Annotated in this window: 72 protein-coding genes, 2 tRNA genes and 1 pseudogene (1 of these 75 running past the window's edge); 28 read left to right on the top strand and 47 right to left on the bottom strand. The window is 65.4% G+C overall.

The features are described from left to right. Window positions 1-272: pseudogene (locus V6M37_RS17225) on the top strand (bifunctional methylenetetrahydrofolate dehydrogenase/methenyltetrahydrofolate cyclohydrolase); the annotation flags it as partial. Window positions 273-1,244: 972 nt separating this feature from the next. On the opposite strand, the gene V6M37_RS17220 reads toward V6M37_RS17225, so the two are convergent. Continuing rightward, entirely contained in the window at window positions 1,245-1,910 is a 666-nt protein-coding gene (locus tag V6M37_RS17220; RefSeq protein WP_332675391.1) for a cell wall hydrolase, read from the bottom strand. 581 nt (window positions 1,911-2,491) lie between these two features. On the opposite strand from V6M37_RS17220, the gene V6M37_RS17215 reads away from it, so the two are divergent. Next, complete coding sequence (locus V6M37_RS17215; RefSeq protein WP_332675389.1) at window positions 2,492-3,442, top strand: IS5 family transposase; 951 nt, start codon at window positions 2,492-2,494, stop codon at window positions 3,440-3,442. A gap of 1,331 nt (window positions 3,443-4,773) precedes the next feature. Here V6M37_RS17215 and V6M37_RS17210 read toward each other — a convergent pair. The 4 genes from V6M37_RS17210 to V6M37_RS17195 form a co-directional block, all read right to left on the bottom strand. Beyond that, complete coding sequence (locus V6M37_RS17210) at window positions 4,774-5,778, bottom strand: DUF4268 domain-containing protein (protein ID WP_332675387.1); 1,005 nt, start codon at window positions 5,776-5,778, stop codon at window positions 4,774-4,776. Window positions 5,779-6,003: 225 nt separating this feature from the next. Next, window positions 6,004-6,258 (bottom strand): response regulator, encoded by a 255-nt coding sequence (locus V6M37_RS17205; protein WP_332675407.1) that lies wholly within the window; start codon window positions 6,256-6,258, stop codon window positions 6,004-6,006. Window positions 6,259-6,312: 54 nt separating this feature from the next. Then, a complete protein-coding gene (gene fghA / locus V6M37_RS17200) occupies window positions 6,313-7,152 on the bottom strand; it encodes an S-formylglutathione hydrolase (RefSeq protein ID WP_332675386.1) in 840 nt (279 codons plus the stop codon). An 18-nt stretch (window positions 7,153-7,170) separates the two neighbouring features. Then, window positions 7,171-8,286, bottom strand: coding sequence for an S-(hydroxymethyl)glutathione dehydrogenase/class III alcohol dehydrogenase (locus V6M37_RS17195; protein ID WP_442881023.1), 1,116 nt, complete (start codon window positions 8,284-8,286; stop codon window positions 7,171-7,173). Between the two features lie 110 nt (window positions 8,287-8,396). Here V6M37_RS17195 and V6M37_RS17190 point away from each other — a divergent pair, with 110 nt between their 5' ends. The 7 genes from V6M37_RS17190 (at window position 8,397) to V6M37_RS17160 (ending at window position 17,196) form a co-directional block, all read left to right on the top strand. Then, complete coding sequence (locus tag V6M37_RS17190; protein WP_332675384.1) at window positions 8,397-9,311, top strand: LysR substrate-binding domain-containing protein; 915 nt, start codon at window positions 8,397-8,399, stop codon at window positions 9,309-9,311. Between the two features lie 226 nt (window positions 9,312-9,537). Then, entirely contained in the window at window positions 9,538-10,593 is a 1,056-nt protein-coding gene (locus V6M37_RS17185; protein WP_332675382.1) for a GlxA family transcriptional regulator, read from the top strand. A gap of 380 nt (window positions 10,594-10,973) precedes the next feature. Beyond that, the gene (locus V6M37_RS17180; protein ID WP_332675381.1) at window positions 10,974-11,456 is read left to right on the top strand and encodes a formate dehydrogenase subunit gamma; all 483 of its coding nucleotides are present in this window, start codon (window positions 10,974-10,976) and stop codon (window positions 11,454-11,456) included. Next, window positions 11,453-13,012 (top strand): formate dehydrogenase beta subunit, encoded by a 1,560-nt coding sequence (locus V6M37_RS17175; RefSeq protein ID WP_332675379.1) that lies wholly within the window; start codon window positions 11,453-11,455, stop codon window positions 13,010-13,012. The genes V6M37_RS17180 and V6M37_RS17175 overlap by 4 nt, the downstream gene beginning before the upstream one ends. 22 nt (window positions 13,013-13,034) lie before the next feature. Then, a complete protein-coding gene (gene fdhF, locus V6M37_RS17170) occupies window positions 13,035-15,935 on the top strand; it encodes a formate dehydrogenase subunit alpha (protein ID WP_332675377.1) in 2,901 nt (966 codons plus the stop codon). Between the two features lie 166 nt (window positions 15,936-16,101). Then, window positions 16,102-16,956: a formate dehydrogenase accessory sulfurtransferase FdhD gene (gene fdhD, locus V6M37_RS17165; protein ID WP_332675376.1), complete on the top strand. Its 855-nt coding sequence runs from the start codon at window positions 16,102-16,104 to the stop codon at window positions 16,954-16,956. Between the two features lie 3 nt (window positions 16,957-16,959). Beyond that, window positions 16,960-17,196 (top strand): formate dehydrogenase subunit delta, encoded by a 237-nt coding sequence (locus tag V6M37_RS17160; protein WP_332675374.1) that lies wholly within the window; start codon window positions 16,960-16,962, stop codon window positions 17,194-17,196. Window positions 17,197-17,558: 362 nt separating this feature from the next. Here V6M37_RS17160 and V6M37_RS17155 read toward each other — a convergent pair whose 3' ends face one another. Together V6M37_RS17155 and V6M37_RS17150 are read right to left on the bottom strand one after the other, a co-directional pair. Beyond that, a complete protein-coding gene (locus V6M37_RS17155) occupies window positions 17,559-18,671 on the bottom strand; it encodes a 2Fe-2S iron-sulfur cluster-binding protein (RefSeq protein WP_332675372.1) in 1,113 nt (370 codons plus the stop codon). 147 nt (window positions 18,672-18,818) lie between these two features. Then, window positions 18,819-19,724: an aromatic ring-hydroxylating oxygenase subunit alpha gene (locus V6M37_RS17150; protein ID WP_332675370.1), complete on the bottom strand. Its 906-nt coding sequence runs from the start codon at window positions 19,722-19,724 to the stop codon at window positions 18,819-18,821. A 244-nt stretch (window positions 19,725-19,968) separates the two neighbouring features. Here V6M37_RS17150 and V6M37_RS17145 point away from each other — a divergent pair, with 244 nt between their 5' ends. Continuing rightward, window positions 19,969-21,531 (top strand): trimethylamine methyltransferase family protein, encoded by a 1,563-nt coding sequence (locus tag V6M37_RS17145; protein ID WP_332675369.1) that lies wholly within the window; start codon window positions 19,969-19,971, stop codon window positions 21,529-21,531. A 358-nt stretch (window positions 21,532-21,889) separates the two neighbouring features. Here V6M37_RS17145 and V6M37_RS17140 read toward each other — a convergent pair. Beyond that, window positions 21,890-21,965, bottom strand: a tRNA-Gly gene (locus tag V6M37_RS17140). A gap of 489 nt (window positions 21,966-22,454) precedes the next feature. Between V6M37_RS17140 and V6M37_RS17135 the strand changes: the two genes are divergently transcribed. Together V6M37_RS17135 and serB are read left to right on the top strand one after the other, a co-directional pair. Then, a complete protein-coding gene (locus tag V6M37_RS17135; RefSeq protein ID WP_332675367.1) occupies window positions 22,455-23,534 on the top strand; it encodes a 3-deoxy-7-phosphoheptulonate synthase in 1,080 nt (359 codons plus the stop codon). After that, window positions 23,531-24,361, top strand: a complete 831-nt coding sequence (serB, locus tag V6M37_RS17130; protein WP_332675365.1) for a phosphoserine phosphatase SerB — start codon at window positions 23,531-23,533, stop codon at window positions 24,359-24,361. The genes V6M37_RS17135 and serB overlap by 4 nt, the downstream gene beginning before the upstream one ends. Window positions 24,362-24,364: 3 nt before the next feature. Here serB and V6M37_RS17125 read toward each other — a convergent pair whose 3' ends face one another. Continuing rightward, window positions 24,365-25,492, bottom strand: coding sequence for a M14 family metallopeptidase (locus V6M37_RS17125; RefSeq protein WP_332675362.1), 1,128 nt, complete (start codon window positions 25,490-25,492; stop codon window positions 24,365-24,367). A 17-nt stretch (window positions 25,493-25,509) separates the two neighbouring features. Continuing rightward, entirely contained in the window at window positions 25,510-26,301 is a 792-nt protein-coding gene (gene yaaA / locus V6M37_RS17120) for a peroxide stress protein YaaA (RefSeq protein ID WP_332675360.1), read from the bottom strand. A 231-nt stretch (window positions 26,302-26,532) separates the two neighbouring features. Here yaaA and V6M37_RS17115 point away from each other — a divergent pair, with 231 nt between their 5' ends. The 5 genes from V6M37_RS17115 (at window position 26,533) to bioD (ending at window position 31,306) form a co-directional block, all read left to right on the top strand. Further along, entirely contained in the window at window positions 26,533-27,852 is a 1,320-nt protein-coding gene (locus V6M37_RS17115; protein ID WP_332675358.1) for an adenosylmethionine--8-amino-7-oxononanoate transaminase, read from the top strand. A gap of 5 nt (window positions 27,853-27,857) precedes the next feature. Further along, window positions 27,858-29,018: an 8-amino-7-oxononanoate synthase gene (bioF, locus tag V6M37_RS17110; RefSeq protein ID WP_332675403.1), complete on the top strand. Its 1,161-nt coding sequence runs from the start codon at window positions 27,858-27,860 to the stop codon at window positions 29,016-29,018. Then, the gene (locus V6M37_RS17105) at window positions 29,015-29,761 is read left to right on the top strand and encodes an alpha/beta fold hydrolase (RefSeq protein ID WP_332675356.1); all 747 of its coding nucleotides are present in this window, start codon (window positions 29,015-29,017) and stop codon (window positions 29,759-29,761) included. Before bioF ends, V6M37_RS17105 begins: the two co-directional genes overlap by 4 nt. After that, complete coding sequence (locus V6M37_RS17100; protein ID WP_332675354.1) at window positions 29,758-30,561, top strand: methyltransferase domain-containing protein; 804 nt, start codon at window positions 29,758-29,760, stop codon at window positions 30,559-30,561. The genes V6M37_RS17105 and V6M37_RS17100 overlap by 4 nt, the downstream gene beginning before the upstream one ends. A gap of 64 nt (window positions 30,562-30,625) precedes the next feature. Beyond that, window positions 30,626-31,306: a dethiobiotin synthase gene (gene bioD / locus V6M37_RS17095; RefSeq protein ID WP_332675353.1), complete on the top strand. Its 681-nt coding sequence runs from the start codon at window positions 30,626-30,628 to the stop codon at window positions 31,304-31,306. Between the two features lie 104 nt (window positions 31,307-31,410). On the opposite strand, the gene V6M37_RS17090 is transcribed toward bioD, so the two are convergent. From V6M37_RS17090 to rpsB, 17 genes are all read right to left on the bottom strand, one after another. Beyond that, window positions 31,411-32,208, bottom strand: a complete 798-nt coding sequence (locus tag V6M37_RS17090; RefSeq protein ID WP_332675351.1) for a TrmH family RNA methyltransferase — start codon at window positions 32,206-32,208, stop codon at window positions 31,411-31,413. 19 nt (window positions 32,209-32,227) lie between these two features. Further along, entirely contained in the window at window positions 32,228-32,683 is a 456-nt protein-coding gene (locus tag V6M37_RS17085; protein ID WP_332675349.1) for a CopD family protein, read from the bottom strand. Continuing rightward, on the bottom strand, window positions 32,680-33,294 hold the full coding sequence (rnhB, locus tag V6M37_RS17080; protein ID WP_332675347.1) for a ribonuclease HII: 615 nt from the start codon (window positions 33,292-33,294) through the stop codon (window positions 32,680-32,682). The genes V6M37_RS17085 and rnhB overlap by 4 nt, the downstream gene beginning before the upstream one ends. Beyond that, window positions 33,267-34,442: a lipid-A-disaccharide synthase gene (gene lpxB / locus V6M37_RS17075; RefSeq protein ID WP_332675345.1), complete on the bottom strand. Its 1,176-nt coding sequence runs from the start codon at window positions 34,440-34,442 to the stop codon at window positions 33,267-33,269. Before lpxB ends, rnhB begins: the two co-directional genes overlap by 28 nt. A 4-nt stretch (window positions 34,443-34,446) precedes the next feature. Continuing rightward, window positions 34,447-35,217 (bottom strand): acyl-ACP--UDP-N-acetylglucosamine O-acyltransferase, encoded by a 771-nt coding sequence (lpxA, locus tag V6M37_RS17070; RefSeq protein ID WP_332675343.1) that lies wholly within the window; start codon window positions 35,215-35,217, stop codon window positions 34,447-34,449. Further along, window positions 35,214-35,651: a 3-hydroxyacyl-ACP dehydratase FabZ gene (fabZ, locus tag V6M37_RS17065; RefSeq protein WP_332675341.1), complete on the bottom strand. Its 438-nt coding sequence runs from the start codon at window positions 35,649-35,651 to the stop codon at window positions 35,214-35,216. The genes lpxA and fabZ overlap by 4 nt, the downstream gene beginning before the upstream one ends. A gap of 5 nt (window positions 35,652-35,656) precedes the next feature. Beyond that, complete coding sequence (lpxD, locus tag V6M37_RS17060) at window positions 35,657-36,667, bottom strand: UDP-3-O-(3-hydroxymyristoyl)glucosamine N-acyltransferase (protein WP_332675338.1); 1,011 nt, start codon at window positions 36,665-36,667, stop codon at window positions 35,657-35,659. A 13-nt stretch (window positions 36,668-36,680) separates the two neighbouring features. Further along, complete coding sequence (locus V6M37_RS17055; protein WP_332675336.1) at window positions 36,681-37,184, bottom strand: OmpH family outer membrane protein; 504 nt, start codon at window positions 37,182-37,184, stop codon at window positions 36,681-36,683. Between the two features lie 36 nt (window positions 37,185-37,220). Beyond that, a complete protein-coding gene (gene bamA, locus V6M37_RS17050) occupies window positions 37,221-39,521 on the bottom strand; it encodes an outer membrane protein assembly factor BamA (protein ID WP_332675334.1) in 2,301 nt (766 codons plus the stop codon). Between the two features lie 7 nt (window positions 39,522-39,528). Next, the gene (rseP, locus tag V6M37_RS17045) at window positions 39,529-40,893 is read right to left on the bottom strand and encodes an RIP metalloprotease RseP (protein ID WP_332675332.1); all 1,365 of its coding nucleotides are present in this window, start codon (window positions 40,891-40,893) and stop codon (window positions 39,529-39,531) included. Continuing rightward, complete coding sequence (gene ispC / locus V6M37_RS17040; protein ID WP_332675330.1) at window positions 40,890-42,092, bottom strand: 1-deoxy-D-xylulose-5-phosphate reductoisomerase; 1,203 nt, start codon at window positions 42,090-42,092, stop codon at window positions 40,890-40,892. Before ispC ends, rseP begins: the two co-directional genes overlap by 4 nt. Before the next feature lie 3 nt (window positions 42,093-42,095). Further along, window positions 42,096-42,923: a phosphatidate cytidylyltransferase gene (locus V6M37_RS17035; protein ID WP_332675329.1), complete on the bottom strand. Its 828-nt coding sequence runs from the start codon at window positions 42,921-42,923 to the stop codon at window positions 42,096-42,098. After that, on the bottom strand, window positions 42,916-43,740 hold the full coding sequence (uppS, locus tag V6M37_RS17030; protein ID WP_332675327.1) for a polyprenyl diphosphate synthase: 825 nt from the start codon (window positions 43,738-43,740) through the stop codon (window positions 42,916-42,918). The genes V6M37_RS17035 and uppS overlap by 8 nt, the downstream gene beginning before the upstream one ends. A 48-nt stretch (window positions 43,741-43,788) precedes the next feature. Then, complete coding sequence (gene frr, locus V6M37_RS17025) at window positions 43,789-44,346, bottom strand: ribosome recycling factor (protein WP_332675401.1); 558 nt, start codon at window positions 44,344-44,346, stop codon at window positions 43,789-43,791. 10 nt (window positions 44,347-44,356) lie between these two features. After that, on the bottom strand, window positions 44,357-45,073 hold the full coding sequence (gene pyrH / locus V6M37_RS17020) for a UMP kinase (protein ID WP_312659867.1): 717 nt from the start codon (window positions 45,071-45,073) through the stop codon (window positions 44,357-44,359). Window positions 45,074-45,083: 10 nt separating this feature from the next. Then, window positions 45,084-45,974: a translation elongation factor Ts gene (gene tsf / locus V6M37_RS17015; protein ID WP_332675324.1), complete on the bottom strand. Its 891-nt coding sequence runs from the start codon at window positions 45,972-45,974 to the stop codon at window positions 45,084-45,086. A gap of 93 nt (window positions 45,975-46,067) precedes the next feature. Then, entirely contained in the window at window positions 46,068-46,823 is a 756-nt protein-coding gene (gene rpsB / locus V6M37_RS17010) for a 30S ribosomal protein S2 (protein ID WP_332675323.1), read from the bottom strand. Window positions 46,824-47,104: 281 nt separating this feature from the next. Here rpsB and map point away from each other — a divergent pair, with 281 nt between their 5' ends. Further along, entirely contained in the window at window positions 47,105-47,917 is an 813-nt protein-coding gene (map, locus tag V6M37_RS17005) for a type I methionyl aminopeptidase (RefSeq protein ID WP_332675321.1), read from the top strand. Window positions 47,918-47,922: 5 nt separating this feature from the next. Next, window positions 47,923-50,511: a [protein-PII] uridylyltransferase gene (locus V6M37_RS17000; protein WP_332675319.1), complete on the top strand. Its 2,589-nt coding sequence runs from the start codon at window positions 47,923-47,925 to the stop codon at window positions 50,509-50,511. An 81-nt stretch (window positions 50,512-50,592) separates the two neighbouring features. On the opposite strand, the gene V6M37_RS16995 is transcribed toward V6M37_RS17000, so the two are convergent. The 17 genes from V6M37_RS16995 to V6M37_RS16915 form a co-directional block, all read right to left on the bottom strand. Continuing rightward, entirely contained in the window at window positions 50,593-50,937 is a 345-nt protein-coding gene (locus V6M37_RS16995; RefSeq protein ID WP_332675317.1) for a hypothetical protein, read from the bottom strand. Window positions 50,938-51,185: 248 nt separating this feature from the next. After that, the gene (locus tag V6M37_RS16990) at window positions 51,186-52,499 is read right to left on the bottom strand and encodes a capsule biosynthesis protein (RefSeq protein ID WP_332675315.1); all 1,314 of its coding nucleotides are present in this window, start codon (window positions 52,497-52,499) and stop codon (window positions 51,186-51,188) included. Between the two features lie 300 nt (window positions 52,500-52,799). Then, on the bottom strand, window positions 52,800-53,729 hold the full coding sequence (locus V6M37_RS16985) for a hypothetical protein (protein WP_332675314.1): 930 nt from the start codon (window positions 53,727-53,729) through the stop codon (window positions 52,800-52,802). A 28-nt stretch (window positions 53,730-53,757) separates the two neighbouring features. Further along, the gene (locus V6M37_RS16980) at window positions 53,758-54,813 is read right to left on the bottom strand and encodes a phosphotransferase family protein (protein WP_332675312.1); all 1,056 of its coding nucleotides are present in this window, start codon (window positions 54,811-54,813) and stop codon (window positions 53,758-53,760) included. Continuing rightward, complete coding sequence (locus V6M37_RS16975; RefSeq protein WP_332675310.1) at window positions 54,756-56,762, bottom strand: capsular polysaccharide biosynthesis protein; 2,007 nt, start codon at window positions 56,760-56,762, stop codon at window positions 54,756-54,758. The genes V6M37_RS16980 and V6M37_RS16975 overlap by 58 nt, the downstream gene beginning before the upstream one ends. 17 nt (window positions 56,763-56,779) lie before the next feature. Further along, on the bottom strand, window positions 56,780-58,291 hold the full coding sequence (locus V6M37_RS16970) for a glycosyltransferase family 2 protein (RefSeq protein WP_332675308.1): 1,512 nt from the start codon (window positions 58,289-58,291) through the stop codon (window positions 56,780-56,782). A 44-nt stretch (window positions 58,292-58,335) separates the two neighbouring features. Beyond that, window positions 58,336-59,616 carry a nucleotide sugar dehydrogenase gene (locus V6M37_RS16965; protein WP_332675399.1) on the bottom strand — a complete coding sequence of 427 codons (1,281 nt, stop codon included), beginning with the start codon at window positions 59,614-59,616 and terminating at the stop codon, window positions 58,336-58,338. A gap of 213 nt (window positions 59,617-59,829) precedes the next feature. Next, window positions 59,830-60,270 carry a CatB-related O-acetyltransferase gene (locus tag V6M37_RS16960; RefSeq protein WP_332675306.1) on the bottom strand — a complete coding sequence of 147 codons (441 nt, stop codon included), beginning with the start codon at window positions 60,268-60,270 and terminating at the stop codon, window positions 59,830-59,832. Between the two features lie 281 nt (window positions 60,271-60,551). Then, the gene (locus V6M37_RS16955; RefSeq protein WP_332675304.1) at window positions 60,552-64,199 is read right to left on the bottom strand and encodes an FkbM family methyltransferase; all 3,648 of its coding nucleotides are present in this window, start codon (window positions 64,197-64,199) and stop codon (window positions 60,552-60,554) included. A 145-nt stretch (window positions 64,200-64,344) separates the two neighbouring features. Continuing rightward, window positions 64,345-65,940, bottom strand: a complete 1,596-nt coding sequence (locus tag V6M37_RS16950; protein WP_332675302.1) for a polysaccharide biosynthesis/export family protein — start codon at window positions 65,938-65,940, stop codon at window positions 64,345-64,347. 123 nt (window positions 65,941-66,063) lie between these two features. After that, window positions 66,064-67,230, bottom strand: a complete 1,167-nt coding sequence (locus tag V6M37_RS16945) for a hypothetical protein (RefSeq protein ID WP_332675300.1) — start codon at window positions 67,228-67,230, stop codon at window positions 66,064-66,066. After that, window positions 67,227-67,892 carry an ABC transporter ATP-binding protein gene (locus tag V6M37_RS16940; RefSeq protein ID WP_332675298.1) on the bottom strand — a complete coding sequence of 222 codons (666 nt, stop codon included), beginning with the start codon at window positions 67,890-67,892 and terminating at the stop codon, window positions 67,227-67,229. The genes V6M37_RS16945 and V6M37_RS16940 overlap by 4 nt, the downstream gene beginning before the upstream one ends. Further along, complete coding sequence (locus V6M37_RS16935) at window positions 67,889-68,677, bottom strand: ABC transporter permease (protein ID WP_332675297.1); 789 nt, start codon at window positions 68,675-68,677, stop codon at window positions 67,889-67,891. Before V6M37_RS16935 ends, V6M37_RS16940 begins: the two co-directional genes overlap by 4 nt. A 261-nt stretch (window positions 68,678-68,938) precedes the next feature. Then, window positions 68,939-69,023, bottom strand: a tRNA-Leu gene (locus V6M37_RS16930). Between the two features lie 127 nt (window positions 69,024-69,150). After that, window positions 69,151-70,290 carry a lipocalin-like domain-containing protein gene (locus V6M37_RS16925; RefSeq protein WP_332675296.1) on the bottom strand — a complete coding sequence of 380 codons (1,140 nt, stop codon included), beginning with the start codon at window positions 70,288-70,290 and terminating at the stop codon, window positions 69,151-69,153. A gap of 58 nt (window positions 70,291-70,348) precedes the next feature. Then, window positions 70,349-73,000, bottom strand: coding sequence for an FtsX-like permease family protein (locus V6M37_RS16920; protein WP_332675294.1), 2,652 nt, complete (start codon window positions 72,998-73,000; stop codon window positions 70,349-70,351). After that, the gene (locus V6M37_RS16915; RefSeq protein ID WP_332675292.1) at window positions 72,997-73,674 is read right to left on the bottom strand and encodes an ABC transporter ATP-binding protein; all 678 of its coding nucleotides are present in this window, start codon (window positions 73,672-73,674) and stop codon (window positions 72,997-72,999) included. The genes V6M37_RS16920 and V6M37_RS16915 overlap by 4 nt, the downstream gene beginning before the upstream one ends. Window positions 73,675-73,959: 285 nt before the next feature. On the opposite strand from V6M37_RS16915, the gene V6M37_RS16910 reads away from it, so the two are divergent. From V6M37_RS16910 to hpnE, 4 genes are all read left to right on the top strand, one after another. Further along, window positions 73,960-76,080, top strand: a complete 2,121-nt coding sequence (locus V6M37_RS16910; protein WP_332675290.1) for a diguanylate cyclase — start codon at window positions 73,960-73,962, stop codon at window positions 76,078-76,080. An 84-nt stretch (window positions 76,081-76,164) separates the two neighbouring features. After that, window positions 76,165-76,998, top strand: a complete 834-nt coding sequence (gene hpnC / locus V6M37_RS16905; RefSeq protein WP_332675288.1) for a squalene synthase HpnC — start codon at window positions 76,165-76,167, stop codon at window positions 76,996-76,998. Between the two features lie 80 nt (window positions 76,999-77,078). Then, window positions 77,079-77,912 (top strand): presqualene diphosphate synthase HpnD, encoded by an 834-nt coding sequence (gene hpnD, locus V6M37_RS16900; RefSeq protein WP_332675286.1) that lies wholly within the window; start codon window positions 77,079-77,081, stop codon window positions 77,910-77,912. Window positions 77,913-77,940: 28 nt separating this feature from the next. Beyond that, a complete protein-coding gene (gene hpnE, locus V6M37_RS16895) occupies window positions 77,941-79,248 on the top strand; it encodes a hydroxysqualene dehydroxylase HpnE (RefSeq protein WP_332675284.1) in 1,308 nt (435 codons plus the stop codon). 31 nt (window positions 79,249-79,279) lie between these two features. Here the strand turns inward: hpnE and V6M37_RS16890 are convergent, their stop codons facing one another. After that, window positions 79,280-79,993 carry an ABC transporter ATP-binding protein gene (locus V6M37_RS16890; RefSeq protein WP_332675282.1) on the bottom strand — a complete coding sequence of 238 codons (714 nt, stop codon included), beginning with the start codon at window positions 79,991-79,993 and terminating at the stop codon, window positions 79,280-79,282. Here V6M37_RS16890 and V6M37_RS16885 point away from each other — a divergent pair. Next, a complete protein-coding gene (locus V6M37_RS16885; protein ID WP_332675280.1) occupies window positions 79,974-80,585 on the top strand; it encodes an arylesterase in 612 nt (203 codons plus the stop codon). The genes V6M37_RS16890 and V6M37_RS16885 overlap by 20 nt on opposite strands. A gap of 148 nt (window positions 80,586-80,733) precedes the next feature. On the opposite strand, the gene selD is transcribed toward V6M37_RS16885, so the two are convergent. After that, entirely contained in the window at window positions 80,734-81,774 is a 1,041-nt protein-coding gene (selD, locus tag V6M37_RS16880; protein ID WP_332675278.1) for a selenide, water dikinase SelD, read from the bottom strand. Between the two features lie 52 nt (window positions 81,775-81,826). Here selD and mnmH point away from each other — a divergent pair, with 52 nt between their 5' ends. Beyond that, window positions 81,827-82,933: a tRNA 2-selenouridine(34) synthase MnmH gene (gene mnmH, locus V6M37_RS16875; protein ID WP_332675276.1), complete on the top strand. Its 1,107-nt coding sequence runs from the start codon at window positions 81,827-81,829 to the stop codon at window positions 82,931-82,933. Here the strand turns inward: mnmH and V6M37_RS16870 are convergent. After that, window positions 82,908-83,483 carry a class I SAM-dependent methyltransferase gene (locus V6M37_RS16870; protein WP_332675274.1) on the bottom strand — a complete coding sequence of 192 codons (576 nt, stop codon included), beginning with the start codon at window positions 83,481-83,483 and terminating at the stop codon, window positions 82,908-82,910. The genes mnmH and V6M37_RS16870 overlap by 26 nt on opposite strands. Before the next feature lie 525 nt (window positions 83,484-84,008). Here V6M37_RS16870 and V6M37_RS16865 point away from each other — a divergent pair. The 3 genes from V6M37_RS16865 to V6M37_RS16855 form a co-directional block, all read left to right on the top strand. Next, window positions 84,009-85,550: a sensor histidine kinase gene (locus V6M37_RS16865; RefSeq protein ID WP_332675272.1), complete on the top strand. Its 1,542-nt coding sequence runs from the start codon at window positions 84,009-84,011 to the stop codon at window positions 85,548-85,550. Between the two features lie 222 nt (window positions 85,551-85,772). Next, window positions 85,773-88,457, top strand: a complete 2,685-nt coding sequence (locus tag V6M37_RS16860) for a bifunctional acetate--CoA ligase family protein/GNAT family N-acetyltransferase (RefSeq protein WP_332675270.1) — start codon at window positions 85,773-85,775, stop codon at window positions 88,455-88,457. 6 nt (window positions 88,458-88,463) lie between these two features. Further along, window positions 88,464-88,639 carry the 5' end (the start) of a D-hexose-6-phosphate mutarotase gene (locus V6M37_RS16855; protein WP_332675268.1) on the top strand. The gene runs 673 nt beyond the window's last position, so the window shows 176 of its 849 coding nt (coding positions 1-176); the start codon lies at window positions 88,464-88,466; the stop codon falls past the right edge of the window.

Genomic DNA, 88,639 nt, shown 5'->3' with positions numbered 1-88,639 from the left:
GCCCGCGCATGGTTCCCGGGAGCTGGATCAAGCCGGGCGCGACGGTGATCGACGTGGGCATCAACCGCGTCGAGACCGCGGACGGCAAGGGGCGGCTGGTTGGCGACGTGGACTTCGACGGCGCGGTCGAAGTCGCCGGTGCCATCACGCCTGTCCCGGGCGGCGTCGGCCCCATGACTATCGCGTGCCTGCTGCTCAACACGCTCGAAGCCGCGTGCCGTCAGCACGGCCTCCCGGTGCCGAAGGGGGTCATGGAGGCCGCCTGGGGGTGAATCCTCCGCCCAGCGTCGCGGGAGCCTCTGCCGAGGCGCTCCGCCACGCCAGCGACCTGGCTTGGTTGATCGAAGCGCTCGTCGTGGTCGAACCATCCCGCCCCTCCCCACCGGCCGCGCTCGCGCTGCAGCCGGTGAGCGAGTTGCTTGCCCGCATCGACAACCGGCAGCAGGCGCTGCGTTGCATCCACGTCGGCGGGTCCAAAGGCACTGGCAGCACAGTCCTGCTATGCGAGGAGATCCTCGGCGCCGCCGGCCTTCGCACCGGCAGCTACACGTCACCGCACCTTCAGCGGTATAGCGAGCGCTATCGCGTCGGCGGGCGGGAAGTCGGGCTCGGCGGACGGCGGGGTCCCACCAACGTCATCTCCCCGCTCGTATCCTGCATCACCAGTATCGAGCTGGAGCTCACAGACTGCCCGGGAACGACCCGCGCGGCGATTGCCGGCGAAAAGGCCGGGATCATCAAAACCCGGGGGGCCAGTCGTGATCGGCGACCAGTTGACGAATTTCACGCGCATAACGCAGTCCCATCGCGACAAGTGGAGCTCCCTCCATGCTTGCACAGCGGAGCCCGAGCTCCGATTGCCCCAAATCCGCCGCTCAGCCTAACTGCTCAAGGACAGCAAGTCGGGCAATGCGGTCATCGATAACCTGGGGCCGACTGGCTGAAAAGGCCGAGCAGCTCTCAGTCAACCTCAGCTGTGGGCGACCGCTTCGCTTAGAAATCTGCCACCGGACCCCGAAACGGCGAATGTCTTTTGTGGGTCGGTAAGGCCCGTTCGATAGGGGCGAACACCGTGCGCCAGCCGTCGGTAGCACCGCAGCCGCGCAATCGGCACAGGGTGGCCGTCCTCCACAGCCGACGATCGCCCGTCGGCCGCTGCATACGGCCCCGCAAATCACGCAAAATCAGGGTCGAAACACGCTTTTTCAGGGAGCCGGAGTCTCGCCTCACGACGCGCCCGACGACTACTTGGAAGTTGCGGCCTCCGACCGTGGCTTTTCGGGCTCGTTGGGCTTGTAAAACCGATGTCCTCCCACCGTCGTCGTCCTTGTAAAGATTTTCGACCACGCCGGCCTGACCCGCTTGTGATGGAAGTACGTCGCCCCCTGTGTGCGGTCCGCCAGTTGCCGGTTCAGCGCCTTGCGCGCGACCTCCTTCGCCAACTCGTAGCCCTCCGTCTCCTGCGCCGTGTCGGGTCGGCCGTCGCACCACCAAGAGAATTGGCAGGTGCCGGTTTCGCGTCCCCCCTTGACGACGCCGCAGACAGTGTCGGGAAAACCGCTATGGCCAAGCCGGTTCATGACAACGCTGGCCACCGCCTCCATGGCGGCCTGGCTCTCGCCCCTGGCTTCCCAGTAGACGCTGCGCGCCAGGCACGTGATTGCATCGTCGAGCGATTCTTTACCCTTCGGGTCGACCGCCTGCGCTTCGGCGCGTGTGATGAGCTCGCCAGGCGACGGGCGCGCGCCGTCGCTTTCGCTCGACGCCTTCTCCTCGAGCGCCTCAGCCTTGCTCTTCGCCGTTTCGGCCCGTTCCTCGACGGTTGGCGCAGGACTCGCGGGCTCACTCTCGTCTCGTGCGACTCCGCAACCGACCAACGCAGATAGTGCCAACCCGATCAGCGTATGCACGAGTCGCCGCGCACCTTGTGCAGCGGACGGGCGAAAGACCGGACGGTGAAACGAGCTCAATGGCACGGCTTCTCTCCTGTCGGGAAAAGTCGCGGTCCCTTCGGCTCCACCCGCTCGGTGCCATCACCGGACGGCAACTCGCCAAGGCGCCGAGATCGGGCGCGTCTCTCCCAATTTAAGGAAAAGGCGAAGGAAAAGACAAAAGGGGACAGCAGCGCCTTCCGGCCCGCCACTTTGCCTTGTTGCAGGATTCCGGCTGCTCGCGGGATTCCATCACGGACGTCTTGCTTGGGATCGCCGAACTGTTGCGAGGGGCTTCGAGGTGGCGGTCTCAGTTCGGCGAGAAGCGGCCCGTCGCCATCCGATCCAGATAGCGGCCATCTGGGTGAGGCGGTATGCTCTACGCCTACGTGCCACATGGGTCGCATCACCCCGCTGTGACCGGCTGCTGCTATTCCTGTCTTATTATTCTGCCTTGCGCGTAGTTCCTGCAGTTAACCAGTAACTTGCAGAACATGTTAGGGAGGCTCTGATCTAGTCAGAGCCGGTAAAATACTGGGCTAATTAAAAGCGCCGCAACCATGAAGCAAACGACCTTCGCCTCGCTGGCCTTCGACAGGAAGAAGAAACAGACTCGCCGGGAACGATTCCTGTCCGAGATGGAGACGGTCGTGCCGTGGGCGGCGTTGCTGGCGGTGATCGAGCCGCACTACCCGAAGGCAGGCCGGCGCGGTCGCCCGCCGATGCCGATGGAGACGATGTTGCGGATCTACTTCATGCAGCAGTGGTACGCGCTGTCGGACCCGGCGATGGAAGACGCGCTCTACGAAATCGAGTCGATGCGCCGCTTTGCCCGGCTTGATTTGGCCGACGATGCACTGCCTGACGAGACGACGATCCTCAAATTCCGCCATCTGCTTGAGCGGCATGGGCTGACCGCGCAGATGATGAACCTCATCAACGATACCCTGGCGCAACGCGGCCTGCTGCTGAAGGGCGGCACCATGGCCGACGCCACGATCATCCACGCGCCTCCCTCGACGAAGAATCAGAGCAAGCAGCGCGACCCCGAGATGCATCAAACCAAGAAGGGCAATCAGTGGTACTTCGGCATGAAGATTCACGTCGGCGCCGATGTCCATTCTGGTCTCGCGCACACCGTCTCGGTGACCGCGGCCAACGCCTCGGACATCAGCCAGTTGCCGCATCTGGTGCGTGAGGACGATCGCGCGGGATTCGGCGACAAGGGCTACGTCAATAACCGACTCAAGCGCCTGGCCCGCAAGGCCGGCGTGTTCTGGGGCGTGGCGCTCAAGGGGAGCAAGCAGCACCCGCTGACCGAGGCGAACAAGCGCTTCAATCACAAGATGTCCTCGATCCGTGCGAGGGTCGAACATCTGTTCCGCGTGATCAAGCGCCAGTTCGGTTACACGAAGGTGCGCTACAAGGGGATCGCAAAGAACGCCGCGCAGGTGTTCTCGCTGATCGGACTGACCAATCTTTATTTGGCAAGGCGAGCCTTGATGAACTGACGGGCGAGATCCGCCTGCTGCGCCCGAAAACGGGCAATCGATGCCGAAACGGCGTCGAATATCAGCGGTGGCCGCGGGAAATGTATTCATTGAAGTCGATGCAACTTGCTGGCTTGGGTGGGTGCGACTGAAACGTCAATTGATCAGGGGTTTCCTAGGGATGCAATGCCTGAGAATCTGAGAATCGTTATAGGCGTTTACTATGACGATGACGATTCTGAGACTGGTTTCGAACCATACGACTCATTTTCGTATGCCGAAGCTAACCAGTCGATGCAGCGGACGGCCTTCGGCCGCCGCTGATCTCCAACGTTAGCTAGCTACGTCCATGTCTTCCCGAGGGCACAATCACCCAGGGTGTTGCGCGTGCGGCTTCTGTCAGCCACGCGGCCTCGCCAAAGAAAGTCAGGTCACCACGGATCTTATTTCTGTGGTCGGCACACGTCACAGCTACAGGTTCCTATTGCCTGCCCCATATGCGGAGACGCTGTATTCCTCTACCAGTCTGAGCATGGAGGAAGAGTTTTCTTTGACGAATTGGGTCCGCCCTGGCCCAAGCACTCTTGCACTGACGGAGTCAGAGCCGTGCAGTCGACAGCATCGGTCGCTACGGATCAATCTTTAACGACTAGGCGCTACTCATGGCAAGAGGCTGGCTGGCTGCCTGTCACTGATGCGATAGTCGAGTCTGCCGGCCCCGATCATGTTCGGTTGCGCGGTAAGCACAACTCTCTGTTGCTCACCATCTACATTCCAGTCACCACGGTCGCGGTCGGTACCGATCCAGTAGCTGAGATAGCCAACTCCCCGATACACGCGAGAAGGACGATCGACGGAGCTTTCGAACTGGCGTTTCTCACCCAAGACTTAAGACCTGGGTTTGCTAGAGCCTTTGCGGAACCCCCAGACACGCCATGACACATGTAAGTGGCTGCCTAGCGCTCCGTTCAAGCCGCTCCCCTACGGCAGGCGATTCAGCTCCAACGTTGAGGGTCCGCTTTTGCAGGACTCGATTGGCTGCTCAGGGTCGGAAGTTCGCGTTCGCCTCGCTGGGAAGCGGCTGTTCGCGGTCGCGCAAGGCCGAACGGCGGGTGCTCGGCGCATTGCCGCATGATTCGGCGCGGTTGACCAACGGCTGGATTGGCCGATGAACGGAAGGCGGGGCCGCGTGACTTGACAGGCTTGTCGTCGGCCTCGGCTGACGTCCATGCAGTGTCAAAAGGCGCGGCGGCAGCGCGGCCTAAAGCTGCTGCACGGCCCCAGCACGGTCAAACGCTAGGCCCACGATCGTTAGCAGCAAAACCGGTGCGGTTCCACCTCGCTGTACAAAGTCAGGCCGCCTCAACCATGTCCTCACCTTCCCGTGCTGCGGTCGCCGGAAGATCAGTTTCGCGGAGATTCGCGATCATCGGCCGGAGGACTTTGTCCATCTTCGCAATCGTTGTCGCGAGCCACGTTTGATACTCGGTCCATCGCGACTCGTCATCCAGGAGCACATCCGCCCTGACGATCACGGCAACGCATCCCTTCCTCTCGGGGAGTTCGTTCCATTCAAGGTCGAATCCCAAAGCGCTATGAATTTCGGCCTTCCGTTCTTCCAGATAGCGAAAGGCGCGCTTTGGGTCGATATCCGCGCAGTTGATGTAGAGGCGGGCCATGAGTTGCTGCTCCGTCCGCTTAACCACTGCCTCAAGTAAAAAGCCGGTACGGCCGAGCGCAAACTGTTGGAAGGACTGCGGCGCAGGCTTCGGAGCCCGCTGGCCTCTTGCCGCCATAAAATCACGGAATGCGGACCAGAAACGGAGTTGGAAGGACTGCGTTGTGCTGATGCGGTCAGGCTTCTCGACCTCGTCTCGGACGGCCCGGCTCCAGTCGTTGGGGCGGCAAATGATGTTGAATTTGGGCGCGGGGGCAGAGGATCCGATGCGCCAGAGCTCGATTTCAAGTCCGAAGAATTGCCAATCGTCGTGAGTGATTTCGTTCAGCCAGTCGATCGCGGCGCGGTGTTCATCCGTAAACCGCGCGGCTACCCATACGACAGTCCTCGCCTCGAGGCCGGCTGCATACGTCAAGATTTGGCCCAGGTGGCTGTGGTCGGTCTTTTCGAGTTGGTTCTCTATCAGTACATGCCGACCTGTCAGCGAATCTTTGCAGACGATGTCCGCCGCGTAAGGGCCCACTGAGACCTCCTGACCGACGAGTTCAAGGTCGAGGGCCAGTTCTCGGCCTAGAGCTAGGAGGTTATCGGCTTCGGCGAGCCAAGGCGTGAAATGATGGGCTTCGTGTTGCCAAACGTCACGTAGCTCAACGCGTTCGAGTCGTCCGAGTTCTGGCATTGTGGGTTACCGAAGTCATAGTTGGTGGGGACACGGCGCCGTAGGTCCGGTATCGCTAGGATTATGCCTCAGTGATCTGAGCCCATCACGGTCCCGGGAAGAGTAGTGCTGGGCGGAGCTCCATCACGCTTGTCGGGCACTCGCGCCTTGAGAGTCCCCGAGGCACCTCGGCATCAAACTTGAGCACATCGGCGAGCGTCTGCAGGAGATGCGCGATCCGCACCGTTATGCGACGACGGCATCCATGCCATCGGCAAGATAGTGCCAAACGGGGCTGACGCTTGTGGTCAGAGCGATGATCGGTGTGCCCGCGTTCAGATTGCCGGTATCGCCCCGGGTGTGGCGGCTGACCTCGCTGCCGCTCATCCCCGGTAGATGCATGTCCATCAGGATCGCTTCGAATCCCTGCTGTCGGCAGATTTCGAGGGCGTGCGCGCCGTCCGGAGCGGCACAGACGAGATGTCCCGCATGTTCGAGCAGCCCGCCGACTACCTGACGAATGTCGGCGCGTGCTTCGCTCGGCTGAATCCTTCGCTAACCCAATGCGTTTGCGTGGTGACGGAGGTGGTCCTCGATGAAGCTCGCGATGAAGTAGTAGCTATGGTCGTAGCCCGATTGCATGCGGAGCGTCAGCGGGTAGCCGCCACCGTCCGCAGCTGATTCCAAGACGTCCGGCCGTAGCTGCGTCGCGAGGAAGCTGTCCTGGTCCCCCTGGTCGATCAGGATCGGCAGTTTTTCGCGCGCCTGCGCAATCAGCATCGTCGCGTCCCATTCGCGCCAGCGGTCGGGGTCACTGCCCAAGTAGCGCGAGAACGCCTTTTCGCCCCAGGGGCAATTCATCGGGTTGGAGATCGGCGCGAAAGCGGAGACCGAGCGGTAGCGCCCCGGGTTGCGCAGCGCGCAGACGAGTGCGCCGTGGCCGCCCATCGAGTGGCCGAAGATGCCGCGCGCATCCGATACCGGAAAATTCTCCTCGATGAGGGCGGGCAGCTCCTCGACGACGTAGTCGTGCATGCGGTAGTGCCGCGCCCACGGCTCTTCGGTCGCGTTGAGGTAGAAGCCCGCGCCGTGCCCGAAGTCCCAGGCGCCGTCGGGGTCGCCCGGCACATCGGGCCCGCGCGGGCTGGTGTCGGGGACGACGAGGACCAGCCCGAGCTCGGCCGCGACGCGCTGCGCGCCCGCCTTCTGCATGAAGTTCTCATCGGTGCAGGTCAGCCCCGACAGCCAGTACAGCACCGGCAGCTTGCGCTCGCCGGCCTGCGGGGGCAGGTAGACGGAGAACGTCATGTCGCAGTCGAGCGTCGTCGCGCGGTGGCGGTAGCGCTTGAGCCAGCCGCCGAAGCATTTCTGGCTCGACAGATTTTCAAGAGTCATCGGAAGTTCCGCTGCGCGTCAGAAATGGATCACGGTGCGGATGCTCTTGCCTTCATGCATCAGGTCGAAGGCTTCGTTGATCCTGTCGAGCGGCAGGTTGTGCGTGATGAAGGTGTCGAGCGGGATCTCGCCCTTCTGTGCCTTCTGCACGTAGCTCGGCAACTCCGTGCGGCCCTTCACGCCGCCGAACGCGCTGCCGCGCCAGACGCGGCCGGTGACGAGCTGGAAGGGGCGCGTGCTGATCTCCTGCCCTGCGCCGGCGACGCCGATGATCGTCGATTCGCCCCAGCCCTTGTGGCAGCACTCGAGCGCCGCGCGCATCAGCTTCACATTGCCGACGCACTCGAAGGAGTAGTCGACGCCGCCATCGGTCATCGCGACGATCACGTCCTGGATCGGCTTGTCGTGGTCTTTCGGATTCACGAAATCGGTCGCGCCGAGCTGCTTCGCGATCTCGAACTTGTCCGGATTGATGTCGACGCCGATGATGCGCGAGGCCTTCGCCATCTTCGCGCCGATGATCGCGGCGAGCCCGATGCCGCCCAGCCCGAAGATCGCGACCGTGGCGCCCTCCTCCACCTTCGCCGTGTTGAGCACGGCGCCAATGCCGGTCGTGACGCCGCAGCCGAGCAGGCAGACTTTTTCGAGCGGCGCTTCCTTCGGGATCTTCGCGAGCGAGATCTCCGGCACCACCGTGTATTCGGAGAAGGTCGAGGTGCCCATGTAGTGGTAGATCGGCTTGCCCTGGTAGGAGAAGCGGGTCATCCCGTCAGGCATCAGCCCTTTGCCCTGCGTCGCGCGCACGGCCTGGCACAGGTTGGTCTTGCCCGACTTGCAGAACTTGCACTCGCGGCATTCGGCCGTGTACAGCGGGATGACGTGGTCGCCGACTGCGAGCGAGGTCACGCCCTCGCCGACCGCTTCGACGATGCCGCCGCCCTCGTGGCCGAGGATCGCCGGAAAGATGCCTTCGGGGTCGTCGCCCGACAGCGTGAAGGCGTCGGTATGGCAAACGCCGCTCGCAACGATGCGCACCAGGACCTCGCCCTTTTTCGGCGGTTCGACATCGACTTCGACAATGCGGAGCGGTTCTTTCGGCCCGAAGGCCACGGCAGCGCGCGATTTGATCATCAGAGGCTCTCTTCGAGTGGGGTTGTCGCGATATTGTAGGAGACTGGCAAACGCGGATAATTACCAAACGTGCAATTCATTGCTGCCAGGCAGCAATAATGGAAAACGTCCGCATGGATCGCTGGGAAGGCATAGATGCATTCGTGGCCGTGGCCGAGAGTGGTCGATTCGCGAACGCAGCGGCCCTGCTGGGGGTGTCGAATTCGCACGTCAGCCGCCTCATCGCGCGCCTCGAAGAGCGGCTTCAGACACGACTGTTCTACCGCAGCACGCGACAGGTGCGGCTCACCGAAACGGGTCACACCTTCCTCGCCCACTGCCGGCGCCTGCAGGATGGCTTCGACGACGCCCTGCATGCCGTGCAGGACCTGGAGGGGACGCCCAAAGGCATGTTGCGCATGACCTGCGCGCTCACGTACGGCGAGCGCTTCGTGGTGCCTCTGGTCAACGACTTCATTGCCCGCCACCCTCAACTGCGGGTCGAAATCGAGCTCACGAACCGTACCCTCGACATCGTGCAGGAAGGGTTCGACCTGGCGGTGCGCCTCGGCCGCCTCTCCGACTCGCGTCTGGTGGCCACACGCCTGGCGCCGCGCGTCATGTACCTGTGCGCGGCGCCCGACTACCTCGCCCGGCGCGGCCTCCCGACGCTGGAGGATCTGGCGCAGCATGACTGTCTGGTGGGGACCTCGGATACCTGGGTATTCCAGGCGAACGGGAGCGTGCGCACGCTGCGCGTCAGCGGACGCTGGCGCTGCAATAGCGGTCAGGCGGTGCTGGATGCGGCACTGCGCGGGTTCGGCTTGTGCCAGCTACCCGATTACTATGTGCGCGAACCGCTTGGCGATGGCCGCCTCCAGGCTCTTCTGCCGGATCTGCAGCCGCCGGACACGGCCGTGTGGGCGGTGTTTCCGGCGCAGCGCCATCGCTCACCCAAAGTGCGCCTGCTCGTGGAGCATCTGCGCCACGGGCTGTCGATGCGGCTGGAATACCAGGAGCGCGACGCCGCGCTGCGCTCACCGGCCTAGTATTCGACGCTGATGTCGGAGCTCGCCTTCATGCAGCAGCGCAGTACGTAGCCTTCGGCGCGGCACGTCTCCAGGAGCGCCCCCGAAAAGTCCTCCCGCGCCGCCGCCCTCCCCCGGGAGGTGGCACGCTCTGGACCTCCTGTATATTCGTCCCGATTCGCGGCTCGGATCACCCCTCGCGGCAGAAGTCCTTTCGCCGTCGAACACCGAGAAGTGGAGACGATAGATGGGGGACAAACTGCCTCACGCGCCGCGCAGCTTCGACAGCCGCATGCGGCACAGCAACCAGGCTTACCTGCTGGGGTCCCACGACACGCATCCGCCGATCTGCCGCCGCATCGGCTTCGTGCTGCTCGAGCACTTCTCGATGATGGCCTTCACGGGGGCTGTGGACGCGATCGTCACGGCGAACCTGATCAGCCGCAAGCCGCTGTACCGCTTCGAAACGTACAGCCTCGAAGGGGCGACGGTGCGCAGCGACCTGGGCATCAACATTTGGGTCGATGGCGAGTTGCCGGCGTTGGACACCAGGGATCTCGACATCCTGATCATCTGCGGCGGCTTCCGCTCGAACCTCGAACCGCGGCGCGCAGTCGTCGAGAAACTGCGCGAGGCGGCGCGGCGGCGCGCAATCCTCGGGAGCCTGTGGAACGGCAGCTACCTCCTCGCGCACGCCGGCTTGCTGGACGGCTACACCTGCACCGTGCATCCGGACAGCCGAGACGGCCTCGAAGAGCTGTGCCCGCAGGTCAGGCTCCTGCCCCACCCGTTCGTCATCGACCGCGACCGCATCTCGTCGGCTGGCGCGAACAGCGCGCTGGGGATGATGCTCGCGGTGATCCGCCACCATCACGGCGACGAGACGGTGCGGGGCATCGAGGAGATCCTCGCATGCGACCGGACGCTCGATGACCTCCCGGACAGCCCGATGCCGGCGCTGGTGGACGATCCCACCTTTCCGGAAGCGTTGCAGCTCATCCTGCAACTGATGAAGAACAACATCGAGGAGCCGCTGAGCATCGAGGAGCTCACCGAGCGCGCGCGGATCTCGCGACGCCGGATCGACCGGCTTTTCCAGCGCCACCTGAACACGACGCCGTCGCGCTATTACCTCGAAGCCCGCCTCACCCGCGCTCGCCGGCTCCTGCAGCAGACCAACGAGCCCATCACCGGCATCGCGATCGCCTGCGGCTTCACCCGCGCGCCGCATTTCAGCCGCTGCTACCGCGAGTTCTTCGGCGTGTCGCCTTCCCAGGCCGGCGCGCGACTTCGTCGCGGCTGATCGATTCCGGCGCACGGGTTCTGATCGTGTCGGTTGGACAGCCACGGAGCTATCGCGCCGACCGCTCATCATGATCGGTCTGAACGTTGAGCTGCGTCATGACAACGCGCGTGCCTGTGCACCCGCGTCGGCTTCGGAATCTCTGAGTTGTCGGTGGAATGCGCCGGCACGGCTCGGGAGTATCGACGGCCGCGCAACGGCTCGTTCGGAAAATCCGAATATGCCTTCGAAATTTCTCGGTTTCCCTCTCCACGGCGTGCGCCTAAGCTCCGGTCATCCGGTCGGATGACGTCAGCCGTCTCGCAGTCCTTCCCTCTCCGAGTAGCCTCGCACTCTGATCGGTTTCTCATCGCCCCTCCACACACCGACGGAGCCCCTGCATGGCGAACGAAACCACGGCGGAGACGATCCGGCGCATCGTTGAGCACCGGCGCACGCTGCCCGGCGCGCTGCTGCCGATCCTGCACGCGATCCAGGACGAAATCGGCTGGGTGCCGGAAGACGCGGTGCCGACCATCGCCACGGCGCTGCGCCTGAGCCGTGCCGAAGTGCACGGCGTCATCAGCTTCTACCACCACTTCCGCACCCGCCCGGCCGGCCGCCACGTCGTCCAGGTCTGCCGCGCAGAGTCCTGTCGTTCGATGGGCGCGGTCGCGCTCGAAGAGCACGCCAAGGCGAGCCTCGGCGTCGATTTCCATGAGACCACCGGCGACGGCGCGGTCACGCTGGAGCCCGTCTACTGCCTCGGCAACTGCGCCTGTTCGCCCGCGATCCGTATCGACGACGAGATCGTCGGCCGCGTCGACGCGAAGCGTTTCGACGCCGAGATCGCCGCGCTGCGTGCGGCGAAGGAGCCCGCATGAGCGCCCGGATCTATGTCCCGATCGACTCGACCGCGCTCTCGCTCGGTGCAGAACGCGTCGCCCGCGCGATCGCCGCGGAAGCCGCCAAGCGCGGCCTCGACGTCACCCTCGTGCGCAACGGCTCGCGCGGGATGTTCTGGCTCGAACCGCTCGTCGAGGTCGAAACCCCGGCCGGCCGCATCGCCTACGGCCCGGTGCAGGCGGACGACGTGTCCGGCCTGTTTGAAGCCGACTTCCTCGCCGGCGCCGCCCACCCGCTCGCCCTCGGCCGCGTAGAGGACCAGCCCTGGTTTACCGGCCAGCAGCGCCTGACCTTCGCGCGCGTCGGCCTGACCGACCCGCTGTCGCTCGACGACTACCGCTCGTACGGTGGCTTCGAAGGCCTCACCCGCGCGCTCGCGCAATCCGGCGCTGAAACGGTCGCCCAAGTCACCGACTCTGGCCTGCGCGGCCGCGGGGGCGCAGCCTTCCCGACCGGCATCAAGTGGCGGACCGTGCTCGACGCCGCAGCCGACCGCAAGTACGTCGTCTGCAACGCCGACGAAGGCGATTCGGGCACCTTCTCCGACCGCATGTTGATGGAAGGGGACCCCTACTGCCTGATCGAAGGCATGACGATCGCCGCCGTCGCGGTCGGTGCCACGCAGGGCTACATCTACCTGCGTTCGGAATATCCGCATGCCTTCCGCACGCTGCAGGCTGCAATCGGCTGTGCGCGTGACGCGGGCTACCTCGGCTCCGACGTGATGGGCTCGGGCAAGGCCTTCGAACTCGAAGTCCGCATGGGCGCCGGCGCCTACATCTGCGGCGAAGAGACCTCGATGCTCGAGAGCCTCGAAGGCAAGCGCGGAACGGTGCGCGCGAAGCCGCCGCTGCCTGCCATCGCGGGCCTCTTCGGCAAGCCGACGGTCATCAACAACGTCATGAGCTTCGCGTCCGTGCCGGTGATCCTCTCGCGCGGCGCCGCCTTCTACCGCGACTACGGCATGGGCCGTTCGCGCGGCACCCTGCCCTTCCAGCTCGCCGGCAACCTCAAGCGCACCGGGCTCGTCGAGTGCGCGTTCGGGCTCACGCTGCGCGAACTCCTGTACGACTATGGCGGCGGCTCCGCGAGCGGTCGCCCGATCCGCGCCGTGCAGGTCGGCGGCCCGCTCGGCGCCTACGTCCCCGAGTCGCAGTTCGACGTGCCGCTCGACTATGAAGCCTACGTCAGCATCGGCGCGATGATCGGCCACGGCGGCATCGTCGCCTTCGACGACACGGTCGACATGGCCGGGATGGCGCGCTACGCGATGGAATTCTGCGCCATCGAATCCTGCGGCAAATGCACGCCCTGCCGTATCGGCTCGACCCGCGGCGTCGAAGTCATCGACCGCATCATCGCCGGCGAGGAGCGCGCGAAGAACATCGCGCTGCTCGGCTCACTGTGCGACACGATGCTCGGCGGCTCGCTGTGCGCACTCGGCGGCATGGCGCCCTACCCCGTGCAGTCCGCGCTGACGCACTTCCCCGAAGATTTCGGCGTTCCGCGCGCCGACAAGCAGGCGGCGGCCTGAAGCCGCGCCGAGGAGCAATAACATGAGTCTCGCCCGCGACACGGACTACGGCACCCCCAAACGCGAGTCCGACGAGATGGTCACCCTGACGATCGACGGCGTCGAGATCACCGTGCCGGTCGGCACCTCGGTGATGCGCGCCGCCCAGGAAATCGACATCGCGATCCCCAAGCTCTGTGCGACCGACAGCATCGAGCCCTTCGGCTCCTGCCGCCTGTGCGCGGTTGAGATCGAAGGCCGCCGCGGCTACCCGTCGTCCTGCACGACGCCGGTCGAACCCGGCATGGTCGTGCGCACGCAGACGTCCAAGCTCGCCGATCTGCGTCGCGGCGTGATGGAGCTTTATATCTCCGATCACCCGCTCGACTGCCTCACCTGTCCCTCGAACGGCAACTGCGAATTGCAGGACATGGCCGGCGTCGTCGGCCTGCGCGAAGTGCGCTACACGACTCCAAGCAGCATCCAGAACAAGAACCACTTCGACGCAGCCAGCCGCGCGCCTGTCGACAGCTCCAACCCCTACTTCGCCTACGACCCGTCAAAATGCATCGTCTGCAACCGCTGCGTGCGCGCCTGTGAGGAAACACAGGGCACCTTCGCGCTGACGATCGCCGGCCGCGGCTTCGATTCGCGCGTGAGCCCCGGCCAGGGCCAGAGCTTCATGGACTCCGAATGCGTCTCCTGCGGTGCCTGCGTCCAGGCTTGTCCGACTGCGACGCTGATGGAGAAATCGGTCATCGAAATGGGCCAGGCCGAGCGCAGCCTCGTCACGACCTGCGCCTACTGCGGCGTCGGCTGTTCCTTCAAGGCAGAGATGAAGGGCAACGAAGTCGTGCGGATGGTGCCGCACAAGGACGGCCATGCGAACCATGGCCACTCCTGCGTCAAGGGCCGCTTCGCGTGGGGCTACGCGACCCACCCCGACCGCATCACGACGCCGATGATCCGTGCGAGCATCGACGAGCCCTGGCGCAAGGTCAGCTGGGAAGAAGCGATCGCCTACGCCGCATCCGAACTCCGCCGCATCCAGGCGAAGCACGGCCGCAGTTCGGTCGGCGCGATCACCTCGTCGCGCTGCACGAACGAAGAGACCTACCTCGTGCAGAAGCTCGTGCGTGCGGCCTTCGGCAACAACAACGTCGACACCTGCGCCCGCGTCTGCCATTCGCCGACCGGCTACGGCCTGAAGCAGACCCTCGGCGAGTCCGCCGGCACGCAGACCTTCGATTCGGTGATGCAGTCCGACGTCGTGCTCGTGATCGGCGCGAACCCGACCGACGGCCACCCGGTATTCGGCTCGCAGCTCAAGCGCCGCCTGCGCCAGGGCGCGAAGCTCGTCGTCATCGACCCGCGCGAGATCGACCTCCTGAAGGGCGCGCACTATGAGCCCGCCTACCACCTGAAGCTCAGGCCCGGCACCAACGTCGCGATCGCCAACGCGCTCGCGCACGTGATCGTCACCGAAGGTCTCGTCGCGGAAGACTTCGTCGCCGAACGCTGCGACCCGGCCTCCTTTGCAATGTGGCGCGAGTTCGTCGCGCGCCCGGAAAATTCGCCCGAAGCGACCGCCGAGATCACCGGCGTCCCCGCCGAGGCCGTGCGCGGCGCAGCCCGCCTCTATGCCGGCGGCGGCAACGGCGCGATCTACTACGGTCTGGGCGTCACCGAACACAGCCAGGGCTCGACGATGGTCATGGCGATCGCGAACCTCGCGATGGCGACCGGCAACGTCGGCCGTCTGGGTGTCGGCGTGAATCCGCTGCGCGGCCAGAACAACGTGCAGGGCTCCTGCGACATGGGTTCCTTCCCGCACGAGCTGCCGGGCTACCGTCACGTCTCGGACGGCTCGGTGCGCGGCCTCTTCGAAAACGCCTGGGGCGTGACGCTCGACGCCGAGCCGGGGCTCCGCATCCCGAACATGTTCGAAGCGGCCCTCGACGGCAGCTTCCTCGGTCTGTACTGCGAGGGCGAGGACATCGCGCAGTCCGACCCGAACACGCACCACGTCGAGGCGGCGCTGCGTGCGATGGAATGCGTCGTCGTGCAGGACATCTTCCTCAACGAGACCGCGAAGTACGCGCACGTCTTTCTGCCCGGCGCGAGCTTCCTCGAGAAGAACGGCACCTTCACCAACGCGGAGCGCCGCATCTCCCGCGTGCGCAAGGCGATGCCGCCGCTCGCCGGCAAGGAGGACTGGGAGGTCACCGTCGATCTCGCCAACGCTCTGGGCTACCCGATGAACTACGCACACCCGTCCGAGATCATGGACGAGATCGCGCGCCTGACCCCGACCTTCCACGGCGTCAGTTATGAGCTGCTCGACCGGCTCGGCAGCGTGCAGTGGCCCTGCACCGACGCCACGCCCGAAGGCACGCCGATCATGCACATCGACAGTTTCGTGCGCGGCAAGGGCCGCTTCATGCCCACCGAGTACGTGCCGACCGAGGAGAAGGTCACGAAGCGCTACCCGCTGCTGCTGACGACCGGACGCATCCTGTCGCAGTACAACGTCGGCGCGCAGACGCGACGCACCGCCAACGTCGCCTGGCACGGCGAGGACCGGCTGGAGATCCACCCGCAGGACGCCGTGGACCGCGGCATCCGCGAGGGCGACTGGGTCGGCATCGCGAGCCGCGCCGGCGAGACGGTGCTGCGCGCGACGATCACGGAGCGCGTTCAGCCGGGCGTCGTCTACACGACCTTCCACTTCCCCGAATCCGGCGCAAACGTCATCACCACCGACAACTCGGACTGGGCGACGAACTGCCCCGAGTACAAGGTCACCGCCGTCGAAGTGATGCCCGTCGCGCAACCGTCGGAATGGCAGCAACGCTATCGACAGCATCACCGCAAACAGACCGCGCTGCTGCGGGGCGACGCCGCCGCGGTGCAGGCGCTCGCCGGCAGCGGGGAACGTGCGTGAGCGCCTTCATCCAACCGCAGTGGTGTCGTAGGGCGGATGAGCCGCGTAGCGGCGTTATCCGCCGTATGCGCAATCCGGGGAGCCGGCATACGGCGGAAAGCGCTGCGCTCTTCCGCCCTACGTTCTGCGGCGCCCCGACAGGCGTTGACGAATGGAGGGTAGTCGAATGACTGCTAGTGCCCAACCGAAACCCGACGCCTGCCCCGCGTTCGATGCCGTGCAGTGGGACGCACGCGCCACCGTCCTCGCGTGCAGGCTCGTCGACGGCGAAACGCTCGCGAGCGTCGAGAACGTCATCGAGGAAGTGCCGGTCGCGCTGGTCTACAACGGCATCTCGCACGCCGTGATGCTCGCGAGCCCGAACGACCTGGAGGACTTCGCGCTCGGCTTCAGCCTGTCGGAAGGCATCCTGCAAAGCCCCGGCGAGCTCTACGACTGCGAAGTCGTCCATAGCGCCAAGGGCATCGAAGTGAGCCTCGAGATCGCCGCCGCGCGAATGTTCGGCCTGAAGGAGCGGCGGCGCAACCTCGCCGGCCGCACCGGCTGCGGACTGTGCGGCGTGGATAGTCTCGAGGCAGCGGTGCGCCCACCCGCCCCGGTCGCGCCACGCACCGCGGTACGCGCCTCGGCGATCCAGCGCGCCCTCGCGGAACTCAACGCCTGGCAGCCACTGCATCGCGCGACCGGCGCCGCACACGCCGCCGCCTGGGCCGACGACGACGGCAAGCTGCGACTCGTGCGTGAAGACGTCGGCCGCCACAACGCCCTCGACAAGCTCGCGGGCGCCCTCGCCACCCGCCGCACAAACACCGCAGACGGCTTCGCGCTCGTCACAAGCCGCGCAAGCTACGAAATGGTGCACAAAGCCGCCGCCGCCGGCATCGGCGTCCTCGCCGCGATCTCGGCCCCGACCGCCTTCGCGGTGCGCGTCGCCGATGCCGCGCATGTCACGCTGATCGGGCTCGCCCGCACCGGGCGCCTGACGGCCTACACCCACCCTGATCAACTCCTCGGAACCTGAGCGATGGACATCGACAATCTCGTGAAAATGGCCAACCAGATCGGCCGCTTTTTCGAAGCCTGGCCGGACCGCGCCGCAGCGCGGCAGGAGGTCGCGGATCACCTAACGCGCTTCTGGGAGCCGCGTTTGCGCGAGGCACTTGCCGAACGGATTAACACTGACGACTCTGCATGCGTCGGCGTTACTCCCCTTGTCGCGGAGGCCGTCGCAATGCTTTTTCCCGCCGGACACACCGGGTAGCGCCCCACGCTGCATTGCCTGCGGCTTCTAGTCAGAGTCCGATTCAGGCCAAGACAGGGACGATGATCGACTCAAAACCGTGATCACCCGACGGCTACGAAGGCGCTCTTTCTTCGCCCCCTGTTCGGCTGAATGGCCGGTTTGCAAAACCTCCGACGTCAGATCACGGTCGACAGTTGCTTTAGATGGTCAAAAAAAAGAGGGAATGACGACAACGGGTCGCCGCCCGCCTGCCGTTTGATCGCATCACCGGTCCAAGTGCTCATCGCAAAGCGACAACGGTAATCACATCCGATCGGAACGGGTGATCAGGAACGATCGAAATGCGTAGCCCGCTGCCCCTTCAGGGCTGCGAGCTGCCTTTATCGTTCGATGACCAGATCGCTCCGCGGCGTGCTGCAGCAGGGGAGGATCATGCCCTGGTCAATTTCGCGCTGGCGGATGCCGCCGCCGTGGACCATGTCCACCTCGCCGGACACGAGGCGCGACTTGCAGGTGCCGCATACGCCTTTCGCGCAGGACGAGGGCAGTCGCAGGCCGGCGGCGCGTGCGGCATCGAGCAGTTTCTGGCCGGGGGCGCAGACGACAGTGCGGCCGCTTTTCGCGAATTCGACGCTGAAACCGGTCACCTCGACGGCCCCTGTCTCCTCGGTGAGGGGAACACCCTCGCCTTCCTGTTCGCCCGGCGCGTCCGCGAAACTGAAGCTTTCCTCGTGATAGTGCTTCATGTCGAAGCCGCCTTCGCTCAACAGGGCTCGAACGGCCGCCATGTAGGGCGCCGGACCGCAGCAGAATACTTCCCGCTCGGCGAAGTCGGGCGCGATGCGCTTGAGTAGCGCCAGATCGAGGTAGCCGGTCGGCGACGCCCAGTCGGGCTCGCTGCCCCGCCCTTCGCAGACGAATGCGGTCCGGAAGCCGGGCTGGTTCGCGGCGAGCAGGCCCAGTTCGCGACGGAAGACGATGTCCGCGGGCGTGCGGGCGTTATGCACGAAGACAACGTCTCGGTCCTCGCCGAGGTCATGGAAGCTGCGCGACATGGACATCAGCGGTGTGATTCCTGAGCCACCGGACAGGAACAGGTACTTGCCGGCGGGATGCAGCGCGCACGCGAACTCGCCGCTCGGCCCCAGCGCGCGGACGCTCATGCCTGCAGCAAGATTGTCATGGAGCCAGTTGGAGACAGTGCCACCGGTCACGCGCTTGACCGTGATCGACAAGGTGTCGGGGCGCGTCGGCGAAGACGAGATCGTGTAGCAACGATTGACCGTCGCGCCGTCGATTTCCAGTTCGAGCGTGAGGAACTGACCCGGCAGGAAGCGGACCAGACCGGGCGTGCGGGGGCGAAAGATGAAGCTCTTGACGTCGTGCGTCTCCTGGCGCACTTGGCAGCAGACCAGGACGTCGTCGTCCTCCGTGTTCCACAGAGGGGGCACGAGTTGCCATAGCCATACATCACGAGTAATCGGTCCGTTCATGCTGAATACTTCCTCGGGAATCCAGGCCCCGCGGGCGTAGCGGACGCCAGTGCGGGGAGTTGCTGTGACGGGCGGAACGCCGGCGGATGCAGGCTTTCCGCCTCACGGCGGGCCGGGATGGCCCATCGCACATCCCGGCTCGGTCAATTACTCCACAGTCGCCTCCAGGCGCCCCACGTACCAGTTCGCGAACTTCTCGACCAGCTCCTCGGTGTAGGGCGAATACGGCCCCGGCTCGTAGGCCGGATCGGCGATGCCGCGCTGGGACATCTCTACCAGCTCGCGGTCCTGCTGGTTGGTTGCGCGCCACACGGCGGTGAGGTTGGCGGGCTCCGTGAGGTCGCGGAAGGCCTGGACCTGCTCGATGTTCGAAGGCGAGGGTTGGTAGCCGAAGCCGTACTCGTACAGGGAGATCGTCAGTTCCGGGTGATTACTCACGCAGTGATAGCACTCCCGGTTGTTCTCCATGACCAGCTTCCAGTTGCCGGCTTCAACGATCTCGTCCTGAACGGCGATCTTGCAGTCGGTGAGCTGGTGCGGCGCGATGTAGCGCGACATCGTCTCGCGCATCCGGGCGAAGTCTTCGGGCGGGTTTTCCGCGAGACAGACGAAGATGAGGCCCGCGACGCTTTCGACATGGACGCGCTTGAGGCCGCGCCCGGAGGGGTCGAAGTCCTCGCCCATGTGCTCGGCATAGATGAGCTTGCCGGACAGGTCGTAGGTCCATTGATGGTAGGGGCAGACCAGGTTGCCGACACTGCCCTTGTGCGCGTTGCACAGCTGCGCCCCGCGATGGCGGCAGACGTTGTGGAAGGCGCGCAGCTCCATGTCGTCGTTGCGCAGCACGACGACAGAGGCGCGTCCGAGCTTGACCGTGAAATAGTCGCCCGCCTCGGGGATGTCGGGCTCGACGCCGACGTAGATCCAGTGCCGTCCGAAGATCGCTTCCATGTCCAGGTCGAAGATCTCCTGGCTGGTGTAGAACTGCGCATCCAGGCTGTGCCCGCGACGCCGGGCGGCGAGGAGTTCCCTCACCTCGTTACTCACTTTCATTTTTTTCCAAAGCGGCAGTCACGACGGCCACGTTGCCGCGCGTGCTCAATGCAACAAGCGACCGGATACCCCCGGCAGCGATCCGCTCCACCTCCGCCGGCTCTTCTCTTTCTGGCCCATCCCCTGACCCGACAGCGAGCATGGCGCAATTCGCTATTCCCGGGTCGCTCCTTGTTATGTCAGCGCTCCCCTCCATCCGCATACTCACTGTAACGACGGTCGTTACACTATGGAGAGCGAGACAATGACTACCACCGAAATCCGCCGGCGCGGCGGTCGCAGCGGAAGCGAAGCACGCCGTGCGGCGCGGTCACGCGGGCAAGGCATGAGCGCGCCGTACATCAGCCGCAAAGTTCCCTTCTACGAAGTCCTCGACGAAGAAGGGCTCGCGGTCATCGAGCACAACGCCGACACGATCCTCGAGGAAGTCGGCATCGATTTCCGCGACGACCCCGAGGCGCTGCAGATCTGGCGCGACGCGGGCGCCGACGTGCGGGGCGAGCGGGTGCGCATGCCGCGCGGCATGTGCCGCAAGCTGATCCAGGACGACGCGCCGCGCGAGTTCACGCAGGTCGCGCGCAATCCCGAGCGCAGCGTGCGCATCGGCCGGGCCAACACCGTCTTCGTGCCCGCGTACGGCTGCCCGTTCATCCACAACCTCGACGACGGCCGCCGCTACGGCACCGTCGAGGACTTCCGCAACTTCGTCAAGCTCGCCTACCTGTCGCCCGGCCTCCACCACTCCGGCGGCACGATCTGCGAGCCCGTGGACCTGCCGGTCAACAAGCGCCACTTCGACATGGTCTACAGCCACATGAAGTACTCGGACAAGTGCTTCATGGGTTCGGTCACGCACCCCGAGCGCGCACAGGACACCGTCGAGATGGCGAAGATCCTGTTCGGCGACCAATGGATCGACCCGGAAACCGGCAAGCCGCGCACCGCCGTGATCAACCTGATCAACGCCAACTCGCCGATGACCTTCGACGACACCATGCTTGGTGCGGCGAAGGTCTACGCGCGCAACAATCAAGCCTGCATCGTCACCCCCTTCATCCTCGCCGGCGCCATGTCGCCTGTTACGGTAGCCGGCACCGCCGCCCAGACGCTCGCCGAGGCGATGGCCGGCATGGCCTTCGTGCAGCTCGTCAACCCGGGCGCCCCGGTCGTGTTCGGCAGCTTCGCCAGCTCGATGTCGATGCAATCCGGCGCGCCGACCTTCGGCACGCCCGAGCCCGCCTTGGTACTGTACGTGATGGCCCACCTCGCGCGCCGCCTAGGCGTGCCCTTCCGCTCCGGCGGATCGCTCACAGCCGCGAAGATCCCCGATGCGCAAGCCGCGAGCGAGAGCGCCAACACGCTCCTGCCGACCGCACTGGCGGGAGTGAACTTTGCGCTCCACACCGCGGGCTGGCTCGAAGGCGGACTGGCGATGGGCTACGAGAAGTTCATTATGGACGCCGACCAGGCCGGCATGATGCAGACTCTCATGGGCGGCGTGGACATGTCCGCAAACGGCCAGGCGATGGACGCGATCCGCGAGGTCGGCCCGGGCAAGCACTTCCTCGGCTGCGCCCACACCCAGGCCAACTTCGAGAATGCTTTTTACCGCTCGCCGATTGCCGATAACAACAGCTTCGAGCAGTGGGAGGCCGAAGGCCGACTGGACATGGCACAACGCGCCAACGCGCGCTGGAAGAAAATGCTGGCCGAGTACGAAGCACCCGAGCTCGATCCGGCCATCGACGAGGCCCTTCAGGCCTACATCCGGCGGCGCAAGGAATCCTTCCCGGATTCGAACACCTGAGACACGCGGCGCAGCGGCCGCCGCACGGGTCTCGTCCCGCGCGGCGCCGCGCCCGGTCTTCCTCTCATGCGCCGGCCGGCCCCAACTCCAGCCTCAACTTGCGCTCATTGGGAAGCATCACACCGAGGAGCCCGGAGCACACCGCCACCCCGAACATGATCACGTAGATCGGCTCGAATGAAGGATCGAAACACTGCCTCGAAGGTGTTGGACGCGGCGAGGAGCGCCGCCTTGCGCTCCTGGAGGCGGTGGATGTGGCTGGGGGTGGCGCCCAGCGGAACCCCCTGGAATGAAAAAAGGGACCGAAGTCCCTTTTTTCAACCCCTACGGAACTCAGCGGAATCCGTAGCAGTGCATCTGGAGCGGGAAACGAGTCTCGAACTCGCGACCTCAACCTTGGCAAGGTTGCGCTCTACCAACTGAGCTATTCCCGCATGTACTTGCAGAACCTGTCACCACCAGGATTGGCGCGGGCTTCCGACCCACAGCCACTCCCTTTTGCCACCGCTCGACATCCGTCTGCGTTGTCGAGGCGCGCATCATGCCGCATGTCTGCGCTTTCTGCAAGCGCCCTATAACGGCGTGCTCGGGTTCTCAACGGTGACGACCAGCGCCGAAGTGGATCGGAGCTGATTTCGCGAAGGGACTTCGCGTCGTTCACAGCCGAAGCGGACGGGCCGACGCCGCCTTCGAGGCGGTCAGCGACATGGCCTTGCGACAACAATATCGTCCTGGCGCTCGCGGCGCGGGTTGTCCCCGCACTGGTCGCAGCCCGGATGGTTCAAGAGCTGCTGCAGCAACTCGGCGGTCAGCCGCCCTACGCGAAGCCCGTCGTCGTGTAATTCCGATCGCGCCCCCCGTCCTCGCGATCGGCGCGCGCGAGTTACAATGCCGCCTCCTTTGCTGCACTGCGGAGCGCCCCGATGCCCCTTGCCCAAACCGAAAACCTGAACATCCTCGCGGCCGATCACATGCCCTCTCCGGAGGAGATCAAGTCGCGCGTGCCGCTGACCGAACGCGCGGCCGCGACGGTGGTCGCGGGCCGCCGCGCGCTCGACGACATCCTCGATCGCAAGGACAGCCGCCTGTTCGTCGTCGTCGGGCCGTGCTCGATTCACGACCCGATGGCCGGTCTGGACTATGCGCGCCGGCTGAAATCGCTCGCCGACGACGTCGCCGAAACGATGGTCCTGGTGATGCGGGTGTACTTCGAGAAGCCGCGGACGTCGACCGGCTGGAAGGGCTTCATCAACGATCCACACATGGACGACTCCTTCCGCATCGATGAAGGCATGGAGAAGGCGCGCCGCTTCCTGCTCGACGTCAACGAGATCGGCCTGCCCGCGGCGACCGAAGCGCTCGACCCGATTGCCCCCCAGTATTACGGCGACCTGATTTCCTGGACCGCGATCGGCGCCCGCACCTCCGAATCCCAGACCCACCGCGAAATGGCATCCGGTCTGTCGACACCCGTCGGCTTCAAGAACGCGACCGACGGCGATCTCGAAGTCGCGATCAACGCGATCGTATCCGCGTCGCACCCGCACAGCTTCCTCGGCATCAACAAGCAGGGCCAGTCGGCGATCCTGCGCACGCGCGGCAATCGTTACGGCCACGTCGTGCTGCGAGGCGGCGGCGGCCGGCCGAACTACGACACGGTGTCGATCTCGCTCGCCGAACAGGCGCTGGCGAAGGCGAAGCTCCCCGCGAACATCGTCGTCGATTGCTCGCACGCGAACTCGTGGAAGAAGCCCGAACTGCAGCCGCTGGTGATGAAGGACGTCGTGCACCAGATCCGCGAAGGCAACCGCTCGGTCGTCGGGCTGATGATCGAAAGCTTCATCGAGCCCGGCAATCAGCCGATCCCGGCGGACCTGTCGCAGCTTAAGTACGGCTGCTCGGTCACCGACGCTTGCGTCGGCTGGGAGACGACCGAGGACACGCTCCGCAAGGCTGATCGCGTGCTGCGCGAGGCCCTGCAACACCGGAGCGCGTCCGCATGAATCTCGTCGTGCAGGGCGAGGACGTCGACTCGGTCGCCCTGAAGAATCTCGCGAAGCTCTGCGGCGCGAGCGCCATCGAACAGATCACGCCCGAAGCCTTCCGCCTGCTCGCGACGACCCGCAGCGAGCAGATCGCGTCCTTGTGCGCCGAGGCCCAGCTCGACTGGGCCTGGGTGCCGAATGGACGCAAGCTCGCGGACTTCGGGCTCTTCGTCACCGACATGGACTCGACGCTGATCAACATCGAGTGCATCGACGAAATCGCCGACATGCAGGGGCTGAAGGCGGAAGTCGCCGCGATCACCGAAGCGGCGATGCGCGGCGAGATCGATTTCAGGGAATCGCTGAAGCGGCGGGTCGCCCTGCTCGCGGGACTGCCCGAATCCGCGCTTGGCGAAGTCTACGAACGGCGGCTGCAGTTGAATCCGGGCGCGGAGCGACTGATGCGCGGACTGAAGGCCGCCGGCATCCACACCGTTCTGGTCTCGGGCGGCTTCACGTATTTCACCGAGCGCCTGAAGGTCCGGCTCGGCTTCGACGAGGCGCACGCAAACGTGTTGGAAGTCCGCGACGGGCGATTGACCGGCCATGTCGTCGGCCCGATCGTCGATGGAGACGCAAAGGCTGCACACCTGCGGCGGACACGCGAGCGGCTGGGTCTGCGGCCCGACCAGGTGATCGCCGCCGGCGACGGCGCGAACGACATCCCGATGCTCACCGAAGCCGGCTTCGGCGTCGCCTACCGAGCGAAACCGATCCTGCGCGACGCGACCGACTGCCGGCTCGATCACGTCGGGCTCGACGGCGTACTGAATCTCTTCCGGTAGCCGTCAAGTTCGCTCGACGTGGGCGAGGATCGCGTTCAGCATCGCGGCGCCGAGCCGTTTGCTGCGTGCGCCGTTCCAGCCGGTCTGCCCGTCGGGCAGATTGGCGTTGTCCTTGAAAGGCATCTCGAGCGTCAGCGAAACGCAGCCGAAGCGGTGCGCGACCCATTTGCTCGCGAGCGTTAGTAGCTCCTCGCCGAAACGTCCTGGCTGGTAGCCGTGTTCCGTCTGGAAGTCCGGGCTCGCGGCCGCGAGGGCGGCAACGAGACGGGCCTGCTGCGCGGCCATCTCGGGCGTGAATCCGGGCACTTCCTCGGCGGTCGAGAAGAACACATACGGCAGCGATTCGTCGCCGTGGATGTCGAGAAAGAGCGCGCAACCGCTCGCCTCCATCGACCCCCGGACGTGGAACACCTCGGGACTCGCAGCGGCGTCCGGCGCGCGCCATTCGCGATTGAGATTCCGCCCGGCGGCGTTCGTGCGCAGGTTGCCGCGGATCGCACCGTCCGGATTCATGTTCGGCACGATGTACAGGACTGCCTGCTCGCGGATGCGGCGTGCGACCGGGTCGGCGCTGTCGAGCAGACGTTCCAGCAGCCCCTCGACGAACCATTCCGTCATCGTTTCGCCAGGATGCTGGCGCGCGATGATCCAGACGGGCTTGCGCCCAGGCGCCGGGCGTCCGACGACGACGCGATCGACGTCGCGTCCTTCGACCGTCGTGCCGACGTTCTCGACCTCGGCAAACGGCGACATCTCCGCCCAGCCGAGCAGGTCGAGGTGGCGCTCGTGCGAGTACGGCTCGAAATACGCGTAATAGACGCTGTTGCGCTCCGGTGTGTGTTCGACGACGAGCCGCCCGTCCTCGACGCTCGTGCCGGGCACGCGGAACCAGTTTCGCCGATCGTACGACGCGACGCAGCGGTAGCCCGGCCAGCCGTCCGGGTACGCGGCGTCGGCGGCGTTCTCGAACGTCATCCGCAGCGCGCGACCCGCGGCGCCCTGCAGCCTGAAATGGAACCACTGGCGGAAATCCGCCGCGTTGTCGGCGCGCAGACGCAGCCGGATGTCCTGCGGATCGTCGAGGCTGACGACCTCGATCGCACCGGCGTCGAAGTTGTGGCTGATCTTCATCGTTTTCTCCCCCGCCTTCAGTCGATGCGCCGGCGGAACACCGGCCGGTCGTCGTCGGAAGCGTCGGCGGCGAACGCATACCCTTCGTAGTCGAATCCCCGCAGCCCGGCGACATCGTCGATACGGTTGCGGATCGCGTAACGGCACATCAGGCCGCGCGCCCGTTTCGCGTAGAAGCTGATGATCTTGTAGCGCCCGCCCTTCCAATCCTGGAACACCGGCACGACGACGCGGGCGCCGAGCTTCGCCGGTTTCACGGACTTGAAATATTCCTCGGAGGCGAGGTTCACGAGCACCGGCGCGCCTCCCGTTCCGGTTTCGCGCTCGGCCGCGAGCAGATTCTTCAGCGCGTCGGTGAGCGTGTCGCCCCAGAACGCATAAAGGTTCCGCCCGCGCGGATTATCGAGCCGCGTGCCCATCTCGAGGCGATACGGCTGAATCAGGTCGAGCGGACGCAACAGCCCGTACAGGCCGGACAGAATGCGCAGGTGATCCTGCGCCCAGCCGAACTCCTCGCGCGACAGACTCTTCGCATCGAGCCCCTCATACACGTCACCGTTGAACGCGAGCACGGCCTGCTTCGCGTTGCCCGCGGTAAATGGCGGGGACCAGGCTTCGTAGCGGGCGACGTTCAACGCGGCAAGCTGATCCGAAAGACTCATCAGGTCCGCGACCTCCGCCGGGCTTTTCCGCCGGAGAATCCCGATCAATTGTCCGGCCTCGCGCAGGTAGTCGGGCCGCGTGTGGGTATCGAGGACGGGGGGCGTATCGAAATCGAGCGCCTTCGCCGGAGAAATCACGAAAATCATCGGGCCGCTTGTTGTCGTGTTGGGGAGCCGGGCCATGGTAGCAAAAGGCGCCGCAAGAGGCTCAACCCGCCGGGCTGCAACGGCTCCCTCGCTCGCCGCGCGCCCAGACGCTTCGCCCCGCAACGCTTCGCCGCATACCGCTTCAACTCATCCGACTCCCGGTTCCCCTCCGGGTTTGACATGAGCCCGTGGATTGCGCGACATTCCCCGTCCCAACCGGCCGGAATCCCGATGTCCCCTTCGTCCCTGCTCGAGCGCTCCCTCCGGAGCGTCTGGCATCCGTGTACCCAGATGAAACAGCACGAGACCTTGCCCCTCGTGCCGATCGTCCGCGGCGAAGGCCCGTGGCTCGTCGATGACAGCGGCCGGCGCCTGCTCGACGGCATCAGCTCCTGGTGGGTCAACCTGTTCGGACATTGCAATCCGCGGATCAACGCGGCGCTGCGCGAGCAGCTCGAAACGCTCGAACACGTGATGCTCGCCGGCTTCACGCACGAGCCGGTGGTCCAGCTCTCGGAGCGGCTCGCCGCGCTGACGGGCCACCGCCTCGGCCATGCGTTCTACGCGTCCGATGGCGCTTCGGCGACCGAGATCGCGCTAAAGATGAGCGCGCACTACTGGCGCAACGCCGGGCGCCCCGAAAAATCCCGCTTCGTCAGCCTCGCCGGGAGCTATCACGGCGAGACGGTCGGCGCGCTCGCGGTCACCGACGTCGCGATCTTTCGCGACGCCTACGCGCCGCTCGTCCGCGCCGGGACGACGGTCCCGACCCCCGATGCCCGGCTCGCCCTGCCCGGCGAAACCGCGGCCGACGTCGCCCGCCGCGCCGCCGCCGGGCTCGAAGCACATCTCGCACAGCATCACGCGCAGACCGCGGCGCTGATCGTCGAGCCGCTCGTGCAGGGCGCGTCCGGCATGGTGATGTACGACCCCGAATACCTGCGCCGCGCGCGCGAACTGTGCGACCGCTACGAAGTGCATCTCGTCGCCGACGAGATCGCCGTCGGCTGCGGCCGCACCGGCACGTTCTTCGCGTGCGAGCAGGCCGGGATCTGGCCCGATTTCCTATGCCTGTCGAAAGGCATTTCCGGCGGCTACCTGCCGCTGTCGCTCGTGCTGTCGACGGGCGCGATCTTCACCGCGTTCTATGACGACTCCGCCGCGCGCGGCTTCCTGCACTCGCATTCCTACACCGGCAATCCGCTCGCATGTCGGGCCGCGCTCGCGACCCTCGACATTTTCGAACAGGACGACGTGCTCGCCGCGAACCGGCTCCTCGCGCGGCAACTCGGCGACGGGATTCGCGAGCGCTTCGACGGTCACGCGCGCGTTCGGCACCTGCGCCAGCGCGGCATGATCATCGCATTCGACGTCGACACCGAGCGGGCCGATTTCTCGCGGCGCTTCTTCGCGGCGGGCCTCGACCACGGCGTGCTGCTCCGACCGATCGGCAACACGGTCTATTTCATGCCGCCCTACGTGATCGGCGCCGAGGAGATCCGCCACCTCGTCGACGGCGCCGCGGCAGCGCTCGCCGCCGCGCTCGCGTGAAGCCGATGCTGCTCGAGCAGTTGAAGGCCGATCTCGCCGAACTCGATGCCCGCTCGCTGAAGCGCGTGCGCCGCAGCCTCGACACGCCGTGCGGCCCGCGTGCGCGCGTCGACGGCCGCGAGATGCTCGCCTTCTGCAGCAACGACTATCTCGGGTTTGCCGCCGAGCCGTCCCTCGTCGCGGCGCTGCAGGCCGGCGCCGAACGCTGGGGGGCCGGTTCGGGCGCATCGCACCTCGTCAGCGGCCACTACGCCGTGCACGACGAACTCGAAGCACGCCTCGCAGCGTTCGTCGGTTGCGAGCGCGCGCTGTATTTCTCGACCGGTTTCATGGCGAACACCGGCGTGATCCCGGCGCTCGTCGGCCGCGGCGACGCGATCTTCGCCGACCGGCTGAACCACGCGTCGCTCGTCGACGGGGCGCTGCTGTCCCGTGCGGACCTGCAACGCTATGCGCACGCCGATCCAGCCGCCCTCGAACGCGGGCTCGCGACGAGCGGCGCCCGGCGCAAGCTGATTGTCACCGATTCGGTGTTCAGCATGGACGGCGACGTCGCGCCGCTCGCCGCGCTGCTCGATCTCGCCGAGCGCTTCGACGCGTGGCTGATCGTCGACGACGCGCACGGTTTCGGCGTCCTCGGACCACAGGGGCGCGGCGCGCTCGCCGAAGCCGGGCTCGCATCCTGGCGCCTGATTTACATCGGCACGCTCGGCAAGGCCGCAGGCGTCTCGGGCGCTTTCGTCGCGGGCGAGGCCGACGTCATCGAATGGCTGATGCAGAAGGCGCGCCCCTATATCTTCACGACCGGCGCACCGCCGGCGCTCGCCGAAGCCCTGCTCGCGAGTCTCGGTCTGATCCAGACGGGCGACGCACGCCGTCGCCATCTTGCGTCGCTGATCGACCTGCTCCGCGCCGAACTGCGGCTCGCACGCTGGACCCTGCTGCCGTCGCGCACGCCGATCCAGCCGATCCTGATCGGCGACAACGCCGAGGCGGCCGCGGTCGCGCGCGGACTGTGGGACGAAGGCTTGTGGGTGCCCGCGATCCGTCCGCCGACGGTGCCGCAAGGCACGGCCCGGCTTCGGGTGTCGCTGACTGCCGCGCACTCCGCCGACGACGTGCGGCGTCTCGCGTCGGCGCTCAACAGGCTCGAGGGCACCCCGTGAGTGGCCGCCCGCTCGTCCTGCTGCATGGTTGGGGGCTGACGCCGCGCGTTTGGGACACGTTGCGCGAAGCGCTGCCGCGCGGAATCGTGGTCCACGCACCGGCAATGCCGGGGCACGCAGGAGCCCCCCCAGTCGCGGACCCGACCCTCGAGGCGTGGGCCGACGCCCTCCTCCCGACGCTCCCGGACGCTGCGCTGCTGTGCGGCTGGTCGATCGGCGGCATGATCGCGCTCGATCTCGCGCGACGGCATCCGCAAAAGGTCGCGCAGCTGATCCTGGTCGGCACGTCTCCCCGCTTCGTCTCGTGCTCCGATCCGGACACCTGGCCGCACGGACTCGAGACCGCCACTGTCGAGGGGTTCATCGGCAGTTTCGCGCGCGACCCGGCGGCGACGCTGAACCGCTTCGTCGCGCTGCAGGCGCTCGGCGACAGCGACCGACGTGGCGTCGCAGCCCGGCTGAACGCTGCGCTCGCCGACGCGTGCAGGTCCGGGGTCGATGGACTTGCCGCGGGTCTGCAACTGCTCGCAACCACCGACCTGCGCCCGTCGCTGTCGCAAGTTCACCAACCGGTGCAACTGCTCCACGGCGCGCGCGACGCGCTGATGCCGCTCGCCGCGGCGGAATGGCTCGCCGCACAATTGCCCGACGCCCGGCTGATGCGCTTCGACGCCTGCGGCCACGCGCCCTTCCTGTCACGGCCGGCCGAATGCGCCGAGCTGATCGCGAGCTTCGCCGCATGACGGGTCGCGCACGCGAGAAACGGACAGTGCGCGAAGCGTTCGACGGCGCCGCCGCGAGTTACGACAGCGCGGCCCGCGTGCAGCGGGAAATCTGCCACCGGCTCGCGACCTTCGCCAGCGCGCTGCCTCGGCCGGCGGCTGTGCATCGGGTGATGGATGCAGGCTGCGGGACCGGTTACGGCCTCGGCCTGCTCGGACAGCTTTACCCCGGCGCGACCTCGATCGCGCTCGATTTCGCACCGGCGATGCTCGCGCATCTCTGCACCGACGGTTTTTCCACCGTCCCGCCGCTTCCCCTGTGCGCCGATCTCGAAGCGATCCCGCTCGCGGCGGGTTCGGTCGACGCGATCTGGTCGAGCCTCGCGCTGCAGTGGTGCGAGCCGGACGCGGCGCTGCGGGAATTCGCTCGTATCCTTCGCCCTGGCGGGGTCGTATGGATCGCGACGCTCGGCCCACGGACGCTGCACGAACTGCGCGACGCCTTCGCGACGATCGACGACGCCGATCACGTGATCCGCTTCCACTCGCGCGACCTCTGGCTCGCGGAAGCCGCCGCGGCCGGTTTCGAACTCCGCGCAGCTGACGAGGCGCCCGCGTTCGCGCTCGCGCCGGATCTGCGCTCGCTGCTGCGGGACATCAAGGCGATCGGCGCGCACAGCGTCGGCGCGCAGCGGCGCCGTCGGCCGCTCGGCCGCAGCGCGTGGCGACAGCTCGAAACACGCTACGAATCGCACCGGCGCGACGACGGGCTGCTGCCGGCGACCTACGACGTGATCCTGCTCGCTCTGGGGAAGGCATGAGCACGCCCGCTGAAGCGCGTCTTCATCCGCCCGCCCGCCTCCCCCTTGCCGAAGGGATTTTCCGATGACCAGCTCCCGCGCATGGTTCCTGACCGGGACCGACACCGAAATCGGCAAGACCTTCGTGAGCTGTTCGCTGCTCCATGCGGCGCGCTTGTCGGGACACCGCGCGCTCGGCATGAAGCCGGTCGCCGCGGGCGCCGACTGCGTCGATGGCGAGTGGATCAACGAGGATGCAGCGTCGCTGCGCGCCGCGGGCAGCTTCGACCCGGGCCTCGCCCGACTGAACCCGTACTGCTTCGCGAACCCGGTCGCGCCCCACATCGCTGCGGCAGAGGAAGGCGTCGCGATCAATCCGGACCGCATCCGTGAAGCCTTCGAGCGGCTGCGCGCCGAGGCCGACGTCGTCATCGTCGAAGGGGTCGGCGGCTTTCGCGTGCCGCTCGGCGACAACTACGACACCGCGGACCTCGCGCGGGAGCTCGCGCTGCCGGTGATCCTCGTCGTCGGAATGCGCCTCGGCTGCATCAACCACGCGCTGCTGACGGTGGAGGCCATCGCCGCGCGCGGCCTCGCGCTCGCCGGCTGGGTCGCGAACCGGATCGACCCGGCGATGCTGCGCTTCGACGAGAACCTCGCCGCGCTGAAAACGCGAATCGACGCGCCGCTGCTCGGCGTCGTGCCCTACGTCGCAGACGGCGGCCCCGCCACGGCGGCCAAATTGCTGCGCCTGCCGGACGATTGACGCGGCAAACAAATACCGTTCGGACCGAGCCTGTCCAAGCCCTGCCGCTGCCCGTCGGCAGGCTCAGGGCGAACGGATGGCGTGGATTGCGGGTTTAACAGTACCTACATGGACTCCCCCGCCGAGCGCCGTTGCCGCACCTGCTCGAACAGGCACACGGCCGCCGCCGCTGCGACGTTCAGCGACTCGACCGCGCCCGGCATCGGGATCATGACCGTCCCGGTCGCCAAGGCCGCGACTTCGGGCGAAACGCCCCGCCCTTCCGCGCCGAACAGCCACGCGACCGGCCCGCGGAGATCGGCCTGGTACAGCTCACGCGTGTCCGCGCCGAGCCCGGTCGCGAGGATCGGATGCGGGTAGCCACGGAGCGCACGGCCGACCTCTACGTGTTCGTGGATGCGCAGGCGGAAGTGCCCGCCCATGCCGGCGCGCAGCACGCGCGGCGACCAAGCCTGAGCGCAGCCGGCGGTCAGCAGCACGTCGGCCAATCCCGCCGCGGCGGCGGTGCGCAGGATCGTGCCGAGATTGCCGGCGTCCTGCACGCCGTCGAGCACGAGCAGCGATTCCTCGAAGCACTGCGCCGCGAGCGGCGCCGGCAAGTCGATCACCGCCAGGAGCCCGGACGGCGCATCGACCGGGCTGACGTGGGCGAACAGCGGATCCGTCAGGTGCGTGACCGGCAGCACGGCGCAACGCTCGAGCAGCGACGCGATTTCGGCGCTGGCGAGCCCGTGGTCGCTGACGACGAGTTCCCACAACGGCCAGCCGGCATCGAGCGCGGCCGCGACGAGGTGCGGACCGTCGAGCAAAGTTTGTCCGTGTTGCCGCCTGTCGCGCGCCGACGTCGCGAGGCCGTGCAGGCGCTTGACGCCCGGATTGTCGCGCGAAGTAATCGTTTTCAACGCGCGCCGTCCCTCGGCATCACAGGGCGAGGCCGAGCGTCGCGATCGCGGTCGTCACGACGCCGAGCGCGAGGTTGAAACCGACGCGCTGGCGAATGCGGTTCAGCGCGACCGCGGCGGCGGCCCAGTTCTCGTTCGCGACCCCTGCGCGCAGCGCGCGCCACGGCCCGAACCAGATCGAGACGAACACCGCAGTCATCACGGCCCCGGTCACGAGCATCAGGTGCCACGCCTTCGGCGCGCGTGCGAAACCGACCTCGTGCAGCATGCCGACGCCCGAGCCGACGATCAGCGCGATCGCGACCCACACGAGCGGGAAAAATCGCGCCAGGACGTCGTCCCACAGCGGCAGGCGCTGCGCGGGCGGCAAAACGATCGCCGCCGGACGCAGGCACAGGTACGCGAATGCCATTCCGCCGACCCAGACGATGACGCCGAGCAGGTGCAGGAAGAGCATCAGGTGATGGAAAGTCACAGCAGCGTCCCCGCCGCCCAGAGTTCCGGGTTGTCGAGCAGCTCGCGCACCGGCGCGAAGCTGCGCCGATGGCAGTCGACGACGCCATGGCGGCGCAGCGCGGTGAAATGCTCGCGCGTTGCGTAGCCCTTGTGACTCGCGAAGCCGTACGCCGGAAAGACCGCGTCGAGCGCGATCATCTGCGCGTCGCGCGTAGTCTTAGCGAGGATCGACGCGGCGGCGATCGCGGGGACGATGCCATCGCCGCCGACGACGGCCTCGGACGGGACCGACAGCGGCGGGCACCGGTTGCCGTCCACCCGCACGAGGTCGGGCACGCACGACAACGCGGCGACCGCACGCTGCATCGCGAGCATCGTCGCGTGGAGGATGTTCAGACGGTCGATCTCCTCGACGCTCGCCTCGGCGACCGCCCACGCGACTGCGCGCTCTCGGATCAGCACCGCGAGGCGTTCGCGGGCGCGCTCGGTGAGCTTTTTCGAGTCGTTCAGGCCGTCGACCGGACGCGCCGGATCGAGGACGACCGCCGCGGCGACGACTGCGCCGGCCAGCGGACCACGCCCCGCCTCATCGACGCCGCAGATCAGACCGCTTGTTGGGACGGCTTCCATTCGCTGCTCCGATCGAGATACGGGAGGACCGCTGCCGCCGCGCGTTCCGCGGTGTTCTGCCGCAGTGTCAGATGCAGCTCGGTGAACCGCTCGGCGAGGCGGGAACAGGCCTCGGCGTCGGTGAGCCACGCGTCGAGTGCGTCGGCGAGCGCCGCGGGCGTCGCGGCGTCCTGCAGCAATTCGGGCACGACGGTCTCGTTGCTGAGGATGTTCGGCAAACCGACCCACGGCTGGTACGCCATGCGCTTCATCAGGCGGTACTGCCACTTCCCGATCCGGTAGCTGATGACCATCGGCCGCTTCAGCAGAGCGGCTTCAAGGCTCGCGGTGCCACTGGCGACGAGCACGGCGTCGGCCGCCGTCATCGCGTCGACCGCGTGCCCGAAGAGCATCCGGATCGGCAGGTCCTCGGCTTGCGCGGCGTGCAGCGCTTCGGCGAAAAGCAGCCGCGTCTCGCGCGTCGCGAGCGGCACGACGAAGCAGATGTCCGGGTGCCGCTCGGCGAGGATGCGGGCGGTTGCGATGTAGGTTGCGGCGAGATTCCTCACCTCGGACTGCCGGCTTCCCGGCAGCAACGCGACAACCCGCCGGTCTTCGGGCAGGTTCAGACGTTCCCGCGCGGCGTTGCGGTCCGGCAGCAGCGGAAACACATCGGCGAGCGGGTGTCCGACGTAGCTCACCGGGACGCCGGCCTTCTCGTACAGTGCGGGCTCGAACGGAAACAGGCACAACATGTGCGACACCGAACGCGCGATCCCCTTGATGCGGCCGCCGCGCCACGCCCAGATCGAAGGGCTGACGAAGTGGATCGCGGGGATGCCCGCAGCGCGGACCTTGCCTTCGAGCCACAGGTTGAAGTCGGGCGCGTCGACACCGATGAAGGCGTCGGGTCGATCGCGCTTGATGCGCCGCAGCAGCATTTTGCGGATGCCGGACAGCTCACGGTAGCGCTTCAGCGCGTCCACGTAGCCATGCACCGCGAGCCGCTCGCACGGCCACAGCACATTGAACCCTTCGGCCTGCATTTTCGGCCCGCCGATGCCGTAGAACTCCGCGTCCGGCACTTTATGCTTGATTGCGCGGATCAGATGGCTGGCGAGCAGGTCGCCGGAGGCCTCGCCCGCGACCATCGCGATGCGCGTCGCCATGGGCTCAGCGGACGATGCCGCGCGGCGAAGACGAGATGAAGCTTGCGAAGGCGGCGACTTCGGGATGGTCGGCGGCGATTTCGTCGATACGCGTGCGCGCTTCGTCGAGGCTCAGCCCGGAGCGGTACAGCGCGCGATAGGCCCGCTTGATCGCCGCGATGCCGTCGGGGGAAAAACCGCGTCGCCGCAGGCCCTCGCTGTTGATGCCATGCGGCTTCGCCGGGTTGCCCGCGACGGTGACGAACGGCGGCAGGTCCTGCAGCAGCACGGTGCCTACACCGCAGAAGCTGTGCGCGCCGACGCGCACGAACTGGTGCACGCCGGTGAAGCCTCCGAGAATCGCCCAGTCGCCGACGTGCACGTGGCCCGCGAGCGTCGCGTTGTTCGCGAAGATGGTGTGGTCGCCGACATCGCAGTCATGTGCAACGTGGACATAGGCCATCACCCAGTTGTCGCTGCCGATCCGTGTGACGCCGGCGTCCTGGCTCGTGCCAACGTTGAACGAGCAGAACTCACGGATCGTGTTGCGGTCGCCGATTTCGAGCCGGGTCGGCTCGTCATCGTACTTCTTGTCCTGCGGCACCGCGCCGATCGAGCAGAACTGGAAAATCTCGTTGTCGCGCCCGATCCGCGTGCGGCCTTCGACGACGACGTGTGGACCGATGCGCGTGTTGTCGCCGATCTCGACGTGCTCGCCGATGATCGAGTAGGCCCCGACGGCGACATTGGCACCGAGCTTCGCGCCCGGATGGACAATCGCGGTCGGGTGGATCATGACAATGTCTTGAGCGCGCACATCAGCTCGGCCTCCGCCGCGACTTCGCCGCCGACCCGCGCGACGCCCTTGTACTTGTAAATGTTGCGCTTGCCCTGCGTGATCGACACGTCGAACAGCAGCTGATCGCCCGGAACGACGGGGCGCTTAAAGCGCGCGTTGTCGATGCCCGCGAAGTAGACCACCGAGTTCTCGTCGGGCTTGATCCCCAGCGTCTTGAATGAAAGCAGCGCGGCCGCCTGCGCCATCGCTTCGACGATCAGCACGCCGGGCATCACCGGATGATGCGGGAAGTGCCCCGGGAAGAAGGGCTCGTTCATCGTCACGTTCTTCAGCGCGAGAACGCGCTTGCCTTCTTCCATCTCCAGCACCCGGTCCACGAGCAGAAAGGGGTAACGGTGCGGCAGATACTGGAGGATTTCGTTGATGTCCATGACACTCACTGGGATGTTCGTTCTTCGAGGGCCCGTATTCTATCGGCGAGTGCGTCGAGATGACGTAGATGCGCGAAGTTCTTGACCCAGTCGGCGTGCGGCTGCACCGGCAGGTTCGCAGTATAGACGCCGGACTTGCGGATCGATTTCGTCACGAGCGTGCCGGCGGAAACGACGACGTCGTCGACGATCTCGAGGTGTCCGATGACCCCCGCCTGGCCGCCGATCATGCAGCGCGCGCCGATCGTCGTGCTGCCGGCGATGCCGACGCAACCCGCGATCGCGGTGCGCGCGCCGATCCGCACGTTGTGGCCGATCTGGATCTGGTTGTCGAGCTTGACGCCGTCGCCGATGACCGTGTCGTCGAGGGCCCCGCGGTCGATCGTCGTGTTCGCGCCGATTTCGACCTCGTCGCCGATGACGACCCGGCCGGTCTGCGGGATCTTGACCCAGTTGCCGTCGCGCTCGCGGGCGAACCCGAAGCCGTCGGCCCCGATCACCGCGCCGGAATGGACGATGCAATCGCGCCCGATCTCGCAGTCGTGATAGATGGTGACATTGGCATGAAGCCGGGTACCGGCACCGATGCGGACGCCACGCCCGATGCGGCACCCCGGGCCGATGACGACGTGCTCGCCGAGCTGCGCGCCGGCTTCGACGGAAGCGCCGGCAGCGATCGTCACCGAAGGGGGCGCGGGGTCGACGACGCTCGCTGACGCATCCACGCCTGGCGCGAACACTTGGGGCGGATTGAACAACTGGGCCACCCGCGCGAAGTAGACGTAGGGATCGCCAGTGACGATGCGCGGTCGATCGGTCAGGTTGCGCGCGCCCAGGCCAACGATGATCGCCGACGCGCGGCAATCCCGCAGCCGCGCCTGGTATTTCGGGTTCGCGAGAAACGCGAGGTCGCCGTCGCCCGCCTGTTCCAGCGTTGCGACACGCCGCACGGTGATCGCGCCGTCGCCGATCACTTCACCGCCGAGACGCTCGACAAGTTCATCCAGCCGAAACATGGGGCGAGACGTCTTACTTGCTATCCGCGAGCGCCTTGATCACCTTGTCGGTGATGTCGATGCGCGGGCTCGCAAAAACGGCTTCCTGCAGGATCACGTCGTACTTCTCGGCTTCGGCGATCTGCTTCACCACACGATTCGCGCGATCGAGGACGGACGCGAGTTCCTCGTTGCGGCGCTGGTTCAGGTCCTCACGGAACTCGCGCTGCTTGCGCTGGAAGTCGCGATTGAGGTCGTTGAAGGAACGCTCCTTCGCGCGCCGGTCGGCTTCCGCCATCGTCACGCCGTTGCGTTCGAGATCTTCCTGCAGCGTCTGCAGCTCCTTGCCGAGCTTTTGCAGTTCCTGGTCGCGCTTTTCGAATTCCTTTTCGAGCCGCTGCTGCGCGCGGACCGCCGGGGCGGCCTCGCGCATGACCCGGTCGGAATTCACGAAGCCGATCCTGGATTCGGCCATAGCCGCCGGTGCGGCCACCGCGAGCATCGTTGCCGCAAGAACGGACAGGGATGTAACTTTCACTTAACACTCTCCAACTAGATCGGGCACAGCGGAAACTCAGAATACCGATCCCAACTGAAACTGGAACTTCTGCAGTTCGTCCCCTTCCTCCTTCCGGATCGGGAAGCCGAGGCTGAACTTGAGGGGACCGATCGGCGAGCCCCACGCGAACGACAATCCGGTACTGTAGCGCAGGTCGCTCAACTTGGCCTTGTCGCCTTCGGCCCAGACCGTACCCGCATCGAAGAAGGCCGACATCCGGAACGAGCGGTCCATGCCGGTGCCCGGAAGCGGGAAAAAGAACTCGGCGTTGCCGATGACCCGCCGGTTGCCGCCGAGCGCGTCGTCGGTGATCGGGTCTTTCGGACCGATCGAGCTCTGGTCGAAGCCGCGCACCGAGCCGATGCCTCCCGCGTAGAAGTTCTTGTAGAACGGCACCGGCTTGCCGCCGAAACCCTTCGCATAGCCGAGGTCGGTATTGAGCATCAGCGCGAAGTCGCGCCCGATCGGGAACCAGTGCTGGTACTGGTAATTCAGCTTGCCGTAGCGGAGGGCTCCGGGCGGGATGCTCAATTCGCCGAAGACCCGCTGGTAATTGCCCTTGCGCGGGTAGATCACGCTGTCACGCGTATCGCGCGCCCAGCCCGCCGACGCGACGAGACTCGTGACCGAGTCGCAGTCGAAGTCGTCCTTGTTCGGATCGCAAAAATCGAGGTACTGCTGCGGGCTTTCCGGGAAGGTGGTGATCTTCGTCTGGTCGGCGGAGAGGCCGAAATTGATCGAGTCTTCCTCGCCGATCGGATAGCCAATGCGCAGGCCGGCGCCGGTCGACACCGTCTTGTACGGCGCGACGGAAAGGGACTCCGACGGATCGTAGGTGCGGTGATAGGCGTCCCAGCCGAGGCTCAGGCCGTCCGGCGTGTAATAAGGATTCGTAAACGACAGCGCATAGGTACGACTCGATTCGCTGGTATTGAGCGCGAGCGTCAGCGCGTTGCCGCTGCCGAAAAGGTTCTGCTGCGCGATCGACGCGGAGAGCACGAGATTCTCGGAACTCGAGAAGCCGGCCCCGATCGAGAGATTCCCGGTCGGGCGTTCCTTCACGTTGAAATTGACGTCGACCTGGTCGGTCGTGGCGGGTACTGCGGGCGTCTCGACAGCGACATCCTCGAAATACCCGAGCCGGTCGACGCGGGTGCGCGAACGGTTGATTTTCTCGGCGTCGTACCACGCACCTTCCATCTGCCGCATTTCTCGGCGAATGACTTCGTCGCGCGTCTTCGTATTGCCGCCGACATTGATGCGGCGCACGTACACCCGGCGGCCGGGATCGACGAAGATCGTGAACGCGACCTCGCGCTTTTCCTTGTCGAGTTCGGGCGCGGCATTCACGTTCGCAAATGCGTAGCCTTCATTGCCGAGCCGGTCGGACACCGCCTTCGTCGTTTCGGTGAGCTTCTCGCGCGAAAAGATCTCCCCCGGCTTGATCGCCGCGAGCTTGCGGTATTCCTCTTCCGGCAATACGAGATCGCCCGCGAATCGCACGGCGGACACCGTGTAACGCTCGCCTTCGGTAATGCTCAGCGAGATGTAGATATCCTTCTTGTCCGGCGTTATCGAAACCTGCGTGGAATCGATATTGAAATCCAAATAGCCGCGATTGAGATAAAACGAGCGGAGATTTTCTAGGTCGGCAGAGAGTTTCTGGCGCGAATACTGGTCGTTCTTCGTGTACCACGTGAGCCAGCCGGGCGTCGTCAGCTGGAACAGATCGAGCAACTCCGATTCCTTGAAAGTCTTGTTGCCGATGATATTGATCTGGCGAATCTTCGCAACGTCGCCTTCATCGACCTTGAAATTGATTCCGACCCGATTGCGCTCGAGCGGGGTTACCGTCGTCTCGATCACCGCCGCGTATTTGCCGCGGCTGAGGTATTGGCGCTTGAGTTCCTGCTCCGCGCGTTCGAGCAATGCGCGGTCGAAAATCCGCGACTCGGCGAGGCCGACCTCGCGCAAACCCTTTTTCAGCGCTTCCTGATCGAATTCCTTTACGCCCACGAAATCAATTTGCGCAATCGCCGGCCGCTCCTGGACGACCACGACGAGCACGTCGCCTTCGGTCTCGATCCGCACGTCCCGAAAGAATCCCGTCGCGAACAGGCCGCGAATCGCGTCGGCGGCCTGCGCTTCGGTAAAAGTTTCGCCGACGCGAACCGGCAGATAATTGAACACGGTTCCCGCCTCGGTGCGCTGAATACCTTCGACGCGAATGTCCTTGACCACGAACGGCTCAAAGGCAAAGACCGGCGCAGCGGCGAACAATGCCAGCAGCAGCCCGGGAAGGAGCTTGTGTTTCATCAGGGAGTCAGCCAGAAATGAGACGGGTTATATCGTTGTAGAAGGCGAATGCCATCAGCATTGCGAGCGCAACCAGCCCGATCTGCTGGCCGATTTCCATGACGCGCTCGGGGATAGGTCCGCCTTTGATAATCTCGATCACATAATACAGCAAATGCCCACCATCCAGCACCGGGATGGGCAGCAGGTTCAGCACCCCGAGACTGATGCTGATCAGCGCAATGAACTTGAGGTAATGGCTCAATCCGAGCTTTGCCGATTGGCCCGCGTAATCCGCGATCGTCACCGGCCCGGACAGGTTCTTCCACGACACTTCGCCGACGATCATGCGGCCGATCATCTTCAGGCTCAGCACGCTCGTCTCCCAGGTCTGCCCGATCGCCTTCCCCAGCCCCTCGACCACACCGTAGCGAACGACCGCGAACATCTCTTCGCGCCCCTCGAGCGGCTCGGCGACCGCAATGCCGACCTTGCCCACCTGCTCGCCGTCTTCTTCCGCGACTTCGGGCGTCAAAGTCGTTTCGATTCGCGCGCCGTTGCGCGACACGACGGCGGCAAGCGGCTGTCCCGGTGCTGCCCGGACGCGCTCGACGAGATCGATCCACGACTCGACCGGCTGCCCATCGAGCGACACGACGGTGTCCCCGACCTCGAGACCCGCTTTCGCCGCGGCGCCGTCGTCGACGAGCTTCCCGACGACAGGCGGAATCCGGGGCCGCCAGGGGCGCAGCCCCATCCGCTCGACGAGGTCCGACTCGCCGTCGTCGATCGACATCCCCGACAAGTCGAGCGTGCGACTGGCTTCCACCCCCTCGGCGGTGGTCACTCGCAGCGTCACTGCGCGTTCGTCGAGCGCATGGCGAACCAGGACCCAGCGCAACTCGGGCCAGCTTCGCACCAGTTCGTCTCCGACCGCCGTCACCAGATCGCCGTCTCGGATGCCCGCCTGCGCGGCGATACTCGGCCCGTCGACCAGCGCGAGCCGCGGCTTCAACTCCTCCGCGCCACCGACGAAAAGACCCCAATACAGCACGATCGCGAGCAGGAAATTCGCGAGCGGCCCGGCTAGGACTATCGCGAAGCGACGCGATACCGCCTGACGGTTGAACGCACGGTGAAGTTCGGACCGATCGACGGGGCCCTCGCGTTCGTCGAGCATCTTGACGTAGCCGCCGAGCGGAAACGCCGCGAGCGCCCACTCGGTGCGGTCCGCGCCCGACGTCCATTTCAACAGCGGACGGCCAAAACCGATCGAAAACCGCAAGACCTTGACGCCGCAGCCGCGCGCGACGAGGTAATGGCCCAGTTCATGCACCAGGATCAGCAGCCCGAGCGCGAGAACGAACGGGATCAGATATTCGAGAAAATTCATCGGGCCATCTGGCGTTCGAGGATCGCGCGACGGGCGATAGCGCGCGCGCGCGCGTCGGCGTCGATGACCGCTTCGACCGAATCGACCGCAAGACCTTCGGCGCGATCCATCGACATGGCTATGACGTCGGCGATGCGGCGGAAACCGAGCCGGCCGTCGAGAAACGCCCCGACCGCCTCCTCGTTCGCGGCGTTCAACACTGCAGCCGCCGCCCCGCCCGTGCGCAGCGCCTCGTAGGCGAGTGGGAGACACGGGAAACGCACGAAGTCCGGGCGCTCGAAATCGAGCCGCGCGATCTCGAACAGATCGAGCGGCCGAACGCCCGAGTCGATCCGGTCCGGGTACGCGAGCGCATGAGCGATCGGCGTGCGCATGTCGGGATTGCCGAGCTGCGCGAGCACTGAGCCGTCAAAGTAATCGACGAGCGAATGGATGACGCTTTGCCGGTGGACGACGACTTCGATCGCCTCCGGCGGAACGCCGAAAAGCCAGTGCGCCTCGATGACTTCGAGCCCCTTGTTCATCATCGTCGCGGAATCGACCGAAATCTTGCGGCCCATGACCCAGTTCGGGTGCGCGCAAGCCTGCTCGGGCGTCACCCCTTCGAGCGCCTCGACCGCCCATTCGCGGAACGGTCCGCCCGACGCGGTCAGCAGAACGCGACGAACGCCGCGACCGTTCGCGTCTCGCGCGTAATCGTGTGGCAGCGCCTGGAAAACAGCATTGTGTTCGCTGTCGATCGGCAGGAGTTGCGCACCGCTAGCCGCGACCGCCTCCATGAAGAGACGCCCGGACAGCACCAGCGCCTCCTTGTTCGCGAGCAGGATGCGCTTTCCGGCGCGCGCGGCGGCGAGCGTCGGGACAAGACCCGCGGCACCGACGATCGCCGCCATCACGGCGTCGACCTCCGGATGCGCCGCCACCTCGACGAGCGCCGAGGCGCCCGACAGGATCGCCGTCCGCGAGCCCTCCATTTTGAGCCGGTGCGAAAGCTCGTCGGCTGCTGTCGGATCGGTGAGCACCGCGAAGCGCGGCGAGAAGCGCATGCAAAGATCGAACAAGCGCTCGACCTGAACGTTCGCCGATAACGCGAACGCTTCGAATCGATCCGGGTGACGCGCGATCACGTCGAGCGTGCTCATGCCGATCGAGCCGGTGGCGCCGAGCACCGTGACGCGTTGCAAAAGGGGTTCAGACATTGATCACCGGGTCAGCCAAAGCGCTGCGAGGCCAACAAGAGGAAGCGTCGACGTGAGGCTGTCGATGCGATCGAGGATGCCGCCGTGGCCGGGCAGTATCGTGCCGCTGTCCTTGAGGCCGGCCTGGCGCTTGAGGAGCGATTCGAAGAGGTCGCCGAAAATCCCGACCGCCGTGAACGCCGCAAGCAGTGGAACGAGCATTGCGATCGGGCCCGCCGCGCGCGCTGACGGGCTCGCAGAGACGATGACGACAAGACCGAAGATGATGACACCGGCGACCGCGCCGCCGGCGCCTTCCCAAGTCTTGCCGGGACTGATTCCCGGCGCAAGCTTGCGGCGGCCGAACGCGCGACCGGTGAAATAGGCGGCGATGTCGGAAACGAAGATCGCGCCCATCGCGGCGAGCAGAACCCACGGATCGACGAGGCGCAAATGCGCCAGCGCGAGCGCCGGCGGAAGCAACACGATCAGACCGACGACAACGGCCGCCGCGACGCTGCTGAAGCGCCATTTCCGTGCGAGCCAGAACGGGACGACAACGAGCCAGAACAACGCGCTCGTCGCATAAAGGGGCCAGAGTCCCGCGGGGCTGACCGCGAGTTCGCTCGCCAAGCCGGCCATTGCACCGACGAGCACGCATGCCGCCGCCATGAGCACCGCAAAGACCGCGCGTTGGACGGAGGAGAATTTCCCGAAGCCTCCCCATTCCCACGCGGCCCCGCCGCAGATCAGCGCGGCGAACACGAGCCAGCCGAGCGGCGGAAGCAGGAACATCGCGGCGAGCAGGCCGACGGCGAGCGCCAGCGCGGTCAGAACCCGCGTCTTAAGCATGAGCGCCCGGATCGGCCGGCAGCGGATCGGTGCCTGCCTTCACGGCCGCCGCCCGGTCCACGGTCTGGCACAGTTGCTCGCTGGTGCGGCCGAAACGGCGTTCGCGCGTCCGGTACGAGCGGATCGCGTCGTCGAGCGCCGCTTCGTCGAAGTCCGGCCACAGCGTGTCGGTGAAGTACAGCTCGGAATAGGCGAGCTGCCACAGGAGAAAGTTGCTGATGCGCTGCTCCCCGCCGGTGCGGATGAACAGGTCCGGCTCGGGGCCGTAGTTCAACGACAGTTCCGCGCTCAATTGCTCCTCGCTGAAGCTGCCGCGCTGCTCTGGATATTTGGCGAGCATGCGCTCGACCGCCTGCACGATGTCCCAGCGGCCGCCGTAGTTCGCCGCGATCGTCAGCGTGAGCTTGTCGTTGTCCGCCGTGCGGGCTTCCGCCGTGCGGATGAGTTCGACTAGCGGCGCGTCGAAACGGGTCAGATCGCCGACGACGCGGAAGCGGATGCCGTTCTCGTGCAGCCGGTCGATCTCCTTCTGCAGCGAGCGGATAAACAACTGCATCAGGAACGAAACTTCGTCCGCGGGCCGGCGCCAGTTCTCCGAACTGAACGCGAACAGCGTGAGGTACGACACGCCGCGCTGGATACAGCCGCGAATGGCGCTGCGCACGGCCTCCACTCCCCTTCCGTGGCCGGCAACCCGCGGCATGAAACGCTTGCGCGCCCACCGCCCATTGCCGTCCATGATGATCGCGATATGCCGTGGAACGCCGGATACGTCCGGGATATCGCGGGTCGAACTGGTGAAGGTCGAGTTCGCCATGATGCGTCTCCCGCGGTTCGTCCGAGTTTTAGGGGCGATCCGGACGGATCAGATCTGCATCAGTTCCTGCTCTTTTTGTGCGAGCAGCTTGTCGATTTCGGCGATGTGCTTGTCGGTGAGCTTCTGGATGTCGTCCTGGGCGCGACGTTCGTCGTCCTCGGAGATCGTCTTGTCCTTGACCGCATCCTTGAGATGCTGGTTGGCGTCCCGGCGCAGGTTGCGCACCGCGACTTTCGCGTTCTCGCCTTCGTGGCGGACGACCTTCGTCAGGTCGCGGCGACGCTCTTCGGTCAGCGCGGGCATCGGCACGCGGACGATTTCGCCCTGGTTCGACGGATTGAGCCCGAGGTCGGAGTCGCGGATGGCCTTCTCGACCTTCGCCAACATCGGCTTTTCCCACGCCTGCACGCCGATCGTTCGGGCGTCGATCAGGGTCACGTTCGCGACCTGGCTGATCGGAACCATGCTGCCGTAATACTCGACCATGACGTGGTCGAGCAGGCCGGTATGGGCGCGACCGGTGCGCACCTTCGCAAGGTCCGCCTTCAGCACGTCGATCGACTTCTGCATCTTCTGCTCGGTCGTTTTCTTGAGTTCCGGGATCATCATCGAGTCCTCAGGAATGGACCAGCGTGCCTTCGTCCTCGCCGAGGACGACGCGCTTTAGCGCGCCCGGCTTGAAGATCGAGAACACGTTGATCGGCAGTTTCTGGTCACGGCACAGCGCGAACGCGGTCGCATCGAGAACCGCGAGATTGCGGCCGATCGCCTCGTCGAAGCTGATGCGGTGATAGCGCTTTGCGCTCGGGTCCTTCTTCGGGTCCGCGGTATACACGCCGTCGACCTTGGTCGCCTTCAGGACGATCTGCGCGGCCATTTCCGACCCGCGCAGCGCCGCCGCGGTGTCGGTCGTGAAGAACGGGTTTCCGGTGCCGGCAGCGAAGATCACCACGCGCCCTTCTTCCATATGCCGGATCGCTCGGCCCCGGATATAGGGCTCGACGACCTGGTCGATGCGCAGCGCCGACTGCACGCGCGCCTCCACGTCCGCCCGGCGGAACGCATCGGCGAGTGCCATCGCATTCATCACGGTCGCGAGCATCCCCATGTAATCCGCGGTCGCGCGGTCCATGCCGGATGCTGCGCCCTTCATCCCGCGAAAGATGTTGCCGCCGCCTATGACGACGCCGACCTGCACGCCGAGGCGATTGACCTCGGCGATCTCGGCGACTATGCGGCTGACCACCTCTTCATTGATGCCGTACGCGTCGTCGCCCATCAGGGCTTCACCGGACAGCTTCAACATGATGCGCTTGTAGGCGGCGACACTCATCGCGGAATCCTTACTTCTGCGCTGCGGCGGCGGCCTGGGCGGCCACTTCGGCGGCGAAGTCGGTCACTTTCTTCTCGATGCCTTCGCCGACGACGTAAAGCACGAAGCTCGCAACCGACGCGCTGCGCGACTTCAGCAACGCTTCGATCGTCTGCTTGTCGTCCTTGACGAAGGGCTGGCCGAGCAGCGTGACTTCCTTCAGGAACTTCTGCACCGTGCCTTCGGCGATCTTGTCGAGCATCGCGTCCGGCTTGCCGGCTTCGCGCGCCTTCTCGATCGCGATGCGGCGCTCGGCGTCGATCAGGTCCTGCGACACGCCGGAGGCGTCGAGCGACTTCGGCTTCGACGCGGCGATGTGCATCGCGAGATCCTTCGCCAGCGGCTCGTCGCCACCGACCAGATCGACGAGCACGCCGATCTTCGCGCCCGCGTGAATGTAGCTCGCGACTGTGCCCTTCGCGTCGATGCGGGTGAAGCGGCGGATCGTGATGTTTTCGCCGATCTTGCCGACGAGCGCCGAGCGCACTTCCTCGACCGTCTTGCCGTCGAGCGTCAGCGCGGACAGCGCGGCGACGTCGGCCGGATTCTGCTTCGCGACGAGCTCGGCGACCTGGCCGGCAAGCGCGATGAAGTCGTCGTTCTTCGCGACGAAGTCGGTCTCGCAGTTCAGCTCGACCATCGCGGCGAGCTTGCCGTCGGCCGCGAGGAACGTGCCGACGATGCCTTCCGCGGTGACGCGCGACGCCGCCTTCGACGCCTTGTTACCCAGCTTCACGCGCAGGATCTCTTCGGCCTTGGCCATGTCGCCGGTCGCTTCGGTCAGCGCCTTCTTGCATTCCATCATCGGCGCGTCGGTCTTCTCGCGCAGTTCCTTGACCATGCTTGCGGTGATTTCCGCCATGCTAACTCCTGGATTTCGTATTCGATTCGGTGCCGACAGAACCCGGAACCGACCCGCCGCCACGCGACGGCATCGCCCCGGGTTCCCAGGTGCTTACTCCTGCTCGCCGGCGCCTTCTTCTTCTACTTCGACGAATTCATCACCGCCGGCCGTGACGATTTCCTGCAGCGCCTGGCTGCGGCCCTCGAGCACCGCGTCGGCGACGCCGCGGGCGTACAGACGGATCGCGCGGGACGAGTCGTCGTTGCCCGGGATCACGTAATCGATGCCTTCCGGCGAGTGGTTGGTATCGACGACGGCGACGATGGGAATGCCAAGCTTCTTCGCTTCGGTGATCGCGATCTTGTGGTAGCCGACGTCGATGACGAACAGCGCGTCCGGCAGTCCGCCCATGTCCTTGATGCCGCCGATCGACTTCTGCAGCTTGTCCATCTCGCGCGACGCCATCAGCGCTTCCTTCTTGGACAAACGCTCGATCGAGCCATCCTCGACCATCGCTTCCATTTCCTTCAGGCGCTTGATCGACTGCTTGACGGTCTTGAAGTTCGTCAGCATGCCGCCGAGCCAGCGCTCATCGACGAACGGCATCCCGGCGCGGCGGGCTTCCTCGGCGACGATCTCGCGCGCTTGGCGCTTCGTGCCGACCAGCATGATCGCGCCGCGGTTGGCCGACAGCTTGCGCACGAAGCCCATCGCCTCGTTGTACTTGACCATCGTCTTTTCGAGGTTGACGATATGGATCTTGTTGCGCTGGCCGAAGATGTACGGGGCCATGCGCGGGTTCCAGAAACGGGTCTGGTGGCCAAAGTGGATGCCCGCTTCGAGCATCTGGCGCATCGTGACAGTCATGAAAAACTCCGAATCAAGGGTTGAACCGCCGCCCGACACGGCTGCATCGAAGCAGCCCAAACCGCCGCGGGGCTTCCTGCCCCGATCCGACGGACCCTTTCGGTGCTCTGCCGGGCGTGTGGATTTTGCCCGCCACCATTGGCAGACAAGCCCGAGATGATAGCAGCTAAGCGAAGCGCCACTCAAGCCGGATACTCGCGCGACGGACGGCTCCGCCCCGATTTGCCGGCGAATGACGCATGCGCTAGCCTCTGCGCTTTGAAGCCGACCCCCAAGACAACATGAGCATCATCATAAAAACCCCCGAAGAGATCGAGAAAATGCGCGTGGCCTGCCGGCTGGGCGCGGAAGTTCTCGACTACATCACGCCCTTCGTGAAGCCGGGCGTGACGACCGGCGAGCTCGACCGCCTGTGCCACGAGTACATGGTGAACGTCCAGCAGACGGTCCCTGCGCCGCTGAACTACGCGCCGCCAGGCTATCCGCCGTATCCGAAGTCGATCTGCACCTCGGTCAATCACCAGATCTGCCATGGCGTTCCGGGCGACAAGGCGCTGAAGAAGGGCGACATCGTCAATCTGGACATCACGGTCATCAAGGACGGCTTCCACGGGGACACGAGCCGGATGTTCATCGTCGGCGATGCGTCGATCCTCGCGAAGCGCCTGTGCCAGGTGACTTACGAGTGCATGTGGCTGGGAATTGCCGAAGTCCGCCCGGGGGCGCGTCTCGGCGACATCGGACACGTGATCCAGAAGCACGCCGAAGGCAATGGCTTCTCGGTCGTGCGCGAATTCTGCGGCCACGGCATCGGCCTCAAGTTCCACGAGGAGCCGCAGGTGCTCCACTACGGCAAGGCGGGCACCGGTCCGGAGTTGAAGCCGGGGATGATTTTCACGATAGAGCCGATGATCAACGCCGGGAAGGCAGCGATCTCCGAGTTGCCGGACGGCTGGACGATTGTGACGAAGGATCGCAGCCTCTCGGCACAGTGGGAGCACACCGTCCTCGTCACCGGTACCGGCGTCGAAGTGCTGACCCTTTCGGCCGGAAGCCCGCCTCCGCCGGAGCTGGTCGCCGCGCGTTTCGCCTGACCGCGATGCATCCCGCGCCCCTGCCGGTCGACGCGATCCAGGCCGCGATCGCCGAGGCGCGGGAAGATCTCGCTCGCGGCCGCGCCCGCATCCGAGCCGCGTATGAGGCCCATCCCGCGACCTCGCGGATGCTGCGGGGCCGGGCACATCTCGTAGACGAAGCGATCAGCGGGGTGTGGCGTGCCTGCGCGATGCCCGACGACATTGCGCTCGTCGCGGTCGGCGGCTACGGGCGGGGAGAACTCTTCCCCTGCTCCGACGTGGATCTCATGATCCTGTTGCCGTCCGCCGCCGACGGCGCCCTGCAGGGACGGCTCGCGACGCTGGTCGGCGCGCTGTGGGACATCGGTCTCGAAATCGGTCACAGCGTGCGCACGCCCGACGAGTGCATCGAAGCCGCCGAGCAGGACATCACCGTGCAGACGAACCTCCTCGAAGCCCGGTTTCTCGACGGCAACCGCGCGCTGTTCGGCGAATTCGTCACCCGCTACCGCGCATCGCTCGACGTCCGTGAATTCTTCAAAGCGAAACAGCTCGAGCAGGAACGGCGCTATGCGCGCTTCGAGGACACGCCCTACTCGCTCGAACCGAACTGCAAGGAAAGCCCGGGCGGCTTGCGGGACATTCAGATGCTCGGCTGGATTGCCCGCGCGGCGGGCCTCGGCCGGAACTGGCAGGACCTCGCGCGCCGGCGCCTGATCACGGGCGCAGAGGCGCGCAATCTCCGCAGCATCGAACGCTTTCTCCAGCATGTGCGCATCCGGCTGCATTACCTCGCCGGCCGCATGGAAGACCGCCTGCTGTTCGACTATCAGGAGAAGCTCGCCCACGCGATGGGCTTCGAGGCGACCGCTGCGAAGCGCGCCTCCGAAGTCTTCATGCAGCACTACTACATCAATGCGAAGAAGATCACGCTGACGAACGCGATCCTGCTGCAGAACTACGCCGGCGAGATCTTCCCGGCACGCGGCGGGCCCGCGATCGTCATCAATGACCGCTTCCAGGCGGTGCGCGAACTGCTCGACATGCGCGATGAAGACCTTTTCGAGCGCCACCCCTCCGCGCTGCTCGAATGCTTTTTGATCCTGCAGCAGCGCTCCGAGCTCACCGGCATGACGGCGCGCACGCTGCGCGCGTTGTGGCTCAACCGCACGCGCGTCAACGCGGCGTTCCGCGCCGACCCGAAAAACCGCGCGCTGTTCCTCGAAATCCTTCAGCAGAAGCGCGGCATCGTGCATGAATTCCGGCGGATGAATCAGTACGGCATCCTCAGCGCCTACCTGCCGCCGTGGCGGCGCATCCTCTGCCAGATGCAGCACGACCTCTTCCATGTCTACACCGTCGACCAGCACATCCTGATGGTGCTGCGGAACGTGCGCCGCTTCATGATGGGCGAGCACGCGCACGAATACCCGCTGATGACGCGGCTGATGCTCGGCTTCCACCGCCAGTGGCTGCTCTATATCGCCGCGCTGTTCCACGACATCGCGAAAGGCCGGGGCGGCGATCACTCGCGCCTCGGCATGGGCGAAGCACGCGACTTCTGCGAACACCACGGGCTTGCGCCCGAGGATCGCGATCTCGTCGTGTGGCTCGTCGAACACCACCTGACGATGTCGCACTTCGCGCAGAAGGAAGACACGTCCGATCCCGCCGTCATCCGGCGCTTCGCCGAAACGGTGCACAGCGAGCGCCGGCTCGTCGCGCTGTATCTGTTGACCCACGCCGACATCCGCGGCACCAGCCCGAAAGTCTGGAACGGCTGGAAGGGGAAACTGCTCGAAGACCTCTTCTTCGCGACGCAACGGCTGCTGCGCGGGGCGACGCCGCAGCAGGCGCTGGGCCTCGACGACCGGCAGGAAGACGCGCGCGCGCTGCTGCGGTATTACGGCCTGCGGCCCGGCGTCGAAGTCCCGTTGTGGGCGCAACTCGACGCGGTCTATTTCATGCGGCACTCGCCGGAGGAAATCGCCTGGCACAGCCGCACGCTGTACTTTCGCCCCGACGCCGACGAGCCGGTCGTCAAGGCGCGCGTCGCCGAAGAGGACCACGGCGTCCAGGTGATGGTCTTCACGCGCGACCAGAAGGATCTCTTCGTAAGGCTCACCGGCTTCTTCGGACGCCTCGGCTTTTCGATTCTCGACGCCAAGGTGCACACCACGCGCCACGGCTACGCCCTCGACAGCTTCATGCTGCAGGACCCGGGCAACGACCCGCATTACCGCGACGTCATCAACCTGATCGAGCACGAACTCGCCGAACGCCTGAAGAAACCGGGCGCGCCGGACCGTCCCGCCGAAGGGAGGCTGTCGCGCCACGTCAAGCATTTCCCGATCACGCCGCAGGTCAGCCTCGAGCCCGACGAATCCGGAAAGCAGTTCATCCTGTCGCTGACCGCCGCCGACCGCCCGGGCCTGCTGTTCGCGGTCGCCGAAGTCCTCGCCCGCAACGAGATCCGGCTGCACACGGCGAAGATCGCGACACTCGGCGAACGCGTCGAAGACACCTTCCTTGTCAGTGGCACGGGCCTCACCCGCAACGACGCGCACGTCGTCCGGATCGAGCGCGAACTGCTCGAACGTCTCCAGATCTAGCGGGCGGCGGGGAAACCCTTCCCTCAGCCCCGCCTCCACCTGGGCCGGCCTGCAGCAAGCCATCCAATCCTGCAGATGTGACTAGAATCGGGCTTGGTAGACCAGGAATCCGGGGCCGACCGCGATTACGCTATCGTCGTCAGGCTTCAACGCGAGGTACAGTCCGACGCCAATCAAACCACCGGCTACCGTTGCCCAGGCATCTTTCGGATCGTACTTCTTGTCCAGCTTTTCCTTGCCGACGCCGACCGCTGCGCTCAGCAGGATGCCGGCAACCGGATTCAACTCGCGACTGCCAAAGTATCCGATCGCTGTCCCCACGCCGGCGTGCAATATGTAGTCATAGGGGTGGGGGAGCCAGGGGAGGCCAGCATCTGCATGCCCGCCGTGAAGCAGTCCGCTCAAACCAATTACATATATGCTCATTGGCCGCATGCGTGCCTCCATATCGCGAATCGTCGATCAGCCGCGGCGGAGGCGCAAGGAGACGCCGCCTTGCCACGGCTTGCACCCATCCAATGGATGTCGTCGAGTCCGGCGAAGCGCACGGAAACAGCTCGTGTCGCTTCGTACCGGGACGATTCACAATATACGGATGTGCATAACCCGTTGAAATACGCCGAGCCGAGTAAGGGTTACCGATAGTCGAGAGGGTCGAACGGCCCCGCCCTGCGTCAGGTGCCCGTTCGCAGGACCGCGGATTCGAGCGGCGGGGCGCTTGGGGCCACCGACGGGGCGGACGACGCGAGCGTCCCCAGCGCCGGGTCCGTCGCCACCAGTCGCAACGTCGGCCGCTCGTTTCCCAGGACGACGCGGCCGCCCGAGTAAAAGGACCCCCTAACCTGCGTCATGCGGATCAGATAGTTTCTGAACCGTTCGTAAAGATCCCGGTCGGGCCCGGCGGGGTTCTGCCAGAAGCTCGCCAGTTCGCCTTGATGCGTAAGTCCAGGTAGATCGTACAGGCATCGGCCGAGGGTCTTGACCGGCTTATCGTGAAACATCGCCGATACGCCCGTGGTGCTATTGACGAGCACCGCACCCCGGGCATTCTTGAGCAGGGTCGGCAGGTGCAGGTCATGTACGTAATGGACGCGTCCGCCTACGCCCGAGGCCGCCGCCGTCTGCACGATCTGCCGACCATAATGACGATGCCCACGGTCCATCGGGTGGTGCTTGAAGACGAGATGCGCATCCGGCGGCGCCTCGCGTGCAAAGGATTCGAGCACCGTCCCGATCATCGCGCGGACCGAACGAAAATCGCTGTGAGACCGTATCTGGCTGTCGTTGAACACCTGCAGCGGGACCAGGAAATACTTCCCCGCAAGGTCGTTCGTCAGGCGGGCACCGAGAGAGCGCTCGGTGAATCGGTAGATGAGCTTCCGCATGCCGGAGCGCAGCCAGTACAGGCCTTCCGGGTACAGATCAAACGGCTTGTGATGACGATAGTTGGGGTATTGCCTCCGTCCGAGGCGACCGGCGAGGTAATACATGAACGCGTACCGCGCCATACGCGAGAACCGGGTCCGCTTTTTCTTCACTTTTTCCGGAAGCGGTACGAGCCGCAGGTCCGCATCCGAACAAGGCAGCATCGAGTTCGCATTCACTCCGTTCGGTTCGAACGTCACGAAATTGGGCCGAATGTAACCTTCCTCGAACACGAACACCGGGACGGCCTTCATCCGCGCGCGAAGGATTGCGGAACGATGGTACGGGCGGCAATCACCGAACAACACGATCGCGTCGATCTTCCGCTCGACCAATACGCGGTCGACAAAATGGGGCCAATGGTCAGGTTGTTCGCTGTAGTCAATCGAGCCAGGTTGTCGGTAGAACCAGGCGTCTCCGGCGTTCAGATTGATCTTGCTGACGAAACGGCCCTGCTCGACCAGAAAGCGCGCGAGGTGATCGAAGAACGGGCCTACCGGCCCCTGCAGCAGCAAAATGTTCCGGCTGCCGCCGAGCCGTTCGAGAATTGCCGTGCCATCCATCCGCGTCTACACCCCGTTCGCCTGTAATTCTTCCCGAACGTAAAGGCGGTCAACTTCGCGTTCGTTCCGCGCCCCCGCTCCTTCAGGTAGAACGACCCACCCGACACCGTCATCGAGGAACCACATCGACATTCGCAGGTACGCGAATCCGATAACCTTTCGGTATTTTTTTAAGTCAGGGAAGCAAGGGCAACGGAATATACACGGGGAATGGTAAATGTGTTGCCAAATATTGCCGCAAACAGGCTCAAAAAGCCCCACACGGCTCAGGGAGGTGACGCAGGCGCCCGGGCGGGGCCGTCACCGGTCTGTCGTTTCGGTTGCTACCGCGACGCCATGTACGTGCGATGCGAGTTCGCGGAGACCGCGCCGCACCGCCTCGGCCGGCGCCACGCCGTATCGCACCTGCACCCCGCGCACCCACTCGGCATGCACCATGCGCACCTCGACCGGGACGCTCGGAATTCCGAGCACCGTCGCGATCGCGGCGCGATGCTTGCCTCCCGGCAGGCAATAGATCCGGCCCAGTGGACCGATCGCGATGCCGATGTCGCGCTCGCCCGCCTCGGTTCGGTAGCGTCGCACCTCGGATTCGGCGGCGGGCCCGGTCGTGAGCTCGCGCGCATCGCGTAGCGGAAGCACGCCGCGCTGCCGGATGGAACGAAACAGGCCCAGGTAACGTTCGAAATACGCGTCGAGAAGCGCCTCCGACGAAAGGGCAACCTTGTTCCGGCGAATCGGCCGTCCCGCGTCGATCGCCTTTTTGTAATTGCGGTACGACGGGGTGGACTTGTAATCGAGATCGAGACGCGACAACTCCGCTGCCTCCCGCATCACCCCGGTCTTGGAGAACGGGTATGAGATCGCGTCCCAGCCGCCGAGCCCAAGGAAATAGTCACCGACATGGATTACCTGGCGGCCGCACTGCACCCAGTCCGCGAGCCGTTGTCCCAGCAGCGTCGTCGGCAGTTCGAGACAAAGACGCTCGCGAAAGCCTTCCAGTGCATACGGCAGCGGAACCGCAAACGCGCTTCCGGCACCGGAAGCCGCGGCGGATTTCAGCGCCCGGTCCAGCATCCATTCCGTCGCCGCCCTGCCGCCGACGACCCGACTCAGCGCGACGTGCCCCCACCTTCGCGCGACCCGCGACCAACCGTCGACGGCCGCGCGCTCCGAGCGCTGCAAGGCCCGGCACTCCGCGGCGAGCGGAATCTTTTCCGGCGCGCTCACGCGAACGCCTTCCGGCAGCCACAAGCCCTCATCGCATACCCGCGGCAAGCAGCTCTTCCGGAGACCTCGCTCCCCCGTCGTAGGCTTTCATTAGCGCAAAGGCGGTCGCAACGTAGCGGTTGAATCGCCCGACCTGCACCTCGGCCGCTTCATGTTCTCCCCGACCCAACAGCGCCTTTCGCCTTCGGACTCTTGTCCTCGCCATCCTCAACGCCGACGAAACGAGGAAGTAGTGGGAATGCGCGGCCCAGTCCTCGCTGATGTCAACGGCGCATTCCGACAGATAGCGCTCGAGAAATTCGGACCGGTACTTCGCGTTCCTGCCACCGAAAAACCGGAACAGCGCCGCGGCCAGCTCGAACCCGGCGTGGTCGAAGGCCGCGAGCTCGTAGTCGATCAGGCAGATTTCCGGCGAATCGTCGCGGACCAGGATGTTCTTCGCGAGAAGATCGCCGTGGATCAGGTGAAAGCTGTTCAACCGCCGCAGGAAGAGGCCGTGCTCGTGCAACCAGCCCAGCATTTCTTGTCTCGCTGCCACGTCATGCACGTCCGTGCACTCCAGCGCCGCACGAACATCGCGGTCGACCTTGCCCACGAGACTCTCGAAAGGCCGTCCGTACGCGAATAGCGCCCCCGGCTTGCCCGCCTTGATCGAATGCAGCCGCGCAAGCGAAACGGCGAAGGAAGAAACCAACTCGGCATTCAGCCGAGACGGCTGCAGGATTGCGCCCACCTCATAGCTCGCGACGAGCCAGCACCCGCGTTGCCGTATAAGGTCGCGCCACCGCGCCCTCGCGAAACGATGCCGCTGCATCGGAATGCCCCTGCTCTCCGCCTCGCGCAACAACGACGCCAACCTGCGCGCGAACCACGGCACGGGGAAGCGATACAGGACGTGTGTCTCGTCGGAAACCGAGACGATGCGCTTCTCGAAAAAGAGCCGCTTCGTCCGATGAATGACTTCCGCCTCTTCATCAAGCAGCCTAGCAATGATGCTAGAGTCCGTCAGCGAACCGCTTGGACTGTTCACGCCCGCCTCACCCTCGCCCACCCCTGCAACACCCACCGCAACGCCTTGCGCCACGCCGGCATGCCGCTCGGCCCCTGCTCCCGCCACGCCAGCAACTCATCCAGCGCGCGCTCCGGCGTCGTGAAGCGTCCGGTCGTGCGGCTCACATAAGTCGGATAAAGGATCAGCGCCGCCGCCAGCAGCTCGTCGAGCGCCAGCCGGCGGGCTCGACGCGGAGCCGGAGTCAGGTCCGTCGTCAGGCCCCAGCCGGCGTAGAACGGCAGGCCGTAACAGGTCACCGATTTGCCGCGCATCAGCGCCTCGAAACCGGCGAGCGACGTCAGCACATGCACTTCATCCACCTTCGGCAGCAGCTCACCCATGCCAACGTCGATCACGACCTCGTCGCACCACGACAGCGCCTGATCTTCCCGCTCCCCCTTGCCCCGTAGCCCGGCGAGCACGTCCGGATGCGGCTTGTAGACGATCCACGCGTCCGGATTCACCCGCCGGACCGCCTGCAGCAAGCCCATGTTCGTGCGGATCTCGCCCGCGCCATACCGAATGGACGCGTCCGTCTCGACCTGGCCCGGCACCAGAACCACGCGGGCGGCGGCCGACGGTCTCGACCAGCCCGCCGCGCCGACGTTGTACTTCGTCAATCCGGCGCCGACGATGCGATCCCGCAGCCGGCGGGCGCGCGCGAGCATTTTGTCGTCGAACGCGGCGGTCTGCAGCAAGTGCTCGAGGTCGGACGGCGCGGTGCCGTCGTAATAGATGCCGCGTCCGTCCGTCACCCACGAAAGCGGCCGAATGAGATCGGCGCCGAGGCCCACCGAACGGAGAAAACCGTCCTCGAGACGCAGCACCCGCAGGTCCGCACCGCAAGGGCCGACATCCTTCCTGCCCCACACAGCAAGCGTTCCACCCGCCGGCACCTCGTCCGCGCGACGGACGAAGCGCACTTCGCTGCCCTGCAGAAAATCCCGGACGATCGGCTTTTTCCAGCGCGAAAAGCCCAACGCATGCACCACCGCCGGAAAGCGCTCGCGCATCCGGCGCTGCAGCGCCATCCATTCGATCAGCCGCTCGACCTCGCAGCGCTTGCCGGTTTCCGGATCGATGTAGCGCGGGTAGTCGACGAGCGCCGCATGCACCAGCTGTTCGAGCGTCGCCCGCCCCCGCCGCTCCGGCGCCGGCAGCTCGTCGCGCGTCAATCCCCAGCCGGCATAGAACGGCATGCCGAACGTGCGCACCGGCTTGCCCCACAGCAAACCCTCGAACCCCATCTGCGACGTGACGACATACACCGCCTGCGCCTGTTCGATCAGCCGCACGGGATGGGCGTCCTCCGCCAACACCTGCACCCGCGCCATCCGCGACAACGCCGCAACGTCGAAATGCCCGCGCTTGCGTCCGGCGAACACGTCCGGATGAATCTTCACCAGCACAGTGCTGGCCGGATTTTCCTCGAGCGCGGCCTGCAGCATGCGCTGGAAATGCTCCGGACCCGCCAAGCCATACTGCAGCGACGCGTCCCCGAACGTCTGGTCCACGACCAACACGTATCGCTCCGGCAGCTCACCGGCGTACTCGCGCAGATGGTTGTACTTGGAAACACGCCCTGCCCGCCATAACGTTGTCAACTCCGCGGCGCGAACGGCTTCACGCTCCTCAAGCGGGCGGCGAACCAGCGATTCAAGACATGACGTTGACGTCGAGTCGTAGTACACACCTTGGTCGTCCAGCACCAGCGAAAGTGGTGGGTCCTGGTCACCAAGGCCCACCGAGCGCAAAAAACCGTCTTCAACCCGCCACACCGAAATGCCGTGGCGGGCAGCATAGGCCTCCGCCACGAGAGCACTCGGCTTGCGTCCCCATGCAAGCACGCCACTGATAGCAAACGGGTCCGGCCGCCGGGACATCAGTAGCTCAACGTCCGCGAGCAAGGCGGGTAGCGAAGCCACCCGCTGCACGCCGCGCGTCAGAACAGCCAGCCGGCACGGGGGGGAGATCGAGACCATCGTCGCGCCAGCCTGCCTCATTCTCTTCCCAGTCCCCGTTGCGCCGCGCACCCGTCCTTGCTCGCCGCTACACTCGCAACAGACTCCTCGACATACTCGATCGGGACCCGCAACGCTTGCGGCACCGGAAAGGGCCGAGCCCTGGCGGCTGCCAGGGGCTCGGCAGGAAGGTAAGGCCGCCGCCCGTGCGCCAGCGCCTCGATATGCCAGTGCGACCACGCTTCCCAGTAGGCTAATCGCTCGGGCGAGATTCCAGTCTCGGAGTAACCGGTGGACGTCGCAGTCATCAGGGAGTCCGGCCGGTGGCTGGCCAGCGCCAGCGGTTGTCTGATCTTCCTGATCGCCCGTGGACCGAACACCACCCGTAGTCGGGCAAGAAGCTCGCTGTCGGCGCCCGTTCGCACGCAGTCCCAAGCACCCGCTTCGCGCAGCACGCGTTCCCGCCGAAAGAGGAGTGAGGACGGGTTCAAGCGCATCAGCGGGTGCACCGCCCGCGCATAAAACGCTCCATCGTCCTGAATGCGCACCAAGTTCGACACAGTGCCTACCAGACGCTCGTCCGACAACAGCGGCGCGACCTGCCGAGCGATCTTCACGGGATGCGACCAGTCATCCGAGTCGTGACAGGTGACAAACTCGCCTCGCGCCTGCGACAACCCAATGAGCTTAGCGGCATAGGTGCCGACGTTGCGATCCAGTGCCACAAAACGCAGCCGCGAATCACGCTGGGCCAAGTCCCGAACCAGCTTGGGTGTGTCGTCGCCACTGGCATCGTCCACCACGACTAGTTCCAGCTGACGATAGCTTTGTAGGAGCACGGACTCGATGGCCGGAAGGACCCGCGGACCAGTCCGGAAGGTGGTCATCAATACCGTCACCAAAGGCCCTTCCTGCGGTGCAGGCGGCTCCTTCACTGCGATGTTTACCGGCGACGGCGCATGGGCCACATGGATTAAGCGCAGAGCCGATACGCCGTGCGATCCGAGAAAGGCATTAAGACGCTGCAGCTGCTCGCCGGGGGTTCCGCCAAAGGCGTTTGTACGCAGCAACTGCAGCTCGGGCTTGGCCACGACCGTATCCGGTGACAGCGAGTCAAGTAGTTGTCGCGCTTCCTCGACCTGCCCGCTTCTCAGCAGCAGGCCACACAGCAAGGCGGGCGAGATCCGTGGGCTGTCTTGCGCCAGCTGCAAGGCTTGATCAGGACGAAAGGGCGCGAGATCGCTGGCGAGCTGCTCAAGGTGAGCGTCTGCGCCCGGGCAACGCAGGTATACCGCCACGGCCTCGCGCGCCTCGTCAACTTTGCCGCAGGCGGCATACGACACCGCCTTCGCCAATAGCCCCCACCATCCCAGTCGAATAGGCCGGGCCGCCACCACCGAAGCGTACATTCCCAGCCGATACATCGCCGAAAGCGCCCGCGGCGACAACGGCCCGGCGCAGTCATGATGCGCGAGCGCGTGCGCCAAGCGGTCCTTCCGGTAATGCCACCAAAACCGCAACTGGTTCGGGGCGCGCTTAGTTGCAGACATCCAAAAACACCCGAGCGGCACGCGCGCGAGAATCGAGACTCTCTTCAAAGGCGCCACACGTTATAGCCGGCAGCCCGCAACGCCTCGGCGTCAAAGAACGCCTTGACGTCGATAAACGTACCGCCGGGCAGCAGCTTGGCTCCCAACTCCTCCACCGTCAGTTGGCCATACTCGCGATGCGCGACGGCTGCCACCAAAGCATCGCCGGGAAGCAATTCCTCCCACGGGATGAGCGTTACGCCATATTCGTGCATGGCCTCCTCGGAATCCGCGTGCGGATCGGTCACGCTTACATTAATGCCATAGCTCTGGAGCTCACGGATGATTTCAATCACCTTGCTGTTGCGCAAATCGGCACAATTCTCCTTGAAGGTCAGCCCCAACACGTTGACACGCGCGCCCCTAATGGCGCAACCGGCGGCAATCATTTGCTTCACGGTCCGCTCAGCAATGTACTTGCCCATCCCATCGTTGATGCGGCGCCCGGCCAGGATCACCTGAGGGTGGTAACCCAACATCTCCGCCTTGTGGGTCAGGTAGTAGGGGTCCACGCCGATACAGTGCCCCCCGACCAGACCGGGCTTGAACTTCAGGAAGTTCCACTTTGTGCCAGCAGCTTCCAGCACCTCGGTAGTGTCGATGTCCAACTTGTCGAAGATGACGGCCAATTCATTCATCAGCGCGATATTCAGATCGCGCTGGGTGTTCTCGATGACCTTGGCGGCCTCGGCGACCCTGATCGAGCTAGCGCGATAAACACCCGGCTCAATAATCCGCTCATACAATGCAGCCACATTCTCCAACGTCTCGGGCGAGTCGCCCGCGACGATCTTTAAGATCTTTGTGAGCGTGCGGTCGCGATCACCCGGGTTGATGCGCTCGGGGCTGTACCCGACAAAAAAATCCTGCTTCCACTTGAGCCCTGACTCGCGCTCCAGCACCGGAATGCAAATCTCCTCAGTGGCGCCGGGGTACACCGTGGACTCGAAAACAACAATCGCGCCCTTCTTCATATTGCGGCCCACAGTCAACGAGGCTCCAACCAGCGGACTGAAATCCGGCATATTCGATTCATCCACCGGAGTGGGCACCGCCACGATAATGAGGTCAGCTTCAGCGAGCTCGGCAGGATCATCCGTGTAGACCGCATGCACGCCAGCACGCACTTGGTCGTCCGTCAGCTCACGAGAGGGATCCACACGGCGGCGACAACACTCTACCTTTTGCCTAGAAACGTCAAAGCCGATAGTTTTCAGTTGCTTGCCAAGCTCAACAACCAGGGGAAGCCCCACATAACCCAACCCGATTACCGCCGCGCACTTAATGTTCACAAGGCCACCTTAAAGCGGCGCCCTACGCCGCACAAAAAGATTAGATGAGAAAAGAAATCGACTCGAAAGCAGCGTCATTCACGCGTTAACTACTCAATCCTGCCCAGCGCCACTTGCTCGCCAGGGCCACCAATACAGTGCATTAGACGCAGATATGACAGTCATGGGCGACGGTCCGCCACTCTGGAGCCCACGACTCGAGTTCAACTAGAGTCTCCAGAACGTTCCCCATCTCAGCTCGCGTAATCGCGCTGGATCGAACTCCCACCAACGCAGATCTAAAAGCCGTTGAGCAATATCGCCGGAAAAGCGGTAACGTATAACACGCGCTGGAACCCCGCCCACGATCGCAAAATCTGGTACATCCCGGTTCACGACTGCGCCGGCTGCGATTACCGCGCCATGCCCGACGGTGACGCCCGAAAGTACAATCGCCCGATCACCGATCCACACGTCGTTTCCAACCTTCACTCGAATTCTCTTGACTGGGTCGGCGAGTTTCATCGTCGAACGTTCAGTAAAATGCCCAAAAAAGGGGCTGGTCGACAACGCCTCCAATTCATGATGCCCTGTTCCAATCGTAACGTCGCGCCCAATCGAGCAGTATCGACCGATCTCCACTCCGGAACGCACGAACCCTCCGTTCATATATGAGTGCATTCCAAAGCGAACGCCCGGATGAATATCACAGGCCCCGAGTGAAACTTTCGGTTCGAAGCGAAAGGGGGACCGCGGTATGCGACCCAACGTTACCTCCAACCCGAGGCTCTTCAATTCAGACTCTCGACTCATATACAGAGGACCAGAAGTTGACACCAGTACGCTCGAGTTATCCGCTCTTCGCATCCAGTGGAAAGAACACCGACACCGCAGAGACGATCGGCGATTCGGCAAATAATCGATAATCGCGGAGCGCTCACCCTGGTCGGTCAGCTCACCAATCCTGCCACGAGCTGACGGTGAATCGCGGCCGAAGCGTATTGAATATGCAAGCTTTTCGCCCTATGCCGCCCAGCTGCGCCAAATCGCGCCCACAAAGTTGGATCTGTATAGAGTGCCTTGCAGGTTTTCCCAAACTCGTCCGGCGTTCTCACCTGAATACCACAGCTCGATAGAACCTCCGTATGCGCGTGAATCATTGGACGATAAACGACAGGAACTCCGAGTCCGGCCGATTCCACAGGTATCATCTCAAATGTGGCATGAGGTGTGAGACACGAAACAATTCGCCTCCGAGCAAGCCATGCTTCCCATTCAGGCCCGCTCGCATACGGCACCACCTCGAGGCCAAGATCCCTGTCGATTTTCCCGCCGTATTGCCGAACCGCGTAAAGACACACGCCCGGAAGCTCCCGACGTACCGCAGATATCCATTCCTCGATGTCACCACCGACCAAGTTACGATTAAGAAGCTTCTGAAGATCCCCGAGAAAAATTCCAGAGGTTTCCTCAAAATCAGCTTCTAGTGACAAGTCAAAATCGATTGTCTTCGGTATGCAGATCAAGCTCTCCTTTACAGAACTGAAGTCCGGATAATCAGCAGCTCCGTACGTAAACACGCATGCCTTTACACGACCCTTGAACTGTTCTTGCCATACTTCGAGCTTTTTTGCGATCCAATCGGTTCGAGAGTCGATGAGATTAAACGATAAGTTCACGTAGACTTGCTTTCCACGGTGAGCTGCATGTTCCATCAGAGCCTCGACCGGCTCAAAATCTGGACGTTCCGGGTCTCCCGGGTAGATCCAAACGATCTTGGCTTCCTTGATAGATGCGAAAATATTCGTCCTATCCTGGTCAATCTCGACAGGAATTACCCTATGGCCCAAACTCCGAAGTGCATCAAGGATTAAGTGACCTGACTTAAGAATGCCGCCCTTTTTCCATCTATCCTTGTTCAACCGACCTACGTACGCCACGGTAGGAGTAGGACGCTCGAAAGCCAAGGGCGGAAGCACAGCTGACCAGTTGTTGTGCGCGATTACTAGTTCATTTTGAAGAGCACGAGTATCCGCCTTCGATCCGGTCTTTTGCATCGATTCCCGGTGAATTGGTTTGTCATCCGGAATTTCCAGAGGAAGCGCCTCACCCGCGTCATGCTTAATTGCGACAAACGGCACACCTTGCCGCTGGCCCAAGAGCGCAAAATAGACGTCAGCCATATTTGAGGTCTCGAAGTCGGAACGACGGACCTCAATGGAACTTGAATGGAACGCGGTGCAACCCGTTCCGAGCACGTGAACGGCAATATCCTCAGGGCGCCCCGACCTGAATGAGAACACTCGTCGAGACTCATTTGAGTAGTAGTCCTTGAATGGCGCCTTAATGAGCGAGCCATGCCAACCGACAATCGCCTTACGCCCGTACCGTTCGATAGCGTCAATACAATGCGCGACGTAATACGGGGGGTATGCAATATCATCGTCACACGAGAAAAAATAGCCGTCAAAGCCCTCTACGCCGTAGAACTTCCCTCTATCGCCAATATCACCCTTCCCGTGTATCACGGTAATCTTGTCGCGATGGAGAAAATCGGGCACTTCGCTGTAATCGTTTAGATAAACGAATATCTCATCCGCCTGGTCGTAGAGACAGGCGATGACATACGATAGGGCAGTTCGACGCACTTCGATCGACGCTATGCCTATGCGAACCCGCTCCCTTCGTACCTCAGCAACTGACGAGGAAGGAGGCTTGACCCCTATCATTAAGGCAGAAGGAGCGCTATCAACTTCCATTTGTCTCGATCTGCTTTCACCGCCCGCCAGAGCAGCCACTCGAGAGTGCAGCTTCTTGAAGTCGTCAATATCCCGCTTTACGCGACACTCCGTTCGTTGCTCAAAGTCGTTCCACGTCTCGTACCGACTGACCCATCCTCTAGTTGCCCTATTGAGTAGGGTCAACAGCTTTCCAACGACTGCGCGGGGCCCCTTCGTATAGAGCGAATGAAGTCTGCGGGAGAGGATTCGCGCGCGGGTACGCTCGGTTTGAACAGCAACGAGTAAACGTGCGATCTCTGTTTCTAGCTCCTGAACCTTGTCTGCTCCGTGTTCCAACCTCCCCGTCCGCTGCCGGATTTCCTCGAGTGATGCGTTGAAGACGCGATTTGCTTTACTCAGGTCCTGCCGGACTGCGCTGATCAAGCTTTCAGTGACAGAATCAAGAACGTTCTCTTGATTCTCAAGCACCAAGGCGAGCTCATCTGCGCCGCTTGAGGCGGCACTCTTGATGAGTTCGGCCTGACGGACGAATAGGTCTTTGATGGCTTGCTCGTGAGTCGTCAATTCCTGACGACGGGTTTTATCAAGCTCCGACAAGCGCTCGTTCTGTTGATCTTGTTTCTCAAGCAAGATGCCCATTCGATCGCTGACGCCTTCCAGCGCGAGGACACCACAGTCGAGTCGATGCTGGTGTCCCTCGAGCGCGCGCAGCACTTGATTCCCGCTTTCTTTCAGGGTTTCGCTCAGCGCGACTGCCTGTTCGGAAAGCAGGTCTCTGAATGTCTCTTCCTGTTTCGCGCCGTGCTTGGTGAGGTACTCGCCCAGATCGACCACGCGAGCGTGCAGTTCCTCGTGACGCTGCAGCAAAGTGGTCTGGTCGGTCCCGAGGTCTCCCAATCGGCGCGCGTCACCTTCCAGCAGTTCCCGCTGTCCGTCAAGCGCACGTACTACGTCGTCACGAGCCCCCTTAAAGACATCATCTATTACACGGGCCTGGTCTGCGAACAGCCCCTTGAGCAGATCATCCTGACCAACCAAGTGACTCGAAAGGGCCTTCCCTGCTTCAACGATCTCCTCCGTCTTGCGCCAAAGCCGGTCCAACTGCCCTTGAACCCGTCGCCGAACATCCTCGACGTCATTCCTGACCAAATAGGTGAGAAACCTAGAGAACCGACTCCACTCCTCAACCGGCACGAAAAATACTGTTGGCGTCTTCCCTTTTTGTCCTATTGGACAATAGTCGTAGCCACCGAGAACTGAACTGACTTCCAAGTACGCAGAGTGCGTTTGCACCTCAACAACAAGCAACGGCCGATTCATTCGAATCAGACGTTCCGCACCGCGCAACACGGCGACTTCGTATCCCTCGACATCTATCTTGATCGCCGCGACCTGTACGCCTTCTGGAACAACGCTGTCAAGCGTCGCCATGGTCACCGCACCAGAAGGCGAAGGAGTGAAACGGGACGCCCCCATGTTCCCTGGACGCTCTACCATTACTCCGCGCTGATCCTGATCCCCAAGCGCGACATTAAAGGTCTTAACGCGCTGTTCGAGACGATTAAGCTGGATATTTCTGCATAGTATTTCGTACGCAGCTGCCAGCGGCTCAAATGAGTAGACTTCTCTGTCCAGAAACGCGGCGCAATACACACTGTGGTTGCCAATATTTGCGCCTACGTCGCATATGATTCCCTCTGACAGTGGAAGACGGCCGAGCTCCTGCAATAGATCGAGCTCATAGAACGCCCCGTTTTCCGCGATCTGCCGCTGGATGTAGTCATTTCTATCTGGCAGATCCATCACGACGGACCTATTATCAACATTTATCGGAAAGAGAGCATTCTCAATTTTCATATCATGACCTTCGCCCGAAAGCCCCATGTGAAAAACTATCTCGGACCAGCAGCCCAGTTAAATGCTGGCAAGAACGGAACTTGCACCCGGCGTTCCGCCATCCAGCCCTGATTGAGCACCCGATAAGAGCTGCGGACCATTGTTGCTAGAGACCGAAAACAACCTTCGCGCTAACCGCGATCTGATAAATGATCTGCGTCATGTCCTTCCAGATCTGGCGGGACTTGACCTCGACCTTCGGCAGCACCAGCACTTCGTCGCCGGCGCGGAGCGACGCGGCCTCGCCGCCGCGGTCGAAGCTGCCGTCGCGGTGGGCGACGACGACGCGGGAGTTGTCAGCACTCTGGGTGTAGCCGCCGGCCTTGCCGATGTAGTCGTCGAGCGCGAGTTGCTGGTCGAAGGCGATCGCGTTCGGGAACATGACTTCGCCATTCACGAGGACGAGGCCGTCGCGGGTGGGGATCTTGAGGATGTCGCCGTTTTCGAGGAGCAGAGTGTCGCGGTCGGTCGCCTGGGCGATGAGGACCTGCCCGGTCGGCTCGATGGTCTTCGCACGCTCGACCCATTGGAGGATCAGTTCGGCTTCTTCCTTGCGCAGGCGCGCTTCGTCGCTGGTGCCGCTGCGGGCCGTGAGGACGGTGGATTCGAGGCTCTTGAGGGCGGTGGCGAGCATCGCCTTCTGGCGCTCGCGCACGCTGCGGCGGAAGAGCTGGATGCTTTGGGTCTCCGATCGCTCGGAAAACTCGATCCGTCCGACGAGGTCGCCGATGCGGGCGCCGTAGGGCAGGACGTATTCCTGCGCGCTCTGGTGTTCGCCTTCGACGCGGACGGTGATCGTGCCGGGCTTCTTGTCGGCGGTGAATTCGACTTCGTCGCCGTTGCCGATCGTCACGCCGTTCGATTCGGCCAGGGCGTAGTACTCGACGTTGCGGACCGTGCCGGTGTTGCGCACGACGCGGACGTGGGTGGCCTGGGCCTTCGGTTTCGCGAGGCGGGCGAGATCGCTGACGGCGAGCTGCGGCGCGGCGAATTCGAAGCGCTTGGAATTGTCGGCGAGACCGCTGACGAGCGCGGTGTTCTGGCGCGGCGGCACGAAGATCACGTCGCCGTCTGCGAGTTGCAGCAGCGGGATGCGGCCCGCGAGCAGGAAGTCGTACAGATTGACCGTCGCGCGGACGCGTTCGCCGCGCTTCACCTGGACGTGCAGGAAGCTGCCGCGCTCGGGGTCGATGCCGCCGGCCTGGTCCAGGTAATGGAGCAGGCTGTCCATGCTGGTGCCGTTATAGAGCCCGGCGCGATTGACGAAGCCGCCGACGAAGACGCGGACCGGCTGCGCGGCAGCGAGGCTCGCATAGCTCGACACGTTGGCGCGGAAGACGCGGCGGGCCGCAGCTTCGACGACGCGCTGAAGGTCCTTGTTGGCCACCCCCAGCACCTTGACTGGGCCGACGTGCGGCAGGAAGACGTTGCCCTGTGGGTCGACGACGAGGACGTCGTCGAAGGTGTACGCGCCCCACAGGCGCACCTGGATGCGGTCACCGGTCGTGATGAGGTAATCCGGATTGAACTGGATCGCCCCTTCGCGCGCGAAAGTGCCGGCGAAGAGATTGGCGCCGAAGACGTCGCTGGCGAGGTTCGCGGAATAATCGACTTGCCGTTGCGGCTCGGCCTCCAGTTGCGGCACTGCGGCTTGGGCTGGGACAGGCGCGGGGACAGTGGCTGCGGCGGGTCTGTTGGGCATTGCGGAAGCGCCGCCGTTCAGACCCAGGCTCTGGCTGACACCCAGCGGATCGGCTGCGAACGCCCCTGCGGCGGCGAGGGATGCAACGGACAGGACGGTAGAGAGAACGAAACGGCGCATGGATCAGTCCTTGTGGTCGCGGATGATGGCGGCGATGAGATGCACGACGCCTGCGAGCAGCAGCGCGACCAGCACGAAAACGACGATGTTGTAGAAGCGGCGGGGCTCGAGCGGATATTCCGGGACGGTCGGGCTTTGCAGCACCGATACCTTCTTGAGCGTGCGAGTGGCCTCGATCCGGCCCTTTTCCAGCGCGACGAGCGCGGTGCGGTAGACGTCCTGTGCAAATTCGGCATTCAGCTGCAGGCGCTGGAACGCTTCCACGGTGCGGTTGAGCGCCTTGCCTTTCGGTGCCGCGAGACGGCCCTGCTCCTGCGTGATCTGCTTTTCGAGCGCGTCGATCTGCATGTCGACTTCGATCACGCCCGGCGCCTGCGGCGCGAGGTAGCCGACCAGCGCGGTGCGTCGGGTGCGCAGTTCGGTAAGCTGCGCTTCCAGTTGGTTGATGACCGCAGCGAGGCTTTCGGCCGTGCCCTGCGGCGAAACCAGGCCATTCTCGTTTTGAAACGCGAGGACTGCCTGGCGCGCCTCGATGGCGCGCTCGCTCATCTGGCCGACTTGCCGCTCCAGGAAGCTCACCTGCTCGTGCGCGAGTCCATGGGCCATCTCGTTCATCGTGCGCTCGCCCTCTTCGACGAGCATCGCGGAAATCGCATGCGCCGTTTCGGGGTCGTAGCCCTGCGCGCGGATGACGAGCACGCCGACGTAGTCATCGAACTCGACGCTGACGCGGGACAGATAGTGGCGGTGGAAGCGTTCCAGCGAGGTTTCCGCGGACCACATGCGCGACAGGATGTCACGGCTGCGGTCGCTGTAATGGGCGCGCAGCTTGAGCCTGGCGTCGAGCTTGTTGAGCATGTCGACGGACAGCAGGTGATCGCGCAGCAGCAGCTGCTCGGCGCGTGCGCCATTGCCGACGCCGGCGAGCAGCGAGCCGAAATCCATGCTCTGGCCACCGGCAAGGTCGGTGCGCTGGATGATGACGCGCGCCTCGGACACGTAGCGGTCGGAGGCGACAAAGCTCCAATACACAACAGCGAGCAGACAGGCGACGAACGCGACGCCGAAAGTGCGTTGGCGCAGCAGGCGCGGGGTGAGCAGGCCGTCGGCCCACTCGGCGAAACGGCTCATAAGCCGAGCCGCGCGGGATTGCTTGATGCGGTCGATCATGCGGAGATACTTTCCTTGTAGTTTTTGAGCGCGTCGCCGATGTCGTCGAACCAGTACGCGCGCCCTTCGTGCAACCAGATACCGGCGCTGCAGAACTGCCTGAGCGTGCTCTCGCCGTGCGAAACCATGATCAGACCAGCGCGGTCAGTGAGTTTCTTGAACGCATCGGCGGCCTTCTTCTTGAATGCGGCGTCGCCGGCGGCGGTGACTTCGTCCGAGATATAGACGTCGAAATCGAACGCGAGCGAGAGCGCGAACTGCAGGCGCGACTTCATGCCCGACGAGTAGGTGCGGACGGGTTCGTCGAACGCGTCGCCGAGTTGCGCGAAGTCCTGGACGTAGGCGATGCGGTCCGCGAGGTCGTCCTCGTGGCCGTGGATGCGGCAGACGAATTTGGCGTTCTGGCGTCCCGTGAGGGTGCCGTGCGTGCCGCCGCCATACCCCATCGGCCAGGAAACGCGGCAGTTGCGCTCGATGCGCCCGCGCGTCGGCGTATCGACCCCGCCGATCAGGCGCAGCAGCGTCGACTTGCCCGCGCCGTTGCGCCCGACGAGGCCGACGTTCACTTTCGGCGGGATCGTGAAGCTCACGCCCTGCAAGACCCACTTCCCCGGACCGTGATCGGTCTGATAGCGCTTATGCACGTCTTCGACGAGGATCATTGCGCCCTGAGCCTCACCGCATAGCGAACCTGCAAACTGAGGCCCAGAAAGATGGTGGTCAGCGCAAAACCGTAGAGGTAGCCGAAACTTGCCTCCGGCGCCGCGTGGTAGAGGGGGAAGAACGCGCCGCGCGCCAGCTCGAGGCCGTGGGCGAACGGGTTATAGAAGAGGATTTCGCGGTACTGCGGCGGGACGAGAGACACCGGGAACATCACGCCGGAGAGAAAGTAGAGCGGCGTGAACAGCAGCCGGGCGACCTTGCCGAGTTCGGGGACAAGCTCGGACGCGACCGACAGGATCAGCCCCAGGCCAAGCCCGCACAGGCAAAGTCCGGCAAAACCGGCGAGTGCGCCGAGCGGATCGTGCGGAACGACCTGAAAGCCGAAGAGCCCCGCGCCGACCAGCAGCAGCATCGCGACGATGACGCCGAGAAACGCTTCGAGGGCGGCCCGTACCAGCACCGCATCGACGGGTATGACTTGGCGGTACGCAAACAGGGCCTCGTTGGCGTTGATCGCTTCCATGCCACGCGAGTAGATGTTGCGCGCGGTGAAGAAACTCGAAAGTCCGACGAGCAGCCAGACGGCGGCCTCGGCGCCGGGCACGACGCGCATCCGCACGAGGGTGAACAACACCAGAATGAATGCGACGTGGACGACCGGTTCAAACAGCAGCCACGCCCACGCGGCGCGGCCCGACGAGATGCGGGAGACGGCTTCGCGAAGAAAAAGCGCCTTCCAGACGGAGAGCGTAACGGCCGAAGCGGAACGGACGGTGCCGGACATGAATCTGTTGCTCGTGTTGCTACCTTCCTGCGCATCCTCCTGGTTTCATGACGCAGGAAAACTCGAGAAGCAGCCAATCGCAAAAACCATCATGACGAAGAATTGCCCTCCGCCCTGACGAAACGTAACGAATTGTAATGAGCGGAGGAAACTAATTCGAGGAAAGATGTCACGCGCGAGCGCCATTTTCCAAATGGCATTGGGTGCGATAGCACGATCGGCAGCGGTTGCCGATGCGGCGCGACGTGAATGCGCCAGGAATGGTGCGAGGGAAGAGACTCGAACTCTCACGCCTTTCGGCGCTGGAACCTAAATCCAGTGCGTCTACCAATTCCGCCACCCTCGCGAGGTGGCCGCCGTTGCGGCGGCGGGCGGATTATACATGGGCGTCGGGGGGCTGTTTTGCGAATTCAGGGCTCGCCGTTCCGGCCCGACCGCATGTCCCGCCGGGCGTCCTTTGGCTCCGCTCGGACCTACATCCGCAGGCGCTCCGCGTACCCCGTCATTTCAAGATAGCCCCGTCCGATCTCGCGGCCGTTTTCGAGGAGCCTCACCGCGCCTTCCCAATACACCGCGCCGGTCGAGCGGCGGCTATCGAGTTCCTGGTCGTCCATCAGCGGCGCAAGTTGCAGGCGGCGGCCGTCGATACGGAGGTCCCATTCGACGGGATATTCGCTGCCGGTGCGCGGCGAGCGCCAGCGCCGGCCAGGGAGAAATTCGACTTCGTGCGGTGCGAGGGCTCGCGGCTCGCCGCTGGAGGAAGCGATCGTTCCGGCAGTCCACAGCGCGCGTCCCTCGGCGTCGCGCATCCGGAACGCCATCAGTGAGCCGCCATCGTGCAGGTTGATGCCGATCCAGTCCCAGCCGCGCGCGCCTTCCGGCAGCGTTTCGGTCGACCATTCGTGATCGAGCCACGCGCGGCCGCGGACCTTCTGCGCCTTTCCGCGCAACGTCAGCGTGCCGTCGACTTCGAGCTGCGGGCGACTGTAGTAATAGCTCGCGTGCTTCGGGTCTGGCGCCTTGCGGCTGAAGCCATGGTCGCCATTGAGCACCGGCGGGCCGGGTGGGACGAAGCGCAGGCCGAAATCGAATTCCTCCGCGTCGACGCGGGCCTCGTACCGCCCGTCGCGCCATTCGAGCGCCCAGTCCCCCACCCACGCGCGCGTGCGCCCGGTCTCGGTACCTGCCAGCGGATCGAGCGCACGCTCGGCGCGCTCGGCATGCAGCAGGCGGCCCTCGGCCGGGTCGGCGAGCGCCGCATGCGCGAGGATCAGTTGGCGCGGCGCGAAACGGCTCGGATTCCGATCGCCGATCCGCGTGCGCACGCGGAAGAACGTGACCTGGAAACCGCGCTCGACTCCATCCTCGTCCTCGAGCCAGCCGGTGACGTACCACCATTCGTTGCGGAAACCGGGGTGCGCGCCGGTGTCGGCCGGGAATTCGAGCACGCGCCCTTCGACGACGGGCGGATAGGGCGTAGGGTCGTCGGCAAGCGCGACGGTGGCCGCGATCGTCAGAGCGGCAACCCCCGCGAGGAAGCGTGCGCCGACCGGTCGCGGCCGGCCGACGCGGACCTTCCTTGCCTCGTGCCAGTCCCGCCGACGCCATTGCATCAGCAGCCCCGCCCTTTTGTCGTCACGTCGAAAATCGCTCCTGCCCGAAAGTCTCCCATCACCAATCCTCCCGCACGGCAAGCACCGCAGACTGGCGCATCGCGTGGCGGCCGGCGAGCCGCGCGGCGAACGCCGCGAGCAGGACAAGCGCGACCGCAAACGCGGCGAGCGCCGCCACCGGGACGCGCAGATCCATGCTCCAGTGAAAACTCTGGCGGTTGACCACTTCGACGAGCACCAGCGCGATCGCGCCGCCCGAGGCGAGGCCGACGATGACGCCGACGGCGGCGCTCAGCGCGCCTTCGAGCGCGAGCAGGCGGCCGATTTCGGCGCGCGTGACGCCGAGATGGCGGAGCATGCCGAACTCCTTGCGCCGCGCGGTCGCGAGCGCGGCGAAGCTCGTGCTGATGCCGAACAGGCCGATCAGGACCGCGACGGCTTCCATCGCGTAGGTGACGAGGAAGGTGCGGTCGAAGATCGCCAGCGTTCGCGTGCGGATCGCACCCGGCGTCTGGATTTCAATCGTGCGGGCATCCAGCGCGCTTACGAGGGCGGCGCTGACGTCCGCGGGCCGCGCGTCGGCGGCGAGGTGAATCGCGACGTCATTCGTGCGCTCGTCGCCGGTCAGCGCGCGATAGTCGGCGAGCTCGATGACGACCGCGCCGTTCTGGCGCGCGTAATCGCGCCAGATGCCGGCGACGCGAAACGGACGCTCGCGGCTCCCGAGCGGCAACGTGAGCGGGTCGCCGACACGCAGCCCGAAAAGATCCGCCATTGCTTCGGAGATCCAAGCGGAACGGTCCCCGCTTCGTTCTGGCTCTGGAGCGATTGCGCCCGCGACGAGCGGAATCCGCGCGCCATCCGCGACGGGCCGCGCGATAAGCGTCACCGGCAAGTGCGCGTCGTCGAGGCGCAGCGTGTCGAAGCGCACCGGCTGCGCTTGCGCGATGCCGGGGATTTCCCCGATGCGGGCGACAGTCTGCGGGGTCAGGAATCCGCTCGCACCCGACGGCGACGCCCGCAGGTAGAGATCCGCGGGCAGCACTTTCGACAGCCAGTCGTCGACCGAGCCGCGGAACGAGCTGACCATTATCGCCATCGCGGCGGCGAGCGCGACGCTCGCAACCACCCCTGCGGCGGCCACGACCGCCTGCCCCGGCGCCGCGGCGAGCCGGGCGAACCCGAGGCGGACGAGGAATCCGCGGCGCTCGTGCCGGACCGCCATCACGAGCCGGACGACGCCGGGGAGCACGAGCACCGCGCCGGCGAGGATCAGCGCAATCGCCGCGTAGCCGAATACCGGCACGGCGCCGACCGGCGGCGCGAGGCACGACACTGCGGCGAGCGCGAGGCACGCGAGCGCGGCGTGCCAGCGCGGGCGGCTGCGGAAAACTTCGGCTTCGTCGCCCGCGTGCAGCGCGCGGGCCGGCATTAGCCTCGCCGCTTCGCGCGCGGGCATCGCCGCGCCGGCGAGTCCGGCGACGACGCCGAGGCCGAGGTACGCGGCGCTCGCAAGCGGCTCGAAGCGCAGTTGCGGACGGACGCCCTCGAAGTAGCCGGCGCCGAGGTCACCGCCGACGACAGCCACCGCCAGCGCGCCCAACGCATAGCCGAGCGCGACACCGAACACGCCGCCGACGAGGCCGAGCACGCCGCCCTCGGCAAGCAGGCCCCCCAGCATCGCGCGGCGGTCGAGGCCGAGCGCGCGCAGGAACGCGAGCTCCTGGCGCCGCCGCACGACGGACAGCAACTGCGTCGAAAAGACGAGGAATCCGCCGGTGAGAAGCGCGATCGCCGCAAGCATCGTGAGGTTCACGCGATATGCGCGCGATAGCCCGGCCGCCTGCGACTCCGTCGCTTCGGGCGCGAGCAGCTCTACGCCCGGAGGCAGTACCCCGCGCAGCGCGGCCTGTGCCCGGCGCGGATCGGTTCCCGGCACCAGCCTCAGGTCGACGCGGGTGATCCGGCCGACGCGCTCGAACACGTGCTGCGCCGCGGCGATGTCCATCACCGCGAGCCGCTGTCCCACGCCCGCGGCGGGCACGCTCCCGGCGACGCGCAACACCTCTTCGCGCGTCCCGACCTGCACCGCGAGCGTCTGTCCTGGTCCGAGTGCCAGCGCGGCCCGTGCCGCCGGGCTCAGGAACAGCGCATCGGCCGCGAGCGCTGCAAACGGCGTCGCGCCTCGGTCCGGGCCCGCCGCCTCTGCGTCCGCGCCGTCCCCGTCCCCGTCCCCGTTCGCGTCCCCGTTCGCGTCCCCGTACGCGTCCCGGTTCGCGTCCCGGTTCGCCTCTCCGTCCGCGCCGCCGTCGGCCGCCGCCGGCGCGGGCGTCTGCGCCGCGGGCATCAGCGCCGATTGCATCGCTGCGGCGCGGAACACGTCGATGCCGAAGATCCGCAGCGTGTCCTCCCGCCCGGGCAGCCGCACCTCGATTTCCAGTATCGGGCTCGCCTCGGCGATTTCCGGGCGCTGCGCGAGCGAGACGTAAAGGTCGTCGCCGAAACCATCCCGCGGGCCGAGCACCTGCAGGTCCGCCTCGCCGGAGACGAGCCGCATCCCGCGTCCGAACTCGTCGAGCGCCGCGGTATGGATCAGCTGCACCGCGAGCCCGAGCGCGACCCCGAGCGCGATCGCGACGAGCGACAGCGCGGTCGCGAGCCGCCGGCGCCCGAGGCTCGCGAGAAAGATCCGCGCGAGCGCCGGATTCATCGCGCGAGCGCCTCGGCGTCGAGTCCGTCCGCGGTCAGGCGCAGGATCCGGTCAGTCCGGGCGGCGGCGGTGCGCGAATGCGTCACGATGATCCCGCTCGCCCCGGCGCTGCGAATGCAGTCGAGCAGCAGGTCGAGGATTTCGCCCGCGCGCTGGGGGTCGAGATTGCCGGTCGGCTCGTCGGCGAGGACCAGCGCCGGCTCATGGACGAGCGCCCGCGCGATCGCGACGCGCTGCAGCTCCCCGCCCGAGAGGTGTCGCGGCCAGTCGCCGCCGCGGCCGGCGAGGCCGACGCGGGCGAGCATCGCTGTCGCCCGCTGCCGCGCCTCGCGATTGGGACGGTCGAGCAGCCACAGCGGCAGCGCGACGTTCTGCATGACGGTCAGATGCGGCAGGACGTGGAACGCCTGGAAGACGAAGCCGTAGCGATGCCGACGCAGTCGCGCGAAGGCGTCGTCGTCGAGCTCCGTCAGTTCGACGCCGTCGAGCCGGATGCTTCCGTGGTCGACCGGCTCGAGCCCGGCGATGCAGTTCAGCAACGTCGATTTCCCGACTCCGGATTCGCCCATGATCGCGACGCATTCGCCGGCCGAAAGCGTCAGCGCGACGTCGCTGAAAAGCGGCCGCGGCGCGGTCGTGCCGAAGCCTTTCCCGAGTTCTCGTAACGCAAGCATGTTCAGGAGCCCACGAAATCAGAAATGCGTCAGCTTTCACCCAAATTGGGTAGCCGCAAAGTCCAAATGCCCACGACAGGGAATTGACACCCTGCAATGCAAATGGAACTCTCATGCCAAAAGGGAGCCGTAATGCAGCATCGAACAATAGCAGCAACGATAAGTCGAACGTCACCCATCCGTGAGTCCAGTTCGGTCGGAGCCGGAAAGGTGCGGAACGATCCCCCTTCGTCGCCGCTCATCGCCGCGCAGCCAATCCTCCCGCTCCTGCATTGAAGGCAAGACGTGCGTCGTCTCGGCGATCTCTCGATTCACAATCGCCTGCTGCTCGTAGCGCTGCTGCCGGCCGCGCTGCTCGCGACGCTGATCACCGGCCTCGTACTGTATCGAAGCACGATGTCCCTCGACGAGGCGCTGCGCGAGCGCGGGCAGGCGATCGTCAGCTTTCTCGCCCCGGCGGCCGAATACGGCGTCATTTCCGGCAACCGCGCGAACCTCTACGAACTGCTGCAGGCGGCGATCGCGCAGCGCGAGATCAGCGCGGTGGCGATCTACAACCAGGAGGGCGCGCTCCTTGCGAGCACCGGGCGCTTCAACGTGCTCGAGCCCACGGCGCTGCGGGAGATCGACGAACCGAGCACCTCGCGCGGGCCGGTGAACGTGTTCGTCGCGACCGCGCCGGTCGTCTCGCGCGGCGTCGTTTTCGACGACGCATTCAGGCCCGGCTGGTCCGCGGTAGAGCCGCCGCCGGTGCGGACGATCGGCTGGGTGTATGTCGAACTCGACAAAGGTCCGTCGCAACGCGAGAAACGTCTCGTGATCTTCGCGACCCTCGGACTCGCTCTCGTCGGTCTCGGCCTGACCGGCATCGTCGGGCTGCGGCTCGCGCGGTCGATTTCCCGGCCGGTCGCGGCGCTGGTCGAAGGGGTCGACCGAATGGCCGGCGGCGCGCTAGACGTCGAACTCGCCGAAACGGCGAGCACGGCGGAACTCGGGGCGCTCGAACGCGGTTTCAACACGATGGCGCGCTCGATCTCGGAGAGCCACCGCACGATGCAGTCGCGCATCGATGCGGCGACGGCGCTGCTCGCGCATCAGGCGCAGCACGATCCGCTGACCGGACTGCCGAACCGCCGGGCGTTCGAGGAACGGCTCGAGGAGAGCGTCGCTGTGTCGAAACGCGCCGGGGATCACTGTGCGCTGTGCTTCATTGACCTCGACCGCTTCAAGATCGTCAACGACACCTGCGGGCATGCGGCCGGCGACGAGCTGCTGTGCCGGATTGCCCGGCTGATCCGGCAGCGCGTGCGCGACCAGGACGTCGTCTGCCGCGTCGGCGGCGACGAATTCGCGCTGATCCTGCGCGGCTGCAGCCGCGCGGATGCGCTGCGCATTGCCGAGCACTTGCGCGAAGGCGTCGCGGCCTTCCGCTTTTCGTGGGAGGACCGCCTCTTCTCGATTGGCGCGAGCATCGGCGTGACCTTCATCGACGGGACCCACGCGACGGTCGCCGACCTCTTGATGGCGGCGGACAGCGCGTGCTACGAGGCGAAAAAGAGAGGGCGCAACCAGGTCGTCGAATTCACGCCGCTCGGTGACCGACCCGCGAGCGACGGTCCGGTGCGCGGCGTCGACGAAGGCTTCGAGGAGCACGTCGAACTGCATGCGCAGTCGATCGTCCCGCTCGGTCGTGCAAGCGGCGCAGCGGCGTGGCTAGAAGTCCTCCTGCGCGTGCGCGATACGGCCGGCGAACTGCGGCAGCCTACCGACTATCTCGTTCGTTTCGAAAATCGCGAAGCGCCGCTCGATCTCGATATCGGCGTCGTCGAACTCGCCTGCGCCGCCGTCGCGCAACTGGATTCCTCGGTTGCCGAAACCCACCCGGTCAGCGTGAGCCTCAACGTGAGCCGGGCGTCGATCCTCGAAGCCCCGGTGTTCCTCGCCCACCTGCGGGCCTCGCTGCACGGCAATGCGATCGCGCCGCAGCGGATCGTGTTCGAACTGCCGGTGCCGTTGGTCGACCAGTTCCCGGACGAATGCCGCAGCTTCGCGGCCGGCGCGCGGGAACTGGGCTGCCGCTTGACGCTGCAACAGCTCGACGGCGGCGGCGTGCGGCACCTGAAATCGCTCCAGCCCGATTACGTGAAGATCAGCCTGAACGCGCTGATCACGGCCTACGGCCTCGAAGCCGGCTGCAATCTCGCGCAGGCGCTCGCCGGGATGGCGGCGGCGCTGGACGTCACGCCGATCGCCTCCGAAGTCGAGGACCCGGTGCTGCTCGAGACGCTGCACGCGTTCGGTTTCGCCTACGCCCAGGGCCACGCGATCGCGTCGCCGCGGCCGATCGGCGAATGGAAGGCCCCGGTCGAGCAGCCTGCCCCGGCCGCGCGCCGCGCCATTTCCTGACACCGATCCTCGCCCGACCGTCGCGGAACCGCGGGAAGGTCACGGCGATCGCGTATACTCGCCGGCGCTTTCCGCGCGCCGAACATGCCCGTCGACCATTACGAAAACTTTCCCGTCGCTTCCCTGCTCCTGCCCGTCCGTTTACGCGAGCCGGTCGAGGCGATTTACGCCTTCGCGCGCAGCGCCGACGACATCGCCGACGAGGGCGACGCGCCGCCCGCCGAGCGCCATGCGCGCCTCGACGACTACCGCGCCGCGCTCGACGCGATCGAACGCCGGGAGCCCGCGCGCGACCCCGAACTCGCGCCGATGTTCGCCCGCCTCGCCCGCAACATCCGCGCGCACGGCCTGCCGGTCGGACTCTTCCGCGACCTGCTCGATGCCTTCACGCAGGACATCGACAAGACGCGCTACGCCGACTTAGCCGAGCTCGTCGACTACTGCCGCCGCTCGGCGAACCCGGTCGGGCGGCTGCTGCTGCATCTGTACCGCGCGGCGACGCCGGACAACCTGAGACTGTCCGACTGCATCTGCACGAGCCTGCAACTGATCAACTTCTGGCAGGACGTCGCGATCGACCGCGACAAGCGCCGGATCTATCTGCCGCTCGACGAGATGGCGCACTTCGGCGTCGCCGAGGCCGACCTCGACGCCGCGCGCTGCGATGACGCGTGGCGCGCGCTGATGGCGTTCCAGGTCCAACGTGCGCGCGCGATGATGCTCGAGGGCGCGCCGCTCGCGCGCCGGCTGCCGGGCCGGATCGGCTGGGAACTGCGCCTGATGGTGCTCGGCGGCCTGCGCATCCTCGAACGCATCGAGGCGACCGGGTACGACGTCTTCCGCCGCCGTCCGAAGCTGGGCCGTGGCGACTGGCCCCGTCTCGCATGGCGCACGCTGCGATATCCAGGAACCCGATAACCGACGAATACGGCAAGGACCTTGCGCCCGTTCGCGGTTTTCCCGCCGCGGCGAATGCCCCGAATGGACAACATCCCCTCATGACCCCCCACGAGTACTGCCAGGACAAGGCTGCGAAGAGCGGCTCCAGCTTCTATTACAGCTTCATGTTCCTGCCGCCCGAGCGAAGGCAGGCGATCACCGCGCTGTACGCGTTCTGCCGAGAAGTCGACGACGTCGTCGACGAATGCCAGGACGCACAGATCGCGCGGACGAAGCTCGACTGGTGGCGCAACGAAGTCGTGCGGGTGCATTCGGGAGAACCGACCCACCCGGTGACGCTCGCGCTGAAGGACGTCGTCGGACGCTTCAACCTGCCGCTCGAACAACTGATCGAGATCATCGACGGCATGGAAATGGACCTGATGCAGAGCCGTTACCTCGACTTCAAGGGACTGCAGCTCTATTGCTACCGGGTTGCGAGCGTCGTCGGCCTGCTCGCGGCGGAGATCTTCGGCTACCAGGACCGCCAGACGCTGAAGTACGCTCATGACCTCGGGATGGCGTTCCAGCTCACGAACATCATCCGCGATGTCGGCGAAGACGCGCGCCGCGGACGCATCTATCTGCCGATCGACGAACTGCAGCGCTTCAAGGTGCCGGCGAGCCAGATCATGGAAGGCCGCCATGACGACAATTTCCGCGAACTGATGGCTTTCCAGGCGGCGCGCGCACGGAAGTATTATGACCAGGCGCTCGACGAGCTGCCCGCGGTCGATCGCAAGAACCAGCGGCCGGGTCTCGTGATGGCCGCGATCTACCGCACCCTGCTCGACGAAATCGAGCGCGACGGTTTCCTGGTGCTCGACCGGCGCACTTCGCTGACGCCGATGCGCAAACTGTGGATCGCCGGGTCGACCTGGGTGCGGGCGTGAGCACGCGCGCCGGCGGGAAAACGTCTTCGTGAGTGGCGCCGTCGCGATCATCGGCGCCGGCTACGCCGGTCTCGCGTGCGCGGTCGAACTCGCGCGCAAGCGCGTGCCCGTCACCGTGTTCGAGCGTTCGCACACGCTCGGGGGCCGCGCGCGCGTCGTCGCGAAGGACGGCTGGCGCATCGACAACGGCCAGCACATCCTGATCGGCGCCTACACCGAGATGACGCGCCTGCTGCGCCTCACCGGCGGTTCGCCGAAAGTCCTCGCGCACCTGCCGTTGACGCTGCACACACCCGGCGGAATGCACTTGCAGGCCGTCCCGCTGCCGGCCCCGCTGCATCTGGCGGTCGGACTCTTCCGCGCGACAGGCTTGAGCTGGGCCGACCGGCTCGGAATGTTGCGGCTGATGCGCTTCCTGAGAAAGCGGCGTTTCCGCGTCGATCCGCAGATGACCGTCCACCGGCTCCTCGGCGAGACATCCCAGCCGCTCCACCTGTCGAAGCTGGTCTGGGAACCGCTGTGCGTCGCCGCGCTGAACACCCCGATCGCCGAGGCCTCGGCGCAGGTCTTCGCGAACGTGCTGCGCGACAGCCTTGCGGCGGGCGCCTCGGCGAGCGAGCTGCTGATCCCGCGCGTCGATCTGTCCGAACTCTTCCCGGTGCCCGCCGCCCGCTTCCTCGCGGTGCGCCGCGGCAAGCTGCGCACGGGCACGGCGGTCGACGCGATCCGGCGCGTGTCCGGCGGGTTTCGTCTCGACGGCGACCCCGCGAACCAGTTGTACGAGCAGGTCGTCGTCGCGACCGCGCCGCACCACGCCGGCGCGCTGCTCGCCTCGGCCGGCGACTGCGACCGGCTCGCGGCGATGATCGACGCGTTGCCCGCCGAGCCGATCACGACGGTCTACCTCGCGCTCGGCAAGTCGCAGCATCTCGCCCATCCGATGATCGGGCTTGCCGGCGGGCCCGCGCAGTGGGCGTTCGACCGCGGCCAGTTCGGCGGTCCTGCCGGCCTCATCGCGTGTGTCATCAGCGCGTGCGGCGAACACGAGGCGCTGTCGCGCGAAGACCTGCTGCTCACCGTCCACGCGCAACTCGAACGCGAATTGCAGCGTCGCCTCCCGAGCCCGGAATGGTCCCAGGTGATCACCGAAAAACGCGCGACGTTCGCGTGCCGGCCCGGCCTCGTCCGCCCGGGTCCGCAAACGCCGGTCCCCGGCCTGTGGCTTGCCGGCGATTACCTCGACTCCGACTATCCGGCGACACTGGAATCGGCGGTGCGCTCCGGCGTCGATACGGCGGCGCGGGTGCTGCGGACGCTGTCTTCGGTCGGTCGCTAATCGCGCCGCGGCTGCCGGTGTCGTGGCCGGATCAGGCGAGGCTCGTTTCCGCCAGCCGGCCCGCCTGCATGTGCAGCACGCGGTTGCAGCGCGCCGCCAGCGATTCGTCGTGCGTCACGAGAATCAACGTCGTGCCGACTTCGCGGTTGAGCGAGAAGATCAGCTCGATGATCGCTTCGCCGGTCGCCGCGTCGAGGTTTCCGGTCGGTTCATCGGCGAGCAGCAGCCGCGGGCGCGGCGCGAATGCCCGCGCGAGGGCGACGCGCTGCTGTTCGCCGCCGGACAGATGCTTCGGATAGTGGCGCAGGCGCCCGCCGAGACCGACGCGCTCGAGCCAGTGACGCGCGGCCGCCGCGGCGTCGGGAGCGCCGGCGAGTTCGAGCGGCAGCATGACGTTTTCGAGCGCGGTCAGCGCGGGCAGCAGCTGAAAGGACTGGAACACGAAGCCGACCGATTCGCCGCGCAGCGCGGCGCGCGCGTCCTCGTCGAGCGCGAAGAGTTCGGTCCCGTCGATGCGGACCGACCCCGATCCGGGCACATCGAGCCCGGCGAGCAATCCAAGCAGCGTGGATTTGCCCGAACCCGACGCGCCCACGATCGCGACGGACTCGCCGGCTCCCACAATGAACGTGACATCCTGCAAAATCTGCAGCGTTCCCTGCCCGTCGGCGAGCGCGACGCTTTTCGACAGGCCCGTCACTTCCATTACCGGTACGGAGAATTCGATGCCTCTGCTGCGATCCATGGTGATCTTCTTTGCCGTAGTTTTCTCGGGTGCCGCCCAGGCGGCGACGATACTCGTATGGGGCGACAGCCTGTCGGCCGGCTACGGCCTGAAATCGCAGGAAGCCTGGCCCACCTTATTGCAGACGCGCCTCGAACGCGAAGGGTTCCGTCATACCGTCGTCAATGCGAGCGTCAGCGGCGAAACTTCGGCTGGCGGCCGCTCCCGCCTGCCGGCCGCGCTCGACCGCCACAAACCCGACCTGCTGATCCTCGAGCTCGGGGCGAACGACGGACTGCGCGGCCTGAAGCCGAGCTTCATGGCGGACAACCTCTCCGAGATGATCCGGGCCGCACGCGAAAAAGGCGTCCGCGTCCTGCTCGTCGGCATGCAGATGCCCCCGAACTACGGTGCGGCCTACAACCAGCGCTTCCAGCAGACCTTCGCCGACGTCGCCCGCGAGCACGACGTGCCGTTCGTGCCGTTCCTGCTCGACGGCTTCGCCGAGCGCAGCGAGATGTTCCAGGACGACGGCATCCACCCGACGGCCGAGGCGCAGACGATCATCGTCGACACCGTGTGGAAGCAGCTCGTCGCGATGTTGAAGGGGTGAAATCCGCCGGGTGAGCCCTTGTCCCGGCTGTTTCCTCAACGCCGGCAATGTCGGACTTCGCGGCGCTCACTCCGACCCATGCTCTGTTTCCCGACGCCGGGAACACCGGAAACCCGGAGCCGCGACGCTCGAGCGCCGCGCCGGCCCTTCAAGCGACGCGGAGGACCGGCTCGCCGGCCTCCATCCGTCCGACGATGCGGCCGTCCGTTCCCTGCTCGGTGCGGATCGCGTCGAGAACCTCATCGACCGTTTCCGCAGCGCACGCGATCAGCAATCCCCCGCTCGTCTGCGGATCGGTGATCAGCTTGCGCTGCCATTCCTGCGCGTCGGCGCCCATCCGGACCGACTCGCCGTAGCTTGCCCAGTTGCGCGTCGACGCGCCGGTCGCGATGCCGTCGCGAACGAGCGCCAGCGCGGCGTTGATCGTCGGCAGATCGGACAACGACACCGTCGCACCGAGCCGCGAGCCGCGGCAGATTTCCAGCAGGTGCCCGGCGAGTCCGAAGCCCGTAACGTCGGTCACCGCGTGCACGCCCGGCATGGCTGCGAGCTTCGTGCCGACGCGGTTGAGCTGCGTCGTCCAGCGGATCATCTCCGCATAGCCGGCGTCGTTCAGCAGACCCTTCTTCAACCCGGCCGACAGGATTCCGACGCCGAGCGGCTTGGTCAGGATCAGCACGTCGCCGTCGCGTGCGCCGGCATTCGTCTTGACCTGCGAAGGGTCGACGACGCCGAGGCCGACGAGCCCGTAGATCGGTTCGAGCACGTCGATCGAATGGCCGCCGGCGATCGGGATGCCGGCGTCGCGGCACACCGACGCGCCGCCTTCGAGAATGCGCCCGATGACTTCGGGCGGCAGCTTGTCGAGCGGCATGCCGACGATGGCGAGCGCCATGATCGGCGTGCCGCCCATCGCGTAGACGTCCGAGAGCGCGTTCGTCGCCGCGATGCGGCCGAAATCGAACGGGTCGTCGACGATCGGCGTGAAGAAATCGGTCGTCGCGACGATCGCCTGGCGGTCGTTGAGCCGGTACACCGCGGCGTCGTCGGCGGTTTCGGTGCCGACGAGGAGATCGGGTGGAACGAGACCGGCGGGCGCGTGCGCGAGCAGTTTGGACAGCACGGCCGGCGCGATTTTGCAGCCGCATCCGCCGCCGTGGGAGAATTGCGTGAGTTTGATCTGATCCATGGATTCCAGGGGGAGAGACGGCTGTCCGGCGCGGCCGGGCGCCGCGACCAGCATGAAGAAAGGCCTCGCGACCGTAGCACAGCTGTCCGCCTTTGACGAGATCATCGACGCCCGCAGCCCCGCCGAATTCGAAGAAGACCGCATCCCCGGCGCGATCGGCTGCCCCGTGCTCGACAACGAGCAGCGCAGGATCGTCGGCACGATCTACAAGCAGCAGTCCGCGTTCGAAGCTCGCCGCATTGGCGCGGCGATGGTCGCGGAGAACATCGCGCACCACCTGCGCACCCGCTTCCAGGACAAGCCTAAAGGCTGGCGCCCGCTGGTGTATTGCTGGCGCGGTGGACAGCGCAGCGGTTCGTTCGTGACCTGGCTGCGGCTGATCGGCTGGGATGCGTGCCAGCTTGAGGGCGGGTACAAGAGCTGGCGGCGGATGGTCGTCGCCGAACTGGAAACCCTGCCGCAGCGGTTCGATTTCCGCGTCGTCTGCGGTGCAACCGGCAGCGGCAAGACGCGCGTCCTCGAAGCGCTCGCAGGACTCGGCGCGCAGGTGCTCGACCTCGAAGGGCTCGCCGCGCACAAGGGATCGGTGCTCGGCGCACTGCCCGACCGGCCGCAGCCGACGCAGAAATCGTTCGAAACGGCGCTGTTCGAAGCGCTGCGCCGCTTCGACACCGCGCGCCCGGTTTTCGTCGAAGCCGAAAGCCGGAAGATCGGCCGCATCCAGGTGCCCGAGGCGCTGATCGCGCGGATGCGGGCGAGCCGGTGCGTCGCGATCGACGCGACGCACGACGCACGCCTCGAATTCCTCGTCCGCGACTACGCCTATCTGGGCGACGACGTCTCCGACCTGCAGCGGAAGATCGACTTCCTGAAGGGTCTGCAGAGCAACGAGACGCTCGAGCGTTGGAAGGCGCTCGCCGCGGCGCACGACCTGCCCGCGCTGTTTGGGGAGTTCATCGACCTGCACTACGATCCGCTCTACCACCGCTCGCAGAACCGGAATTTCGTGCGTTTTCCGGATGCGCCGGCGTTTCCGACCAACGACCTGTCGCCCGCGGGCATTGCCGCGCTGGCGCGCGAAATTTTCGCGGCGCGCGACTCGACGCCGGTCGCGGCGCCCCGATCCGAAGCCGTCAGCCCTGACTTCCCGGCCCGGTAGGCAAGCGCGGCACCACCGCCGGATGCCGGACCGCGCAGACCCGCTGCATGACGGCGGGGCGCGGGAGCGCGACTTCACCCTGCTCGAATGCGACGATCAGGTAGCCGTCGTGCAAGCGTTCGAGCAGTTCTCCCGGACGTAGCAGGAAATCCGGGTTGCCCGGCTTGCCGAAGCGCTCGTTGCCGAGCATGAAGGTTTCGTAGATCAGCACGCCGCCCGGGACGACGCAGTCGAGCAGCTCAGCGAGGCGCGGCCGGAAAAGATAGTTGGTGACGACAATGCCGTCGAACCGCCGCCCGCGATACGGCCACGGGCCGTTCTCGAGATCGGCTTCGCTCACCTGCACGCCGGGGACCGTCGCCAGCGAAGCGAGCGCGCCGGCGTCCCGGTCGACGGCCTCGACCCGAAAGCCCCGCTCCGCGAGCCAGCGAGCGTGGCGCCCGCCGCCGCACGCGAAATCGAGTACTTCCCCTGCGGCACGCAGCAGTGGCGCGAAGCGCTCGACCCACGCGGAGGGCGTGACCGGGCCGCCGCCGAACCCGGCCGTCATCGCCGCCCCGCTTTGACCGCCAGGGAATGCCGACGGAGCGCGCCGGCTCGTGCCGGGCGGTCGTTGCGCCCCGTTGCGATGCCGCCCTCGGGCGGAAATTCATTCGACATGATGGAAGCCCCGGTTCCGTGTGAGGGACCGATTCTAGCCTCCCCGCGCCTCATCCGCGTTTCCGGGACGCAAGTCGATGGAGATCCCGAAAACCTCGCCCGCCTTCCCGCAGTGCACCAAAAAGACCCATAATCGTCGGCAATCACCCTTACCGGCATGCGGCTACCATCCGCCGAAGGGTCTGGGACAATGCCTCACGAGTTCGACCGCAGCGACTTGAAAGCCTTCCTCCAATCCTTGCTCCGCCTGCCCCGGCATTCCCGGCGATGGGTTTCGACCCTGAGCGCCTTGGCCGCTCCCGGGATCACTGTCGCCGGCTCTCCCCCGTCGCAGGAATCCTACGCGCTGCTGTGGATGGCGGCCCTGGCCGGAACGATGGCAGCCGTGCTCGCGGCCTGGCGGTACCGGGAGAGCTTGCGCACCAATCTTCTGCTGCCGACAAGGCCGCCGGAAGAACGCCTGGAGGGCTTCGAGCCGGAGGAACTCGTCGCTCTGCTCGACATTTCGTCGGACTGGTTTTGGAAGACCGACCACGAGCATCGGTATGTTCATCTGACCCCCGGCCTGCGCGACCACTCGATGATGGACCCTGCCGATTTTCTCGGGCGTCGCCCGTGGGAGATCGACAGCGAAAGCCCCCCCGACGCCTGGGAAAGCTACCGCCGCAGCATCGAGCGGCGGGAGCCGGTGCGGCTCGAAATCACCAAACACGACCGGGTCGGCGGGCGGCGGCATCTCGAACTCAACGGGCGCCCCGTGTTCGCTGGCGCGGTGTTCGTCGGCTATCGCGGCGTCGGTCGGGACGTCACGCGCAACGTGGACCTCGAACGCGCGCTGCGCGAGAACCAGGTCCGCTATCAGGAAGTCATCGAATCGATCAAGGAGGTCATTTTCCGGACCGACGCGAACGGCCGATTCACCTTTCTGAATCGCGCCTGGGAAAGGAGCTTCGGCCACCCCGTGCGGGAATCGGTGGCGACATCGATCGTCGATTACATCCACCCGGACGACCAGGACACGTTCGTGACCGAACTCGCGCGAGTGATCAGCGGGCGCGCGCCGGCCTACGCGGGCCAGTTCCGTCTGCGCAGCCGCAACGGCGAGATCCGCTGGATCGAGGCAACGGCCCACCCGGTCGGCAGGGGCGGCGGCGCGGCGGCGCCCGAGGGCCTCGTCGGCACGCTGTTCGACATCACCGTCCGCAAGATCGCGGAGATGACGCTGCGCAACCTGAACCAGGAACTCGAAGCACGGGTGAAGCTGCGGACTACCGAACTGGAGGCGTCGAACCGCGAACTCGAAGCCTTTTCGTACTCCGTTTCGCACGACCTGCGCGCGCCGCTGCGCGCGATCGAAGGCTTCGCCACCATCCTCGAAGACGAACTCTCAGACCGGCTCGACGATGAAGCGCGCGGCCATATCCTGCGTATCCGCAAGGCGAGCCAGCGCATGGCGCAGACGATCGACGATCTCCTGAAGCTCGCGCAGCTCACCCGCCAGCCGCTGCACGCGGAAACGTTCGATATGTCCGACCTCGCGGGACAGATCCTCGACGAACTGCGCGCGACAGATCCCGATCGAAAGGTCGCACTCGACATCGCCTCCGGCCTCGTCGTAACCGCCGATCGCAACCTGATGCAGGTCGCGCTCGAGAATCTCCTCGGCAACGCGTGGAAGTTCACGTCCGGCCGCGACCAGACGCGGATCTCGCTCTCGGCCGAAACGGACCGCGACCGCCAGGTCTTCTGCATCGCCGACAACGGGGCCGGGTTCGACATGGCATTCGCGAACAAGCTCTTCCGCCCTTTCCACCGCCTGCACGGCAGCACCGAATTTCCGGGAACCGGCATCGGCCTCGCAAATGTGCACCGGATCATCATGAGACATGGCGGACGGATATGGGCGACGGCCAAGCCCAATCAGGGCGCCCGCTTCTACTTCACGCTGGGGCGCTGAACCGCAGCGAACCGCTTTCGTACAAATTCTTTCCGCATCGCACCAGGACTCGATCTCCTTGCGCCGAGACTTGTGTCACAATGCACCATGGTGCACTGCAGTAAGCTTGAACTGCACGAAGTTTCGGCCACACTGAAGCACCGCTCGCAGCAGCAGGCCGGCGTGCGTCGAAACGCGTGCCGCCGGGAGTCGCAGCTCGACCCCTCATCCAGGCGACAGAACATGAAAGAAAAGCACTACCTCAGCCCCCTGCTCGAACCGAAATCAGTCGGCGTGATCGGCGCCAGCGAACGCGAATCGACACTCGGCAACGTCGTCATCCGCAACATGCTCAACGCGGGCTTCCGCGGCAGGCTGTTCGCGGTCAATCCGAAGCACGAAGCCGTGCTCGGCGTCCCGTGCTACAAGTCGGTCGAGGACGTGCCGCACCGGCTCGACCTCGTCGTCATCGCGGTGCGTGCGGACCACGTCCTCTCGATCGTCGAAAGCTGCGGGCGGGCCGGTGTCAAGGCCATCATCATCATGTCGGCCGGATTTTCGGAAACCGGGCCGCGCGGGGCGCTGCTCGAACGTCACGTCGTCGAAGCCGCACGCCGCTACCGCATCCGGCTGCTCGGCCCGAACTGCCTCGGCATCATGCGCCCGGTGCTCGGCCTCAACGCGACCTTCGCGCACGTCAGCGCGATCAAGGGCACGATCGGGCTGATTTCGCAGTCCGGCGCGCTGTGCACGTCGATCCTCGACTGGGCCGAGCCGAACAAGGTCGGCTTCTCGGCGGTGGTCTCGCTCGGCTCGTCGAGCGACATCGACTTCGGCGAAGTCCTCGAATACATGATCTCGGACCCGCGCACCGAGAGCATCATCATGTACGTCGAAGGCATCCGCGACGCGCGCCGCTTCATGAGCGCGCTGCGCGGCGCCGCCCGCGTGAAGCCGGTGCTGCTGATCAAGGTCGGCCGCCACCCCGACGTGTCGCGCGTGATCCGCTCGCACTCGGGATCAATGAGCGGCAACGACGCCGTCTTCGATGCGGCGCTACGGCGTGCGGGCGTCATACGCCTGTACAACATGGGGCAACTCTTCGCCGCGGCGAACGCGCTCTTCACGCACTTCCGCCCGCGCGGCAATCGCCTCGCGATCGTCACCAATGGCGGCGGCCCGGGCGTGATGGCCGCCGACCGCGCGGCCGACCTCGGCATTCCGCTGTCCGAGTTCACCGAAGGCACGATGGAGAAACTCAACGCGGCCCTGCCGCCCGGCTGGTCGCACGGCAACCCTGTCGACGTCCTCGGCGGCGCCGACGTAGAGCGCTATCGCAAGGCGGTGCAGGCGGTACTCGAAGGACCGAATGTCGACGGCGTGCTCGTGATGCTGACGCCGCAGGCGAACACCGACCCGACCGCGGTCGCGCAGGCCGTCGTCGAGCTCGAGAAAAACGCGGACAAGCCGGTCGTCACCTGCTGGATGGGCGAGGAACTGGTGCGCGACGGCCGCAAGGCGTTCGAGGCCGCCGGCATTCCGACCTTCCGCACGCCCGAACCGGCGGTCGAACTCTTCAGCCATATCTCGGCGTATTACCGCAACCAGAAGCTGCTGATGCAGACGCCGGCGTCGCTGTCGCATCTGAATCCGCCGAGCGTCGAGAGCGCCCGCCTCGTCATCGAGACCGCGCTCGCCGAGCGCCGCCGCGTGCTCAACGAGATGGAATCGAAGGCGCTCCTCGCCGCGTTCCGCATCCCGATTGCGCAGACGGTCGTTGCCCGCTCGGCGACCGAGGCGATGGTGCTCGCCGAGGAGATCGGCCTGCCGGTCGTGATGAAGATCGATTCGCCGTCGATCATCCACAAGGCGGATTCCGGTGGCGTGCGCCTGAACCTCGGCAGCCTCGCCGCGGTGCGCACCGCGTACCAGGAAATCCTCGAGGAAGTCCGCAAGAACAAGCCCGCCGCGGCGATCAACGGCGTCGCGATCGAGCCGATGATCCTCAAGCGCAACGGCCGCGAACTGGTTGTCGGCGTCAAGCGCGACGCGGTGTTCGGTCCGGTAATCACGTTCGGCGAGGGCGGCAACCGCGTCGTCGCGAACCGCGACCTCGAAGTCGCGCTGCCACCGCTGAACAATTACCTCGTGCGCGACCTGATCCGCTCGTCGCGCGTATCGATGCTGCTCGGCGAGTTCCGCACGATGCCGCCGGTCAACATGGAGTCGCTCGAATTCGTGCTGCTGCGCGTCTCCGAGATGATCTGCGAACTGCCGTGGATCACCGAACTCGAAATCAACCCGCTGATCGTCGACGAGAACGGCGCGGTCGCGGTCGATGCTCGCGTGACCGTCGAGAATGTCTCGCCGTCGGTCGATCGCTACGCGCACATGGCGATCCACCCGTATCCGTCGCAACTGATCACGAAGTGGCATTACGACGCGATCGAAGTCACGATCCGGCCGATCAAGCCCGAAGATGCGGACCTCGAGGTCGAGTTCGTGCGCAAGCTTTCGGCGGAGACGAAGTACTACCGCTTCATGAACACGATGCGCGAACTGCCGCCCGCGATGGTCGCGCGGCTGACGCAGATCGACTACGACCGGGAAATGGCCTTCCTCGCGACGATCCAGGAGGACGGCAGGGAGATCGAGGTCGGCGTCTGCCGTTACGCGGTCAACCCGGACGGCGAGTCGTGCGAGTTCGCGGTCGTCGTCGCCGACGAATGGCAGCATCGCGGCCTCGCGCGCAAGCTGATGGGGGTGCTGATCGAGACCGCACGCAACAAGGGCATCATGTACATGAACGGCGTGTTCCTCGCGAACAACGAGCGCATGCTCAAATTCGTGCAAGGCCTCGGCTTCCAGCTCTCGAACGACCCGGAAGACAACACCGTGAAGCTCGGCGTGTTGCCGTTGCAGGACTGAGCGCCGATGCCGTCCAGGATCGAAACGCGGGATTTCCGTGGCCGCCCGGCGCTCTTCCTCGAGACGGCGAACGGCGCGCGCGCGGCCGTTTCGCCGTTCGGCGCGCAGGTGCTGTCGTGGACGCCAGCCAGTGGCGACGAACGCCTTTATCTGAGTCCCGCCGCGCGCTTCGACGCCGACAC

Origin of the sequence: Aromatoleum sp. (assembly GCF_036675785.1) — a bacterium.
Classification (GTDB): Bacteria; Pseudomonadota; Gammaproteobacteria; order Burkholderiales; family Rhodocyclaceae; genus Aromatoleum.
This window is presented reverse-complemented; position numbering and strand designations above follow the sequence as displayed.

Bases quoted from the DNA above. Each gene is read 5' to 3' on its own strand.
- V6M37_RS16995 (WP_332675317.1), bottom strand. From the start codon at position 50,937: ATGAGCATATATGTAATTGGTTTGAGCGGACTGCTTCACGGCGGGCAT.
- hpnC (WP_332675288.1), top strand. From the start codon at position 76,165: ATGCCCGTCGACCATTACGAAAACTTTCCCGTCGCTTCCCTGCTCCTG.
- pyrH (WP_312659867.1), bottom strand. From the start codon at position 45,073: ATGAGTGTCGCCGCCTACAAGCGCATCATGTTGAAGCTGTCCGGTGAA.
- rpsB (WP_332675323.1), bottom strand. From the start codon at position 46,823: ATGACTGTCACGATGCGCCAGATGCTCGAAGCGGGCATCCACTTTGGC.
- V6M37_RS16945 (WP_332675300.1), bottom strand. From the start codon at position 67,230: ATGATCGACCGCATCAAGCAATCCCGCGCGGCTCGGCTTATGAGCCGT.
- yaaA (WP_332675360.1), bottom strand. From the start codon at position 26,301: ATGATTTTCGTGATTTCTCCGGCGAAGGCGCTCGATTTCGATACGCCC.
- hpnD (WP_332675286.1), top strand. From the start codon at position 77,079: ATGACCCCCCACGAGTACTGCCAGGACAAGGCTGCGAAGAGCGGCTCC.
- serB (WP_332675365.1), top strand. From the start codon at position 23,531: ATGAATCTCGTCGTGCAGGGCGAGGACGTCGACTCGGTCGCCCTGAAG.
- tsf (WP_332675324.1), bottom strand. From the start codon at position 45,974: ATGGCGGAAATCACCGCAAGCATGGTCAAGGAACTGCGCGAGAAGACC.
- V6M37_RS16885 (WP_332675280.1), top strand. From the start codon at position 79,974: ATGCCTCTGCTGCGATCCATGGTGATCTTCTTTGCCGTAGTTTTCTCG.
- V6M37_RS17210 (WP_332675387.1), bottom strand. From the start codon at position 5,778: ATGCCAGAACTCGGACGACTCGAACGCGTTGAGCTACGTGACGTTTGG.
- bioF (WP_332675403.1), top strand. From the start codon at position 27,858: ATGCTGCTCGAGCAGTTGAAGGCCGATCTCGCCGAACTCGATGCCCGC.
- fabZ (WP_332675341.1), bottom strand. From the start codon at position 35,651: ATGGACATCAACGAAATCCTCCAGTATCTGCCGCACCGTTACCCCTTT.
- V6M37_RS16975 (WP_332675310.1), bottom strand. From the start codon at position 56,762: ATGGTCTCGATCTCCCCCCCGTGCCGGCTGGCTGTTCTGACGCGCGGC.
- V6M37_RS17125 (WP_332675362.1), bottom strand. From the start codon at position 25,492: ATGAAGATCAGCCACAACTTCGACGCCGGTGCGATCGAGGTCGTCAGC.
- V6M37_RS16935 (WP_332675297.1), bottom strand. From the start codon at position 68,677: ATGTCCGGCACCGTCCGTTCCGCTTCGGCCGTTACGCTCTCCGTCTGG.
- V6M37_RS17145 (WP_332675369.1), top strand. From the start codon at position 19,969: ATGACTACCACCGAAATCCGCCGGCGCGGCGGTCGCAGCGGAAGCGAA.
- fdhF (WP_332675377.1), top strand. From the start codon at position 13,035: ATGAGTCTCGCCCGCGACACGGACTACGGCACCCCCAAACGCGAGTCC.
- lpxB (WP_332675345.1), bottom strand. From the start codon at position 34,442: ATGGCGACGCGCATCGCGATGGTCGCGGGCGAGGCCTCCGGCGACCTG.
- V6M37_RS17100 (WP_332675354.1), top strand. From the start codon at position 29,758: ATGACGGGTCGCGCACGCGAGAAACGGACAGTGCGCGAAGCGTTCGAC.
- ispC (WP_332675330.1), bottom strand. From the start codon at position 42,092: ATGTCTGAACCCCTTTTGCAACGCGTCACGGTGCTCGGCGCCACCGGC.
- V6M37_RS17160 (WP_332675374.1), top strand. From the start codon at position 16,960: ATGGACATCGACAATCTCGTGAAAATGGCCAACCAGATCGGCCGCTTT.
- V6M37_RS17000 (WP_332675319.1), top strand. From the start codon at position 47,923: ATGCATCCCGCGCCCCTGCCGGTCGACGCGATCCAGGCCGCGATCGCC.
- V6M37_RS16955 (WP_332675304.1), bottom strand. From the start codon at position 64,199: ATGAAAATTGAGAATGCTCTCTTTCCGATAAATGTTGATAATAGGTCC.
- V6M37_RS17155 (WP_332675372.1), bottom strand. From the start codon at position 18,671: ATGAACGGACCGATTACTCGTGATGTATGGCTATGGCAACTCGTGCCC.
- V6M37_RS16990 (WP_332675315.1), bottom strand. From the start codon at position 52,499: ATGGATGGCACGGCAATTCTCGAACGGCTCGGCGGCAGCCGGAACATT.
- fghA (WP_332675386.1), bottom strand. From the start codon at position 7,152: ATGACTCTTGAAAATCTGTCGAGCCAGAAATGCTTCGGCGGCTGGCTC.
- V6M37_RS17190 (WP_332675384.1), top strand. From the start codon at position 8,397: ATGGATCGCTGGGAAGGCATAGATGCATTCGTGGCCGTGGCCGAGAGT.
- V6M37_RS16940 (WP_332675298.1), bottom strand. From the start codon at position 67,892: ATGATCCTCGTCGAAGACGTGCATAAGCGCTATCAGACCGATCACGGT.
- lpxD (WP_332675338.1), bottom strand. From the start codon at position 36,667: ATGTTTCGGCTGGATGAACTTGTCGAGCGTCTCGGCGGTGAAGTGATC.
- V6M37_RS17150 (WP_332675370.1), bottom strand. From the start codon at position 19,724: ATGAAAGTGAGTAACGAGGTGAGGGAACTCCTCGCCGCCCGGCGTCGC.
- V6M37_RS16920 (WP_332675294.1), bottom strand. From the start codon at position 73,000: ATGAATCCGGCGCTCGCGCGGATCTTTCTCGCGAGCCTCGGGCGCCGG.
- V6M37_RS17215 (WP_332675389.1), top strand. From the start codon at position 2,492: ATGAAGCAAACGACCTTCGCCTCGCTGGCCTTCGACAGGAAGAAGAAA.
- V6M37_RS17180 (WP_332675381.1), top strand. From the start codon at position 10,974: ATGGCGAACGAAACCACGGCGGAGACGATCCGGCGCATCGTTGAGCAC.
- V6M37_RS16970 (WP_332675308.1), bottom strand. From the start codon at position 58,291: ATGTCTGCAACTAAGCGCGCCCCGAACCAGTTGCGGTTTTGGTGGCAT.
- uppS (WP_332675327.1), bottom strand. From the start codon at position 43,740: ATGGCGAACTCGACCTTCACCAGTTCGACCCGCGATATCCCGGACGTA.
- rnhB (WP_332675347.1), bottom strand. From the start codon at position 33,294: ATGGAAGCCGTCCCAACAAGCGGTCTGATCTGCGGCGTCGATGAGGCG.
- mnmH (WP_332675276.1), top strand. From the start codon at position 81,827: ATGAAGAAAGGCCTCGCGACCGTAGCACAGCTGTCCGCCTTTGACGAG.
- V6M37_RS16890 (WP_332675282.1), bottom strand. From the start codon at position 79,993: ATGGATCGCAGCAGAGGCATCGAATTCTCCGTACCGGTAATGGAAGTG.
- V6M37_RS16960 (WP_332675306.1), bottom strand. From the start codon at position 60,270: ATGAACGGAGGGTTCGTGCGTTCCGGAGTGGAGATCGGTCGATACTGC.
- V6M37_RS16950 (WP_332675302.1), bottom strand. From the start codon at position 65,940: ATGCCCAACAGACCCGCCGCAGCCACTGTCCCCGCGCCTGTCCCAGCC.
- bioD (WP_332675353.1), top strand. From the start codon at position 30,626: ATGACCAGCTCCCGCGCATGGTTCCTGACCGGGACCGACACCGAAATC.
- bamA (WP_332675334.1), bottom strand. From the start codon at position 39,521: ATGAAACACAAGCTCCTTCCCGGGCTGCTGCTGGCATTGTTCGCCGCT.
- V6M37_RS17035 (WP_332675329.1), bottom strand. From the start codon at position 42,923: ATGCTTAAGACGCGGGTTCTGACCGCGCTGGCGCTCGCCGTCGGCCTG.
- V6M37_RS17135 (WP_332675367.1), top strand. From the start codon at position 22,455: ATGCCCCTTGCCCAAACCGAAAACCTGAACATCCTCGCGGCCGATCAC.
- lpxA (WP_332675343.1), bottom strand. From the start codon at position 35,217: ATGATCCACCCGACCGCGATTGTCCATCCGGGCGCGAAGCTCGGTGCC.
- V6M37_RS16860 (WP_332675270.1), top strand. From the start codon at position 85,773: ATGAAAGAAAAGCACTACCTCAGCCCCCTGCTCGAACCGAAATCAGTC.
- frr (WP_332675401.1), bottom strand. From the start codon at position 44,346: ATGATCCCGGAACTCAAGAAAACGACCGAGCAGAAGATGCAGAAGTCG.
- selD (WP_332675278.1), bottom strand. From the start codon at position 81,774: ATGGATCAGATCAAACTCACGCAATTCTCCCACGGCGGCGGATGCGGC.
- V6M37_RS16925 (WP_332675296.1), bottom strand. From the start codon at position 70,290: ATGCAATGGCGTCGGCGGGACTGGCACGAGGCAAGGAAGGTCCGCGTC.
- V6M37_RS16915 (WP_332675292.1), bottom strand. From the start codon at position 73,674: ATGCTTGCGTTACGAGAACTCGGGAAAGGCTTCGGCACGACCGCGCCG.
- rseP (WP_332675332.1), bottom strand. From the start codon at position 40,893: ATGAATTTTCTCGAATATCTGATCCCGTTCGTTCTCGCGCTCGGGCTG.
- fdhD (WP_332675376.1), top strand. From the start codon at position 16,102: ATGACTGCTAGTGCCCAACCGAAACCCGACGCCTGCCCCGCGTTCGAT.
- V6M37_RS17175 (WP_332675379.1), top strand. From the start codon at position 11,453: ATGAGCGCCCGGATCTATGTCCCGATCGACTCGACCGCGCTCTCGCTC.
- V6M37_RS17185 (WP_332675382.1), top strand. From the start codon at position 9,538: ATGGGGGACAAACTGCCTCACGCGCCGCGCAGCTTCGACAGCCGCATG.
- V6M37_RS17115 (WP_332675358.1), top strand. From the start codon at position 26,533: ATGTCCCCTTCGTCCCTGCTCGAGCGCTCCCTCCGGAGCGTCTGGCAT.
- map (WP_332675321.1), top strand. From the start codon at position 47,105: ATGAGCATCATCATAAAAACCCCCGAAGAGATCGAGAAAATGCGCGTG.
- V6M37_RS16870 (WP_332675274.1), bottom strand. From the start codon at position 83,483: ATGACGGCCGGGTTCGGCGGCGGCCCGGTCACGCCCTCCGCGTGGGTC.